Raw genomic sequence first — 112170 nt, 5'->3', positions numbered from 1 at the left:
TGACAGGCGTCTATCACAATCTCATTCGCATATGGGCGGAAGCATGAAACGGTCATATCAGACGCTAGCGATTGCGGCCTCGTCTCTCCTCCTCTCGACCTCTCTCTGTCTGGCCGAAGGGCGCGCGGACATCATCAATCGTCCGCATGATCTTTCTGTGTCGAGCATGTTCCTCAACGCCGACATCGTCGTGAAGATCGTCATGCTGGGCCTCGTCAGCGCCTCCATCGGCACATGGACTGTGCTCATCGCCAAGACGATCGAATTGCGGCGCGCGCGCGCGCGCATTCGCAGCTCGATCGAGCGTCTGCAGGAGGCGCGCGGCCTCGCGGAAGCGCGTCTCGCGCTCGGCGGCGACGATCCTCTGGCGAGCGCTCTGATCGCCGAGGCGCTGCGCGAGTTCCGCCTCTCTTCCGATCTCTCCTCCGCCGGCGGATTGAAGGAGCGCGTCGCTTCGAGCTTCGCCGAGATCGAGCGCGCCGAGAGCCTTTCCATTCGTCGCGGCACGGGGCTGCTCGCCTCGGTCGGCTCCACCGGCCCCTTCATCGGCCTGTTCGGCACGGTGTGGGGCATTATGAACAGCTTCATCGGCATATCCAAAGCGCAGACGACCAATCTCGCCGTCGTCGCGCCGGGCATCGCCGAGGCGCTGCTCGCCACCGCCATCGGCCTCATCGCCGCCATTCCCGCCGTGCTGATCTATAATCATCTCGCGCGCCAGACGAGCGCCTATCTCGAGCTCGTCTCCAATCTCTCCGGCGAGCTGCTGCGCATCGTCTCGCGTGATCTCGATCGCGGCGTCCAGCAGGCGCCCGCCGCTCTGCGCGCCGCGGAGTAACGCTCATGGCCGGCAATATCGGAGGATCATCGCGCGGCGCGCTCGAAGAGACTCACGAGATCAATGTCACGCCCTTCATCGACGTGATGCTCGTGCTCCTCATCATCTTCATGGTGGCGGCGCCGCTCGCCACTGTCGATCTTCCCGTCGATCTGCCGGCCGCGAGCGCGGCGACGCACACAAAGCCCGACAAGCCGATCTATCTCACCATTCAGGCCGATCTGGCGCTCGCTCTGGGCGAGACGCCGGTGAAGCGCAATGATCTCATCGCCTCGCTGGATTCGCTCGCCGGCGGCGACAAGGACAAGCGCGTCTTCCTGCGCGCCGACACGGCGGTGCCCTATGGCGAGATGATGGCCATTCTCGAGCGCCTGCGCTCCGGCGGCTACGCCAAGATCTCGCTCGTCGCGCTCGATGCCGGCGGCGCGGCGACGGGCGGAGCCGCGAAATGAGCGTCGCCGCCGATCTCGACACGGGCCGGAACAATCGTATCTGGACCGGCGCGGCGCTAGCTGCGCTGATCGCGCATCTTCTGGCGCTCGCCGCTATTTTCGTCGTCTTCGAGGTCGAGACCGACGATGATTCGAGCGGCGCCCCGGCGATCGAGATCGGCCTCGCGCCCGCCGCGCCGCATGTCGAGGACGCTCCCGACGCGCCTCCCGGCCCGCAGGCCGACGAAGCCGCCGCCGCCGCGCCGGCCGTCGCCGCCTCCCAGACCAAGGACAATGACGATCCCAAAATCGCGCGCGTCGAGGCCGACGACGCCGATTATGCGACCGCCGAAAAGCACGAGAAGCCGGTCGATGAGCCGACCAAGCGCGAGGCGACGCCGGTGATCTCCGCGGAGTCCGCGGCCTCCGAGGCGGCCGCGCCGCCGAAGTCGGATGTGGAGCGGGAAGCGCCTCGGGCCGTCGCGCCCGCTCAGGGCATGGACAAGGCGGCCCGTACGGCGGCGCTCTCTTGGCAGAAGCGGCTGGTGGCGCATCTGCACCGGCACCTGCGTTACCCGCGCGGCGTTCCTCGGCGCTCCGTGGAAGTCGGCGTCAGCTTCACATTGGATCGGCTCGGACATGTGGTCGCCTCGAGCGTCTATCGCTCCTCCGGCGATTCCGCCTTCGACGAGGCGGCCCTCGCGATGCTGAAGCGCGCAGATCCGGTTATCGCGCCCCCGCCCGTCGTCGCCGACGAGCGTCTCTCATTCGACATTCCGGTGAAGTTCGGCCCCGAAGTGCGCTGAAGAGACTCACTGAGGCGCGGTCATCAGCTCCAGAAGATGGCCGTCGGGCGTCTCGAAATAGACGCCGCGGCCGCCGTTCCAATCATTGAGCTTCTTATCGTCCCGGCTCCAGGGCGCGCTGCCATAGGGCCGCCCGGAAGCGCGCACGCGCTCGAGTATGGCGTCGAACTCGGCGTCGGAGACATGGAAGGCGTAGTGGCTCGCCGGGAAGGTTTCGTCGTCCGAGAAGAGAAAGGTCAGCGCGGCATTGACATGGACCGGGGCAAAATGCCCGTCGGACGAGGGCTCGTATTCGAGGCCGAGGACGCGAGCGAACCAGGCGGCCGCCGCGCCCTTCTCATGGGCGGGAACGATCGTGTGGTTCAATGTGACGGTCATGAGCGTCTCGCTCCGGCGTGGCGCCGTGAATTAACGATCTCGAGAAGCCGCGGTTCCCGCCACGCTGAGATTTCGACCGTCGTTCACGACATGATAGCTTCGGCCGCTTCTTTCGGGGCGGATCGAGGAGGGGGGATTGAGCGTGCGGAACAATGCGCTGCGCGACCTCTTGCGGGTGAAGTCGATCGAATCGCTGCAGTCGGAGTCCGGTCGGCATAGCGAGCTGCGCCGCGTGCTCGGCCTGTGGCAATTGACCGGCATCGGCCTCGGCGGGCTGATCGGCGTCGGCATTTTCGTGCTCACGGGCGTGGTGGCGGCGACGCAGGCGGGGCCGGCGGTCTCGCTGTCCTTCCTCATCGCCGGCGTCGCCAGCGCGGCCGCGGCGCTCTGCTATGCGGAGTTCGCCGGCATGATCCCGGCGGCGGGCAGCGCCTATACTTACGCCTATGCCGTGCTCGGCGAGCTCGCGGCCTGGATCATAGGCTGGGATCTGCTGCTCGAATATGCGCTCGTCGTCGCCGTGGTCTCCATCGGCTGGTCCGGCTATCTGCAGGCGCTGCTCGGCCAGCTCGGCCTCGCCCTGCCGATCTGGGCCTCGGGCGCCGCCGGGACGGGCGAGGGGCGCATTGTCGATCTCGCGGCCATATTGGGTGCGCTTTTCGTGGCGGGCGTGCTGGTGCTGCGCATCGAATGGGGCGCGCGATTCAACGCCGTGATGGTGATCGTGAAGACGGCGGCGGTTTTGCTCGTCGTCGCCGTGGGCCTGCCGCATGTGCATCTCGAGAATTGGACGCCTTTCATGCCTTACGGCTTCGGCGGCGTCGTCGAAGGCGCGGCGGTCGTGTTCTTCGCCGTCTTCGGCTATGACACGCTGACCACCGCGGCCGAGGAGGCGAAAGACCCTCAGCGCCAATTGCCTCGCGCGGTGCTGCTGTCGCTCGCTGTCGCGCTCACGCTCTATGTGGTGATGTCGCTCGTGCTCACCGGAATGGTGCGCTACGACACGCTGAACAATCCCGCGCCTGTCGCCGCGGCCTTTACGGCGGTCGGTCTGCCCTGGGCGACCTTCGTCGTCTCCGTCGCCGCCGTCGCCGGCATCGTCAGCGTCATGTTGGCGTTTTTGCTCGGCTGCGCGCGCATCTGCTTCGCCATGAGCCGCGACGGGCTGCTACCGGCGTGGTTCTCCCATGCGCATCCGCGCTTTCATACGCCGCATCGCCCGACGTTGGTCATCGGCGCGCTCACCGCCATCGTCGCGGGGCTCTATCCGATCCGCGAGGTCGCCGAGCTCGTCAATATCGGAACGCTGTCCGCTTTTGTCGTCATTTGCATTTCGATCATCGTGATGCGGCGCACGCGTCCCGATGCGCCGCGCAGCTTTCGCACGCCGCTCGTGCCATTCGTGCCGCTCGTCGGCGTCGGCTTCTCGCTTTGGCTTCTCTCCAAGCTGCCGCCCGCGGCCTGGGAGCGTTTCGTAATATGGATGACGATCGGGCTGATCTTCTACTTTTCCTACGGCCGCGAGCGCAGCAAGCTGGCGCGCGCAGCGCGAGCGAGCGCGGAATAGGCCCGAGCAGCTTGAAAATCCGGGGGACCCGCTTCAGATAGATGAAAGCAGGTCCGTGCGACCGCGATTGTCGTCTCCGGCGCGCCGCTCGGAGGGGATCGAATTGAATGAGTGACGTCGTGGGCGTATCCTCGGCAGTCGAGGGTAAGAACCGGATCGCCGAGCTCGAGGCGGAGCTCGCGAGCGTGCGAGCCGAGCTATGCGCCGAGAGAGATCGCTATCGCGAGCTGCGCCACCGCGTCCGCAACGATCTGCAGGCGCTGGCGACATTGATCTCCGCCCAATCGCGGCGTCTCGAGAAGCCCGAAGGTTGCAGCAATTGCGCCATGCGTCTTCGCAGCGCCGTGGAGCTCCACAATGCGCTGGACGAGGACGATGATGCGGACATCTGCATGTCCTCCTATCTCTGGGCGCTGTCCGAAGCGCGCCGCAAGGCTTTCGACGATCGCATCGTCGGCGAGACGATCGCGGACGATGACATTTTTCTCCATTATCGGCGCGCGCAATGTGTCGGCCTCGTCTATGTCGAGGCCGTCACCAATGCGATGAAGCACGCCTTTCCCGATGGAGCGCATGGCGAGGTGCAGGCGCGTCTGCGCCGCATCGGCGACAGGCTCGAGCTGACGGTCGCCGACAATGGCTGCGGCTTCGATCCGGCCAAGGTCGCGAAGGGCGACGGGCTTCAGCTGATGCGGGGGCTCGCGCGTCAATTGAAAGGCCAAGTCTTCTTCGAGCGGCTTCCGCAGGGCGCATTGGTGCGGCTCGATTTCCCGGAATATGTCGCGTCATAATCTGGGCCGCGAGCCGGTTCCGATGAAGCAGATCGTCGTCAACCGTAGCGGGTCGCTTCCCCGTTCAGCGCTCTCGCCGTTCCCTTCGGTCGCTTCGCGTCGGCCGATCGTGCGACGAGGCGAATGCGTTTCGTCGCGCCCGGCGCGAGATGCAGCCAATTGTCGCGAGGAAGAAAAAATTCGTCGTCGATCGCCACCGATTGCGCGGCGAGGTTCGTCGACAGAGCGAGAATGAATCCGTCGCCGTCTTCCGCGATCTCCGCGCGTAGCCCGAGCTGCGATTTGATCGCGCTGCGCCCGAGCGGGAAATGAAAGGCGTCGATCTCGGCGTCGCTTTGCGCGACTGTGAAGCGCGCCACTGTCAAATCATGCGACGGCGGGCCGAAATTATAGGCGAGCGCCGTATCGAAGAAGCCGCCCCAGAATTCCGCGTCGCGCAATGTGGTGACGCCATGCGGCTCGACGGCGACTCTGCGGCTCGCTTTCATCACCGGCACATGGCCGTCGCGATAGCAGGCGAGCGAAATCTCGCCTTCTATGCGCTGCGGTCCGTCGTTGCGCAGATGCGCGAAGAGCCCGTTGACGCCTTCGTCCGTGAGCATGAGCGACAGCGGACGAAAGGCGCGCGCCAAAGCGTGATAGGCGGATTTCGGCTCGCCGCGCGCATCGAGAACGCCCCAGCCGGCGCCGGGCCATAGATCCTCGAGGAACCAGACGATGGCGCCATGAGTCGTAGAGCCGCCGCGTCGCCATTCGCCGATCGTCGCCTCCATCGTCTCGGCCACTGCGGCGCGCGCTATGTCGAGATAGAGTTGCGGATCGCTCTCGCGCAACGTCGCCGGATCGCAGCCATAGAGCAGCCGCATGTAATGTTCGGTGACGTCGCCGAAAGTCTGCGTCGCGCCCATGTCGCGCGCGATGCGTCCGGCGAAGAGAGGCGATGCGAGCGGGGCGTCGCCGAAGTCGCGGCGTAACGCGGCGTCATCCGCGATATTGGCGAAGCCGAGACATTCGGAGGCGAAGCGCACATTGGCGCGGCGCGCATCGTCCAGGCCGCGGCGATAGGCGCCCACTCCGTAGTAATGCGATACGCTCGTGTCCGAATGAAAGGGCAGGGGTCCGTCGGAAGGCGAATTCTCGACATAAATCGTATCCGGCCGCTGCGCATGGACGAGCCGCGGAAGCGTTTCGTCGAACAGCGGCGAGCGCCATTTCGCTTCGGCGAGGCCGAGCATGGAGGCTTGCTGATAGACCTCGCTGCCGCCACAGAGCACGGCGAGCGAAGGCGAAGATCGCGTGCGCGCCAAAAACTCCGTCGCTTCTCTTTCGACGCTGGCGCGAAAGGCGGCGTCCTGAAACGGATAATCGAAATTGGCGAAGGCGAAGTCCTGCCAGACCAAAATCCCGAGCTCGTCGCAGAGCGCGTAGAAATCATCGCTCTCATAGAGAGTGACGCCGGGAATGCGGACCATGTTCATGCCGGCGTCGCGCATGGCGCGCAACAGCGGCGCGCAATCCTCGCGCTCGCCAGCGAGTGAAACTGCGTCGGCCGTCGTCCAGCAGGCGCCGCGGCAGAAGAGAGCGATGCCATTCACGCGAAGCGCGAAGCCGGCGCCATCCGCGCCGCGATCGACGTCGATGTCGCGAAAGCCGGTGCGGCCGAGATCGACGCTAAGATCGCCGATCGTCGCCGCGACAGCGTAGAGATGCGGCTCGCCATGCGTATGCGGCGTCCACAGCCGTGCATCCGGCAGAGCGAGCGTCGCCTCGATGCGAGCGTCGGCGACGTGCTCGAAACGCGTTTCCGCCTCGCCGCAGAAGAGCCGAGCAGGAGCGTCTGCAACGCCGGAAATCTCGAGCGCGACGCGCAGGCTGGCGCGACCTTCGTGGACGAGTGGGCGCATATCGATAGCGCGCAGACGCAGCGCGCCATGCTCGATCAGCTCGACTTCACGCCACGGTCCGAGCGGCGGCGTCGGCGGCGCGAAGCCGGGCAGGCGGCCGAGCGCCGTCGTGCGAATGTGGCGTAGCCCCGCCGGAGCGATCATCCGCGGCCGCCAGCGCGCGCGTCCGCTCTTCGTCGCGATCTCGCGCTCGACGGAGCGAAAGCGAATGTGGAGATCATGCGCGCCAGGCGTCTCGATCTCTATTCGATGCGCATGAAACATATTGTCCGAGCGCAGCGCGAGTCGGCCGTCGAGATAGACATCCGCGAGAGTGGCGAGGCCGTGCAGCTGCAATTCCGCCCGCGCCGAATTGACGAAGGCGGTCTTGTACCAGACGTCGATCGAATCGAGCGGCGGCAGATCGTCGAAGCTCGCGCCTTCCGCGATCAGCGCCTGCGCCAGCGTGCCCGGAACGCGCGCGGCGCGCCAGCGCGCGGCGGCGGGGATGTCGGAGGGCTGCGTCCATTCGCCCGCTTCGTCGATCGCAAAAGTCCAACCGGCGTCGAGACGCTGGCGCTTTTCTCCTTCGACGCGCGCACGCATCGGCGACCTCAGCGCAGCTTGGCCGAGAGACCTGCGAACAAGCCGTCATAGACGGCGGCGAGCTCGTCCAGCGTCTCGCGCGGGTCATAGGCGCGCTTGCGCGCGGAGGCGCGCGCCGCCTGGAACTGCATCGCCTTGGCGCCAGCGGAAATCCGCCGGCAGGCCTCCGCTTCGGCGGCGAAATCGCCGTCCGGCCGCAGCCAGTCGAGATGGCTGCCGAGCAGCTCGAAATTGGCGCCGAGCTGGCGAAACGTGTTGAAGGCGAGGCTGTGGAAGAAGCAGGGCGGCCGCGCCTCCAGCACGCTCCACAGCGCCGGGAAGCGCGCGGCGAAGGCGCGGATCGGATTGTCGCTCGGGCGGCGCGCGAAATGCTCGCTCGCCAGCGCTTCAGCCAATGCGCGCAAATCTCTATGCGGGCGCTCGCGGTCGAAGCGCACGAATTCGGCGTAAGGGAACAGGCTCGACGGATCGCGCGCCTCGCCGGCGCGGCCGAAGATGGCGTCGAAATCTTCGCCATCCAGCGTGAAATAGCCGTCATTGTGGAAATAGTCGATCCGTCGCGCGCGCATGTCGATTTCCGTGACGCCGATCGTCGTCTTGGAGTGATCGATGCGGTAGGTGACGCCGCGCGTGTCCGGCAGATGATAGCCGTCCACTTCCACCATCGCCACGCGGCCGCGCGCGGTCTGGCGCACAATATGATCGTCGAGCCGATCATAGAGCGCCAGCTCCTCGACGCGAAGGCCATAGAGGCGCTCGAGATCGGCGAGGCGCGGCTTGAAGAAGGTGAATTGATCTTCTTCGTAATCTTGCGCCAGCGTGCAGCCGAGCATCGCCTCGGGCTCGAAGCCGCGCATGGCCACGAGCTCGATCATGAGGTCGACATAGCAGTTGGTCTGCGGCCAATCGCGTTCTGCATGATGCAGCGCATGACGGAAATGCGGCTTCGCCGGCTTCGACGGCGTAAGCTCCGCGTCAGAGCGAGAGAGCAGCGCGGACTGAGTTCGGCCAGCCATTGGTGTCGATCCCATGATGTTTGAACAAGGCGAGGGCGAGACGCTCCATGCCGAAGCCGACGCAAGCGGTGTGCGCCGTCTCGCCCGAAGCGGTCGTGATGCCCCAGAGCTCGCCGAAATGGTCCTGATGATAGTTGAAGCTCTGGCAGGCGGTCGGATTTTCCGTGCTCTCGATCGGCACCAGCAGCTCGAATTTCAGCGCCTGCTCGCGCTGGCTCGAGGCCATCATGCGCCCGGCGCGGCCGAAAAAAGGATCATTCGCGACATCGATATGATGCGGAAGCTGCAGCGTCTCTGCGAAGTCGCGCGCGCGCTCCAGCCAGGATTCGCGGAAGCTCGCAGCCTGCTCCGGAAGGCCGATGCGCACGAATTCGCGCATACGGAACATTTGCATACGCGCGGGATCTTTCGACGGCTCGTGGCGGAAGCAATAGGATTGGATGTCGAAGAGACCGCCTTCCGGCGCGAGCGGCCCGCGCCGCGCGACGATCGGATAGAGCGGATAGCAGGCGGCGGGAGTCAGCACGATGTCGGTCGCGCCCTGTCCGCCGGTCCAGTCGCCGCCATTGTGAATATTGTCGAGAAGGGCGAGATGATCCCTCTCGCTGCCGGCGAAGCTGTGAACCGTGCCGGCGAGCTGCGGAAAATTCTTCATGTAGCCGCTCTTCTCGAAGAGCGCGCGATTCATGCCGGGCGGAAAGCGGATGACCTCGGCATGATCATTCGCGGCGGTGCGCGTGATCAGCCGATCCATTCCCTCTATGACCGCCTCGAAGGCCTGCCCCCGGCCATAGAGTCCGTCGACGCCGGTCTCATGCAGAACGCCTTTGGCGAAGAGGCGGTCGAGGAAGCTGTCGCAGGCCTGGCACACGGGTCACTCTCCCAGCCGCTGGTCGATGCGCTGCGCGAGCAGCATGTTGGATAGATTGGTGAAGATGCGATCGTTCGAGATCATCACCTGCGCCGAGAGCGCGTCGCGCATGTGGCGACCGACGCTGAAGGGCGTGTCGTTCTTGTAGCCCGCGATGCCGGCGATCAGCAGCGCATGATTGATGATCTCGATCGAGAGTTGCGACGAGCCGATCTTGATGTTGTTCATCGCGACGGCGAAGCTCATCGAATTGAGGTCGTCCTCATTCTGTTGCGCCTTGGCGAAGCGCTTGAGGCCTTCGACGATATTGGAGCGCATGAGCTGCAGCTTTGCTGTCGCTTCCGCGAGGCGCAGCGCGCCGGGAGCCGGGCCATTCGGATGGCGGCGCGCATCCTTGCGCACGAAGGATTGCGCGCGCGAGAGCGCGTCGGAGGCGACGCCGAACCATACGGCGCTCCACAGGAGATGCGCGGTCGCGAGCATGGACTCGGAGGCGATCTCGGCGAAATCATGAGTGAAGATCTGCTCGACCGGCGCCTCGCCGCTGAAGGTGAATCCTTCGCTGCAAGTGCCGCGCATTCCGAGCGCGTCCCAGCCGCCGGTGCGCTCGAGACGATATTGGCTCTTCTCGAGCACTGCCATTTGCTGATCGGAGGGCGGCGCGTCGGCGGCGCGGCGCGCGGTGACGAGGATCGCGTCGGAATAGGCGCCATAGGAAATGAGCGCGCCTTCCTTGGCGATGCGGAATGTCGCGCCATCGCGCTCGAAGGCGCAAATGCTGTTGCGCATATTGCCGCCGACGCCGCCTTCGGTCGTCGCGGAGCCGAGCAGCAGCTGCTCGTCGCAGAGGCGGCGCATGAAGTCCTCGTGCCAGGCGCTGCCGCGGCCATGCGCGACGAGGCTCGACACTTTGATCTGATGCATGGCGAAGATCATCGCCGTCGAGGCGCATCGCTGGCCGAGCGAGGTGCAGATCTCCGCGACGTCGAAGAGCGAAGCTCCGCCGCCGCCGAATTCGACCGGGATCAGCAGCGACAGAAGTCGCGCGTCCTTGAGCGCCCGGACCGCTTCGATGGGAAAGCGGCCATTGCGGTCGACATCGTCGGCGTGGCGGGCGGCTGTCGTGACGACATCGGCTCCGCGATCGAGCGGCGCATTCATCAGGCGGCTTCCTCACCCTTGAGCTCATGCAGGCAGCCGGCGATCGCCGAGATCGAGGAGAAGCTGCGACGATTGAGCATATGATCGGGGAATTCGACGTCGAAGGTCTCTTCGAGCGCCAGCATGAGCTGGACGGCGGCGAAGGATGTGAGGCCCGCCGCGTAGAGATCGGCGTCGTCGCCGATCGCCGTGGCCGCTTTCGACAAACGTCCTTGTTCATCGACGAGTCGTCTAATCGTATCGAGCATCCTCATCTCCATCGACCAAGCTCTAGTTCTATCGTCACCATACGCTGTCGCGCATTATTTTCAGCTAATTTGCAGCCAGTTGGTGAACAGTTTGCGGATTTGACCATCGCCAAACCCAGTTTTGGCCGTTGCCAAATCCATTCCATAAAATTCGACGCGTTCCGGCGAGGGTTTCGCGCCGATCTGAGTGAAAATGGCACGCGGCTATGCTGCGCTGGACACGAGCGAGACACTCGAGGCGTCCCGATTTCTGTCACAACGGAGCCGTCTGGCTATTTCGCGCCGCGGGACCCTAATTTCGACATGAAGAAGATGAATGAGAGAAGAGGGGTTCAAGAAAAGTTAACCATGAAATGGAACATTCGTCTTCAACGTGAATGTGGGGGCTGCGCTCGCTTGTTCGACGTCGAAACGGAACTCGCGTGATGTTGGATTATGAATCCGGGTCGAAAGGCGTGGCGGAGCGTGAACGTCCTGCGGCCGCGGAGCCGAGGCGCGCCCGTTCCTCGCTGACGCCGGGACGGCTGATCGCGCTCGCGCTTCGCAACAAGCTGTTCATCGTGTCGGTGGCGCTCGCCTGTGCGGCCGGGGGCTATGCGCTGACCAAGCTGCTGACGCCGCGCTATGTCGCCGCCGCGCAAATCTATCTCGATCCGCGCGGTCTGCCCGGCCTCGAGGGCGACGCCAATCAGGGGCAGGATTCCACCGGCTTCATCAATTTCGTCGAGACGCAGACGCGCATCTTGACCTCGCAGGTCGTGCTCGAGCGCGTCGTCGAAGCCGAGAAGCTGACCGACGATCCCGAGTTCGGCGCGTCGACGTCGTTGTTCGGCAAGCTGTTCGGCCATTTCGGCCGCACGCCGACCAAGGAGGAGATCGTCGCCGGCGCCGTGCGCGCTCTCGGCACGAAGATCATGGTGCGGCGTCCCGAGCGCACCTTCATCATCGATATCGCCGCCTCGAGCGACAATGCCCAGAAGTCGGCGCGCATCGCCAATGCGGTGGCGCAGGCCTATATCGATGTGCGCTCGGCCATGCATAAGGACGCCGCGAATCAGGCGGCGACATCCTTCACGGGACGTCTCGACGGACTGCGCGAGCGCCTGCTCGCCGCCGAAAAATCGGTCGAGGCCTATAAGGCCGAAAACGGCTTCGTCGGCACGCGGGACTCTTATATCGACGAGCAGCGGCTGAAAGAGCTCAATCAGCAGCTCACTTTCGCCCGTACGCGGCTCGAGGACACGCGCTCGCGTTTCGAGCAGGCGCAGCGCGCGGCGCGGTCCGATACCGAGCTCGCCGCTATCGCCGCCAATATGAATCTCACGACCTTGAACGCTCTGCGCGGGCAGCAGGCGGAGGCGGCGCAAAAGCTCGCCGATCTCTCCGCCGAGCTCGGGCCGCAGCATCCGGTCGTCAAAAACGTCACGGCGCGGCTCGCGGAAACGCGGCGTCTCGTCAGCGCGGAGCTCGCGCGCGTCGCGGCCTCGCTGCGCAAGGATTATGAGCGGGCGCGCGGCACGGAAGAGGCGCTGAACCGCGAGATGCAGAAGCTCGAGAGCAAGGCTGTCCTCTCGGCGCAAGCCTCCGTCAAGCTGCGCGATCTCGAACGTGAGGTCGAGGTCAGCCGCAGCATTTACGAATCCTTCCTGACGCGCTCGCGTCAGACCGGCGAGGCGCGTCAGCTCGACGCCGCCAGCACGCATATCATCACAATGGCGACGCCGCCCATCGCGCGCAGCTTTCCGCCCGGCGCCGGTCTGATGACGAGCGCCGGCTTCGTAGCGGGTCTCACTCTGGGGCTCGGCCTGGTGTTTCTGCGCGAGCGCGGCTTCAGCGGCGCGGACCCGGAAGCTGCGCCCCGTCGCGACGCCGAAGCCGAGCCGCTGCGCATCGCCGTGACCGATGCGACGAAATTCACTGTTCGCGGCCCGGCGGCGGAGCCGGACCGGCTCGAATTGACGCGGCTCGGAATTCCCTTCGTGCGGCCCTTCGCCGATCGCCGCGAGCTCGAGGCGGTGGTGTCGCGCTTCAGCGCGCTGGTCGAGGCGAGCGTGCATCGCCCGCTCGTCGTCGGAATCGTCGGCGACGCGCCGGGCTCGATCCGCACCGTGATGGCGGTCAATATCGCTCTGGCGTTGCGTTTGCAGCATCTCGAGGTCGCGCTCGTCGACGCCGACCGCGATCATGCGGCGCTCACCGTTCTCATCGAGGATGGCCTCGAGGCTTTCGGCGACGCCGAGGATCCTTTCGTGCGCACGGATGACAGCGTGCTGCTGGCGTTGCCCGCCATCGATCGGCGCTCGCGCTCGGCCGGCGCGGTCGAGCGGATCGTGGATGATTTCCGTGACGGCTGTCCGGCCGAGGTCGACATTGTGCTTTGTGACGGCGTCGGCTCGGACGAGAGCATGTTCGAGCGGCTCGACTGTGTTGCGCCGGTGCTCGGCCGCGATCAAGACGAGGAGACCGCGATCGCCGAGCTTCCGCAGGCGCTACGCGCGAAGATCGCCGTGATTTTGCGGGTCGATCACAGCGACCCCTGGCTGCCGCGCCGCGATGCGCGCCGCCGCTCGCAGGCGCGCAGGTCCGCCTGAGGCGGACATTGTCTCGGCGCGGAAATCCTCTTCGACGCGATCGAAGCCATCGATGATGGCCGCCGAAGAAGGGGCGGCGAACCGGCGGCCGGCTTCGCGCAGCTTCGCCGCGACATCCAGCGCGAAGTCTGGCAGCGCGAAGTCTGGCAGCGCGAAGTCTGGATTGCCGCCATCCCTCGGAAAGAGGCGAACCGTTTCGCTCAGCGGCCGGTCTTCACCCTGGTCCATTCGCGGGTGACGACCTTCTGGAGCGGCTGATCCGGGGCCGTGACGGTGAAGAGGCGCTTCATTGTCGCCGCATCGGGATAAATGGCCGGATTTTCGGCGATCTCCTTGTCGACCAACGGCCGCGAGGCGGCGACGCCATTGGCGAAATTGGCGATTTTGGTGTTGCGGGCGGCGACCTCCGGCCGCAGCAGATAATCGATGAAGAGATGCGCCTCGTCGGGATGCGGCGCGTCCTTGGGAATGGCGAGGCTGTCGATCGACATCAGCGTCCCTTCCTGCGGGATCACATAATTGATTTCGACGCCATTGGCCGCCTCGCGCGCGCGATTGCGCGCCTGGAAGCTGTCGCCGGCCCAGCCGATGGCGAGGCAAATATCGCCATTGGCGAGCGCATTTATATATTCGGAGGAGTGGAATTTCTTTATGTGCCGCCGCAGGCCGGAGAGAAGATCGGCGGCGCGGCGAATGTCGCCCGGCTCCTTGGAATTGGGATCGAGCTTCAGATAATTGAGCGCAATCGAGAACATATCTTCGGGACTGTCGAGCACATAGACGCCGCAATCGGCGAATTTGCGCAGATTTTCGGGCTTCAGCACCTGCTCCCAGGAGGCGATCGGCTTGTCGCCGATGCGTTCTTTGATCTTGGCGACATTATAGGCGACGCCGGTGGTGAACCACATATAGGGCGCCGCATGGGCGTTGGAGGGATCATAGCGCGCGAGGCGCTGCGCGATCTCCGGCCAGACATTGTCGATATTCTTGAGCTTGCTCTTGTCGAGCGGCCGATAGACGCCGGCCTTTATCTGCCGTTGCAGAAAGGTGGCGGAGGGGACGACGACATCGTAGCCGGAGGAGCCGGCGAGCAGGCGCGTCTCCAAAATCTCGTTGGAATCATAGGTGTCGTAGACGACCTTGACGCCCGTCTCGCGGGTGAAGTCCTCGAGCGCGCGCGGGTCGATATAGTCGCTCCAATTGAAGATATTGACGACCCGCTCCGCGCCCTGGGCTCCCATGGCGCCGCCGAGCAGCAACAGACATGCGGCGAGAATTCTCATTCGACCTGCTCTCCCTCAGCGTCGGGCGATCGTTCGCCGCGAATTGTTTCGCCGCATATTGCTTCACGGCTTGCGCGCCGCGCCGCCCCATGGGCACAATGGCTGTCCTCTCGCTCTCCCGCCATTCCGAGATTATGCGATGGAGCCCGTCTCTGCGCTCGAAAGTCTGCGCGAGCAAAACGCCCGTCTCGTGACGCGCGGCGCGCGGCGCTATTTGCGCGCGGCGGGTTTTTCCGTGCTCGCGGAGCTGCCGTTGCCGGGCGGGCGGCGAGCCGATCTCGTCGCGCTCGCGGCCGACGGCGCTCTGCGCATCGTCGAGGTGAAGAGCTCGCTCGCGGACTTCCGGGCCGATCGCAAATGGATGGACTATCGCCTCCATTGTGACCGCTTCTACTTCGCCATTCCCTGCGATCTTTCCGAGGAGGCTTTTCCAGCGGACGCCGGCCTCATCGTCGCCGACGCGCATGGCGCCATGCTGGCGCGCGAGGCGCCGGCTCACAAGCTCGCTCCCGCGAGTCGCAAGGCCATGTTGCTGCGTTTTGCCGGCGCCGCGGCGGAGCGGCTTCACCACGCCCTGCATCGCGACGAATTCTGACCGCCGCGTGTCATCGCGGCGCGCTCATCGCGGCGCGCGCTTGGCCAATATGCGTTGCAGCGTGCGGCGATGCATGTTGAGCCGGCGCGCCGTCTCCGACACATTGCGGTCGCAGCTCTCATAGACGCGCTGAATATGCTCCCAGCGCACGCGATCGGCCGACATGGGATTGTCGACCGCGTCGGGCTTGTCGATCTTCGTCGCCATCAGCGCATGATAGATTTCGTCGGCGTCGGCGGGCTTGGCCAGATAGTCGAAGGCGCCGAGCTTCACCGCCGTCACCGCCGTGGCGATATTGCCATAGCCGGTGAGGATGATGCCGCGCGCATCCGGACGCTTCACCTTGAGCGACGAGATGACGTCGATTCCATTGCCGTCGCCGAGCCGCATGTCGATGATGGCGAAGGCCGGCGGGGCCGCCTCGACCGCCGCCAATCCCTCCGCGACGCTCTCGACCGCGGTAACGAGAAAGCCGCGCGCCTCCATGGCGCGGGTGAGCCGGCCGAGGAAGGGCTTGTCGTCCTCTACGATCAGCAGCGTGAGCTCGTGCGGAATCTCCCCGATCGCGGCCTCCACGGCCGCATCGAAATCATTGTGTTCGGCTGCGCCAGCATCGTCGATCATGCGTCGTCGTCCTGCTTTGGGATGATTCAATATAGCATCACACCGCGTCGGACGAAGGCGTTTGTTGGTCCAAGTCTCGCTTCGAGCCCCGTTCCAACTCCCGCTCGCGTCCGCTGTCGCTATTGCCCGACGAGCGCTCGAGCGCGGCGCGCGGCCAGGTGATCGTCACCTTGGCGCCTGTGCTGGGCGCCTGCACATTGGCCGTCGTCACAGTGGCGCCGGAGCGCTCGAGCAGCGTCTTGGCGATGAAGAGGCCGAGGCCGAGGCCGGAGCCCGGCTCGTTCTTGGTGCGCCGGTCGGTGGGGCGCCCGCTGACGTAAGGGTCGCCCAGGCGATTGAGAATCGCCTGCGAAAATCCCGGCCCGTCGTCCTCTATGACGATGACGACGAGCTCCTTCGACCACAGCGCTTCTATGCGCACGCGCGAGCTGGCGAAATCGACGGCGTTCTCGACGAGATTACCGAGGCCGTAGACGATGCCGGGATTGCGCGAGAAGCTCGGCTCCTCGGGCGGACCGCGCCGCGTCAATTCTATGTCCACGCCGAAGGCGCGATGCGGGTCGACCACCTCCTCAAGCAAAGTCTCGAGCGTCTGCATGTCGAGCAGGCTGCCGGTGTCGGCCTGGCCGAGCGAGACGAGCTTGCGCAAAATCTCGCGACAGCGCCGCGCCTCCTGCGCGAGCAGAGCGAGATCGTCGGCGAGCGCCGGCGCCGAGGCCAGCGCGGATTTTTGCAGCTCCTTCGTCACCACGGCGATGGTCGCGAGCGGCGTGCCGAGCTCATGCGCGGCCGCGGCGGCAAGGCCGTCCAATTGCGAGAGATGCTGCTCGCGCTCCAGCACCAGCTCGGTCGCCGCCAGCGCGGTCGACAATTGGCGCGCCTCGTCGGAGACGCGGGCGGCGTAGAGGCCGATGAAGGCCGCGCTCAGCACCAGCGCAGTCCACACGCCCGTGCGATAGAGCAGCGGAAAATGCAGCTCCACGCCCTCGTACCAGGGCAAGGGCTGAAATTCGACGGTCAATATCGTCGCCGCGGCGATCATCAGCACGCCGAGCAGAATGGTGAGCTTGCGCGGCAGCGACACGGCCGAGATCATCACCGGCGCCAGAAACAGCATGGCGAAAGGATTGGCGACGCCGCCGGTGAGATAGAGCAGGGCGGAGAGCTGCAATATGTCATAGGACAAGAGCAGCGCCGCCTCGCCGTCGTCGAGACGGAATGTGCGCGTCGTGGCGAGCCGCAGCGCGGCGTTGAGGCAGGCCGAGGTCGCAATGGCGATGAAGCTCAGACCGATCGGGAAATCGAACTGAAAATAGAAGAAGGTGACGAGCGTCGCGAAGGTCTGGCCGGCGATCGCCAGCCAGCGCAGGATGATGAGCGTGTCGACGCGAAGCTGGCGGGCCTGATGGCCGAAATCGGCGTCGGCGGTATTGGTCATGAGGCGGCGTTGTCTCGAAAATTGCAGCAGCGCGAGACGCGCGGCTCTGTGGTTTGTAGCGCGTTTCGCCTGTGCTCCGCAGCGATTTTCCGTAGGACTATATGCCGCGCCCCTTCGCCGCGCGCCATAGCCGCCATTGTCGTCGCCATTGCGCGGGCTCGGCGATGGAGCGGAAGGGATCGAAGCCTTTGCGCTCCATCTCGCCGAGATAGAGTGGAATCAAAGCGGCGGGCAGCAGCGCGGCGCGCGCCGCGCCATCGCCGCGCACGGATTTGCGCGCTCTCTCGAAAGCGTTGCGGGCCGCTCCGCGCAGTTCCGCCAGAGCGGCGGCGACCGCCGGCGTCGCTTTCGCTTCGGCGAAATCCTCCGCGGCGCGATGGCGCGCGAGAAGATCGGCGGGCGCGAATCGCTGCCCCTGCGCCAGATGGCGGGGCAGGGCGCGCAAAATCGCCGTGAGGCCATAGGCGCGACCGGCGAGGCGCAGCGCCTCCTCCTGCCGCGCGGCGTCCGCAGCGTCGATGATGCGCGCGCGCCAGCGCAGAGGCGCGCCGAACACGCGGTCGCAATAGGTCTCGAGCGCCTCGAGGCTCTCCATCGGATCGTCATAGAGATCGAAACTATGCGCTTCGAGCAGCTCGGAGACCTCTTCGCGCGGGATGGTGCAGCGGTTCAGCGTATCGAAAAGAGCGTCGGCGATCGGATGGGCGCGGGCGCCTTCGTTATCGTCCGCCGCCTCCAGCGCATCGTACCACCAGCGCAGCCGCATCTCGCCGAGAATCGGCTGCGAGACACGGGCGCGCACGCTGGAAATCTCCGCCGCGAAAGCGCCGATCGCATGGAGATGCGGCCGCGCCTGCGCCGGCGCGAACAGGCAGGCGAGCCAAAGGTCGAGGTCCTGCTCGCGCAGCGCCGCCTCGCAATGGCGGTAGTGCTCGGCGAGCTCCGTCTCGCGCTCGGTCGTCGCGGCCTCATCCATGGGCGAAACCTCGGCTCACACCACGATCAGCACGGCGGCGACGCGGCGGTCTTCGTCGAGCAGCATATTATAGGTGCGAACGGCGGCTCCGGTGGCCATGGCTTCGACCATGATTCCCGCCTGCTTCAGCCGCGCGCGCGAGGCGACCGAGGGCGGCCGCAAATTTTCGCCGGAGCCGAAGATCAGCAGTTCGATCGTCCCTTCGCCCTCGGCGAAGAGAGGAGCGAGCGCGGCCTCGTCGATTTCCGCCGCGGCGACCGCCTCCAGCGCATGAATTCCCGAGGGCAGCGCGAGCAGCGAGCCGCGATGCGACATTTCCGCGAAGCGAAAGCCGCCGCCACCATAGGACTCTATCTTATGGCGGCCCGGAACGAAGCCTCGACCCTGCTCGGCCATCAGGCCGCTTTGGGCTTGGCGCGCGTCGTCGCTTTGGCGGCCTTGCTCGGCGCCGTCTCCGGCGCCTTGTCGGTGTCCTCGTTGCGCAGGCCGAGATAGATCAGCATGGGTGAGCAGATGAAGACGGAGGAATAGGTGGCGACGAAAATGCCCCAGATCATGGCGAGCGAGAAGGAGCGGATCACATGGCCCCCGAAGATCGCCAGCGACAGCAGCGCCAGAAACACCGTCGTCGCCGTCATGATCGTGCGCGGCAGCACGGCGTTGATGGAGAGGTCGATCATCTGATCGGTCGGCATTTTCTTATATTTGCGCATCATCTCGCGAATACGGTCGAGCACGACGACGGTCTCGTTCAGCGAATAGCCGACGATGGTCAGGATCGCCGCGATCGACGTCGTGTTGAATTCGAGATGGGTGAGCGAGAAGAAGCCGACGGTGAGCAGAAGATCGTGCATTGTGGCGATGACCGCGCCGACGGCGAATTGCCATTCGAAGCGGAACCACAAATAGGTGAGCACGGCGACGATGGAGAGCACGACGCCGAGCGTGCCGGACTGCACCAGCTCCCCGGAGACGCGCGGGCCGACCACCTCGACGCGGCGCAGCTCATAGTCGGAGCCGACCGAGCCGCGGACCTTTTCGACCGCCGCCTGCTGGGCGACGTCGCCGCCCTTCTGCGGTCCGAAGCGGATCGTCGCATCCGATTGATTGCCGAAGGCCTGCACCTCGACGTCGCCGAGCTCGAGCTTCTCCATGGTCGAGCGCAGCGTCGCGATCTCGGCGTCGCCGGTCTTGGCGCGCAATTCGATGACCGTGCCGCCGGCGAAGTCGATGCCGAAATTCATGCCGCTGAGAAAGAACAGCAGCAGTGAGCAAATGGAGAGAAAGGCCGAGAACGGATAGCTCACGCGGCGGAACCGCATGAAGGGGAACTTGGTGTTCTCCGGGGCGAGACGCAGCAGCTTCATGTCGGTTTCACCCTCAGATCGGCAGGCGCGTCGGGCGCGCGTAATGATACCAGATCGCGATCATCATCCGCGTCATGGTGACGGCGGTGACGATGGTCGTCAGAATGCCGAGCGCGAGCGACACGGCGAAGCCGCGCACCGGGCCGGAGCCCAGAAAGTAGAGGATCGCCGCGGCGACGAACATCGTCACATTGGAGTCGACGATGGTCGCAAAGGCGCGGTTGAAGCCGGCGTCGAGCGAGGCGAGGATCGAGCGCCCGCCATGCTGCTCCTCGCGGATGCGCTCATAGATCAGCACATTGGAGTCGACCGCCATGCCGATCGTCAGCACGATTCCGGCGATGCCCGGCAAGGTCAGCGTCGAGCCGAGCAGCACCAGGCCGGCGAAGATGAAGGCGATATGGACGAACAGCGCCAGATTGGCGAAGATTCCGAACACGCCATAGGTGATGAGCATATAGACGACGACGAGGCCGGCGCCGACGTAAGCCGCGCGCTTGCCGGCGTCGATCGAATCCTGGCCGAGGCCGGGACCGACGGTGCGCTCCTCGATGATGTTCAGCTTGGCGGGCAGGGCGCCGGCGCGCAGTAGGATCGAGAGGTTGTTGGCCTGCTCGACCGTGAAATGGCCCGAGATCTGGCCGGAGCCGCCGGTGATCGGCTGCAGAATGCGCGGCGCGGAAATCACCTTGTTGTCGAGCACGATGGCGAAGAGCCGGCCGACGTTTTTGGAGGTCACCTCGCCGAATTTCTGCGCGCCGCGAATGTTGAAGCGGAAATTCACCACCGGCTCGCCGCCGCGCTGCTGGTCGAAGCCGGGCTGAGCGTCGGTCAGATCCTCGCCCTGCACCATGACCTGCTTCTCGATGGCGATCTTGCCGGATTGATCGGATTGCTCGAGCTCTTCCAGCTCGGACGGGCTTTGGCCCGGCTCGGCGACGAGGCGGAATTCGAGCTTGGCGGTCTCGCCGAGAACGATCTTCAGCTGCTTGGGGTCCTGGAGGCCCGGCACCTGGACGTTGATACGGTCGTCGCCCTCGCGCTGAATGCTGGCCTCGCGCGTGCCGAGCGCATCGACGCGCTTGCGGATCACTTCGATCGATTGGTCGACGGCGTGGCGGACTTTGTCCGTCACGCCGGCGTCGGTGACCGTGATCTGGACCAGTCCGTCGCCCGAATCGCGCACTTCGAGCGGCGGCGCGCCGCCGATTTTCGCGCCGGCGAAGCTGTTTGCCAGATTGCGGAATTTCGGCAGCACTTTGGCGCGGTCGGCGGCGTCGGGAATGCGAAGTTGCACGCCGCGGGCCTGCGTTCCGATGCCGCCGGTGATGGCGACCTTCTCCTCGCGCAGGATGCGGCGGACGTCGTCGCGTAGATTGGTCACCTGCGTGTGCAGGACCGAGGCCTTGTCCACCTCCAGCATCACATAGGAGCCGCCTTGCAGATCGAGGCCGAGCACGATGGTGCGCGGCTGCGCCCAGGACGGCAGGGCGCGTTCGAGCGCCTTGAAGCTCGCCGGCGCGAGCGTGCTCGGGACGATGACGAGAACGGCGGCGAGCGTCAGCGCCAGTATGGCGATGATCTTCCAGGTGGCGAAGCGCAGCATGGATCGTCGGTCCTTGAGAGGCGGTCCTGAGGGATTTGTCCCGGCGCCGGAGGGGCGGCCGGGACGGGGCGGCGCATTCTTCGAGAGGGCTAGCGCGAGGCCGCTTGATCCTTCACCGGCTCGCCCTTGGCGCGCACCTCGGCGATGGCGGAGCGCAGCGCGCGCACGCGAATATTCTGGGCGAGCTCGACCTCCACTTCAGCGTCGTCGACGACCTTCGTCACTTTGCCGATGAGCCCGCCGCTGGTGACGACGGTGTCGCCGCGCCGCACGTTCTTGAGCGATTCCTTCTGTTCCTTCGTGCGGCGCGCCTGCGGGCGCAGCACGATGAAATAGACGATCAGCGTGACGAACAGCAGCGGGACGATCTGTGAGATCATGTCGGGCGCCGGAGGCGCGGGCGGAGCGGCGGCGTCCGGCGTGGTCTGCACCGTCGCGCTCGGCGGAACCGGCGGCGCCGCGGGAGGCGCCGGAACGGGCGGCGCCGTGGGGGCGGGCGGAGCGGGGGGCGTCGCCGCAGGGGCGTCGGTCTGAGCTTGGGCGGTCTGGATCAATTTCATGTTCGATCTCTTGGAAGCGGCGCGCGCGCCTTCGTGCCGGCAGGATGCCGCCTTGCAACGGGCGCGGACTATAGCCGGCCTTATCTCGAAATCAATGGCGGCCGGCGCCGCGGCGCAACGCCGCTCCCGGTTATGATTTCGGCGAGCTCTGTGCGACAACTCACAGTCGGCGGCCTCGGCGGGGGATATGTCGCTTCATGGAAGCATCGGGGCGGAGAGGCTCCGCGCGCTTCGCAGCGAAGGTTGAGGAGATACCGATGTCGAAGAAATTGTCGCTCGTTCTCGCGCTGGGCGCCGCTCTGGCGCTGCCGGCCGAGGCGCTCGCTCAGCATTACGGCGGCGGCCACGGGGGCGGCCATGGCGGCGGCCACTGGGGCGGAGGTCACGGAGGCGGCCATGGCGGCGGCGGCCACTGGGGCGGCGTCCATGGCGGAGGCCATGGCGGTGGAGGTTGGCACGGGGGCGGTCACGGCGGCGGTCACTGGGGCGGAGGCCATGGCGGTGGAGGTTGGCACGGGGGCGGTCACGGCGGCGGCCACTGGGGCGGCGGCCATGGTGGCGGCTGGCATGGCGGCGGCGGTTGGCATGGCGGCGGCCATGGCTACGGCCGCGGCCGTTATTGGCACGGGCGCTGGTATAATTACGGGGTCGGGCCGTGCTGGCGTTGGGCCGGCTATTGGGTCTGGGCCTGCTACTGAGCCGAACATCGCGCGACGCTCGGCGCCTCTAGCCTAGGCGCCGAGCTCGCGGGCGAGGCCGCGCATGAAATCGACGCAGGCCGAAAGTTCGCTCACTTCTATATATTCGTCCGGCTGATGCGCCTCGTCTATGCGGCCGGGGCCGCATATGACGCTCGGAATGCCGGTCTGCTGGAAGTGCCCCGCCTCGGAGGCGTAAGGCACGGCGATGGTGCGGTTGGCGTGGGCGAGCCGCAGCGCCAGGGTTTCCGCCGGCGAGCCCGGCTGCGGCGCGAGGCCTGGAACCTCCACCTCCATTCGGGTCTCGATCCCGGTTCCGGGAAAGGGCGCGAAGAAACGCTGCGTCAGCTCCGCCGAATAGGCGGAAATGCGCTCCTCGACGATTCGGGCTGCGTCGGTTCCCGGCACGCCGCGCACTTCCCAATGGAAGACGCAGTCCTTGGCGACGATATTGCGCGCCGTCCCGCCTTCTATCGCGCCGATATGCAGGGTGGAATAGGGCGGATCGAAACGCCCGGTCGGATCGCCCGCGGCGACCAGCTCCTCGCCGATTCGCAGCAGCTCCGCCCCGAGCAGCAGAGCGACATGCACCGCGCTGACGCCGCGATGCAGATTGGCGGAATGAATCTCATAGCCGCGGACCCTGGTGACGAAGGTCGTCACGCTCTTATGCGCATCGGCCACCTGCATGGAGGTCGGCTCGCCGATGACGGCCGCCGCCGGCCGCGGCAGCTCATAGCCGAGCCGGCCCAGCAGGTCGAGCGGCCCGAGGCAGGTGGTCTCCTCGTCATAGCTGAGAAACAGGTGGATGGGGCGCTTCAGCCCCGCCGCCTTGAATTCCGGGACCATGGCGAGGCAAACCGCGCCGAAGCCCTTCATATCGACGGCTCCGCGGCCGAGCAGCCGGTCGCTCTCGCGGCGCAGAGTGAAAGGATCGGCGGTCCAATTCTGCCCCGTGACCGGCACCACATCGGTATGGCCGGAGAGCACCACGCCCCCCTCGATTTGCGGGCCGATCGTCGCGAAGATCGCCGCCTTGTCGCCCTCGGCGTTGGGCGCGCGGATGAACGGCACGTCTTGCGCGCGCAAATAGCCTTCGACGAAATCGATGAGCGCCAGATTGGATTTGGAGCTCTCCGTGTCGAAGGCGACGAGCCGGCCGGTCAGCTCGATCGCGCGCTCGAGGGTCGACATGTTCTGCGACATGGGCCGGCTCAGTTGAGAGTCGGCTTGGAGAGCGGGCTGTCCAGCGAGAAGGCCGGCACTTCTATGTCGAAGGTCTCGCCGTAGGGAGTGATCATCGTATAGCTTCCCTTCATCAGTCCGGAGGGCGTCGAGAGCGGACAGCCCGAGGCGTAGCGGAACGTCTCGCCGGGCTCGAGAATTGGCTGCTCGCCGACCACTCCGGGTCCTTTCACTTCTTCCCGACGCCCATAGGCGTCGATGATGATCCAATGGCGTGACAGCAATTGGACGCGCTCCTTGCCGAGATTGGCGATCTCGATCGTATAGGACCAGACGAAACGATCGTTGGCGGGGTCCGACTGCTCCGGCAGGAAGTCGGGCAGCGCGGTGACCTGAATGTCGCGAGTGACGGATATATACATGAGGCCTACTCTAGGACGCGGCGCGCCGAAGGGGAATGTGGAATGTGTCGGCGCCCCGCCGCAAAAGCCGGCGCCGACCCGCATCTGCGTAGCAAAATCTGTGACATAATTGACACGGGTCAAGGAAAAGACGCTCCGTCGACGATGAGCTCGATTGCTCGCGCCGTCTTCGGCGCGTAGCTTCGGCGTGGGAAAATCTCCCGAGCGGCGAATGGTGGCGATGCGTCGAATTTCTCTCCGCGGCATGTTGGCGGTCGTCGCTCTGGCGCTTCAGGCGCTGAGCGCCGCCTATGCGCTCGGCGCTCCCATCGCCGGCGCGCATGGCCGCGGCGACTTCGCCTATTGCGAGGCGGCCGGCGTAGAGAGCGACCGGCGCGCGCCGGCCGGCGGCCATAGGGACGCTGGCGCCTGCCTCACCTGCCAGCTTTGTCTCGGCGGCTTCTCGCCCCTGCTGCCCTATTCCCTCGCAGGCCGTGCGCTCGACCGGCGCCGCGTCGCCGATGCGGATTGGAGCCGGGATGCTGTGGCCGGCGTCGGCTCTGGCCGCGCCCATGCCCATGGGGCCCGCGCCCCGCCCGCATTTTCCTGACACGACGGCGCCGCCGCCCGAGCGCTGCGGCCGACGAGGCGATGTCACGCGGACGCCGGAGCGTCGGCGAGCGCGCGCCGCTCCGATCCATCCCATCGAGACCAACCTCCCCATCGAGACGATGCGCGCCGGCTTTGGCGAGCCGCGGCGCGTCGAAAAGCGCCCGACCGAAGGCGCAGGAGACCAGAATGAGCGATCATTTCCATTTGCTGCGCGGCGCCTCCGCCTGCGCGCTGACCTTGTCACTCGCCGCCGGAGCGGCGCGCGCGCAAGAGGCCTTGCCGTCGATCGACATCGCCGGCGAACAGAAACCCGCCCAGGGACAGGGCTCCGGGCGTGGGCCGGAGGCGCCGGTCCGCCGCGCCATTCCGGACAATATTCCCGCCGTGGTGGAGAGCGTCACCCGCGCCGACATCGACCGCACGGTCAATGTCATGACCACCGCCGAGACGATGAAATATATGCCGAGCGTGCTCGTGCGCGAGCGCTTCATCGGCGACCGCAACGGCATATTGCAGACGCGCGTCAACACGCCGATCGCCGGCGCGCAGAACCTCGTCTACGCCGACAATATGCTGATCTCAAATCTGTTCGGCAACACATTCAGCACCGCGCCGCGCTGGGGCATGGTGTCGCCCGGCGAGATCGACCGCGTCGATCTCATCTACGGACCCTTCTCCGCCCTCTACCCCGGCAATTCGATGGGCGGCGTGATGACGATCACGACGCGTATGCCGGAGAATTTCGAGGTTCACTTCGCGGGCAACGCCGGCGTGCAGACTTTTTCGCTCTATGGCTCGAAAGAGACTGCGCTCGCCGGCGACATGAACCTCCTCGTCGGCCATAAGATCAATGATCTCTCCTTCTGGGTCAGCTATGACCGGCTCGACGCGCAAGGCCAGTCGCAGACTTTCCCCGGCGGCAATGTCAAGACGGGCAAGGTGAGCGGAACGCCGATTCTCGGCGGCTTCGCCGACGTCGATCAGGCGGGCAATCCGCGTTTCGTCGGCGGCGCCAATCAGGCCGACCATTCCCAGCAGCATATGGCGAAAATAAAGCTCGACTACGAGCTGGCGCCCAAAATCCACGCCACTTATCAGCTCGGCTTCTGGTCGCTGATCGACGACACTTTTCCGACGACCTACATACGCGACGCCAATGGCGTGCCGATCTATAATACGCAGAACGGCAATGTGCAGGTCGGCAACGCCGTCTTTCCCTTCACCGTCAATCCGAGCCATGGCAACGCCTCGCATCTGATGCAGGCGCTGTCCTTGAAGTCGGACACCAAGGGCGTCTTCGACTTCGATATCTCGGGAAGCTCTTACAATTATCTGCGCGACTACAATAATACGGCGCGCGCCTATGGCTGGCTGCCCAACGCCGCCGGAACCTCCTATTCGATCAATCCGCGGGGCTCGAACGTCAATCTGACCGGCAGCTTCTGGCATACGCTCGACATTCGCGGCGTCTGGCGTCCCGAATGGACCGAGCTCGGCCGGCACGAAGTCTCGGTCGGCGCGCATTGGGACATTTATTCGCTGGCGCAGACGCAGACCAACACCAATGTCTTCACCGACAATTATTATAATTCCATCCAGGCGATAAACCTCGGCAAGACCGAGACCAAGGCGCTCTATCTGCAAGAGGTCTGGTGGTTCGCGCCGAAATGGAAGCTGACCGTGGGCGGGCGCCAGGAGTTCTGGAGCGCCTTCGGCGGCGTCAACAACACGCTCGGCCAGAACTATGCGCCGGGCTTCGCCGGCTGGCCGCCCATGCTGGTCACGCCGCCCACTCTGCCCGCGGTCTCCAAGCCGACCTTCTCGCCCAAGGCGGCGATCGAATATCAGGTCTTCCCCGATTTCACGCTGCGCGGCTCGGTCGGACGCTATTATCGCTTCCCCACCGTGCTCGAATTGTTCCAGAACATCTCGGGGCCCAACTCCGTCTCTATCAGCAATCCGACGCTACAGCCGGAGAGCGGCACGTCCTATGACCTGACCGGCGAATATGTGACGGAGAATGTGTTCGGCGGCCTCATCGGCGAGGCGCGGCCGCGCATCTCGCTGTTCATGGACCATCGCTGGAACTCGATCGTCTCGCAGACCGACTTCACCACCGGTATCCCGGTGTCGCAGAACTCCAACATCGGCAAGGCGATCTTCCGCGGCGTCGAAGGCTCCGTCGTGCTGAAGGACATCGTCTGGAAAGGTCTCGACTTCAACGGCAGCGTGACCTTCACCGACGCCAAGATCGTGTCCGACTATCAGCAGCCCTGGATTCAGGGGATGCAATATCCGCGCATTCCGCGCATCCGCATCCGCGCTGTCGCCTCCTATGCGCCGACCGACGAGTTTTCGATTGCGGCGGGCGTGCGCTATGGTTCGGCGGCCTTCGTCAGCCTCAATAATTCGGACTTCAATCACAATATTTACGGTAGCGTCGACAATGAATATCTCGTCTTCGACGCCAAGGCGGCCTATAAGCTCACGAAGGAATGGACGCTCAACGCCGGCGTCGACAATATCGGCCGTTGGAAATATTACGTCAATCCGAACCCATATCCGCAACGGACCTATTTCCTCGGTCTGAAATATGACTTCGGCGGTCCGGCGTCGGGGATGTTCTCCGATATGAAGCTCGGCGCGAAATAGAGCGTTTCCAGCCGAATGCGACGCGACGGCGGGGAGGTGATGCTGCGGCGCATCACATTCCCCGCCGCCTCGTCTCTTGCTCCGCGGGGTGAATTGCGACAGACTTTCGTCCCGTCGCAGGCAGGAGCGTTCATGCGTCGGAATTTGGCCAGCATATTGCTGTTTTCGTTGGCTTTGGCCATTCAGGCCATTGCGCCGGCGACGGCTGGGCTCGCCCGATCCGCGCTCGCTCCGGGGCAGATTTGCGCGGCCTTCGCCGATAGCAAAGCAGCGCCTTCGGGCGTCCCCGCGGGCCATGCCGAGGCGGGACCTGAGCTCTGTGATCTCTGCATCCTTTGCTGCGGCATTGCGGCTCCTCTGGCGGCGTCTCCCGAAATCGCGCAGATTGCTTCGCCGGGCTGGACCGGGGCCGAATGGGCGGCGACGGTCCGACGCGCGGCTATTTTCGAGCCCGATCATGCGCGGCGGGCGCGGGCGCCGCCTCTCTCCATCTGACTTCCGACCGAATTCGACCGCCCGCCGTCTCGCGGGCGTCGGCACGTGGTTTCGAAAAAAGATGATGCGTCGCGAAAGGCGGCGCGGGGAGGGGAGATTGTTTGGATTTTCGATGAACGATCGCGCCGGCGTCGGCGCGTTTTTCCGCGATTTTCTGCGGACGCTCGCCGGCGAGCGCCGCACCTTCGGCCTGTTCGAGACGCGCGGCGCGATCGGCGTTCCGCTCCCGCAGCCGGAGGAAAAGCCGCGGCCGGCGCCCGTTGTCGCTGCGCGGCGCAGCGGCCGCCTCATCGACCTCGAGCGCCGCGCGAAATTCGGCCAGTTCTGACCGTTCAGCCGCGCGCGGCGGAAAGGCCGCGCGCAAGATCGTCGAGGAGATCATCCGTATCCTCGAGCCCGACCGAGAGACGCAGCAGCCCATCGCCGACGCCGATGAGCGCCCGCGCCTGTGGCGTCAGCCGCTGATGCGTCGTCGTCGCCGGATGGGTGACGAGACTCTTGGCGTCGCCGAGATTATTGGAAATCTTGACGATTTTCAGCGCGTTGGCGAGGCGGAAGGCCGCCGCCTTGCCGCCGGCGACGTCGAAAGTCACCAGCGTGCCGCCGCCCGTCATCTGCCGCCGCGCCAGCTCCGCCTGCGGATGATCGGCGCGGAAAGGATAGAGAACGCGGGCGATCTCCTTCTGCTCGGCGAGGAAATCGGCGATCCGCGCCGCGCTCGCCGTCTGCTGCGCGACGCGCAGCGGCAGAGTTTCCAGCGCCTTCAGCATGGTCCAGGCGTTGAAGGGCGACAGAGCCGGCCCCGTCTGGCGCAGGAAATTATGGATATTCTCCTCGATCAGCGCCTGCGACGCCAAAATGACGCCGCCCAGGCAGCGGCCCTGGCCGTCAATGTGCTTGGTCGCCGAATAGACGACGACATCGGCGCCCAATTCGAAGGGCTTTTGCAGCAGAGGCGTGGCGAAGACATTGTCGACCACGAGCCGCGCGCCGGCCTCATGGGCGATCTCGGCGATGGCGCGAATGTCATAGACCTCGAGGCCGGGATTGGTCGGGCTCTCGAGGAAGAAGAGCTTGGTCTCCTCGCGGACGGCGGCCTTCCATTGCGAAAGATCGGCCCCATCGACCAAGGTCGAGGCGACGCCGAATCGCGGCAGCAGATCCTCCACCACATAGAGACAGGAGCCGAACAGCGCCCGCGCCGCGACAATATGGTCGCCGGCGCGAAGCTGCGCCAGCAGCGCGGCGGTGACGGCGGCCATTCCGCTCGCCGTGGCGCGCGCCGCCTCGGCGCCCTCGAGCAGGCACATGCGCTGCTCGAACATGGCCACGGTCGGATTGGAAAAGCGCGAATAGATGAAGCCCGGGTCCTCGCCCTTGAAGCGCGCCTCGGCGGCCTCCATCGTGGGATAGGCGAAGCTCTGCGTGAGGAACATCGCCTCGGACAGCTCGCCGAATTGCGAGCGCAGCCCCCCGCCATGCACGAGCCGTGTCGCGGGGCGCAGTTTCTTCTCGTCGTCGCTCAACTTAGGTCTCCCCTGCGGCGCGCGGGGCGCGCCACGGCGACAAAAAGCGGATTTCACGAGGAAACCCGGCCTTTTAGCGCCTTGTTTTACGTGGCGGCAAGCCGGCCGGCTCAAAGAACCACGCGTTCGTTTAACAGAATGAACCGAAGGACGCGGCCAAGTCAACACTCTGCCGCATCCTTGCAGCGCACCGATTTTATCGCCACTAGAAGACGATGGCGTCGGGCGTGTAAGGTCCCACAACGACTGAACCGTTGTGATAGGAGTTTCGATGGCGTCCGCCGTCCATGGCGTGCTCTCCTGCGAGCAGATCCGAGAATTGGCGGCTTCCGGCGCGATTGTCGCGACGCTGCCGATCGAGGAGGGCCAGCATCAGCCGGCGAGCCTCGATCTGCGCCTCGGCCCGACGGCCTATCGCGTCCGCGCCAGCTTTCTCCCCGGCAAGCGCCGCAGCGTCGAGGCGCTGCTCGCCGAGCTGACCTATGACGAGATCGACCTGCGCGGCGCCGGCGCGGTGCTCGAGCGCGGCTGCGTCTATGTGATTCCGCTGCTCGAGAGCCTGCATCTGCCGGAGGATATCTCCGGCGTCGCCAATCCCAAGAGCTCGACCGGGCGGCTCGATATTTTCACCCGCCTCATCACCGACGACACCGAGATTTTCGATCATGTCGCGGCCGGCTATCGCGGGCGGCTCTATGCCGAGGTCTCGCCGCGTAGCTTCAGCGTGCGCGCGCGGCAGGGCTCGCGGCTCGATCAGCTGCGCTTGCGCCGCCGCGCAGCCGCCGGCGAGACGACGCTCTCCGACGCCGCGCTGGCCGCCGAGCACGCCCGCGCGCCGCTCGCAGATGGCGAGCTGACGCTGCGCGACGGCTTGATCCTGCGCGTGGCGCTGGACGGACTCGGCGACGTTGTCGGCTATCGCGCGCAAAAGCACACGGATGTCATCGATGTCGATCGCGTCGACCATTACGCCATTGAGGATTATTGGGAGCGCCTCGCGCCGCGTCGCAGCAAGCTCATTCTCGATCCGAACGAGTTCTACATTCTCGCCTCGCGTGAGCGCATCCGCATTCCCTCGCATCTCTCGGCCGAGATGATGGCGATCGATCCCGCAATGGGCGAGTTCCGCGTGCATTACGCCGGCTTTTTCGATCCGGGCTTCGGCTATGGCGCGCAGGGCCTGCCCGGCAGCCGCGCCGTGCTCGAGGTGCGCAGCCATGACGTGCCCTTTATTTTAGAGGACGGGCAGGTGATCGGACGGCTCGTCTATGAGCCCATGGCCGCCGAGCCGAAGATTCTCTATGGTCAAGGCGGCGTCTCGAATTATCAGGGGCAGGAGCTGAAGCTCTCCAAGCATTTCAAGGTGCCGTGAGCGCATCCGAAAGCGGCTGATCGGAGACGGAGATGTTTTCCGAGAGCGTTCATCACATTTTTGTGATCCCGGGATGTCTGCTGCTGGTCCTGGCGGCATTCAATCTCCTCCGCTACAGAAGTTGGGGGCGTGTGACGGGAACGATTGTGGAACGTCGGGCGCTTCCCATCGAGGGCGAGCACGATAAGATCAAGGTCGCGTACGTCATATCCGATCGCCGATATGTTTCCGACGTCCAGCAAACCTTCGGTCAAGTACGTATTGGTGCCGAAGCGAACGACGAAGTCGAAATAAGCTATGATCCGCTGAACCCGAGCCGATGCATGGCTTATGCGCCGACGGAAAATATCTGCACAGTCGCCATTGCGATCGTCATGATTCTCGTCTGACGTGGCGCGACAGCGCGTCGCCTCGATTTTTGTCGAGAAACTGCAATAATTCGATGAGATCAACGAGGGCCGCCGGTTCGACGGAGTGTCGTCGCGCGCCGAGACGCAGCGCTCGTCGACGCCGCGCCGATTTCGAACCCTAGATTCGAGACAATGGACAAAGGCATGCCCGAGGCCCGTTCCATCGTCGACGCCGCCGGCCTCGAGGCTCTGCTCGAGGCTCTGCGCGGGCAGGGCTATGCGCTCATTGGCCCGACCGTGCGCGACGGGGCGATCGTCTATGACGAGATCGCCACGCTGGACGATCTGCCGCGCGGCGTCGGCGATGAGCAGGACGGCGGTCATTATCGGCTGACGCGCCGCAATGACGAAGCTTTGTTCGGCTATGTCGTCGGCCCGCAATCCTGGAAAAAGCTGCTGCACCCGCCCGTGCTGCGCCTGTGGCGCGCGCGGCGCGAGGGCGATGAGCTGCGCGTCGAGGCCGAGCCCGAGCGCGCCGAAAAATTCGCCTTCATCGGCGCGCGCTCCTGCGAGCTGCACGCCATCGCCATTCAAGACCGCGTGTTCCTCGGCGGCGCTTACGCCGATCCGCATTATCGTGCGCGCCGCGAGGACGTCTTCATCGTCGCGGTGAATTGCGGCGTCGCCGGCGGCGCCTGCTTCTGCGTCTCGATGGATACGGGGCCGAAGACGACGATGGGCTTCGACATTGCGCTCACCGAAATCGTCGCCGGAAGCTCCTTTCTCGTCGAGATCGGCACAGAGGCGGGGAGGGCGCTTCTCGACTCTCTGCCGCATCGCGCGGCGAGCGCGAGCGAGACAGAGGAAGCGGAGGCTATTCTCGCGCATACGGCCGAGAATATGGGCCGCAGTCTCGAGGCCGGCGATGTGCGGGAGTTGCTCGCGCGCAATTTGGAGCATCCGCGCTGGGACGATGTCGCGGCGCGCTGCCTCGCCTGCACCAATTGCACAATGGTCTGTCCCACCTGCTTTTGCACCAGCGTCGAGGATGCGAGCGATCTCACAGGCCTCGAGAGCGAGCGCTCGCGGCGCTGGGATTCCTGCTTCACGCTGGATTTTTCCTATATTCACGGCGGCAGCGTGCGGCAGAGCGTCAAATCGCGCTATCGCCAATGGATGACGCATAAGCTCTCCACTTGGTACGACCAATTCGGAAGCTCCGGCTGCGTCGGCTGCGGACGCTGCATCGTCTGGTGTCCCGTCGGCATAGACTTGACCGAGGAGGCGCGCGCCATTCGCGAGAGCGACGCGCAGAAAGGCTCGACATGATCGAGAGCATCGAGCATATCGTCAAAGAGCATCGCTTTTTCGCCGGCATGGATGCAGGTTTCGTCGCGCTCGTCTCCGGCTGCGCCAAGAATATGCGCTTCGATCCGGGCCAATATCTTTTTCATGAAGGCGACAGCGCCGATTGGTTCTTTCTGCTGCGCAATGGAAGCGTCGCCATAGAGCTGCGCGATCCGGCGCGCGGCGCCGTCACCGTGCAGACGCTGCATGAGGGCGATCTCTGCGGCCTCTCCTGGCTCGTGCCGCCCTATCGCTGGACCTATGACGCGCGCGCGATCGATCTCGTCCGCGCCATCGCCGTCGACGCCGCTTGCCTGCGCCGCAAGAGCGAGGCCGATCCACGGCTCGGCTATGACATGATGAAGCGTTTCATGCCGCCGCTGGTCGAGCGATTGCAGGCCGCGCGAATGCAGATGATCGACATTTATGGCGCCCATGACTGATGCATTTTCCGCGGCGAGCATCGCCGATCCCATGATTCCGCGTGTCGCCCGCGTCGTGAAGCGAAAGCGCGAGATCGCGGATGTCGTGACTCTCGAAATCGAGGGCGGCGCCTTCGATTTCGCGCCGGGGCAATTCAACATGCTCACCGCTTTCGGCGTCGGCGAGGCGGCGATCAGCGTCAGCGGCGATTCGGCCAATAGCGCGCGGCTCGTTCACACGATCCGCGCCGTCGGCGCCGTCTCGCGCGCGCTCACAGAGCTGCATGTAGGGGAGCCGATCGGCCTGCGCGGACCCTTTGGACGCGGTTGGCCGATGGTGGAGGCGGAGGGGCGCGATGTGATCGTCGTCGCTGGCGGACTTGGCCTCGCGCCGCTGCGGCCGGCGCTCTATCGCCTCTTCGCCGAGCGCGAGAAATACGGCCGTATTCTTCTTTTGTTCGGCGCGCGCAGCCCGGCGGATATTCTCTTTCGCGACGAGCTCGAAGCCTGGCGCGGGCGGCTCGACGTCGAGGTGGAGGCGACGGTCGATCATGCGCGCGGCGATTGGCGCGGCAATGTCGGCGTGGTGACGACGCTGCTGTCGCGTGCGCAATTCGACGCCGCCAATGCGCTCGCCATGCTCTGCGGACCGGAGATCATGATGCGCTTCGTCGCCAATGCGCTGCTCGAGCGGGGCGTCGCGCAAGAGCGCGTCTATCTTTCCATGGAACGCAATATGAAATGCGCGATCGGCTGGTGCGGCCATTGCCAATTCGGGCCGGTCTTCATCTGCCGCGACGGGCCGGTGTTTCCCTATTCGCAATTGCGCGGCCTCATCGCGAAGAAGGAAATCTGAGCATGAGCGGGCAAGGACATCGGACGCCGTCTGCGCCGCGGCTCGCGGTATGGAAATTCGCCTCTTGCGACGGCTGTCAGCTCAGCCTGCTCGATTGCGAGGACGAACTGCTCGCCGTCGCGCAGGCGCTCGATATCGCCTATTTTCCAGAGGCGACGCGCGCGCCGATCCGCGGCAATTATGATCTCTCGCTCGTCGAGGGCTCGATCACCACGCCGCATGATGCCGAGCGCATACAGGATGTACGGCGCCGCTCGCGCGCGCTCGTCACCATCGGCGCCTGCGCGACATCGGGCGGCATACAGGCGCTGCGCAATTTCGCTGATGTGCGCGAATATGCGTCGATCGTCTATGCGCGGCCGGATTATATCCATACGCTCGCGACGTCGACGCCGATCAGCGATCATGTGAAGGTCGATTTCGAGCTGCGCGGCTGTCCGATCGACAAGGGCCAGCTGATCGAGGTGATCTCGAGCTTTCTCGCCGGCCGCAAGCCGGCGACTCCGTCGCATAGCGTCTGCCTGCAATGCAAGCTGAAGGGAAATGTCTGCGTGATGGTCGCGCATGGGACGCCCTGTCTCGGCCCCGTCACTCATGCCGGCTGCGGCGCGCTGTGTCCTTCCTATGATCGCGGCTGCTACGGCTGCTTCGGTCCCGCCGAGACGCCCAATGCGCCATCGCTGAGCGCGCAGCTCGCGGCGCTCGGCATGGATGAGCGAGCGCTAAAGCGCGTCTATCGCACATTCAACGCGCAAGCCGAGGCCTTCCGCGAGGAGAGCGAGCGCCATGACGAGTAGAACCATTTCTGTCGGCGCGCTGGCGCGGGTGGAAGGCGAGGGCGGGCTCGAAATCACCGTGCGAGACGGCGTGGTGACGAGCGCGGCGCTGACGATTTTCGAGCCGCCGCGCTTTTTCGAGGCGCTGATGCGCGGGCGCGCCTTCGCCGAGGCGCCCGATATCGCCGCGCGCATTTGCGGCATATGTCCTGTCGCCTATCAGATGAGCGCCGTCCATGCGATCGAGGATGCGCTCGGCGTCGCCGTGACCGGTCCGCTACGCGATCTGCGGCGCCTGCTCTATTGCGGCGAATGGATCGAGAGCCACATGCTGCATGTGCATATGCTGCATATGCCGGATTTTCTGGGTTACGCCGGCGGCGTCGATATGGCGCGCGACCATGGCGATATCGTGCGGCGCGGGCTCGCGATCAAGAAGGTCGGCAATGAGATCATGACGCTCATCGGCGGGCGCGAGATTCATCCGATCAATGTACGCGTCGGCGGTTTTTATCGCGCGCCGCGCAAGCGCGAGCTGCGCGCGCTCGGCGAGCGCCTCGAGCGCGCGTTGGAGCAGGCGCTGGAGGTCGTACGTTTCGTCGCCGGATTCGATTTTCCCGATTGCGCGCGCGATTACGTCTTCGTGTCGCTTCGTCATCCGGGCGAATATCCGTTCAACGAGGGCCGCATCGTCTCGAGCCGCGGCCTCGACATCCCCGCGCGAGAATTCGAGGCGAACTTCGAGGAGTTCCACGTCCAGCGCTCGACGGCGCTCCATGCGCGGATGCGCCATGGCGACGATCCCTATCTGGTCGGTCCGCTCGCCCGCTATGCGCTCAATTTCGAGCGGCTGTCGCCGCTCGCGCAGGAGGCGGCGCGCGAGGCGGGTATCGGATCGATTTGCGCCAATCCCTATCGCAGCATCATCGTGCGCGCGGTTGAGACCGTCTATGCATTGGATGAAGCGCTGCGCATCATCGCACGCTATGAGGAGCCGGAAGCGCCTCACATCGCGATCGAGCCGCGCGCCGGCGTCGGCTTCGCCGCGACGGAGGCGCCGCGCGGGATGCTCTATCATCGCTATCGGCTCGAGGCGGACGGATCGATCGCCGAGGCCGTCATCACGCCGCCCACCTCGCAAAATCAGGGGTTGATCGAGGAGGATTTGAAGAGCCTCGTCGGCGCCTTTCTGCATCTGCGGGAAGACGATCTGCGTCATCGCTGCGAGCAGACGGTGCGTAATCATGATCCCTGCATCTCCTGCTCGACGCATTTTTTGCGCCTCGATATCGATCGGGGCTGAGATGGAGCGCTGCGTCATTCTGTGCGTCGGCAATTCGGATCGCGGCGACGACGCCGTCGGCCGCACGGTGGCGGCGCTGCTGCGGGACGCGGGCGCGCCGGAAGTCGTCGAATGCCCGGGCGAGTCGGGCGCCGTTCTCGACGCGCTCGAAAAGGCCGGCGCGGCGATCATCGTCGACGCGGCCTTGTCCGGCGCTTCGCCCGGAACCGTGCGGCGCTTCGAGATCGGCGGCGACGGCCCGCCGCTCCGCCTGAATTTCGGCTGGTCGAGCCACGGCCTCGGCCTCGCCGAGGCGCTCGGTGTCGCGCGCGCGCTCGGCGAACTGCCCGCTGTTTGCGTTCTGTTCGTGATCGAGGGAGAGAGCTTTGCGCCCGGCGCGCCGCTATCGGAGGCGGCGAGAGCCGGGGCCGCCGAGGCCGCGCGGCTGATTTTGCGGGAGCTCCCGTCGATTCGGCGATCCGCCGCGCCATTGTTTTCCACCGGCGGTGACATGGTCGGACGCGGGGACTTGGTCGGACCTTGCCCGCAGGGCGGAAAAATCCTATAGGAATAGGCGTCTTCCGGCGGTTCGCGGGCGTAGTTCAGTGGTAGAACGACAGCTTCCCAAGCTGTATGTCGTGGGTTCGATTCCCATCGCCCGCTCCATTTCGCGTCCTTCGTTTCACCAGCGTCCGCTTTTCGGCCGCCTCGCTCGAACGCGTCTCGTGCTTTCGTGGCGGAGACGGTCGGGACGTTTCATCCGGATCGTGTGAACATGGCGGATTGTCTCCCGACCTTGCTGCTGATGCATTCCTGTGTGTTCGCGGTTCTCGGCGCCTTTCTCTATCTCGTGTGGCGGGAGGATCCGGAGGCGGACGAATATCGCTGGTGGTGCGCCGCTCAATTCGCGATCAGCATAGGCCTCGCCCTGCTGTCGTTTCGCGCATCCTATCCGCTTCTCGCGATCGGACTCGGCAATGCGCTCACTCTCTGGGGCGTCGGCCTCGCGTGGGGCGGAGCCCGCGTTTTCAGCGGCCGGCCGGTGGATATGCGGCTGGCGGCGGCAGGCGGGGTCATCTGGCTTCTGTTCTTCTCCTCGAGCGTCGATTCGGTTCGCGTCGTCGACCGCTGCGCGATCTCGGCGGTCTACGCCTTTCTGCTCGCCGACGAGTTCGGCTCGATTCGTCGGCAGCGAACGATAACGCAGCAGGCGACGATCGCGCTGGCCGCCGCTCATGCCTGTTTCGGAGCCGTTGTCGCGGTGATCGTCGTTGCGCTGATGGCGCGGGGAGAGGCGATCGACCTGAAGCCTTTCATCGTCGCCATCACCTTCGAGTCGCTGAGCTATGGTCTCCTCATCGGTTTCGCGCTGCTGGCGGTGACCAAGGAGCGAGCCGTGGAGCGCCAGAAATTCATGGCCGCGACCGACCCTCTGACCGGTCTCTCCAATCGGCGCAGCTTCGATCACAACGCCGATGTCGTGATCCGCAATTCGCGCGGCCAGGGCGATTCGGCGTTGCTGATCTTCGATCTGGATCGGTTGAAGACGATCAACGACAGCTTCGGCCATTCGATGGGCGACCGCGCTTTGACGACGTTCGGCGAGGTGGCGGCCAAGAGCATTCGCGACGAGGATTTTCTGGCGCGCATCGGCGGCGACGAATTCGCGCTGCTGCTGACCCGTGTCGATGGCGCGCGGGCGGTGGCCGTGGCCGAGCGCATTCGTTGCGCCTATGTCTCCGCCACAGCGGCGCTCGGCGACGGGCTTTCCTCGGTCAGCGTCGGCATCGCGCTCTCCGGGCATGAGACGAGCGATCTCTCCGCGCTGAAGGAGGCCGCCGACAAGGCGCTCTACGCCGCGAAATCCAGCGGCCGCAATCAGGTGTTCGTCGCGCAGTCGTGAAATGGCGTCACCGAGCCTCGGCGGGTCTTTCAGATTGGCGAAGACGAAGGGACGTTCGCCGCGCATTCGGCGGGCGTCGCGATCCATTACCTCGAGCGAGGCGGATCGGAGCGCATGATGCCGGGCCCGCCCTTGCGCGGAATTTTGTCGCCGGCCGAGACGTCGATGACATAGAGCGTCAAGTCGGCGAGCTCGGGGCTGAAGGTCGCGGCGAGATTGTCGCCGCCGTTCTCGATGAGAATGAGATCGAGATCCGGGAATTTGCGGTTCATCTCGGCGACGGCGGCGAGATTGGCCGAGGCGTCCTCGCGGATCGCCGTATGCGGGCAGCCCCGGGCCGTTGGGAGAATGGGGCGCGGTCATGAGCGGAACAGCCTCGTATATTGCGTTTCATGGCGCATGGACGCGATGTCTATGCGCAGGGCGGAGGTGCTGAGCTGGCTCGCACGCGGCAAGTCGAATCACGACATAGCCGAGATTCTCTGCATCTCGCCGCGCACGGTGCATGAGCATTTGGAGCGCATTTTCGTGAAGCTCGGCGTCGACAGCCGCTCGTCCGCCACCTCCGTGGCGCTGAAGGCGGTGGCGACGGATCGAGGGGACGGCGAGGGCGGCGGCGGAGCGGAAGCTCTTGTCTTTCCGCGCGATCGAAGCTTGGATGCGCGCGCCGGCCGATGGGATGTGCGGCGCAATGGGGCCCTCATGAGCGAAGAGCTGTCGGAATTGTCCTCTCGTCTCGTCGCCCTGGAGACGGCGCTCGCGCATCAGGACAGGACCGTCGCCGAGCTGAACGACGTCATCGCGTCGCAATGGCGAAGGATCGACGCGCTGGAACGGCAGCTCGCCCGATTGCGCGAGGAGTTCCAGACGCTCGGCCACCGCGACGCGCCAGAGCCCCCGCCGCCGCATTACTAATGCGGACGCGCGCTATCCATTTGAATTTATGATGTTATTGGTGCCCCTGGCCGGAGTCGATTTCATCCATAACTAATTGAAAATATTAACTAGTGGCGGACGGATACCAACATTATACCAACGGTCCAAAGCCTCCTGACGTAGATTGTCGACGGGGCGCTCGAACCCGGGAATGGCAGGAGTGGAGGGGACTGGCCATTCTGTTGAGTTTCAACGAGTTGGGCAGAAACTCCGCTCCTTTCTGTCTACGGATATCAAGGATGCGTCAATGATGATGTCTCACTCTCCGACGGTTCACCAACGGATGGCGAGGCCCAATAGAAGATTGTCCACCTTACGCTATCGGCACGCTGCTTTCGATTTGTCGACATGTCGATTTTCGCGTCCGCGTATTGGCGCAATGCGACGCGAATTCATTGCGCCTGTATCGATTTCTCGGCGAGAAGATGCAGTAGATGCAAGAATTCCCGTTGTCTTACCCCTTTATCACCTCGGCGCTCCGCAGCCTTCCGCAATTGCTCGAATACGCCGAAAATCTGATCACGCGTTATTAGATTGGTGCTTCCCGCTCGTGCAGATTGAGTTTTCTTCGCTTCGCTTTTGGCTGTTTGAATATAAAAATCTGCTAAATTCTCGGCATCCTCACTCGACATTAACGGCTCAAGCGAGATCAGGTTTTGAAATCTACTGCGAAAGGCGGGGAGCGCGGCCGAGTACCGGCGCATCGCGTCTGGCGTAAGCGCAATCATCATAAAAAGGTGACGAGGAAGAGCGTCGATGATCGCACGCATTGCCGAAAGATACCGTACAACTGCGGTGGGTCCGAGCACGCCGTCCTGTTTCTCAAGCTCATCTAGCAGGAGAAAAATACCCTGCAGTACGTTCGTGGCGCTGCTCACCAATACAAGGTCCCGTAGAGCAGCAGTTTTCGATTCAACAGTATCAAGTCTAAAGAGGACACCGAGCGCTTCGCGGTGCGCCTTTAGCAACCGAAAACCTAAGAGCCACTCCATCATAAGATCGATTCGATCTTGATCAGCTTTGCTATTGACTAAATATTGTAGGGCAGATCGCATATCCTGCCCACGCACTGTCTTCAGCGGTTTTGAATCTTTCATCAGGCTTTCGGTCAGCTTCTTTAGATGCGCAGGGCCAAGTTCCTGAAACAAACGCCGAATAATGCCGTCAAAAGAGGCCTCCGGATCAGCTAGATATCTTACGACGTAGTAGCCGTCCGTATCGGCCAAGCTGTCTTGGATCTCCGACTCGTAAAAGTTAAGAAAGTTCGTTTTGCCGACGCCTTGCGTGCCCTCGATTACCACCACTTGAGTAGTGCCATCACGCAGGAAGGTGATAATTCGTTCTTCCGCATCATCGTCTGCCGGCAGACGCTGATGTGGGTTGTGCGCGGTGTGAGTCGACGAGGGAAACGGATTTGACAGTACGCCGAAGCGAGAGAAAAGCTCTGAGGCCCTCCCGGCTGCGCTTTGCGCCCGTAGTTTATCGCGTAGGCTCATTAGCTCACACTTTCTATCAGGAGGCTCGTGCTTGACTTTCCGGGAATAAGATAGTCCCCTCTGTAGAGATGAACAGTTTCCACAGTCGGAACGCCAGAGGAGATACGTAGCACGTTGAGCTTATGCTCATCGAACCGGACCTCCGTGGTGGACCCTTCAGTCGAACGTTTTAGCAACCCTTCGTTGCTCGCAATTTCCAATAGCGTGCGTGCGATTTCGGGGTGGATGCCGTCCTCGCGAATGAGCGTCTCAAGCCAGCCGCCCGTCGAAACGAGCCCATCGCCATGGTCAAGTTGGTGAAAGCGTCTGAGAGCGATATCTGCAAACTCCCTCGGACTGGGGTTGGTCGGTGTCGGGAATATGCCCTCGTTAGCGATAGAAGCGCAAAGACAACACACTTCTCCAAGCGTCTTGTATGTTGTAGCCGCGCGTCCAAATCTCTCCGACTTCCACGTTTGTCCGACGGAAAGACTCCCCAAGTCTTTTAAAAAAAGCGCAAACGAGGGAGCTTGTGCAAATATCGAGGAGGCCGCCGCTGTATCTTGGGTAAGGAGGGCATCCTCCAATTTATGCAACCGATCAGTCGCAATCCATACGCCCCCCTCAACGTCGATTAGTTCTGCCGAAATTAGAAACCGCCGGTATTCGTCAACCGTGCGAGGGCTCTGAACAGAGACAATTTGGGCAACCGCATCAACCGAAAGTTGTCCCTGCTTCGCCAATGCGTCAACGACAGAAAAGAGTGTGCCGACACCGAAACGTTGCACAGCAATGGAGGAGGCAGTTTTGTTTGCAGTCACCGAGCTTGTCGTGAGCCCGTCCTGTTTCAAAGTTGCGGACTTCGGACGCTGCTCGATCTGATCGGAGGTTGCCGGCCGCGCCGAAAGGTTGCTGTCGTCGCACCAAAGAAGATCTGCATGCGACTGATAAGGTGCCCATGATAACCCTTCGCCAATGGCAGATATTACAATGGCATCCTTTTTGTCGGTTGTGGTGAGTCTGACGGTGCCGAAAGCGGTAGCGAATTCCCAAACGAGGGAAGTCAGCGCAACTTCGTGTAGGCCGCCGTTGAATGGGTTCAGCGTTGCGCCGGTAAGTCGCTTGCCAAAAAGATCTTCGGGGACGACCGCGCTAAAAAACAATGGCATGATCCCTTCGGCAAGAGCCATCCGCGCAAGCCCCTGGTCGCTTGTAAGCAGTTGCACCTTGTGACCGTGGTTGGATTGAGCCTGATGCTGTCGTGCTGTTTCAAGAATGAGCCTATCTGCATAGGATTGTATAGCAACGGTCAAGTTTAGATCATTGATTTCTGGGTCTTTGTCTTGCTGAAAGGCGCTCCGCAGCGGATCACCTAGCAAGAAAGTGCGCTCGATCTCCGTATCTTCATGGAGTTCCAGCCGAAGCAATACTCGTTGTCCGCCCTGGCTCATGAGGTGGTCGACAAGAAGGTCGGCTGAGCGGATTCGCGCCCCTCTACGGTTGTCCAAGAATCGGTGGCAAAAGTTAATGATCTCCATGTGGACGATCGCGGGAACCTTGACGCGAGCTGCGGGGTGCAGGAAACGAGCTACGAAATCTAGGCCACCTTGAACCGTGCCAGAAGTGTCTGCCACCACGGTGGTCGATCTACGGAACGGCATTGCTGCCAATGCTTGGGGGTCAAACTTAGGCGATTGGAGGCCTACACGCACGGGAGTTGCCGCTACGGAGGTTAGCACCTTACGCAATTTTGGCTCGGCTTTGGACTTGGCATCTGCGTTCTTCCAGGTAATCAGGTCGCACAGATCATTGTAAAATGTTTCCAGCTTAGGCAGTATCCATTCAAATCCGCCCCGCCGAACGGCAGAGGCTAGGTCAGTTTCGGAACAGCCCTCGGCCTTCAGCTCAATTTTACCTAAATTGAGCCAGCCACCTGCAATGAATGCTTTCTCCTCCCGCACATCAAACGAGCAAACGAGATCACGCGTAAACAGCCGCGCAATTAGGGTGGCCGCTTCGTGCGGCGTGGTGAGTCTGTAGTTCGTCATCGGACCAAGACCGAAATTCCAGGTTGATCAGCAAATGAACTCCGTAGCCATTCCAGATGTAGTTTCAGCGCTAAAAGAGGATTCAATCTATGCGGGGCCTCATCATCGTCGCATAGCGTCTGTTGACTAATCGTCCATTCGGCGCTTCCTGCAGCAATTATCCTATCTGCTTCTACAAAGAAATCTTGTAGCGCGCTGAAGCGTCGCTCGGCTGGTGGGCGCGCTGCGTCGAAACGGTCGAAAAGAAGTTCCCGAAGATGCGTGCGATCCCCTTCGCCTGACACGCCACCGAAGGGATCCTCCAACATATGCCACGAGTAAATTTCTTGCAGAAGGTCGCCATCAGAGGAGACGATTTGCTGATCCCTGGTGGGGCCAAACCGTACTAACAGCGTTTTGTCAGGCGCAAAATCACGCCAAACCGAGAATTTCAGCTTCACAGATGAATCGCCTGCCACTTTCTCCACCCTGCAATTTGCGCTCCTCGGTTGATATCAAGCATATATCAACGCTGGATTGCGATCTGCGAACGTCGCGTGACTTTATGCCAGAGAAGGCGCTTAGGCCACTCTGTCCACTGATCACAAATCGGTCATCCCCGGCTTTGCCGGGCGCGGCGCATTCCCTACGACGCTGCCCCTTACGCTCGGTGACTCGTGCGGGAGCAGGAGTGGCGCTCGGGCAAGGTGCGCTTGAGTGGCGAGACGTCGCTCTTCGTCGCTATTACACTCCAGTTCTTCGCGGATCTGCTCGATCGCCGCGAGGCGGCGCGCCGGCCGTTTCGCCTCACCGATTGGAGCGAGACGCGTTCTGATGTCGACGCTGCCGCCGCTGCGAACCGCCGGAAGAAATCAGCGCTAGAATTGGCTTAAGTGACGGCGGAATGCAAAGGCCCCACCGGCGGCGGCCGGCGGGGCTGACTTCGAACGGCGGTCGATGGTGCTATCGGCCGATATGTTTGCTGATATCGGGCCAGAATATTCCGAGCGCGGTCGTTCCGAGCAACGCGACCGCCCACCAGAATATTTTCTCGCCCCCCTTGCGAGCGCCGAGGCGTAGAGATCGCACGAACTCCATATCCTTACGCATCTCGGCTCGCTCTTCCGGCGAGCGGCAATCGATTCCGAGCGTCATTTCGAACTTTTCCGCGAGCGCCTCGCGCACGGCTTCTTTGACGTCATTCTTCGTCAGCTCGACCATTTCTTTCCCCTAATTTGCGCCTTGCGCGCCTCGGCAGACCCGTGCCTCGGCGTCGAGGCGCGAGAGGTCGCGGACGATCGCGACGGCGTCCTTGTCGCGATGCGTCTCGACGAAGGCCGCCGCCCGCTCGAGGTCCGCATCGTCGAGCGGCGTCGGACAGATGCGCGCGAGCTGGCGCTTGATCTCGGCCTTTCGGGCTTCCGGCGTCGCCTGCGCGGTCACGGCCCTAACCGCCGCGATCGGCGGCGGCGCGCCGTCGTCGCAGGCTGCCAGCGAGAGAATCGGGATCATCAGGCTCAGAAGGAAGGCTCGCGCGCGCATCGGCAGTCTCCGCGATCGCTTGTTGCGTTTCATTGGCGGCTTCGGCGGCGCCCGCGCGTTCGTGGGCGCTCGCCGTGTCGGTGCGTTGCCGATCGCCCGTCCAGGCCGATGCGACGGCCTGAAAGAGCGAAGAGAACAACGCGCCGACCAAACTCGAGAGAAAGCTCACGCCGCCGCCGGAAGGCCGAGGGCCGCGGCGTCCGCCTCGGCCGGGATGACGCCGAGCCTGGACAGCTCGGCCACGATCAGCGGCTCAAGCAGATCGCCGGCCCATTTGGCGATTCGCGGCTCGTTCGCGACGAGGCGCGACGCAATCGCCACGATCAGGTCATTGGCGACGCCGATTTCGACCGTCTTGCCCTTGATGAGCCCGACCTCGGTCGCAATGACGTAGTTCGCGGCTTTGGAGATCGCGTCATTGGTCAGATAGGCGCGCAGCGCCGCCGGCGCGCCGCGCAGCGCCCAGCTCACGACGGCGACGACGAGGCCGACCGACGAGACGAGCAGAGAGGACAGCCAATCGCCCCAGGGAATGGAGACGATTTTCGCGGCCGGCGCGGCCGCCTCGGCCGCGAGAGCGGCGGGAGCCGCGCAGAGCGCGAGCGAGCATACGGCGGCGATCGCCGCGCCCGCCGAGAGCACGTTGCGTTTCATGAGTTTGCCTTTCGAGATTTGGGAAAATGGCCGGAAAGAACAGCTCGCGGGCGCTCGGCCGGGACGCCGCGAGTTCGAAGCCCGAGGCGGGCTATTCGAAGGCAGCTATTCGAAGGATTGTCCCGTCGCCGCCAATCGCGCGACGCCGCCGATATAGAGCAACAGCGGAGCGGCGAGCGAGATAACGACGACGGCCGCGACAATGAGCGCGGCGCGTTTCCAATTGATCGGGGATATGGGCGCGCCCCCTTTCACGCTTCGCTTCCGGCCTTGACGGCGCCGACGCGGAACGCGCCGTCATGCGTTCCTTTCGGAAAGGCGACGCCATGCGGCCAGGAATAGGAATGGATCACGCTTCGCGGATAGACCGTGATGCTCACGGCGTCGGATTGATTGCCGCCGAGGCCCCAGACATGCGTCCCGTCGAAGTCGACGACGAAAAAGACATGGCCGCCGCCATCGCGCTTCTTCGTCGCGATGGCGCCGACGATCGGCGACGAGAGCTTGTCGCCATATTTGGCGTAATCGAGCGCCCAGAGAGTCCCGCTCGACGGCAGTCCCGCCTTGCGCAGGCACGCGCCGACGAAGGCGGCGCACCACGGAACGGAATCATGCTCGACCTCGGGATGGCCGGCGAGCGCATATAGCTCGACGACTTTCGGATTGTCTTTCGCGCGGACGCCCTCATGCGTCCCGATATAGGAACGCGCGACTTCGATCCATTTCGGCAAAGCGATAGCGCATTGCGGCGCGAGGGCGCCGCTCGTCTCATTCGTCATGTGTCACCCTTCGGAAAGAGAGCGCGCCCGATGCGAACGCGCTCGCGGCTCGCCGGAATGGCGAACCGGATGGCTTGCGAGCCGCCGCCGCCCGTCCCGGATGGCCGACGCGCGCGCTCTTGCGTCGCCGCCGCGTCATGAGCTGTTGCAGCGGCTCGCGCCGGCGCATTTTCTCAACGGCCTCGCGATCGTCGCGCGAGCGCCGCTCGCCGATCTGTCTGCCGCCTTCGCGGAATTGATCGGCCGCTCGCTCTGGCTCGAGAACCTCAAGCCGTCGCAGACGCAGAATTTCGTCTCGCTCGCCTCCGGCCTCGTCGATTTGCGCTCCGATCTCTGCGAGGCGCTGGACTATAGAGCGCTGTTCGAGGCCTCGTCGCGCGAGGATGCGCTCGACGCGATCCGCGCGATCGACGGCGAGGCCGCCGCCAATGAGGCGGGCAAGCTCCGCAAGCCGAAGATCGTCGAGCGAGCCGCCTTGCTCGCACGCGACCGCCATTGGCTTCCCGAGGCGCTGGCGTCGCTGTCCGCATCGAAGCCGAGAGACGAGCGCTCGACCGCGCAAGCCATGGTCGAGGAAATCGCGCGCGACGAAGCGGCGAAGGCGGCAGGGCAGGGGAGCGACGGCGACGGCGCGCCGACGATCGCCCGGGCCGTCGAGCGCTTCCTCGAGGAGCGCTGCGTCCGCGGCGGCGAAGGCCGCATCAAGGCAAAGGCCTTGCTCGACCGCTTCGGCGAATTCGCCGAGGCCGAGGGCCTACGCAAGATCGGCTATGCGGAATTGAGCGAGGCGCTCGGCTCGCTCGGCTTCGAAAAGAAGCGGTCGAGCGACGGCGTCCATTACCTCGGCCTCGCCTTGCGCGACGACGCTGAGGCGCGGCAGGCGGCGGAGTGACGCCGAAGAGAGGAGCTTCCGCCATGGTCGTCGATTCGAAATGGTATCCGGAATGCTATCTCGACGAGGTCATGCCTCCGGGCCGCGCGGACCCGAGCGCATGGATCGTCGATATCGGCGGCGCGGCGCATCTCGCCGGCCTCGAGCAAGACGGCGACCAATGGGCGCGACCGCTTCGCGACGGCGACACGGTTCGCTTCTTTCGCTGCGACACGCATGACGAGATCGAATTGCGGCTCGCGGCGGACGGCCATGCGCTGGCGTCCGAGCCGCCGGCCGAATTCGAGCAATGCTGCGTCGGCGGCGGATGGCAGGGCGACACGCTCGCCGAGAGCGTCGACGAAATGGTCGCTGGGCTTCGCGAAGCGGACGCGCCGCCCGGCGACTACGACGTCTTTTTCTACACCTATTTCGACACCGGCCCTTGGCGCTTCGTCGCCGAGTCCCGGACGTTCGAGCAGGTTCAGTCGTGACGGTCGGCGGTCACAGGGTCGGTGATGCAAAGGAGGAGTCTGAAATGTCGAATCAGGGAATGGCCGTCGAAGGCGATCGCCCCGCGATTGGCCCCGAAGCGTCGCGCGCCTTCGTGCAGATCACGCCCGCGGTCCTCAACCCTCGAGAGGCGGCGAAATACATCGGCGTCGGCCGTACGAAGTTTTTCGAGCTGCTCAAAGACGGCGCAATCCCGATGAAGAAGTCCGGGAAACATACGCTCGTCAAAGTGTCCGACCTCGATGCGTGGATCGACGGCTTGCCGAGCGCGAGGACGCTTTCGTGAGCGTCAGTGCCGAGCCGCACGCAGATTATCAAAGTTTCAATCCAGAGCGCTTATTTTCTCTGTGAACAATGGCGAGCGCCAATGAAAATGCAGAAATATCCAATCTATTTGCAGCTCGTTAAAGAAGATTGCTCGGGCGTCGAGCATAAGGGCGGGCTCGGCGATCAGAATATCGCCAATATCGCGGATCGCGTTGAAGCGGAATTCGGCAAGAACGCCTATTCCGATTTTCTGCGGAAGCATGGTCACTATCCGGATGTGGCGCAGGCCGCCACGATCGGAAAATTGCTCGGCGGGCGCGTCCGGGCCTCGGACGGGTCGATGCAACCGCCGCTTTCGAAAGCGGATCGGGAGGCGATTAAAGCGATCCGGCGCCGGCGGAAGGACTGGAAACGCATCCAAGACCACTTATACCGCGTCAATACTGCGATTTCGGCCCTTTCCGTCAACGAGGACGAACCAGAGACGGTTGCTCGATATTTCCGGGAGCATTCATCGGTGCCGGATTCCATGCAACTCGAAGCTGCGATATCTTGGCTGAATCGATTCGCCGAGGAGTTGCGCCGCAATGAAAGTCAGTGCTCCGAAAACGCGGACCTTTGTAAACGAGATCATTCGGTCGAGCGATGGCCTGAGCATCGCCGAAATAGCAATGAAAATGAGAAAGAAGCATCCTGAAATTATAGCGGAGGAACAATTAGACCTCGAGAGCGTAGGTTTAAAAAAGATAATTGGCGACGTGCTTCGCTGGAAATCCGGTTCTGTTGCAGGCGCGCAACTCGATTTTTTTCGAGAATTCGGATTACCGAAGCGGATTTCAGTCGGAGTTTCTATAAGAGGCGCGAAAAAGCGTATCTATAGGAGCCGATATACCTTGACGTTGGCGGAAGCCGAAGCTTGCGTCGCGCAGCGCGAAAGGCCCCCTTCCAGATCCACGGTCACGGACGAACTCAAACGTGCGATCGCCTTCGCCAAGTCGAGAGGCGCCTCGTCCGAAGACAAGCTATTCGAGATTTGGCGTGAGGCGCATGGCGCAGGCGGTGGCCTCTGATTCGTCGTTCGAAGGGCGACTTTCACGCATCGCATCGACCTTGTCTGCCCACCATTGCATGAGCCGGCGGCGCTCTTCGAAGTAATCGGCGCAATGATAGGCGCGCCGCACTTCCGATCCGTCTTGATGCGCCAGCGCGCGCTCGACCGCGTCGAAGGCGAAGAGGCCCGACTCGTTCGCCATGGTCGAGAACGTCGACCGGAAGCCATGGGCCGAAATATCTTCCTTTCCGAAGCCCATGGCGCGCAGCGCGACATTGAAGGCGTTTTCCGAGAGGGGACGCCCAGGCCGCGGACTGGGGAATAGGAAGGGCGAGGCTGGACGGGCGAGCCCGTCTTGCTTCTTCAGTCGGCGAAGTATCTCGACCGCCTGCCGAGCGAGTGGCGCTCTATGCGGCTCGCGCATTTTCATGCGGCTCGCGGGAACCGTCCACACGCCCGCGTCGAGATCGAACTCGCCTTCCCATTGCGCGAGGCGCAGCTCGCCGGGCCGCGCGGCGGTCAGGGCGAGCAATTGCAGCGCCTCGCGGACTTGGCTTCCGCGGCCCTCATAGGCTTCGATCGCCCGCAGCAGAGCGCCGAACGCCTTCGGATCGAGGATAGCGGCGCGATGAACCGGCTTCGGCGCGGCGAGGGCGCCGCGCAGCAGCGCCGCGGGATCATGCTCGACGGCGCCGAGCGCGGCGCCGTAGCGAAAGATGCGCGAGAGGGTTGAGCGAAGCCTTGTCGCGGTCTCGAGCTGGCCCGCCTCCTCGATCGGCTTCAACAGATCCATGATCTCCGGAGCTTTGATCTCTGCGATCGGCCGGCTATCCAGCGACGCAATGAGGCCGACGAGCCATTTCGCTTTTTCGAGAGTCGCGTCGGCTTTTCCCTCGCGTTCGAGCTTGGCGAGCCAGCCGGATTTCACGCTTCCGAAAGTCACGATCTGCGCTGCTGCGACGGCCTTTGCGGCCGCCCGCGGGCTCGGGTCTTCTCCGCCGGCGACGCGTCGGCGAATATCGTGAGCGCGCTCCCGCGCTTCTTTGAGCGAAAGGGAAGGGTAGTCGCCGAGCGTCACACTGCGTTGCCGACCTTCGAAACGATAGGCGACATGCCAGCTCCGCACGCCATTCGGATGTGCCCAGAGTTGCAAGCCATAGCCGTCCGAGAATTTCGTCAGTTTCCCGTCTTTGGGCTTGGCGGCGCGGGCGAGCGCATCGGAAAGCGGCATGACGACATCGGCTGTTGGTATGGCGGGGCGGTCTCGACCGCATACCAACCCGATAACAACAATCTGCTGCGGATGCTACCGTATCTTGGCGGATCAAGGCGAGCTAAAAGCCGGCCTGACTACCCATCAATTCGCTGATTTTGCAGAGCAATAACGTCTCAGACCGGACGTGGGCGAACCGATGCGAATGTGTGAGAAAAAGCCAATGGTGCCCCTGGCCGGAGTCGAACCAGCACTCCTTGCGGAACTCGATTTTGAGTCGAGCGCGTCTACCAATTCCGCCACAGGGGCGCGGGCCGGCGGGGCCGGCGTCGCGGCGCGGATATTAGCCGGGCCGAAGCCTCCGTCAAGGCGACCTCGCACATCTTCGAGCCTCGAGCCTCGCTTCCGGACCGCCGAAATGATAAACGAGAGGCGCTCCGCCTTCCGAACCGGTTGGAAAATGATCAAAAAGCTCTACGACTGGACCATGTCGCTCGCCGCCAGCCGGCACGCGCCGCTCGCGCTCGGCGCCATAGCTTTCGCGGAAAGCTCTTTCTTTCCGGTTCCGCCGGATGTGATTCTCCTGCCCATGTCGCTGGCGCAGCCGAAGCGCTCCTGGCTCTATGCCGCGATCTGCACTGTCGGCTCGGTTGCGGGCGGCGCGCTCGGCTACGCCATAGGCGCGCTGTTCTACGACACGATCGGCCTCTGGCTCATCGATCTCTACGGCTACGCCGCCAAAATGGAGGCGCTGCGCGCCTTCTACGCCCAATGGGGCGCCATCTTCATTCTGGTGAAAGGGCTCACCCCCATTCCCTATAAGCTCGTCACCATCGTCTCCGGGCTGATGGATTATAATTTCGGCCTGTTCCTCGCGCTCTCGCTCGTCACGCGCGGCGCGCGCTTCTTCATCCTCGCCGCCGCCATCAATCATTTCGGCGATTTTCTGCGCGACAAGCTGGAGGCGAATTTCGGCGTGTTCGTCGGCGGCATGGCGGCGATCGTCGTCGTCGGATTCGTCGTGGCGGCGAAATTCCTGTGATCGCGGCGCTGCTCTCCACGCGGCGGCGCGCGGCGCTGGTCGTTCTCGGCGTCGCCGTCGCCACCATAGGCGGCGCCTGGATCTTCGAGGCGATGGGCTTCGCCCCCTGCGAGCTGTGCCTGAAGCAGCGCATACCCTATTACGCCGGCATTCCGCTCGCCGCCTTCGCGGCCATAGCGCTGCAGCGGGGCGGGGAGGGCGCCGCGCGCATCGCGCTGGCGCTGCTCGGGCTCTTGTTCGCGGCGGGGACGGCGCTGGCGCTCTATCATTCCGGCGTCGAGCTGAAGCTTTTTCCCGGCCCCTCCGAATGCACGGGGGCGCTGAGCAAGGCCGGCTCCTTCGACGATTTCCGCTCCTCGCTCGACAAGATGAAAGTGGTGAGCTGCGATCGTCCGGCGCTGCGCATTTTCGCGCTCACGCTCAGCAATTGGAATGTGCTGATCTCCGCCGCTCTCGCCGCCATCGCCTTTCGCGCCGCGCGCGGCCGCTGAAATTCTCCGAACGGCCTTGTCGCAGCGGCCGCTCGCGCCATCCTCTGCCCGATAGAGAATTGACCATTCTCGATCGGCGGCGGCGCGGCCCGCTCGCGAGCAATCGGAGAATTTCCATGCGAGTCTTCCAGCAATACGACATGCAGACGCAGGGCGTTCAGACCAGCCCGGACGGCTCGCCCAACACGCGGGCGCTCGGCCGGCATCTCATCCTATTGGAGAATCGTTTCAACGAATTGGCGAATGACGTCAATCTGATGCAGGACAAGCTGACGAAGATTCTCATCACGCTCGACAAGCTCGCCAATAAGGGCGCGCCGACAAATGGCTCCGTCACCAGCGCGGAGGCGCTGCGGCGGCTGCTGGGCTGACAGGCGCCGCGAACATCGGGCCGCAGCTAGCTTTCGGGGCGCGCGCGCCGAACGACTCCGCAGGCGGCGAAGAAAGCGTTCAGACGCTCCGCTTCGCCTTCGAAATCGCCATGGGCGATGGCGACGACTTTGCCGGATCGGCGGTCCACGTCGACCGTTTGTCGGCATTTGTGCGTGTGCCAGCGCTCGCCTTTGCGTATGCGATCCGTATAGATCACGGCGACGGACGTGTCGGAGACGTCGGCTCGATCGATCTCCGATTCGTAGACGACTTCATCGAATGTCGCATGCGCCCAAGCCGAGGCGGCGCGATAGGAGTCGATGATCGCGATGCGTCCCGTCACGACGTCGCCGCCCGTGTCGTAGGCGCAATCCTCGCTCAGAAAACGACTCGCCGTATCGAAATCATCGCGGTCGAGTGCCTTCGCCAGTCCTTCGACGATCGGGACGATGTCTCGCATGGATATCTTTCCGGCGATGTCGTTCTTCGGGAGCGAGCGCGCTCTATTCCACCGCGAGCCGCGCCCTTGCGCGCAGCTTCTCGGTCTCGCTCTTCAGCTGACCGCAGGCCGCGAGAATGTCGCGGCCGCGCGGCGTGCGCACCGGGCTCGCATAGCCGGCGTTGAACACGATGTCGGAGAAGCGCTCGATCGTCTCCCAATCGGAGCATTCATAGGGCGCGCCCGGCCAGGGGTTGAAGGGGATCAGATTGATCTTGGCCGGAATGCCCTTCAGCAGCCGCACCAATTCGCGCGCTTCCGCCGGGCTGTCGTTGACGCCCTTCAGCATCACATATTCGAAGGTGATGCGCCGCGCATTGGAGGCGCCGGGATAGTCGCGGCAGGCGTCGAGCAATTCGCGGATCGGATATTTCTTGTTGAGCGGCACCAGCTCATTGCGCAGCGGATCGCGCACGGCGTGCAGCGAGATGGCGAGCATGGGCCCGCATTCGGCGCCGAGCTTCTCGATTTGCGGCACGACGCCCGATGTCGAGACGGTGATGCGTCGCTTCGACAGCGACAGCCCGTCGCCGTCGGACATGATCTCGATCGCATTCTCGACCTGCTCGAGATTATAGAGCGGCTCACCCATGCCCATGAAGACGATGTTGGAGACGGCGCGCACATCCGGCCCCGAGGGCACGAGCCCATCGGTCGGCGGCTCGAGGCCGGGAAAATCGCCGAGCCGCGAGCGCGCGACGAGAAGCTGCGCGACGATCTCGCGCGTCGAGAGATTGCGCACCAGCTTTTGCGTGCCCGTATGGCAAAAGCTGCAATTGAGCGTGCAGCCCACCTGGCTGGAAACGCATAAGGTGCCGCGGTCGCTCTCGGGAATATAGACGCATTCGATCTCCGCGCCCTTGTCATTGGCGTCGACGGGGTCGAGCCGCAGCAGCCATTTGCGCGTGCCGTCGGTGGAGACCTGCTCGGCCGCGATCTCCGGCAGAGCCAAGGTGAAGCGCTCGGCGAGCTTCGCGCGCACGGCTTTCGAGATGTTGAGCATCTCGGAAAACTCTCGCGCGCCGCGGAAATAAATCCAATGCCAGAGCTGCGAGACCCGCATTCTGATCTCGCGCTCCGGTATCTCTATGGCGCCCAGCGCATCGGCCAGCTCGGCGCGTGTGGCGCCGGCGAGCGACGGGCGAGGATCGGAAGCGGAAGCGGCGGTCATCAAGTCCTCTTTTCTGCGAGGAAATCAGTATAACATGCGCGCCGGCCGACTCCATGGGGCGGCGAAGGGACGAAGACGGACATGGGAGACGGGCGGAAAATCGTCATAGCGACCTTCGGCTCGCTCGGCGACCTCAATCCTTACGTGGCGCTCGCTCACGCGCTGAAACGCCTCGGCTTTCGCCCGGTGATCGCCACCAGCGTCTTCTATCGCGACTGGATCGAGAGCGAGGGGCTCGGCTTCGCCGCCGTGCGGCCGGACGTCGAGGAATTGACCGAGCGGCTCGGTCTGGACTTGGGCGGCGTCGCCGATCGCGTCGCGCGCGACGACGGCTTCATGTTCCGCGAGCTGATCTTTCCCTATCTCCGCCAGAGCTTCGAGGATGTCGCGGCGGCGGGCGAGGGTGCGGCGGCGGTGGTCGCGCACAGCATCTGCTTCTCGGCGAAGCTCGCCGCGGAACGGCTCGCCGTGCCGCTCTTCGACGGCGTCGTGTCGCCGCTCTTCCTGTTTTCGGCCTATGATCCGCCGCTCGGTCCGCGCTCGCGCTTCGTGGCCGACCCGCGTTCCGGCCTCGCGCTCGCCTATAACAAAGCGTTGGCTTTCGCGGTGACGCATTTTCTCGCTTGGCAGGGGCGGCCGATCGCGCGGCTGCGGCGCGAGCTCGGCCTGCCGCATCGACGCGGGCGCGATCTTTTGACCGGCGGCTCCTATGCGCAGGCGACTCTCGGGCTCATGAGCCCGCTGCTGGCGCCGCCGCAGCCCGATCATCCGGCCAATGTCTTTCTCGCCGGCCATACCTTCCATGACCGTTTCACCGATGCGGCCGAGGGCTTGCCGGAGCCGCTCGTAGATTTCCTCGAAGCCGGCGCGCCGCCGATCGTCGTGACGCTCGGCAGCTTCGTCGTGCGCGGGCGCTCGGACTTCTACCGCGCCGCCGGCCATGCGGCGCTCCGCCTGGGGCGGCGCGCCGTGCTGCTGGTCGCGGAGGAGGAGCGAGAGGCTTTGGCCGAGGGGCTGCCGCCGCAGCTCTTCGTCGCCGGCCATATCCGCCATTCGCTGATATTTCCGCGCGCCGCCGTCGTGGCGCATCACGGCGGCTCGGGAACCTGCGGGCAGGCGCTGCGCGCCGGGCATCCGCAGCTCATCGTCCCCGTCTTCGGCGATCAGGGCGACAACGCCGCGCGCGTGGAGCGTCTCGGCGTCGGCCGGCGCCTCCCTTATGAGCAATGCTCGAGGGAGCGCCTCGTCGAGGAGCTGGGCGCTCTCTTTTCCGATGACCGCTACGCCGAAAGCGCCCGCGAGGCGGCCGGGCGCATCGGCCGCGAGGATGGCGCAGCCGCGGCCGCGGCGAAGATATCGGAGCTTGTCGGATGCGCGGCAGTTGCTGTCGAGGCTTAAGGATGACGAAGCTGGTTCTTATCGCGATCGCGATGATTTTGCTCGAATTATCGTCGGTTCGAGCCGGGGAGGCGCATCTGACGCTCGCAAAGGGCGAGACGCGGAGGCTCGAATTGATCGAGAATCCCTCCACCGGCTATGTCTGGCGCTTCGACCGAGCGGCGAGCACAAATCCGGCCATTGTGCGGGTCGTGGATGGCGGTTTCGTCCCTTCGGGCGACGAGTCGGAGCCGCCGCGAGCCGGCGCCCCCAGCCTGCGTTTTTTCCGCATCGAGGCCGTCGTCGCCGGCAGAGCGCGTCTCGTCTTCGTCGAGGAGCGGCCTTGGGAGAAGCAGGCGGTGCGCCGCCGGGAGGTCGAGGTTCGCGTGCGCTAGCGATCTGCGAGCCGGAAGGCGCGCTTCGCGAGACACTGGACCGCTACGACGATCCTTCCTTCGGCTTCAGCGCATCGGCGAGCCGCATTTGCGCCGAGCCGGGCTCGAGCGGCTTCTGCTGGCTCTCGTGCGGCGCCCAGCCGGAGAGCCAGACCAGCTCCATCGTCGCGCGCACGCGGCCGTCGGCGTCGGAGAAGCGCGTCGCGTAGATTTCCGCGGCCCGCAGCAGAACGGCGCGCCGCAGCGGCTTGCGGGAGCGCTGCGTCAGCACATTGGCGGCGCCCATGGCGCGCAGCTCGGCGCAGAGCGCGAACATGGAATCATAGCGCAGCGTGAAGGAGTCGACGTCGGTCACCGGCAGGGCGAAGCCGGCCCGCTGCAATAGCCCGCCGAGATCGCGCAGATCGACGAAAGGCGAGACGCGCGGGCTCGCCCCGCCGCAAATCTCGTCCTCCGCCTGGGCGAGCGCGGCGCGCAGCTCGATGAGGCTCGCGCCGCCCGGAAAACAGGCAAGAAAAAGCCCGTCCGGCGCCAGCATCCGCCGCGCCTGGGCGAGCGCGCCGGGGAGGTCGTCCACCCATTGCAGCGCAAAGCCGGAGACGATGAGGTCGAAGGCCTCCGCCGCGAAGGGCAGCGTCTCCTCCTCGGCGACGAGATCGACGCTCGGCTCCTGAAAACGCCCGGCCCGCAGCGGCGCGGGCCGCCCGCTCGCCGCGACGATCTGTGCGAAATGCGCCGCGGGCGTGCAGAGATCGAGCGAGCGGGGGAAGGGACGCTTTATGCCCCTCAGCCGATCGGCGAGATCGTCGGCGGCGCGGGCCAATAGAAAATCGGGCGCGCCGCGGGACGCCGCCCGCGCCAGCCGGCGGCGCAGCAGGGCGCGGTCGAAAATCGCCGGCGCGAACTGTCCATGTTCCATGCCCCGTCATGCCCCGAACACGCGCGCCGCGCAACCGGCGCCGCGCAAGGCCGAATTAAGGCGGAGATTTCCCCAGCTTCTGTCGCGCTTTAGCGAGACAGGTAAGGAAATCTTAGTGTTAAACCGTAACCGCAACTATGAGATGGCTGGCGCGAATTATGGCCGAAGCTAGAATGCGCGACATGTTCGAATGCGACGCCGGCCATTCGGAGAAGGTGTGAGCCATGAGCATTTCGTTTCGTCAGCGTATTTCGCGTTACACGGCCGCGGCGGCGCTCGCTTGCGGCCTCGCCTCGCTGCCGGGAGCGGCGAGCGCGGCGCATAATGTCGTCTCCTACAGCGCCCCGGTGCAGCCGGGCACGGTGGTGATCAGCGCCCGCCAGCGCAGCCTGTTCCTGGTCAATGGGGACGGCACCGCCATTCGCTATCCGGTCGCGGTGCCCAAGGCCGGCAAGGAATGGTCCGGTTACGCCCGCATCGACGGGAAATATGTGAATCCCGATTGGGTTCCGCCGGCGGTGGTCAAGCAGGACCATCCCGAGCTGCCCAATTTCATCCACGGCGGCTCGCCGCATAATCCGATGGGCGTCCGCGCTCTGACGCTCGATCGCAATCAGGTGGCGATCCATGGCACGACCAATAAAATGCGCGCCTCGGTCGGCACTGCGGCCTCCTATGGCTGCATTCGTATGCTGAACGAGGATGTCGTCGACCTCTATGAGCGCGTCAGCGTCGGCACGCCGGTGGTGATGACTCCTTAAAAAAGACGAGAGCGGAGCCGGTCCGCCGCGTCGCGCAGCTTCGCGCAAGCCGCGCGACGCAGACTTGTCCCACGGTTTTTCGTTTCGCGAATGCTTCAGCTTGTGGACGTCGTCTCGCCGCCTGTAGACCGGCGGAAACGAATCCACCACTGTGCGACAAATCAACGAACGCACATGAGGTTCGCGTCCACACATCGTCGAGTCGGCGGCATTTCAATTGTTTCGAGTAGAGTGAACGAGCAGGACGATTCGTTTCGTCGGGCGGTTTCCACAAGGGGAGCGCGAAGGCTCGCAGTCAGCGTCTGCGTCTCTGAAGAGAGAAGCGTCCGTCGCCCTTGTCTGGCCGACCCTCACATTAGGTTTCGCTCATGCTGATCGCACCTGACAAAGACTTCGACCGTCCCCGACATCCCGTCGATATCGTCGAGCAGCTGGCCTCCACCAATGACTGGAGCTTCGATCGCGACGACGAAGACGAGATTTCGATCTCTGTCGCCGGCGGTTGGACCGACTATCATGTGGCCTTCACTTGGCTGGCGGAGCTCGAGACTCTCCATGTGAGCTGCGCCTTCGATCTGCGCGTGCCGGAACGCCGCCGCACCGAGGCGCAGGCGCTGATCCGCACGATCAACGAACAGCTCTGGGTCGGCCATTTCGATTTGTGGCCGAGCGAGGGGGTCGTCATGCACCGCCAGGGCCTGCTGCTGACCGGCGGCGCCCAGCCCTCCGGTCCGCAATGCGCCGCTCTGCTGGACCATGCGCTGGAGACCTGCGAGCGCTATTATCAGGCGTTCCAATTCGTGCTCTGGGCCGGCAAGGGCGCTAAGGAAGCGCTCGAGACCGCGACCTTCGAGACCAAGGGAGAAGCGTGATCCAAATGGCCGACGCGGCCGAGCTGCCCCGCTCCATCACTCTGGTCGGGGCCGGAAAAATGGGTTTCGCCCTGCTGCAGGGCTGGGCGGCTCGCGGGCTTTCTGGCGCGGGCGTGACCATTGTCGAGCCGCAGCCTTCGCCGGCGCTCGTCTCGCTCGCGCAGGAGCGCGGCTTTCGCCTCAATCCGGAAAATCGCGAGGCCCCGCGCGCGCTTCTGCTCGCCGTGAAGCCGCAGGCGCTGGATCAGGTCGCGCCGACGATCGCGGGAGAAGCCGGCTCCGATACGCTCATCGTCTCCATTCTCGCCGGCAAGCGCGTCGCCGATCTTTCCGCTCGGCTGCCGCAGGCGCGGCTTTTTGTGCGCGCGATGCCCAACACGCCGGCCGCCATCGGCCGCGGAATCACCGGCGCCTTCGCCGCGCCCGCCGTCGATACGGAGAATCGCGCGCTGGCCGAGACTCTGCTCGCCGCCGTCGGCGAGGTGGTCTGGGTCGAGGCCGAGCCGCTGGTCGACGCCGTGACTTCCGTGTCCGGCTCCGGTCCGGCCTATGTCTTCTATTTCGTCGAATGCCTGACCAGAGCGGGCGTCGAGGCCGGCCTGCCGGAGGAGACGGCGGCGCAGCTGGCCCGCGCAACCGTTTCCGGCGCCGGCGAATTATTGCGTCAGAGCGCCGGTACGACGCCGGCGTCGCTTCGTCAGAACGTCACCTCGCCCGGCGGCACGACCGCAGCGGCGCTCGAGGTTCTGATGGCGAGCGACGGCCTCGCGCCGCTGCTGGAGCGCGCGGTCGCCGCGGCGAAGCGGCGAGCGGGGGAATTGTCTGGCTGAACGGCGCAAAGCGCTTCCGATCCGGCAAAAACGCCCTAAATTAACTTGCCTAAATTGACTTCTTGGAAGCGGCTGGCTTCGAGCGATGTGAGGAGGCGGCGATGGCGACGAGCGGCAAGACCAACGAAACAGGCAATGGAAGCGGCTCGGTCCGCGACCGGATCGTCGAATCCTTGATGCGGCTGGCGGCCCGCCGCGCCTTCGAGGATATCGCGATTTCCGACATCGCCCAGGACGCGGATGTCTCGCTCGCGGATTTCCGCGACAATTTCCCCTCCAAAGGCGCGGTGCTGGCGGCTTTCTCGCGCAAGATCGACCGGCAAGTGCTGGAGGATTTCTCCGGCCGCTACGCCTCCGAGCCCGCCAAGGAGCGGCTCTATGAGGTGCTGCTGCGCCGTCTCGAAGCGCTCGAGCCCTATCGTAATGCGCTGGAGTCGGTCTCGCAATGGGCCTCGACCGATCCGCTGGCGGCGGCCGCGCTCAACCGCGAGACGGTCAATTCCATGCGTTTCATGCTGGAGGCCGCCGACATAGACAGCGAAGGCGCGCTCGGCGCGTTGAAGCTGCAGGGCCTCTCCATCGCCTGGTGGCGCGTGCTCGGGACCTGGTTCGACGATCGCGACGTCGATCTGTGCCGCACCAAGGCCGCGCTCGACCGTGAGCTCTCACGCAGCGAGGCGGTGATCGAGCGCATCGAGGATGTGAGCCGCCTGACCTCGCCGCTGCGCGGTCTGGCGCGCGCCGTGTTCCGCGGAATGACCGGCCGCCGTCGCCACCGCCATCATGCGCGTGATCGCGACGATGAGTTCGAGGAAGATTATGAGGAGGCGCGTCGGCGTCATCACCACGCCGAAGACCATCCTCACGCCGAGGGCCATCACCACGGCGAAGGCCATCGCCGGCATCAGGACGACGCCACCGCCTGACGGCGGCGTCGTCCCGCTTTCATCAAAAGCCGATGCGCACGGCCGTCGTCACCGAATGGGCGACGGCCCCGTTGCGAGTCGCGACATCGGCGTCATAGCCGATGCGCCAGCCGATATTCGTCGCGAGATCGCCTTGCGCGCCGACGCCGACCGTGACGGAGTTACGATCATAGGTCGGAATGAGGATCGTCTGCGTCGCCATTTGGCTGAGCACGCCGGCGAGGCTGACGTTCACGCGTCTGGGATCGCGGTCGAGCATCTCATTATAGGCGACCCGCACCCAAGGATTGACGCCGAGGAAAGAGGCCGAGACCTCGCCGCCAAAGCGCAGCGTCGTCGCATAGGTCGAGTGCTCCGGATAGACGACATTGCCGCCGGCCGCCCCGCTCTCCGTATAGCCGCGAATGGTCGCATGGGTCTGCGTCACGCCGAAGAAGGGCGTGAATTGGAAGGCGTCGAGCTTCAGCTTGGCGCCGATCTCGCCGCCGAACGCGTAAGAATCGACGCTGGTGCGGCCGACGCCGGTGAGCCCATAGGCGCCGAGGCGGCGAATGTCGGAGAAGCCGACGTCCGGCGAGAAGGTCGCCGTTCCGTGCAGATAGAAGAGATCGCCGAAATAGCCGGCGTAGAGGCTCGGCGAGACGGTCGGCGAAATGTCGAAATAGCCCAGCGCGCCGCCGCCATATTGGCCTGCGCGCACCGTCGCCGCGACGCCCACGCGAATCTCCTTCCAGCCATAATCGACGCCGAAGGAGCCGCCATAGAGCGTGCGGTCGCCGTCGAGCCCGGGCCGCGACGAAGTGGGGCCGAAATCGACATTGCCGCCGAGCCAGGTCGAGAGGCCCTGCGCCGCGAAGACGCCGCTCTGCGCGCGTCGAATCGATTGCAGCTGCGCGATGACCGGCGCGGCGGCGCTGGAGGCGAGGCCGAGAGCGCCGGCGTCGATGCGGCCGAGCACCTGAGGCGCCGTGTCGCGCATGGATTTGAGGAACAGCGGATCGACGGCGGTCGGCAGGGTGAGCTGATAGACCAGGACCATATTGTCGTTGTTCTGGCCGGAGTTGTAGGTCTGGCCCTGCATCACGCCATTGGTCGTGGTGAAATCATTGTCGTTGGAGACGAAGAGATAGAAGTCGTTCGGCCGGCCCTCGACGAGCGTCGGGACGAGCGCCATGCCCTCCCATTTCTCCGACAGGGTGAGCTGCGACTGCGCCGACTGGCCGGGCGCTCCATTGTTGAGGTTGAGGCCGAAGCGGGCGAGCTGTGTCGTGTTCAGCATGTTCACGAGCTCGACCGACTGCGCCGGCGTGATCGCCGGATTCAGCACGCCATTGGGCGCGACCTGGCCGCCCGCCGTCGTATCGGCGGCCGTGCCGGCGACATTGGTCGCCTGTCCGATGTCGACGAGATAGATGGATTTGACCATGATCGGATTGCCGGCCGCCGAACCCTGGCCGGTTCCGTCGCGCGCCAGCACGAGGAACTGCTTGTCGTTGAGCGCCACCATCTCGCTCTGCGCCGCGGTGCGATTGGCGCTGCCGCCATCGCCGTTCTGCCTGTAGGTCGGCAGCTGCAGCACATAGGTCTCGATCGGCGCCGCCGGCGTCGGATTGAGCGAAATATCATAGACCAGGATGCGCGTGTTGTTGCGCGTTTGCTGTCCAGAGGCCTGGTCCTGCATCGTCGCGCTCTGCAGGATCGCGAACAGCCGGTTGCCGTCCGGGCTCACCGAGACCGCCTCGAGGCCTTGATTGTTGCGGCGTCCCGTCGTCGGCGCGACGGTCGAGTTGAAGTCGATCGCGCCATTGGTTCGCGGCAGCAGCGAAGAGGGAACGCCGACCGAGCCGACGAGATTGCCATTGGCGTCGAAATAGAAGATCGACGGGCCATATTCGTCGCTGACGTAGAAGCTGCGGTCGGTCTTGAAGGCGAGGCCCTCCGCGTCGAGCGATATCTTGCCGGCGCCTATGCCGGCGGCAGGGCTCGGCGCGAGGCGGCCGAAGAGATTGACGGCGCCCGACCCAGAATCGGCGCCGGTGAATGTCTTGCCCTGATTGTCGCGCAGCAGAACGCCGCCGTCGGGCGTCATCTGCACCTGATTCTGCGAGCTGGTGGAGGCGGGGAGATTCGCGCCCGAATAGGGCGAGAAGGCGATGTTGAAGCGCAGCAGCCGTCCCGCATAATCGGAGAAGACGCCATTGGCGGGATCGTTGAGGCCGCGGTCGGGCAGGGCGAGCATGGTCGCGACGAAAGTCGAGCCGCTGCGCCGCCAGGAATAAGGATCGATGGCGAGGCTCGAGAAGGAGCCGAGCGTGTCGCCGAGGAAATCGACCGTCCCAGCCGGAAGACGTCCGGTTCCGACGAGACCTTGATTGGTGAAGGTCACGCCTCCCATGCTGATAGAGGCGGCCCCGTCATTGGCGACGACATTGGGCGTGCGATAGGTCTGCGCCATTGCGGCGCCATGCAGCGCGAGCGTCGAGATGGACGCGAGCAACCAGTTACGAAAAGGCATTTTATCCCCCGGCTTTAGCTTGGCCGGAGGTCGGTCTATGGCCGCCCGTTAACGATTCCGTGACAGTCTGGCCACGGTCGCTAACAGGACGGAAACATTCTCAGGCTGTGGCCCTTCCGCCACAATTCGCGAGCGTCACAAGGAGACGTAGACGAATTTGAGGCCCTTGAGCGTCGGGTAGTTCTCGCGCAGCGCCTTGGCGATCTTGCCGACGAGGTCCTTGTCGCCGGCCGCCGAGGGGCCGACGAAATCCGTTCCCTGCATCCATGTCTCGAGGAAGCAGTGGAGCGTGTTGTCGTAGGCGTCGTCGGTGGGATGCGCCGTCTTGTCGGCGAGCGAGGCGATTCCGTCGGCGCTGACCTCGAGGCGCCAGTCGCGGTCGTCGACGACCGAGCCGATCAGCTTCGCAATGTCGGCGTCGGTCCAATCGCCCTTCAAATCAACGGCCATTTTTTTCGCTCCTTGCTGCGCGCGGCTTCGGCGGCGCGGGACAAAATGGACGAAGGGCCGGGATCGCCTGTCGGATAGCCGACAGGCGCACATCGCGGCCCTTCCCGCAGGCTCACTTCTTGGTGAGCTTCGCCACCGCCATGTCGATCGCGGTCGTCGCTTCGCCGACGGTGAGCCACGCCTCGGCGCGGTCCTCGTTCTTGAAGGATTTGCCGAGATTGTACGGCTCCTCGCCCGGAACGTGCAGGAAGCAGGCCCATTTTCCGTCGGCCTGCTCCTCGACCGTCACTTTGTAGTCCGCCACGCGGTCCTCCTGTTGCTTTGCTGCGTCTGTTCTCACGGTGCGCCGGTCCGTCCCCGGCGCGACTGTGGCGAAGCAGATTGGGCGCCATATGGCGAGACATGCGGCGGCACGCTTATTGAACCTCGCCTCGCGGCCGGCGGAGCGCCGGGGCAAGGAGGACGATCCCCATGACCGACATTGTCGAAGGGCCGGCGCTGGCCGCTCTCTCCTGCGGCAAGCCCGCCTTTCTCGTCGTGATGCTGCATGGCGAGGGCGCCGACGGCCAGACCATGGTCGATCATGCGCTGAACTGGGCTCCGACCATGCCCAAGGCCGAATTTCTCGCCGCCGAAGCGCCCGCGAGCGTCGATGGCGTGAAGCGCTGGTTCGACGGTGGTGATCCGGAGGGGCTCGCCAAAGGGCTAGCGGCGCTCGAGCGCTTTCTAGAGGCGGCGCTGGCGAAGCGCCGTCTTCCGGCCTCGCATCTGGCGCTGGTCGGTTTCTCGCAGGGGGCGACGCTCGCGCTGCTCGCCGGAGTCGCGCGGCCGGGGCCGGCGGCGGCGGTGGTGGTGTTTTCCGGCGGTCCCTATGGCGCTCCGTCCGTCGGCGCCGATGGCGCGCCGCCCATTCTGCTGATCCATGGCGACGCCGACGTGGTTTCGCCGCTCGCCGCCGCACGCGAGACAAAGGCTGCGCTGACGGGGCAGGGCGCCAAGGTCTGGTCGATGACGCGCAAGGGGCTCGATCATGCGATGGACGATGACGGGGTGATCGCCGCCGGCGATTTCCTCACCGAGCATGTCGTGCACAAGAAGGGCGCGGCGCAAGACGATCACGACCACGATCACGACGACCACGATCACGCGCATTGAGGCTCGGCACGGCTCTTGCGGGACGAGGTCAGGCTCTATGCGAAAGGAGATATGGCCATGGCCCTGACCGCCGAGGACATAAAAGAAGGCAAATGCTATGCGACCCGCGGACCCGAGCGATACAAGGTGATCGCCATCAATCCGCGCGGAATCGTCACCTTCCTGACCTGGGAAGGCAATCAGAAGCCGAGCCCCCTGCGCGCCAATTGCGGCATGAAGGCCTTTCTCGAAGGCGTGACGAAGGAAATCCCCTGTCCGGCGGAATAGCGGGGCGAGGCCGCGCGAAGATCGGACGTCGATGACGCATGGCGCTCCCGCAGCGGCGTCCGCCGCTGCGGTCACTCGACGTTCAGCTGCCAGGAAATCCCGAATTTGTCCTTCAGCCAGCCGAACTTCCTGCTGAAGCCGTAATCGGCCGGCGGCATGAGGTATTCGCCGCCGGCGCTCAGCTGGCCAGCGATTCCGTCGAGCTCTCCTTCATCGGCGCAGGTGATGAAGAATGAGATGCTCGGCGTGAAGGAGAAGGGATGGGGAATGGGGCTGTCGAAGAAAATGAGCTCCTGGCCGCAGATCGAGACCAGGGCCCGTTTCACGCTGCCCGCCGGCTCGGGGCCCGAGCCGTCATAACGATCCATCGTCACGATGCTGCTGTCGGGGATGGAGGCGAGATAGAAGTCGATCGCCTCCTGCGCGCTTCCCTCGAACATCAGAAACGGCGTCATATTTTTCGGCATGAGAAAAGCTCCCCCTCCTTGTCGGCGCATCCGCCGGCGATCACACTGGCAAAGTGACGGTCGCGCGCAAGCCGCCGAGCGGCGAGCCCTCGAGCGTCACCTCGCCGCCATGCGAGCGCATGATGTCGCGCGCTATGGCGAGGCCGAGCCCGGAATGGCTCTCGTCCTGATTGCGCGACTCGTCGAGCCGGTAGAAGGGCCGGAAGGCGTCGTCACGCCGCTCGACCGGAATGCCCGGGCCGTCGTCGTCTATATGGATGGTCAGCATATGGCCGTCGTTGACGCCGGTGAGCGTTATGTTTTTCGCGTAGCGCTGGGCGTTGCCGACGAGATTGGCCAGGCAGCGTCGGAAGGCCGCGGGACGCACGGCCACCAGCCTGCGGCCGGAAAAGTCCGTCTGCGCTCCGAGGCCGCGCCGCTCCGTATCGGTTTTCAGCTCGTCGAGCATCGCCGCGACGTCGGTCTCCGCCGTCGCCTCGCCGCCGTCGCCGCGCGCGAAGGCGAGATAGGCCTCGACCATGCGCTCCATTTCGTCGACGTCCTTCTTCATCTCGGCCGTCTCCGCCGTCTCGCCGATGAGGGCGAGCGACAGCTTGAAGCGCGTGATGATGGTGCGCAGATCATGCGATACGCCATTGAGCATTGTGGTGCGCTGCTCCATGGCGCGCTCGACGCGGCGTTTCATCTCCAAAAAGGCGGCGCCGGCCTGCCGCACCTCGCGCGCGCCGCGCGGGCTGAAGGCGACCTCGCGGCCCTTGCCGAACTCCTCCGCCGCGCGGGCGAGGCGCAGGATCGGACGAATCTGATTGCGCAGGAAGGACGTCGCAATGGCGATGATGACCATCGAGGCGATCACGGTCCAGATGAAGAAGATTTCCGAGTTGGACGCATAGGCCTGGGTGCGATGCGCGAGCAGGCGCATCACCGAATCGTCGAGCGCGACTCTTATTTCCACAATGTTGGAGCGCCCCACCGTGTCGATCCAGAAGGGGCGCTGCAGGCGCAGCGACAATTCCCGCGACAAAGTATGGTCGAGCAGCGAGAAGAATGGCTTGGCGGCCGGCGGCGGCAGCGGCTCCTTGGGCAGGAAATGAACGTCTATGCTCAAATCCTCGCCGGCGATGCGCTGGATGATGTCGCGATGCTCGCCTTTGGGAAAGGCGTCGTAGAAATCGATCAGAGCGGCGACGTCGCGCGCTACGGCGGCGGAGAGGCGCGACGTCACCGCCTGCCAATGCCGCTCCATGAAAAAATAGGCGACCGCCGATTGCAGCAGCACGATCGGTAGAATCACGATCAGCAGCGAGCGGGCGTAGAGCCCCTTGGGCATTCGCTCATGCAGCCAGCCGGCGAAGCGCCGCCAGAGCTGGCGCGGGGCGTCGAGCGCGGCGGGGAGGGCTAGGGTCATTGCGCTTTTCCGTATTCCTCGTCCGGTCCGATGATGGCGTCCGCCCACAGCCTGTAGCCGCGGCCGCGGATCGTCTGCAAATGGCGCGGGCCTTGCGCGTCGCTCTCGAGCTTGCGGCGCAGCCGCGCCACCTCGACATCGACGCTGCGCTCGCCCGCGCTCTCGACTTTGCCATTGACGAGGCGCTGCGCCAACCTCTGCCGTGACACGATCTCGCCCGCATTCATCGCCAGCACGCGCAAAATCTCCTCTTCGCGAGTCGTCAGATGGACGATTCGATCATGTTCGCGCAATCGGCCCTTTTCGAGATCGAAGCCGAAGGCGCCGAAACGCACGCTCGCCGCCGCCGGGGCGGGGCGGGGCGCGCGGCCGGCGCGGCGCAGAATGCTGGCGATGCGCAGCGACAATTCGCGCGGCTCGAAGGGCTTGGCGAGATAATCGTCGACGCCGGCCTCCAGCCCGGCCACGCGATCGGCCGTCTCGCCGCGCGCGGTCAGCATGAGAATGGGGGAGGAGCGCAGCGGCTCCGCCTCGCTGCGCAATTTGCGCGCGAATTCCGGTCCGCTCTCGCCGGGCATCATCACATCGAGGACGATGAGGTCGAAGGTCATGTCCGCGAGCCGCGCGCGCGCCTGGGCGGCGTCGGCGGCGGCGCTGACCAGATAGCCCTGCGCGGCGAGATAGCGCGACAGCAGCGAGCGTATGCGCCTGTCGTCGTCGACCACGAGAATATGCGGGCCGGGCTCGGCCGCGGTCTGCGGCGCCGGCGCGCTCATGCGGCGTCGTCTTCGGTGAGCTGCCGCCGGCGCCGGCGCGGCGGCAGATGCGCGCGCACTTTCTCGCGGTCCGGGGCGTTGACCATGGCCAGCAGAAAATCGACGGTCGTCTCGCGCGCCTCGGGCGGCAGCTCGCCGAAGACGCGGCGGAAGCGCTCCGATTGCAGCGCCGCCAGCTCCTGGGCGAGACGCGCGCCCTTGGCTGTCGGGAAGAGGAGGCGCTGGCGACGGTCGGTCGCGCCCTCGCGCGCCTCGACGAAGCCGGCGTCGAGCAATTGCTTGAGCACGCGGTTGAGGCTCTGCTTGGTGATTTTCAGAATATCGAGCAAAGCGGCGATGGCGAGGCCGGGGCGGCGATAGACGAAATGCAGCACGCGGTGATGGGCGCGGCCGAACTGGTAATTCTCGAGCAGCCGGTCGGCGTCGCCGACGAAATCGCGATAGGCGAAGAAGAACAGCTCGATGAGATCGAACATGGGCTCGCTCTCGGGCGCGGGCTCGCGTCCGACGTGCGCCTGCGTCGAGGCCGGGCGCAAAGGCTTGCGTTCGATGGATGCTTTCACGTCGGGAACCGCTATATGTCGGTGGAAGCGAAAACCCTCGGACAGGGCGAACGAGCGAAAGACGGAAGCGCTGGTATGAGAGGCGTTTCCACCTCCCCCTCGAGGGGGGAGGTCGAGCGCAGAAGGCGCTCGGGAGGGGGTGACGTCCCGAGTCTCGGGGGCGCACCCCACCCCGTCCTGCTACGCAGGCCGACCCTCCCCCTGAAGGGGAGGGTGAAACGCCCTCCGGCGTTCATTCGATCGTCCTGAACTTATACGTCAGCTATATTGACATATTTCTGACCGATGGCTAGTGGTTTGGAGAAGGCCGGCTCGAGACCGGCCGCCGCATGGGACGGCCCCCCTTTTTCGCCTTTGACCTCATCGGAGTGTCGGATGTCGGTTTTGCCCTTCGACCAGCGCGACGGCTACATCTGGTTCAATGGCGCGCTCATCCCCTGGCGCGACGCCAAGCTCCATGTTCTCTCGCACGGGCTGCACTACGGCTCCAGCGTGTTCGAGGGCGAGCGCGCCTATGGCGGCGTGATCTTCAAATCGACCGAGCATTCCGAGCGCTTCAAGCGTTCGGCGCAAATCCTCGATTTCGAGATTCCCTATAGCGTCGCCGAGCTCGACGCGGCCAAGGCCGCGGTGGTGAAGGCCAATGGCTTCGACAGCTGCTATGTGCGGCCGGTGGCCTGGCGCGGCAGCGAGATGATGGCCGTCGCCGCGCAGAACTCGACGATCAATGTCGCGATCGCCGTGTGGGACTGGCCGAGCATGTTCGACGTCGCCACCAAGATGAAGGGCATTCGCCTCGACATCGCCGATTATCGCCGGCCCGATCCGCAGACCGCGCCCTCGCTGGCCAAGGCGGCGGGCCTCTATATGATCTGCACCATCTCCAAGCATCGCGCCGAGCGCCGCGGCTACGCCGACGCTCTGATGCTCGACTGGCTCGGCCGCGTCGCCGAATGCACCGGGGCCAATATTTTCTTCGTGAAGGACGGCGTGCTGCATACGCCTCTCGCCGATTGCTTTCTGGACGGCATCACCCGCCGCACGGTCATCGATCTCGCCCGCCGCCGCGGGATGGAGGTGATCGAGCGCCGCATCATGCCGGACGAACTGCCGAGCTTCAGCGAATGCTTCATCTGCGGCACGGGCGCGGAGGTCACGCCGGTCGCCGAGGCCGGCCCCTATCGCTTCACGCCGGGCGCCATTTCGCGCACGCTGATCGAAGACTATACGCGCGAAGTGAATCCGAAGGCGGCCGCCGCCTAAAGACGAATTGCTTCGTGTCCTTCGCGTCTTCGTGGTAAAAAAATCCCTCGAAGGCGCGACTGACGCGACGGGCCGAGGGGTTGGCGAGGCATGGGAAAGGTCACGGGGTTTCTGGAAGTCGACCGGCAGGACCGCAAATACAAGCCGGCCGCCGACCGCATCCGCCATTATGACGAGTTCGTCATACCCCTCTCGGAGGAGGCGACGCGCAATCAGGCGGCGCGCTGCATGGATTGCGGCATTCCGTTCTGCCACAATGGCTGCCCGGTCAATAATCAGATCCCGGACTGGAACGATCTCGTCTACAACGGCGACTGGCGCCGCGCCCTGGCCAATCTCCACTCCACCAATAATTTCCCGGAATTCACCGGCCGCGTCTGCCCCGCGCCCTGCGAGGCCTCTTGCACGTTGAATCTCGTCGATCAGCCGGTCACGATCAAGACGATCGAATGCGCGATCGTCGACCGCGGCTTCGAGGCGGGCTGGGTTCTGCCCGAGCCGCCGAAGAAAAAGACCGGCAAGCGCATCGCCGTCGTCGGCGCCGGCCCGGCCGGTCTCGCGGCCGCGCAGCAGCTGGCGCGCGTCGGCCATGACGTGCATGTCTATGAGAAATTCGCCAAGGCCGGCGGCCTGCTGCGCTATGGCATTCCCGACTTCAAAATGGAGAAGCATCTCATCGACCGCCGCGTGGCGCAGCTCGAGGCGGAAGGGGTGGCTTTCCATTACAATGTGCATGTCGGCGTCGATCTCGAGGCGGAGAAGCTCGTCGGAGAGCATGACGCCGTGATCCTCTCCGGCGGCGCCGAGCAGCCGCGCGATCTTCCCATTCCGGGGCGCGAATTGCGCGGCGTGCATTTCGCAATGGATTTCCTGCCGCAGCAGAACCGCCGCGTCTCCGGCGAGCCGCTCGTCACCAATGAGCCGATCCTCGCCTCCGGCAAGCATGTCGTCGTCATCGGCGGCGGCGACACGGGCTCGGACTGCATCGGCACATCGGTGCGGCAGGGCGCGCTTTCGGTGACGCAGCTCGAGATCATGCCGCGGCCGCCGGAGAAGGAGGCCAAGCTCGTCACCTGGCCGGACTGGCCGCTGAAGCTGCGCACCTCCTCCTCCCATGACGAGGGCTCGACGCGCGAGTTCGCGGTGATGACGCGGGAGTTTCTGGGCGCAGACGGCGCCGTCACGGGCCTGCGCTGCGAGCGCGTCGACGGTAAGCTGGCCGCCGTTCCGGGCAGCGAGTTCACGCTGAAGGCCGATCTCGTGCTGCTGGCCATGGGTTTCGTCTCGCCGGTCCGCGAGGGCCTGCTGGAGAAGCTCGCGGTCACGCTGGACCCGCGCGGCAATGTAGCCGCCGACGTCAAATCCTACCGATCGTCACGCGAGAAAGTCTTCGCGTGCGGAGACATGCGGCGCGGGCAATCGCTCGTCGTATGGGCGATCCGCGAGGGCCGGCAATGCGCCGCCTCGGTGGACGCGTTTCTGATGGGCGAAACAAATCTACCGAGGTGAGGACAATGCCCACGGCCCTGTGGTACTGTGAGAATATCGGAAATTCCGCGCTGCCCTATCTGCTGCTCGCCATGCCGATGGGCGGAGCCTATCTCTACGGGCAGAAGAAAACGCGCATCGCCTGGATATTGATCGGCGTCTGGGCCGTCGCGCAGATCGTCATGTCGGGCCTGACCAACGCCAATTGCGTCGGCTGACCTTCGATCCGAATAGAGAGCCGAGAGCGTGATCCGATGGGATCGGATCACGCTTCGGATCGAACGAGCGCGGGGTTTTCGTCAGAGCGGGGATCGCGTCAGAGAACGTGGACCTGCGTGCCGACCTTCACGCGGCTATAGAGGTCGGTGACGTCGCCGTTCAGCATACGTATGCAGCCGGAAGAGACGCCATGGCCGATCGTCCAGGGCTCGTTGGAGCCATGGATGCGGAACATCGTGTCGCGGCCGCCCGAATAGAGATACATGGCGCGCGCGCCGAGCGGGTTGTTGGCTCCGCCGCTCATATGGCGCGGCAGATCGGGGCGGCGGTGCAGCATGGCGGAGGGCGGCGTCCAGGCCGGCCAGGCCTCCTTGCGGCCGATATGGGTGTGGCCGCGCCAGGTGAAGCCCGGTCGGCCGACGCCGACGCCATAGCGGATCGCCTGACCATCGTTCATCGACAGATAGAGATAGCGGTTTTGGGTATCGACGGTGATCGTTCCCGGCCGCTGGCGGGTCGGATCGGCGACGACCGAGCGGGTCGACGAAGCTTCGCCGGCGAGCTGGCCGTCGGAATAGGACGGAGCGCTCGCGGCGGAACGTCCGCTGAACAGGAAGGCGAACGGGTTTTCGAAAGCCTGCGCGGCCGGCGCGGCGCAGCCGAACGCCAGAGCGAGCGCGACGGAAAGAGACGGACGACGAAAATTCATGATGGCTACTCCCTTCGAGGCCCTCGGGCCCTTCGAGCGGGAGGAAAATGCCGCGTGAGGCGCGCCGGTTCCGACGCTGGCGCGCTGTCGTCGCGCTTCATTCGAGACGAATTGAACGCGCAATTGACGGCTTTTGCGCGTTTTGAGCGATTTCGCGCCTCAGCGCGTCTCGGCGGCGGACGGCGGGGCCGCGACCGGGGCCGGCGTCGACGCCTGCGTGGCGGTCGGCGCGAGATTTGGCGCACCCTTCGGCCGAGACGCGCCCTTGGGCCAAGAGAAGTCATCGGCGCGGCCGGGCTGGCTCGGCTGTTCGCCGCCCTCTACGTAAATATGGTCGACCAGCGCCCGCGCCGCCGTCGCGCGGGCCTCTTCTCCATTGGCGGCGGGCGATTTTCCGCGCCGGGCCAGCTCGCCGTCGGCGGCGATGGCGCTGGCCGTCAGCGATTGCAGCGGGCCGATCGCCGGACGATCGGGCAAAATGGGCGCGGCCGCCGGAACAGGGCCGCTCGGCGCGATGATCTGGATCGGCGGGGCGACGGCCGCCGCGGCCTCCGCGGGCGCGGTTTCCTCCGCGGATGGCTGCATGGACGGCTGGACGGGAGGCGCAGCGGCGGCGTCGGCCGGCGCCGCGTCGGGCGCCGGATGGCGCGCGTCGAACAGCCGCTTGATCTCGCCCTCGACGAAATGAGCGAGCTTTCGCGCGCCGACATCCGTGAAATGGACGCCGTCCGCCGATCTCAGCTTGACGATGCGTCCATTTATGTCCGGGCCGAAGGCCTGATATTGGTTGCGCTCATCGGCGAAGGCCTCCCAAATATCGATGAAAGGCGCGCTCTCCTGCGCCGCCGCGCGACGATAAATATCGTTGAGCTTGGCCATATCGGCGGCGAAATGCTCATTCTTGGTGACCGGCAGGCCGACCCAGACGAGCGGAATCTTCTTCTCCCGAAAAGCGGCCCTGACGCTCTCCACGCGCTGGGCGTAGCGCTCGCGCCAGCGCGGCGACAGCGCCTCCATCGTCTCCGAGCCCTCGTGAATGGCCTGGCGATCGTTCGAGCCGATCATGATGACGGCCATGTCGATCTTGTCGCCGCCGGCCAGCAGCTCGCGCGCGGCTTTCGGCCAATCGAAAAAATCCTCGCGCACGAGGCCGGTGCTGTCCTTGGCCCTGTGCAAAATGCGAATGTCGGCGCGGTCCGAATAGGCCTCCTCCAAGCCGTCGGCCAGCATCTGCCCCAGGCTGTCGCCGATCACCGCCACATGGAAGGGCGGCGGAGCGTCGGGGTCCTCGGGCTTTTGGGTCTTCTCCTTTTTGGCGGCCTTGCTCTGGCCGCGCCAATAGGCCGGCGCGCTATATTCGCGATGCGGCACCAGGCGGCGCATTCGTCCGGTCTCATGTGCGGGCGGGCGCGCCTGCGGAGCGTGCGGCCTCCCGCCGAACAGCCCTTGAAAAAAATCCGCGACAGGATCCTGCGCGCGGGCGCTCTCGACGCCGCCGAGGAGCAGCGCGACGAGAAGGACCGCGAGGAGGCCGAGAGAATGGGACAGGCTGCGCATATCGCCAATATAGCGCGGCCCCGGCGGCAAAGCGATCCGGCGTCCCCGCTGCGCGCGCATTGGCGGCCGCGCTCGCGCTCACCGCAGATGCGCGGGCGCCTGCGGATTATGCGCCGGATCGGTGTCGTGTTTGGAAAGCTTCTCGACCAGGCCGCCGCCGACCAGCGGCGTGAGATCGGCCTCGAGCGCGTCCGCGGCGGCTTTCGGATAGACCTCCTCGCCTTCGACATAAAGGGAGAAGGATTTGACATGCTTGGCCTTCTTGACCGGATCCGCGATCGTCGCCTTGGTCCATTTATAGAGCGGAAAATGTTCGACGCCCTGTTTCTCCGCCTCGGCGACATAATGGGCGAAAGCGTCGAATTGATTGCTCAGCGCCGCATGATGCTTGGCCAAGATCGCCGCGATCGGCGCGAGCGCGGCGTTCTGCGGATCGGTGCGGGCGAGCTCGGCGTAGTCGTCGCTGATGTTCAGCCGGATCTGATAGCGCAGCTCTTCGCTCATCTTCATGCTCCTCTGGTCGGCGAGACGGGACGCCGCGCCCCGGTCTGCGTCCTGGCGCGTCGCGGGGACGATCGGCGCGCTCCGCGCGGGCTCGGCGAGCCCGAGCAGCGCAAAGCCGGCAAGGAGCGTGCGAATAGCGCTCGGCATATGAGCTTCCCTATGACGTCGCCCTGTCGCGTCGATGCAATATCCTAGTGAATAAGTAGATTGCGTCAACGCCCTCCGTTTCGCCGCGCGGCGGCTTGACGCGGCGCCTCGCGCTCCGGCATCAATCCGCTTCTGGGATTTTGCGGAGCGGCGCATGTTCAAGCAATCGATCTTCGTCGGCGCGGTCCTGGCGCTGCTGTCGCTTTTCGCGCCGATCGGCGTCATGGCGGAGCCGGAGCGTGAGCGGAGCGCGGCGATCGATCCGGCGGAGGCGCGCGGCGCCGGCTCCTTCGACTTCTATGTGCTGACGCTCTCCTGGTCTCCGGCTTTTTGCGCGAGCGGCGGCGGCCGCGAATATCGTTCGCAATGCGAGCCCGGCCTCGGCAAGGGCTTTGTCACGCATGGCTTGTGGCCGCAATATGAGCACGGATTCCCCAGCGATTGCGACGGCGCCGCGACGCCCTCGCGCATGGCGCTCGACCATGCCGCAGGGGTCTATCCCGACGAGGGGCTGGCGCGGCACGAGTGGCGCAAGCATGGCCGCTGCTCGGGCAAGAGCCCGAGCGATTATTTCCTCGATGTGCGCCGCGCGACGCAGAGCGTGACGATCCCGGCGCCATTCGAGCGGCCGCGGGAGGCGCAGAGCTTCGCGCCGCTCGATATTCAGCGCGCTTTCATCGCCGCTAATCCGCGGCTGCGGCCGGGGATGCTCGCCGTCACCTGCCGCAAGGGCGCGCTGCAGGATGTGCGCATCTGCCTCTCGCGCGATCTGCGCGAGTTCCGCCCTTGTCCCGAGATCGTGCGAAGCGCGTGCCGCGCGGGCGAAATCTCCGTGCCGGCGCCGCTGTAGACGATGAATTATCGCCATGGCTTCCACGCCGGCAATTTCGCCGATGTGTTCAAACATGCGCTGCTGACGCGGCTTCTCCTCTATCTCACGCGCAAGGAGACGCCGTTTCGCGTCATTGACACACATGCGGGGGAAGGCGCCTATGACCTTTGCGCCGACGCCGCCGAGCGCACCGGCGAATGGCGCGGCGGCATTGCGCGGCTCGCCGATCTCTCCGGCGCCGATGCGCGGTCGCGCGAATTGCTCGCGCCCTATCTCGATATAGTCGGCCCGCTCGGGGCCGATGGACGGCCGGCGCTCTATCCCGGCTCGCCGCTGATCGCGACGCATTTCCTGCGTGCGCAGGATCGCGCCGTCTTCTGCGAATTGCGGCCCGAAGCATATGACGCGTTGCAGACGCGCTTCGCGCGCGACAAGCGCGTCAAGACCATTCATCTCGACGGCTATGTCGGCCTCTCGGCTTTCGTGCCGCCGAAGGAGCGGCGCGGGCTCGTGCTCGTCGATCCGCCTTTCGAGCAGCGCGACGAGACCGAGCGTATGCTGAAGGCGTTGCTCGAGGCGCATCGCAAATGGCCGACGGGCATTTATGCGCTGTGGCGGCCGATCAAGGACGCGGCGGAGTCTCGCTCGCTGATCGGCGCCTTGCGCGAGAGCGGCGTGAAGAAGATCTTGCGTCTCGATCTTTCGGTGGGCGGCGCCGATCTGGATACGAAATTGCGGAGCACAGGGCTCATCGTCGTCAATCCGCCCTTCACCTTCGAGGAGGAGGCGAGGGCGATTTGCGCCTTTCTCGAAAAGCGGCTGGCGCAGGGGGCGGGCGCGAAATGCGAGATCGAATGGGTGAGCGGCGAGTGAGATTCGAATCTCGCGCGCCGTCCCTGTCGTGAGGAAATCCGTGATCGCGCTGTGCATGTCCGAAATGCGGCCGAGCCCTACTGTCCAGCTCGTGCTAAAATCATGCGTCGATGTGATCGAGCTGCTCGGCCCGTCGATTTTCGACCAGACGCCCGGGAGGCGCGCATGAGGTTTTTCGTCGCATTTTTGTGTAACATCGCCGCCATGACGTTCGCGGGATCGTGTTTCGCTTTTTCGCCGACCTATTTCACATGGCCGGATCACAGCGGATACAATCTCGATCAGATCTTGCGGATCGAAAGAGCGCCGACGCCGGAATTCGGCGGGTTCTTCTGGTCCCACCAATTCTACGTCGGCGACAAGAGCGATCATGACACGATGTATATGGGCCTGCAGCAACAGCAGGACGGCAGACGAAACGTGATCATGTCGATATTCTACAAGCCGACGACGGTCGTCGACGCGAAAAGCGTCAAATGCCCTCTGCCGGCGGATCGCTACATTTCGTGTCAGGCGTCGCAGAAGGCCGGCGACCAGGCTCCCGGCGCGCAGATCGTCGCGACCTATCCCTGGGTCGAGGGTCGTGATTATAGGCTGCGCGTCTGGAATGTCGACGGAAGCTGGTGGAACTTCTACGTCATGGACATGACGACGAAGGAGGAGACCCTTTTCGGCTCGATCGACAGCCAGGACTTCCCGAAAGGACGCCTCAATCCGACGAATTCGAGCGTCCAGTGGGAGGAAGTGTTCGGCGGCCAGCAGAGCCGCGGCGATTGCGCCTATTCGCCGCAAAAAGTCGTGTGGACGAGCCCCACGATGGACAATCTCGGCGTGGCTCCGAAGACATATGGCTATGACGGGACGCAAGCGCCTTTCAAGATCTTTCCCGAAGCCGGGAACAGGCATTACGAGACGCTCACCTGCCCGCTCGGCGGCGTTCCGATGGGCAATTACGGGGCGAGCGCCTGCTATTATCTCGGCGACGCCGGAAAATCCTGCTCTGAGGTCTGCACCTCGGCGCGAACCCTGCCGACGACGACATGCAGCGCGGCGGTCCCCTACACGCTCGGTGGAATCGCCTCCGATCGCGTGACATCGCCCTATCTCGGCACGCCCGGGCAGGGAGGGGATGTCGGAAGATGCGACAGCGTGCTGGCGGCGCTCCAGCTGCCGAAAGCGGAGGCCGGCACGCGCATAAATCCCCAGGAGGGGCTCGGCTGCCACCGCTATCCGCCCAAGAGCTGGTGGCTCCTGACGCCCGACACGACGGCCGCCTCGTCGGCGCCCGGCGCGCAGCGCGTTTGCGGCTGCGGTCCCTGAGCCGGACGAGAGGGGAGAGCAAGGCGCGGCTCCGCGCGACGACGCGAGAGGCGGATCAAATCTCCGGCGCAGCGCCTCGCGCGGCGCCGGTCGTCATCGCGCCTATGCCTTCAACATGGGCTTCACGCGGCTGCCGCCCCTGACCGCCGCGACGAGCGCCAATGTCAGCGCCATGCCGTCCTCCCTCGTGTCTCAGCCTTCTGGAACCTCGCGCACGGCGCCGCGCGCCGCGCTGGTGGTCATGGCTGCATAGGCGCGCAGCGCCTTCGAGACTTTGCGCGCGCGTTTCGCCGGCTTCCAGGCGTCCTTGCCGCGCGCTTCTTCCGCCGCGCGGCGCTTCGCCAGCTCGTCATCGGAAACGGCGAGGCGGATGGAGCGCGCCGGAATGTCGATCTCTATCGAATCGCCCTCGCGTACCAGGCCGATGAGCCCGCCCTCGGCCGCCTCCGGCGAGACGTGGCCGATGGAGAGGCCCGATGTGCCGCCCGAAAAACGCCCGTCGGTGATGAGCGCGCAGGCTTTGCCGAGGCCTTTCGATTTCAGATAGCTCGTCGGATAGAGCATCTCCTGCATTCCGGGGCCGCCGCGTGGGCCTTCATAGCGGATCACCACCACATCGCCAGCGACGATCTTGCCGTTCAAGATCGCATCGACCGCGGCGTCCTGGCTCTCGAAGACGCGCGCCGGGCCGGCGAATTTCAGAATGGAATCGTCGACGCCAGCAGTCTTCACGATGCAGCCGTCCTGCGCCAGATTGCCGGTGAGAACCGCGAGGCCGCCATCCTTGGAGAAGGCGTGGTCCGCATCGCGCACGGCGCCCTTCTCGCGGTCGAGATCGAGCGCGTCGAAGCGGCGGCTCTGGCTGAAGGCCACTTGCGTCGGCACGCCGCCCGGCGCGGCGCGGAAGAAGGTTGCGACGCTCTCGCTATTGGAGACGCGCACGTCCCAGCGCGACAGCGCCTCGCCGAGCGTCGTCGCATGGACAGTCGGCAGGTCGGTGTGCAGCAGGCCGGCGCGCGCGAGCTCGCCGAGAATGGCGTAGATGCCGCCTGCGCGATGCACATCCTCGAGGTGAATGTCCGGCACGCTGGGCGCGACCTTGCACAGAACCGGCACGCGCCGCGACAGGCGATCGATATCGGCCATCGTAAAGGGAACTTCCGCCTCATAGGCGGCGGCGAGAATATGCAGCACCGTATTGGTGGAGCCGCCCATGGCGATGTCGAGCGTCATCGCGTTCTCGAAAGCCTCGAATTTCGCGATGGAGCGCGGCAGCACGCTGGCGTCATCCTGTTCGTACCAGCGGCGGGCGAGATCGACGATGAGATGGCCGGCCTCGACGAAGAGGCGCTCGCGATCGGCGTGCGTCGCCAGCACAGTGCCATTGCCGGGCAGGGCGAGGCCGAGCGCCTCGGCGAGGCAGTTCATCGAATTGGCGGTGAACATGCCGGAGCAGGAGCCGCAGGTGGGGCAAGCGGAACGCTCGATGACCGCGACGTCGGCGTCGCTGACCTTGTCGTCGCCGGCGGCGACCATGGCGTCGACGAGATCGAGGGCGTGAGCCTCGCCATGCAGCGTGACCTTGCCGGCCTCCATCGGCCCGCCGGAAACGAAGATGGTGGGAATGTTCAGCCGCAGCGCGGCCATCAACATGCCTGGGGTGATCTTGTCGCAATTGGAGATGCAGACGAGAGCGTCGGCGCAATGGGCGTTGCACATATATTCGACGCTATCGGCGATGATCTCGCGCGAGGGCAGGGAATAGAGCATTCCGTCATGGCCCATGGCGATGCCGTCATCGACGGCGATCGTGTCGAACTCCTTGGCGACGCCGCCGGCCTTCTCGATCTCGCGCGCGACGAGCTGGCCCAGATCTTTCAGATGCACATGGCCGGGCACGAATTGGGTGAAGGAATTGGCGACGGCGATGATCGGCTTGCCGAAATCATCGTCCTTCATGCCCGTGGCGCGCCACAGGCCGCGCGCGCCCGCCATATTGCGTCCATGGGTGGTGGTGCGGGAGCGGAACGGCGGCATTGGGCGGCTCTCTTCTTCTTGCAAAACGCGTGTTCCCGGATGCACTATCCCAACGAGCAAGGCCCCGCAACCAGTCGACGCCCCTCGAGCTCCGGCGTCGGGAGGCGGGCGGCTCGGCCCGCGCCCGTCATGCGGGGCGCGGCGCGAAGCGCGCCGCCCAGCAGTTTTATTTCGAACGATTTAGGCGAATACGCTCAGGTCTCCTGAAAAATCGGCTCCCGCTCGAGGATTGCGTTAACGGAAAATTAAGGTATATTACTTGCGTGTATTTTCGGGGTCGATGCGTATGTGGTTGGATTACAGCGACTCGCGGGAGATCGCGTGGTCCCATAGGCCAACGCTGAAGTCGAAGCGTATTTCTCTGTATAATTTCGCCGCTGGATTTGCGGCCTTCGATATGATCGCTCTCCTCTTCGCCGGTTTCCTATGCGCCGATCTTTTCAGCTCGCCGCGATTTTCGGGCCAGCCGCCGCATGACGGGCAAATCTGGGCGATTTTCTTCGCCGCGGCTCTGCAATTCGGTCTCGCGCATATTTTCGAGCTGTATCGGACGCCCACCATATTGGACCGCCGCCATGTGCTGAGGCGCGCGGCTCTTTCCTTTCTGTCCACCTTCGCCATGATGATCTGCATCGCCGCGGCGACCAAGTCGGCGGAGAGCTATTCTCGCCTCTGGTTCTTTTCCTGGGCCATGACCAGCGCATCGCTCGCCATCGTCGCGCGCGCTCTGGTCCTGAAGCGCATTCGGCGGGCGCTCTCGGAGAGCGCCTTCGTCCATCGCGCCTTGTCGGTCGGCGTGTTCTGCGCGCCGCTGCATCCGCGAGAGATCGAGGGCGAGACCCGCAACGAGGAGGTCGTCGTCGGCTACGCCAAATATAACGATCTCGCCGAGCTCGCGGATTTGTCGGATCGCATCGTCCAGGACGAGATCGATCACGTCTATCTCGCGGCGCCATGGGACAAGATCCCGCTCGTTCTCCGCAATCTCGATCTGCTGCGACATTTGTCGACCCGCGTGTTCGTTCTGCCGGCCGATCGGCGCGTTCTCGCGGATATGTGCGGCGTCGCGAAATTCGGCGACCGCATCTCCTTTTGCGGCATGGAGGAGCCGATCCACGGCTGGAGCTTGTGGTTCAAGCGGCTCGAAGACATTGCTATCGCCAGTTGCGCCCTCGTCGCGCTCGCGCCCTTGATGGCCGCGACAGCCCTCGCGATCAAGCTCGACTCTCCGGGCCCTGTCTTTTTTCGTCAAAAGCGCGTCGGATTCAATGGCCGCATTTTCCAACTGTGGAAGTTCCGTTCCATGTTCGTGGAGCAGACAGACCCGCACGCCGCCGTTCAGACGAGCCGCGACGATCCGCGGGTCACGCGCGTCGGTCGTCTGATTCGCCGCTCGAGCATCGACGAATTGCCGCAGCTATTGAATGTGATCGTGGGGGATATGTCGATCGTCGGCCCGCGGCCTCATGCGTTGTCGACCAAGACAGACGGGCGCAATCTCGAGGAGCTCGTCGACTATTATGCGGTGCGCCACAGGGTGAAGCCGGGCATGACCGGCTGGGCGCAAGTCGAGGGATTTCGTGGCGAGCTGGACACGCTCGACAAGCTTCGCAACCGGGTGGATTGCGACCTCTATTATATCGACAATTGGACGCTGATGCTGGACATCGGCATCATATTTCGAACGCTGAAGATGGTGCTCCACGATTCTCGCGCCTATTGACGCGGCAATCATCGTTCGAGAGGCGGGGGAGGGCGCGTTTCGGCGAGGAGCCGCGATTCGCCCGCTTCGTCGCCGTCAATACTCCCGGATCGCATCCTTGATGATCACGACGCCGACGGCCTTGTCGGCGTCCATGCCGCTCGACAATCGATGCGGGCCGAGATGGTCCTTGCTGTCGGGATATCGATTGAGCATCACCAGTTCGATCAGCGGCGAGCCGCAATCATAGAGACTGTCGTCCTCGCCATGGACCATGACGCGCGCCGCTGGCGGCAGCTTCTGCAAGGCTTCGATCAACTCGCCGACCGTCTTCGGGCGTTCTCTGGTGAATGTCGGTTCGTCGGGCAATGTGATCTCCTCTGGAGCGTTTTCCGCCGGCGCCTCTGGCGTCGGACGGCTCATGCAAGAAACGGAGCGACGCTCTCCGACGCGCTCCGGGCGGCGAAAAAAGCCGCCCCTCGCGGGGCGGCGCAGAAGAGTCGGGAGGAGGGTGGAATTGACCGCCCGCCGAGAATGGCGCGAGCCCTTCGGGGAAGATGTGCGCGAACGCACAGGGCCGAAAGCCTCTTTCGCCGGCGCAGCTGCCGCTATTTTCGGCGGCGTCCGTCTGCGCACGGTCGAGGCGGCGCCGAGCCTCATTGCGGCGTCGCTTATTGAAGCCCCGGCGCGCGGCGATATTTGACAGCTCGGCCATTCACCGAGGCACAGCCGAGCGTCACGAATGACGGCATTGTTTTCGCTCGATCGACTCTTGACGAGACATATCGCTGCGGGGTCGCTGACGCTCGTCGGGCCGGACGCCGGCGTGCGCCGTTTCGGGCGCGGCGCGCCGGAGGTGACGATCGAGATAAAGGATCGCAATCTCGCGCAAAAGCTGATGCTGGCGCCCGATATCGCGCTGGGCGAAGCCTATATGGACGGCTCTTTCACCGTCGCCAGCGGCGACGTCTATGATTTTTTCGATCGGTGCTTCGCCAATTTCGGCCGCGGCTACGGCCATTGGCTGTGGCGCGCCGGCGCCATGGCGCGGCGCCTGCAAAAGCGCCTCGGGCGCAGCAATTCGCTGAGCGCCGCGCCGGATGAAATCCGCTCGCATTACGATCTCTCGGACGAGCTCTATTCGCTGTTTCTCGATTCCGAGCGTCAATATTCCTGCGCCTATTATCTCACGCAGGAGGATACGCTCGAGCGGGCGCAGGAGCAAAAGCTCGCGCATCTCGCCGCCAAGCTGATGCTGCGGCGCGGACAGCGCGTGCTCGACATCGGATGCGGCTGGGGCGGCCTCGCGCTCTATCTCGCGCGCGTCGCCGATGTCGAGGTGACGGGCCTCACCTTGTCGCAGGCGCAATGCGACCATGCGCGGCGGCGCGCGCGGGAGGCGGGGCTCGACAATCGCGTTCGCTTCGTCCTGCGCGATTATCGCGAGGAGACGGCCTGCTATGATCGCATCATATCGGTCGGCATGTTCGAGCATGTGGGATACGGCCGCTATTGCGAATTTTTCGGCAAGTTGCGCGATCTTCTGGTCGACGACGGCGTCGCCTTGATGGACACGACCGGCAGCGCCGCGGGGCCCGGCGCCGGCAGCCCATGGATCGAAAAATATATCTTCCCCGGCGGCCATGTGCCCGCTCTCTCGGAGATCGCGTCGGCGATCGAGCGCGCCGGGCTCTTTGCGACCGACATTGAAATTCTCCGCCTCCACTATGCCGAGACGTTGAGAATGTGGCGGCGGCGATTCAAGAACAATTGGTCGCGCGTCGCCGAAATATACGACGATCGCTTCTGCCGAATGTGGGATTTCTATCTCGCGAGCTGCGAAGCGGGATTTCGACATTCCGGCCTCGTCGACTTCCACATTCAGCTGGCCAAGCGCATCGACGCGGCGCCGCTCACGCGCGACTATATGTATCGCTCGATCTGACATTCGAAGGAGACGATCGCATGGCGTCCGGCGACGAGACCAATGGAGTTCGCGAAGCTGTCGGCGTGTTCGACGCGGCCGATGCGCTGCAAGAGGCGGTCGACGAATTGCAGACCTCCGGCTTCGATCGCGCCGACATCAGCCTGATGGCCGGCGAGTTGACGGTGCAGCAAAAGCTCGGTCACGCATATGAGAAAGCCGAGGATGTCGCAGACGACCCCGATGTTCCGCGCGGCGCCTATATCTCGCCCGAGTCGATCGGCGAGGCGCAAGGCGCGCTGGTCGGCGGCCTCGGCTATATAGGCGCGATCGGCGCGGCGGGGCTGATCTTCGCGAGCGGCGGAACCATGGCGGCCGCGCTCGCGGCGGCGGCCATCGCCGGCGGCGGCGGCGGTCTGGTCGGCGCGCTCTTCGCCAGGCTGATCGGCGAGCATCACGCGCAATATCTGCAAGAGCAGCTGGATCGCGGCGGCATATTGCTATGGGTGCGCACGCGCGACGCCGCGCATGAGAAGAGCGCCGTCGAGATTCTCAATAAGCACTCCGGCCGCGACGTCCATGTGCATGGCGTGCCGGATGCGCCTTTGTGAGCGGCTTGGGGCATTCAAATTCTCGGCGGCGAATGTGAAGATTCGCCGCCGATTCGTATGACGTCAGGGTAGAAAGCGCTAGGCTCAGCTGCACCCAGTCGTACTTCCGCAGGTCTCGCATTTCAGGCACGTCCCATTGCGGACGAGCGTGAAATTCGCGCATTCGGGGCAGGCCTCGCCCACATAGCCCTTCATCCGCGCTTCGGCGCGCTTGTCGGCGACGCTCTCCACCGGGCGCGTCGGCGCGGTCCAGCCGAGCTCGGACAAGGGCTGCTCCACTTCCTCCGCGGGGCTCTCGCGCAGCGCCGTCGCGCCGCCGCGCACCAGCATCAGCCGATCCGTCTTGGAGCGCAGCAGGCCTTTCGAGACGACCGACGATGCGCTCTCTGGCGCCTTGCCCTCATGCTCGCCCTTGCCGAGCACGTCATGGCCGATATCCTCCGGCGACACATGGGCGAGATCATTGCGGCCGAGATAGGAGATCGCCAGCTCGCGGAACACATAGTCGAGAATGGACGTCGCATTCTTGATCGCGTCATTGCCCTGCACGAAGCCCGCGGGCTCGAAGCGCGTGAAGGTGAAGGCGTCGACATATTCCTCGAGCGGCACGCCATATTGCAGGCCGAGCGAGATGGCGATGGCGAAATTATTCATCAAGCTGCGGAAGGCGGCGCCTTCCTTGTGCATGTCGATGAAGATCTCGCCGAGCCGCCCGTCCACATATTCGCCCGTGCGCAGATAGACCTTATGGCCGCCGACGGCCGCCTTCTGCGTATAGCCTTTGCGCCGATCCGGCAGCTTCTCGCGCTCGCGCACCACTTGATGCACCACGCGCTCGACGATGCGCTCGGCGATCGCCGCCGCGCGCGCCGGCGCATTGGCCGAGATGATCTCCTCGGCGACTTCCTCCGCCTCGTCGTCGGCGTCGGAGACGAGCTGCGAGGAGAGCGGCTGCGACAGCTTGGAGCCGTCGCGATAGAGGGCGTTGGCCTTCAGCGCCAGCTTCCATGAGAGGAGATAGGCCGCCTCGCAATCCTCGATCGTGGCGTCATTGGGCATGTTGATCGTCTTGGAGATCGCGCCCGAGATGAAGGGCTGCGCCGCCGCCATCATGCGAATATGGCTCTCGACCGACAGATAGCGTTTGCCCGTGCGGCCGCAGGGATTGGCGCAATCGAAGACGGGATAATGCTCCGCCTTCAAATGCGGCGCGCCTTCCAGAGTCATCGCGCCGCAGATGTGGACATTGGCGGCCTCTATCTCCTGGCGCGAGAAGCCGAGATGGGTGAGCAGATCGAAGCTCGCATCTTCCAGCGCCGCCGCCGGAACCTTCAGCGCGCCGGTGAGGAAATCCGCGCCGAGCGTCCATTTGTTGAAGACGAATTTGATGTCGAAGGCGGAGGCGAGCGCCTTTTCCACCGTCTCGATCTTCTCGTCGGTGAAGCCGCGCGCGCGCAGCGAGGTCGTGTTGATCGCCGGGGCGTTGGAGAGCGAGGCGTGGCCGACGGCGTAGGCCTCGATCTCGGCGATCTCGGATTCTCTATAGCCGAGCGCGCGCAAGGCTTCCGGCGCGGCGCGATTGACGATCTTCAAATAGCCGCCGCCGGCGAGCTTCTTGAATTTCACCAGAGCGAAATCCGGCTCTATGCCGGTGGTGTCGCAATCCATGACGAGGCCGATCGTGCCGGTCGGTGCGACGACGGAGACTTGCGCATTGCGATAGCCATGCTCCTCGCCGAGCGCGAGCGCCTCATCCCAGGCGCGGGTCGCGCGGGCGATGAGCGCCGCATCGGGGCAAGCGGCGTGGTCGAGCGGCACGGGCGCGGTCGCGAGCCCTTCATAGCCGGCGCGCTGGCCATGGGCGGCGCGGCGATGATTGCGAATGACGCGCAGCATGGCTTCGCGATTGGCCTCGAAGCCCGAGAAGGGGCCGCGCTCCTTGGCCATTTCCGCCGAGGCGCGATAGGCGACGCCGGTCATGATCGCCGAGAGCGCGCCGCAGATCGCGCGGCCGGCGTCGCTGTCATAGGCGATGCCGGAGGACATCAGCAGGCCGCCGACATTGGCGTAGCCGAGCCCGAGCGTGCGATATTCATAAGACAGCTGCGCGATCTCCCGCGAGGGGAATTGCGCCATCAGCACGGAGATTTCCAGCACGACGGTCCACAGCCGGACGGCGTGCTCGTAGGAATCGACGTCGATGCGCTTCGTCTGCGCGTCGCGGAACTGCAGCAGGTTCAGCGAGGCGAGATTGCAGGCCGTGTCGTCGAGGAACATATATTCCGAGCACGGATTGGAGGCGCGAATGGCGCCGCCGGCCGGGCAGGTGTGCCAGTCGTTGATCGTCGTGTGGAACTGAATGCCGGGATCGGCGGAAGCCCAGGCGGCGTAGCCGATCTTCTCCCACAATTCCCGGGCTTTCAGCGTCTTCGACGGCTTGCCGTCGAGACGGCGCGTCAGCGTCCAAGCACCGTCGGTCTCCACCGACTTCAGGAATTCGTCGGTGACGCGCACGGTGTTGTTGGAGTTCTGGCCGGAGACGGTGAGATAGGCCTCGCTGTCCCAATCGGTGTCATAGGTGTCGAAGGAAATGTCCTTATAGCCCTGACGCGCGAATTGAATGACGCGCTTGATGTAATTGTCCGGCACCTCGGCGCGGCGCGCGGCTCTGATCTCGCGCTTCAGCGCAGGGTTCTTCTCCGGGTCGAAGCAGTCGAAGCCCGGCCCCTCGCAATTGACGCAGGCGCGCAGCACGGCTTTCAGATGCTTCTTGACGATCTTGGAGCCGGCGACGAGCGAGGCGACCTTCTCCTCCTCCTTCACCTTCCAATCGATGAAGGCCTCGATATCGGGATGGTCGACGTCGACCACCACCATTTTGGCGGCGCGGCGCGTCGTGCCGCCGGATTTGATCGCGCCCGCCGCGCGGTCGCCGATCTTCAGGAAGGACATGAGGCCGGAGGAGGAGCCGCCGCCCGAGAGCTTTTCCTTCTCGCCGCGCAGCTTGGAGAAGTTGGAGCCGGTGCCGGAGCCATATTTGAACAGGCGCGCCTCGCGCACCCAAAGATCCATTATGCCGCCGTCATTGACGAGATCGTCCTCCACCGACTGGATGAAGCAGGCGTGCGGCTGCGGATGCTCATAGGCGGTCTTGGACTTGGTCAGCTTGCCGGTTTGATAATCGACATAGAAGTGGCCCTGGCTGGGGCCGTCGACGCCATAGGCCCAATGCAGGCCGGTGTTGAACCATTGCGGCGAATTGGGCGCCGCCATCTGGCGGGCCAGCATGTAGCGCAATTCGTCCTGAAAGGCGGAGGCGTCCTCCTCCGTGTCGAAATAGCCGCCCTTCCAGCCCCAATAGGCCCAGGCTCCGGCGAGACGGTCGAACACCTCGCGCGCCGAGGTCTCGGAGGAATAGCGTTCCGCCTTGGGCAGAAGGGCGAGCGCCTCCGAATCGGGAATGGAGCGCCACAGGAAGCTCGGAACCTCGTGCTCCTCGACGCGCTTCAGCCGCGCCGGCACGCCGGCCTTGCGGAAATATTTCTGCGCCAGCACGTCGACGGCGACCTGGCTCCAATCGGCCGGCGCATCGATATTCTCGAGCGAGAACACCACCGAGCCGTCAGGATTGCGGATCTCGCTACGCGCCGCGCGAAACTCGATATCCGCATAAGGGGACTGTCCGGCTCTGGTGTGGCGTCGGTCGATCTTCATCTCGTCCTATTCCTCGAAAAATATGCGCGCGAAACCGCGCGCGGCCGCTGGCGTCGGCCGTGTGGAAGCGTCGATTTTGTGGGACTCTACGTGGGGAAACGCAGATACCGACGCCTCGCCGCGATGAAAGGGCCGCCGCCGCGACGAGGCGCGCAGCGGGGGCGAGCATCGAGGCGAGCGCCGCCCGTTCGGGGCGCGCTTGCGGGCCTCTTCGATCTTCCGTCGCTGCGTCATAGGTGACACTCCGACAGTGCGTCAGTCCGGGGACGGCGTCAAGATATGGTGTGACTAATTAATTTGGTGACAACATGTTGCAGAAAGTCGTGGATTATGGGGAGAAGCCGACTCGGGCGTGGCTGTGAGAGTCGACGCGCGCGCCATTTTCGGCAAGGCGGACTGATCGGGATGATTCTCCCATTCGATTTTCCTCGTCTTGACGTGGCGGGGCGCGGAGGAGTTAGTTGCGCGCTGGCGGCGCCGGGGCAATAGGCGCCAGAAAGGCCTTCAGGAGGTTAGTCATGTCATTCGTCGTCGCGCGCCGGGGGTTCCTGGCCGCCTTGTCGCTAGCGGCTCTGGCCTCGTCGGCCGCGCTCGCTCACGGCCCCTCGCGCCAGAAGGTGACGGAGACGATCGAGATCGCCGCTCCGGCCGAGAAGGTCTGGGCCATCGTCGGCAATTTCCAGGATCTGAGCTGGCTCCCGCCCGTCGCCAAGACAGAAGGGCAGGGCGGCAACACGCCCGACAAGGCGACGCGCCATCTCACGCTGAAGAATGGCGGCGAGATCGACGAGCTGCTCACCAAATATGACGAAAAGGACTTCTCGCTCGCCTATCGCATCGAGAAGGTCGATGTGAAGATCCTGCCGGTGAACAATTACTCCTCGACGATCACGGTGAAGCCGCAGGGCGACAAGAGCGTCGTCGAATGGCGCGGCGCCTTCTACCGCGGCTTCCCCAACAACGACCCGCCGCCGGAACTCTCGGACGAGGCGGCTCTGAAGGCCGTGACCGATCTCTACAAGGCTGGCCTCGCCTCGCTGAAGGCCAAGGTCGAAGGCAAGTGATCGTCAAATCCTGGGGCAGGGCGGCGCGCGCCGCCCTTCTCGGGCTCGCTCTCGCTTCGCCCGCGGGAGCGGACGAGGCTTTCGTCACCAATCAGGGCAGCGGCGATCTCACCATCGTCGATCTTTCGACCATGGCGCCCGTCGCGACCCTGCCGATCGGCGGCAAGCCGGCCGGCGTCGCCGTCTCGGCGGATGGCGCGCGCGCCTATGTGACCAGCCCGGAAGGCAAATATCTCTCCGTCGTCGACACGCGCGAGCGGCGCGTCCTGCGCAAGATCCCGCTCGAGGGCGGTCCGCTCGGCCTCGCCGTCGCGCCGGACGGCAAGCGCGTCTATGTCGCCGATATGTACGAGCAGCGGCTCTTTTCGGTCGATCCGGAGTCGGGCGTCGTCGCCACGGCGCAAGTCGGCGTCACGCCCTCGGGCGTCGCGGTGACGCCGGACGGCAGGACGATCCTCGTCGCGATTCGCGACGCCAATAAAATCGCCTTCGTCGATGCGGCGTCCTTTCAAAAGCTCGGCGAGCTCGAGGTTGGCCGCCATCCTTTCGGCGTCACCATCGACGCGGACGGAAAGCGCGCCTATTCCGCCAATGTCGAATCGGACGATATCAGCGTCATCGATCTTTCGAGCCGGCGCGTCATCGCCAGGGTGAAGGTCGGCAAGCGGCCCTATTGCGTGGCGCTGGCGCAGGGCAGGGGCTTCGTCACCGACCAATATGCGGAATCGGTCAGCGTCTTCGATCTTTCGACCTTCGCGCCGGTGGCGCAGGTGAAGGTCGGCGAATATCCAGAGGGCATCGGCGCGAGCCGGGACGGCAAGACCATCTATGTCGCCAACTGGTTCACCAATGAGTTCTGGTCGATCGCCGCCGACAGTTTGAAGGTGATCGCCAAGGCCAAGACCGGCGACGGCCCGCGCGCCTTCGGGGCTTTCATCCGCGCGATGAATTGACATGCTCCGGCCGCACGCCGAGGCCGACCAGCCGCGCCGGAATTTGCCGTAGGACCGGGAAGACGTCCAGAAGCCGCAGCGCCAATGGCGGGTCGAAAGGCTTGTCCGCGGCGAGCACATTGCTGATCACGCGATTTTGAATGAAGAGCTGCAGCCGCTGCGTCATCCGCGCCGGAAATTCCCGGCGCTTCTGCACGGCGCCGACATCTGCGTCGGTCAGCGTTCCATCGCGCAGCTTTTCGGCGAGCAGATTGGCGGTCGCCACGGCGTCCTGAATCGCCAGATTGACGCCCACGCCGCCGACGGGCGACATCGCATGGGCGGCGTCGCCGATGCAGAGCAGGCCCGGCCGGCTCCAATTCTTCAAGCGATCGACCTGCACGGTCAGCAGATTCACATCCTCCCAATCGCGCAAATCCTCGACGCGATCGGCGAGAAAGGGAACGCAATCGGCGATGGCGTGACGAAATTCGTCGATCCGGCGGCCGCGCAGCGCCTGCGCTCGGCCCTTGGGGATCACATAGCCGATCTGCCAATAGGCGCCGCGCTCGATCATCGCCACCATGCGCCCGGGCGCGATGCGGCCGAATGTCTCCTCCGGGTCGTCCGCCTCGCGCCGCAGCTTGAACCACAGCACATCCATCGGCGCGCCGAAATCCTCGACCTCGAGGCCTGCCGATTCGCGCATTCGCGACGTCCGCCCATCCGCGGCGATGGTGAGATCGGCTCGGATCTCGAGCGGCCCCGCCGGCCCCGTGGCGCGCACGCCGACGATGCGGCCGTCCTCCTCGACGAGGCCCTCGGCGGCAGTCTGCATCAGCAAGCGGAAATTTTGCAGCTTCTTCGCCTCGCCGGCGATGAAGTCCAGAAAATCCCACTGCGGCATGAAGGCGACGAATTTGCACAAGGTCGGCAGGCCGCGGAAATCGGCGATGACAAATTTGCGGTCCCCCAGAAAGGCCGAGAGCTGAAACGCCTTGCGATGCGGCAGCTTCAGAAACTCTTGCAGCAGGCCGAGCTCGAAGACGAGCTGAAGCGTCGAGGGGTGGATCGTGTCGCCGCGAAAATCACGCAGGAAATCCGCGTGCTTTTCGAGGACGATCGTCTCGACGCCGGCGCGGGCGAGCAGAAAACCCGCCATCAGCCCCGCCGGGCCGCCGCCGACGACGCAGCATTTCGCGGAAATCGTCGCCGCCATCGGCCGCTCCCCGAATCGAAGGCCGCCAGCGGGCCCCTTCGCCTTTATGGTCAGTTCAGCAGCGGTTTTCCATTCGCATCCTTCACATTGGCCGCCCAGCTCTTGCGGATGAGAGTCACCACGGAGGGCGGCATGGGCTCGAAATCGAGCTCTTCGGCCGCCTTTGCGCCTTTGGCGAAGGCCCAGTCGAAGAATTTCAGAGCCTCCAGCGCCGCCGCCGAATCCTGCGGCTGCTTGGGCAGCAGAATGAAGGTCGCCGCCGCGATCGGCCAGGAGGCGGCGCCCGGCTGCCCGGTGAGCAGGCGGAAAAAGCCCGGCGCGCTCGCCCAATCGGCGTTGGCGGCGGCGGCCTCGAAGCTCTCCTTGCCCGGCGCGACGATCTTGCCGTCGCTGTTCACCAGGCTGACGGTGGTGAGCCGGTTCTGCCTGGCGTAGGCGAATTCCACATAGCCGATGGCGCCCTTCGTCGTGGCGACATTATTGGCGACGCCTTCATTTCCCTTGGCGCCGAGGCCGAGCGGCCATTCCACGGCGACGTTCTCGCCGACCTTCTCCTTCCAATCGGCGGAGACGCGGGAGAGATAATCGGTGAAGCAGAAGGTGGTGCCGGAGCCGTCGGAGCGATGCACGACGACGATCGGCTTCGCCGGCAGAGTGAGCTTCGGATTGCGGGCGCGGATCGCCGGGTCGTTCCAAAGCTTGATCTCGCCGAGGTAGATGCGGGCGAGGAGCGGCCCGTCGAGGACGAGTTCATTGGCTCCGATCCCATCCAAATTGACGACGGGGGTGACGCCGCCTACCACTTGCGGCCATTGGATGAGCCCGGCGGCGTCGAGCTCCTTGGCCGTCAGCGGCTGGTCGGAGGCGCCGAAAGTGACGGTGCGCGCCTTGATCTGCCTTATGCCGCCGCCCGAGCCGATCGACTGATAATTGACGCGATTGCCGGTTTCCTTCGAATAGCTCTGCGCCCATTTGGCGTAGACGGGTAGGGGAAAAGTCGCGCCGGCGCCGGAAATATCGAGGGCGCGCGCGCTCCCCACGGAAAGGATCGCCGCCAGAGCGGCGTGAACAATGAGCCTCGAAGCCTTGGAAATCATGCAGCCATCCCTGGAATTCGACGCGAGCTTTTTTTTTCGCGCGAGCCGAAAACCAATAGTCTCAGCTTGTGCGGCGCGCCTTCGAGGGCGCGGCGGCTGTCGTCTTTCTGTCACACTCCTCCTTTTCCACGACTCGCGGTCAAAAGCAAAGCTCGCGTATCGGCGCATCGGGAAGTGGCGCGCCCGACTGGACATTGCGCCGTCTTGACGCAATAAGGAGCCACGCAAACTTTCTTGGACGCTTCCGACATGTCCTACATCATTCGCTTCTTCACCTGGTGGAACCGGGCGACGCTCAGCACGGGCCTGTGGACGCTGCTCTATGGCGAGCGCGTCGGGACGGATGAGTTCGGCAACGTCTATTACCGCCGCCGCGGCGGCAAGAAGGACAAGGCGCTCGGCTTCGAGCGCCGCTGGGTCATCTATAAGGGCTATGCCGAGGGCTCGGCGACGCCGCCCGGCTGGTATGGCTGGCTGCACCACACGGTTGACACGCCGCCCACCCAGGAGAAATACGCGCCGAAGGAATGGGAGCTTCCCTATCGCCCCAATCTGACCGGCACTTCCGCCGCTTATCATCCGCCGGGTTCGATCCTGGCGGAGGGCCGCCGCGCTCCCGCCGGCGGCGACTATCAGGCCTGGACCCCCGAGGCTTGATGCGAGGCGGTCGCGGCCTCGCCCGCGACCATCGATCCGCCATGCTCTTCCTGTTCAACGACGGCGCATGAGGCGCGGGCGGCCGGCCCGAGCCAGAGATCGGAAACGAGAGCCGATATGATCTCCCGCTGCTTCCGCCTGCGTTTCGCTCTGTCCGGGGCCGTCTTGCTCATTGGCCTCGGCGCGGCCGCCGATCCGATCCGCAATCCGACCGCTATATTCGCCGGGCTCGACAAGACGACCGGCCGAATCATCAATTTCGACGTCGCTATAGACGAGACCGTGCAATTCGGCTCGCTGCAGGTGACGCCCCGCGTCTGCAACACGCGTCCCCAGACCGAAGCCCCGCAGACTACCGGCTTCGTCGAGGTCGACGAGCAGGATACGGGGAAGAACGAGGCCAAGCGGATTTTCTCCGGCTGGATGTTCGCCGCGAGCCCCGGCCTGCATGGCGTCGAGCATCCCGTCTATGACGTCTGGCTGGTCGATTGCCGCGGCGGCAAGGAGACGGTTCAGGCTCCCGCGAGCGAGCCCGCCGCTGCGGCGGCCCCGGCCGCTCCGCAGGAGAAGAAGCGCTCCCGCTCGCGCAAGGTGGAGCCAATCGCCCCCGTTCCGGTCGAGGCGGCGCCGATCGGGCCGCGCGATTCGGTTCCGCCGGAGGGCGCAAAGGCCCCGGAGAGCGCCGAGCCCGCGGCCGCGCCGGCCGAAAAGCCCAAGAAGAAGAAAAAGAAGCCGTCGGCTCAGCAGGCTCCGGCGCCCGCTACGGCTCCATCGCCTTTTCCGTTCTGATCTCCGGCTCCCGCCGCAATATGGCGACGATCTCGCGTCCGGGCACGGGCGAATCGTCCGGCCAGGCGGCGAAGCGGGCCGGAGCCGACAAAGCCTCTTCCAAAAGCCCATGATAGGCGTCGCGGCCGATCTCGATCGCCCCGAGCGAGGCCAGATGCGTGGTCATGAATTGCGTGTCGAGCAGGCGGAAGCCGCCTTTGACCAGCCGCGCGACGAGATGCGCCAGCGCCACCTTGGAGGCGTCGGTCTCGACGTGGAACATGCTCTCGCCGAAAAAAGCGGCGCGCATGGAGACGCCATAGAGGCCGCCGACCAGCCGTCCTTCCCGCCAGCACTCGACCGTATGGGCGAAGCCCATGTCGAACAGCTTGCGATAGAGCCGCTTGATCTCGGAATTGATCCAAGTGTTCTCGCGCTTGGGCGCGGAGGCGGCGCAAGCCTCGATGACGGCGTCGAAATCCGTATCGACCCGGACCTCGAAATGGTCCGAGCGAATGGTTTTGGCGAGCGAATGCGAGACCTTGAACGCATCCAGCGGGAAAATGGCGCGCTCCTGGGGGTCGACCCAGAAAAGCTGCTCTTCGTCGGCGCTTTCCGCCATAGGGAAAAGGCCGATCGAATAGGCGCGCAGCAGGATCTGCGGCGTGATGGCGTAATCTGCGTGTGAAGGGCGCGACATTTCGCAGATTGTAGCGCAATGCGCGCCGGAATCGAGAGCGTTCCACTCCGGGGTGAACGGAGATCGAGCGCGAATGCGCTCGGCCCCCTCGTCTTCGTCGTTGCCCCCCGTCCAGCTATCGCTGGCCGACCCTCCCCCAGAAGGGGAGGGTGGATAGGCCCCGCCGCTCCTTCGGCGTCGTCAGCCCTCGCCGATCACCTCGAGGAAGCTGTGCGCATCCTCCTTGCGCTCGAAGACATGGGGAGCGATGCCGCGCTTGCTCAGCGCTTCCTTGAGCTTCAAGCGCAGGAAGGCGCTGGTCGTATAGCGCGTCGTCGTCAGATAATAGTTCTCCAGCATATATTGGATCATCTCTGCATAGTAATCATAGAGATGCTCGCTGATGCGGAAATTGTCGAGATTGACGACCTGATTGACGCGCTTGTCGATCTTCTGGCAGGCGTCGATCAGCATTTTGCGCAGATCGTCGATATCGCGCTTGGAGCGCGCGCTCCAGCCCTCGAGATTGAGGAACTGAATATTGCGATCGGCGTCATAGCTCACGCGATCCTGCAGATCGAGATTGAGCAGATCGGAGATCAGCCCCATCGGCTCGTCGATGAAGATACGCCTGTCCATAGGGATCGGATGCTTGACGATGGGCTTGAAGTCCATATGCGGGAGAATGTCCCGCTCTATGTCTATGCCCGGCGCCACCTCGATCAGCTCTAGGCCTTCCTTCTTCAGCTGGAAGACGCAGCGCTCGGTGACATAGATCACCGGCTGCTCGCGCTTTTGCGCATATTTGCCGCTGAACGTCACCTGCTCGACGAATTTCAGGAACTTTCTCGCACGGCCTTCCTTGAGGATTTTCACCTCGCCGTCTTGAATCGCGATCTCGAGCCCGCCGGCCGTGAAAGTGCCGGCGAAGACGACGCTGCGCGCGTTCTGGCTGATGTTGATGAAGCCGCCGCAGCCGTTGAGGCGGCCGCCGAAACGGCTGGTGTTCACATTGCCCTGCTCGTCGCATTCGGCCATGCCGAGGCAGGTCATGTCGAGACCGCCGCCGTCATAGAAGTCGAATTGCGTGTTCTGATCGATGATCGAATCGGCGTTGGTGGCCGAGCCGAAGGAGGAGCCCGAGGCGAGCACGCCGCCAATGGCGCCGGCTTCCGTCGTCAGAGTGATGAAGGGCGTGAGCTTCTCTTCATTGGCGACTGCGGCTATGCCCTCCGGCGCCCCGACGCCGAGATTGACGACGCCATTGGGCGGCAGCTCGAAGGCGGCGCGGCGCGCGATGATCTTGCGCGCGTCGAGCGGCATTTTCGCCATGCTCTCGACCGGGACGCGGATCTCGCCGGCCAGCGCCGGATTGTACATGACGCCGTAATTCATGCGGTGCAGTTCGGGCTGATCGGCGACGACCACGCAATCCACCAGAATGCCCGGAACCTTCACATCCTTCGGGCGGATGGAGCCGGCCTCGACGATGCGCTCGACCTGGGCGATGACGATGCCGCCATTATTATGCGCGGCCATGGCCTGGGCGAGCACGTCCAGCGTCAGCGCCTCCTTCTCCATGCTGATATTGCCGGAAGGGTCGGCGCTGGTGCCGCGGATGAAGGCCACGTCGATCTTGGTCGCCGTGTAGAACAGCCATTCTTCTTCGTCGATGACGACATGCTTGACGATCTCTTCCGTCGTCACTTCGTTGACGCGGCCGCCGCCGAAGCGCGGATCGACATAAGTATAGAGGCCGACCTTGGAGAAGAGGCCGGGCTGGCCGGCGGCGCAGGCGCGATAGAGCTGGGAAATGACGCCCTGCGGCAGGTTGTAGCCGAGAATCTTGTTCTCGGCGGCGGCCTGGGCGACCTTGGGCATACGGCCGAAATTGCCGGCGATGACCCGGCGCAGCAGGCCCTCGTGGTGCAGGCGGCCAGTGCCGAGCCCTTTGCTGTCGCCGGCGCCGGCGGTCATGATGAGCGTGAGGCCGCGCGGCCCGCCGGTCTCGACGAAGCGCTTCTCCAGCGCGGCGTGCAGCGCCTCCGGAATGCAGCTCTGAACAAAGCCGGTGGTGGTCAGAACGTCATTTTCGCTGATGAGCGCAATTGCTTCGTCGGCGGTAATGACCTTGTTGTTCTTGTTGTTCATTTCCCTCTGGTTTCCTCCTCGCGGCCCGGCAGGGCGAAGGCCGCGGGCGCTCGTCTTTTCCCGCATCCGCCATTCATGGGCGCCCGGTGTCGAACCGGCGCCGACACTAGAGTTTGCGACAGGGTTTCGCAATAGCGCCAGGAAACGGCCGCAGTCGCGAAAGCGCGCCAAATCCGTCCGGCGACTGGGTCTCGGCGTCGCAGCGAGGCGAGCGCATTGCGGCGCCGGAAAGCGCGTCTTCCGCGGATAAAATAACATTTATCTTATAGATTTTAGTGATTATGCTCCAGCCTTGGGCGGCGAGGCGCGGCCGCGCTATGCGATTTCCTACGGCGTCGACAGAGCAGACTATGAGCAAGCTCAGATTTCTCCTGGCGGGCGCTGCAGCGGCGACGCTCATCGCCCAGTCTTCCCGCATCGGCGCCGAGCCGGAAAAGAGTTTCGTCTATACGCCCGCCGACGAGGTCCCGTTCAAGAGCCCGCTCGGCCTCGGACCCGCCCAGGCGGTGCTTGCCGGCGATCCGTCCAAGCCCGGCCTCTATGTGGTGCGCGTGCGTTTTCCGCCCGGCCATCATTCCAACCCGCACTTCCATTCGCGCGATCGTTACGCCGTGGTGGTGAAGGGCACATGGTGGAACGGCGTCGGCGAGGAACTGGATTTCAAAAAGGCGCGGCCGGTGACGGCGGGCTCCTATGTGCTGCATCCGGCCGGCGGCGTGCATTGGGATGGCGCGGGCGAGGAGGAGGTCGTCATTCAGATCTCCGGCGAAGGGCCGGTGGAGACGACGCAAGTGGGGGCGCCGGGCGCTCCGCAGGGCTATTGGCCGAAGCCGAAGTGAGAGCGGCTGGTGTCCAGCGAGGCGATGGAGCGTCGCTCCATCGCATTCATAGCGTGCGCCGCGGCGTCGGAAAGCGCCGAGACGCCCAATAGCAGAATGGCGGCGAGCGCGGCCGATACGAGAATGCGGAGCGCCGCGGGCAGAGGTTCGTCTGCCGCCCGCTGCGGCGCCACGACGACGAGGCGTGGCGCGATGCGCGGGGGCAGAGGCCGGCCGTCCGCGCCCTTCGAGCGCAGCACGCGCAGCGAGGCGCGGAGCTCTTTTCTGAGCGCTTCGTCTTTTGCTCGAGCGTCTGCTTCCATCGGCCCTCATGCAGAATTAGCGATCGAACGCCGCGGGCGTCGCAACCGCTTCCGCCTCCTCTTTTCGCTCGGGTCGGCGCTGCAGCCGGCCGAAGATCGCGGGAGGCGCGAATTCTTCCGGGACGCCGCAGAGTCCCATGCGGGCGAACCAAGCTCCGAGATTAGGCGAAGCGCTGGCCAGCGCAAAGGGAATTGCGACGATATATCCGAAGGTCGAGGGCGCCGACCAGAGCGCCAGCGCCGGCGCCGAAACGGCGGCGAGCGTGAGGACCAGCGCGCCGAACAGGAAAGCAGGGCGCAGCGCGCGCGCCGTCTCTCCTGCGTCCAGACCATGCGCGTCGCGTGTTTGCGCGTCCCAGTCGGCCGAGCCGCCGCGCAGAATCATGCGCGCCAGCAGCAGAGCGACGCTGAAGCTCGTGACCGTGCCGATGACGAAGGAGGCGGCGATCTCCAGCCCTGCGCCGAGCGTCAGGAGGGCCGCGCCGCCGTAGCGTCGCGCGCCGCCCGGCGTCAGCGCTATATCGGCGTAGCCGGCGAGCTTGGGCGCGAGATAGAGCAGGAGAAAGAGAAGATAGAGCGTCGCCGCCGACTGCGAAGGAAAATTCGAGACGTCCTGAACGAGCGGCAGCAGCGCGCCGAGCAGAATGATCGCCGTCCAGGCCGGCGCGCCGATGAACATGGCGATCGCCCAGACGAGCTGAAAGCGGCTCATCGGCAGGAGCCCGGGCAGAGCGAGCAGCTCGATATATTGCATATTGCCCCGGCACCAGCGCAGATCGCGGCGCAGGAATTCGAGCAGCGTCGGCGGATTTTCCTCATAGCTGCCGCTCTCCGCCGGCAGCACGCGCACCTCATAGCCGGCGCGCCGCATCAGCGCCGCCTCGATCTGGTCGTGCGAGAGAATATGGCCTCCGCCGGAGAGGCGCGGCAGGGCGCAATAGGCTGTGAAAGGCGCGATGCGCACCAGCGCATTATGGCCCCAGAATGGGCCGCAATCGGCGCCCCACCAGGCCGCGCCCATCGTATAGGTCCGCATTCCGGCGCGCATCCCGAATTGAAAGATGCGCGCGAAGGCCGAGCGCGACGGCGCGCCGACGACGAGGCTCTGAATGATTCCGATGCGCGGATAGGCCTCGCCGATCCGCATGAGCCGCAAAATCGTCGCGCCGTCCATGAGGCTGTCGGCGTCGAGCGGGATCATGAATTCGTAAGCGCCGCCGAAGCGCTCGCAAAAGTCGCGGATATTGCCGGCCTTGTAGCCGATATTGTCGGCGCGCCGGCGATAATGCAGCTTCGGCGCGTCGGCGTCTTCCCTGTCGCGCCAGCGGGCGAATTCGGTCTCCTCCTGCGCGGCGATGCGCGCATCGGTGGTGTCGCTCAGCACGAACCAATCGAAGCGCGCGCCTTCGCCGGTCGCGTCGAGATCGGCCTTCATGGCGGCGAGGCGCGTCAGGGCGCGCGCTGCGTCCTCATTGCGGATCGTCAGCGTGATCGCGGCGCGCGTGCGGAGCCGGCGCCGCGTCTCCCCGGCGCGGGCGAAAGGCGCGACGCTGTCGAGCGGATGCAGACGAAAATGCAGCAGCCAGAAGCCGAGCGCCGCGTTGCAGACGCCGAGCACGCTCCACGGCGCGGCGATGGCGAAGGCGAGGAAGAGCGCCGCCTCGATGAGGCTCCAGCCGCCTTGTCCGAGAATATCGGCGAGCCAGATCAGCAGAGCGACATAGACGGCGGCGTTGATCGCGGCGACGATCAGGCGGCGTCGGAAGAGTTGGGCGCGGCTCTGAAGGCCGGCGGGGGCGGCGGCGGACATTCTCGTCGTCGTTTCCTATGCGAGCGCAGGAAAATCGGATGGAAAATCGGCTGGCGCGTCGGGCCGCCGTGCTCTAGCAATAGCGGCGCAGCATGAGGTTTGTAAATTGGGCGATTCACAAAAATCCTATCTAAATGGTGGGAATAATGCCCGCGCTCTGTGGATCGAGGCGCCGCGCGAGGCGCGCCTTCGCGCCGTTCCGCTGGCGCCGCCGGGGCAGGACGAGGCGCTGGTCGAAACGCTGTGGAGCGCCGTCAGCCGCGGCACCGAGCGGCTCGTCTTCGAAGGGCGAACGCCGCGTTCGGAATGGGAGCGGATGCGCGCGCCGTTTCAGGAGGGCGCTTTCTCCTTCCCGGTGAAATATGGCTATTGCGCCGTCGGTCGCGTGGCGGCGGGGCCGGCCGAGCTTTTGGGCCGCATCGTCTTCTGCCTCTATCCCCATCAGGACCGTTTCATCGCGCCCATCGCCATGTTGCGGCCGGTTCCCGAGGCGACGCCGGCGCGGCGCGCCACGCTGGCCGCCAATATGGAGACGGCGTTGAACGCTCTGTGGGATTCGGGCGCGGGGCCCGGCGACCGCATCGTCGTCATCGGCGCCGGGGTCGTGGGGATGCTCGTCGCCGCTCTGGCTGCGCGCCTGCCGGGCGCCGAGGTTCTGGCGTATGATCGCGAGACGTCCCGCGCGCAGATTTTGGAGAGTCTGGGCGCGCGATTCGTCGGCGCCGAGGCGCTGGAGGGGCAGGGGGCCGATGTCGTGTTCCACGCCAGCGCCTCGCCGGAGGGGCTGGCGCTGTCGCTCGCCGCGGCCGGACTGGAAGCGACGATCATCGAATTGAGCTGGTACGGCGAGGGTCAGGTGGCGGCGCCGCTCGGCGGCGCTTTTCACGCCAACCGGCTGCGGCTCATTTCCTCGCAAGTGGGGCAGGTCGCGCCGTCGCGGCGGCCGCGCTGGACCTATGCCCGCCGACTCGACAAAGCGCTGGAGCTGCTCGCCGATCCGCGCCTCGACGCGCTCATCGCCGAGGAAATCGCCTTCGCCGACGCGCCGCGCGAGATCGCGCGTGTCCTCGCGCCCGGGGCGAGCGGCCTCGCGACCTTGTTTCGCTATTGAACGGAGAAGAAAATGTACGCAGTCGAAGTCCGCGACCACATTATGATCGCCCATAGTTTCAAGGGCGAGCTGTTCGGCCCGGCGCAGCGTCTGCACGGCGCGACTTTCGTCGTCGACGTCGCCTTTTTCCGCGAGACGCTGACCGCCGACGAAGTAGTCGTCGACATAGGCCGCGCCCATGACGCGCTGAAGGCGACGCTGGCGCCGCTGAACTATCAGAATCTCGACGAGATCGAGCAGTTCGAGGGCCGGCAGACGACGACCGAATTTCTCTCGCGGCATATTTTCGACGCCATGGCCGCCGCCGCTCGCTCGGGCGCGCTGGGGCCGGGCGGCGAGGGGATTTCGCGCATTCGCGTGACCTTGCACGAATCCCATGTCGCCCGCGCCTGGTTCGAGGGGCCCGTGTGAGGCGAATCGTCTTCGCCATTCCCGGAGATTTGCGAGCCAGAACCGGCGGCTATGGCTATGACCGCCGCCTGCTGGCGGAGTTTGCGCGCCGAGGCGTCGCGGCCGTCCATCTCGCGCTGCCGGGCGGTTTTCCGCATCCGACAGCGGCGGAGGAGGCCGCCGTCGCCGAGATTTTCGAGCGAGAGCTCACCGTCGACGACGTCGCGCTCATCGACGGACTCGCCTATGGCGCGCCGGTCGGGACAAAGATGTGAACGCTTATACGATTGAAATCATGCTATAAAAAGTAGGCCGAGCCCGCTCGATCCAGGCCCCGAGTATCCGGTGCCTATCGCGCCGCCTCCAGAGGCGCGGCGGGCTCGGCGCATGGAAGCCGGCGGCGGAGAGGCGGCCGAGCGCTGCAAGGAAAGCATAGGATGAAACGACGCGAGCGCGTTGCGCCCCGCCGAGCGGTTCCGTCAAATTCCCATGGACGTCTCGCCCCGATCCGCGCCGGAAATCGTCGAAGCCGTCAAACGAATCGCACATCGCTCGCGGTCAGCGACGCCTTTGAAAGGCCGCTGAGGATGATGCTGTCGCCGAACACATCTGTGATCACCGCGGAGCCGGCGGCGTTGTCCGCCGTATGCGCCAACAATGCCTGCCAATCGGCGTTTTGATCGGCTGCGGTCAGGCCGGCGCCGAAAGCCGAGGCTTCGAACTGCAGCGTGTCGTGTCCTGTCCCGCCGCCGGCCACAAAGCCGTAGAGAATGTCCTGGCCCGCTCCGGGCGTAAAGACGAATGTCTCGTCGGTCAAACCGAAGGCCGTGATCGATTCGGACCCATGCCCGCCGAATGTAAATGCGTTTCCGGCCGCCGTAGTCACGGTCGATTGTGTCGGAGAAAGCGTTATGGTCAGGTCATCGCCTTGCAGGAACAGGCCGCCGCTCCCGTCCGCATTATCGCGCGCGCCGCCCAATTCCGCGCTGGATCGGTAATTGCCGCTCTTGTCGACGTTCCATATCAGGAACTGTTTTTCCGTCGACTGCAGGGCGACTTCGTAGCCGTTCGCCGTCGCCTCCGCGCCGACCAGCGACCACCCGGGGAACTGGCCCGGCGTCACGCCCGCGCCCTGATACCGCAGGACCGGCCCCGTCGTCGGAGTCCCGGCGCCGTCCCTGCCGTAGAGCCAGTAATAACCGCCGACCGTCACGAGGGCGACATTGCCGGTGTTTTCGACCACGCCGCTCGGGGAAACCGGAGCGCCGATCTTGCCGTCGCCGTCGAGGTCGAAACCGAGCTGCGTCTCATACGACCACAGACCCGGGTCGTTCGCCTCGACGCCCACATTGGAAACATAATTGCCGCCGGCGTCGACGCTCCAGATCGAAAACGACGTGAGATCCGCATTCCGGAACGCTGCCAAATAACCGCTCGCCGTTTGTTCCGCGGCCGCCAGCGACCACCCGGAGAACTGGCCCGGCGTCACGCCCGCGCCCTGATACCGCAGGACAGGTCCCGTCGTCGGATTCCCAGCGCCATCCCTGCCGTAGAACCAGTAATAGCCGCTCACCGTCACGAGAGCGACATTGCCGGCGTTTTCGATCACGCCGCTCGGCGAAATCGGCGCGCCGATCTTGCTGTCGCCGTCGAGGTCGAAACTGAGCTGCGTCTCATATGACCACAGACCCGGGTCGTTCCCTGCGACGCCCACATGGGAAACATAATTGTCGTCGGCGGCGACGCTCCAGATCGAAAACAATGTGAGATCCACGCTCTGGAACGCCGTCACATAGCCGCTCGCGGTTTGCTCCGCGGCGACCAGCGACCATCCGGGGAACTGGCCCGGCGTCACGCCGGGGCCCTGATATCGCAGGACCGGCCCCGTCGTCGGATTCCCGGCGCCGTCCCTGCCATAGAGCCAATAATAGCCGCTGAGCGTCACGAGGGCGACATTGCCGGTGTTTTCGATCACGCCGCTCGGCGAAACCGGCGCGCCGACCTTGCCGTCGCCGTCGAGGTCGAAATCGAACTGCGTCTCATACGACCACAGACCGGGATCGCTTTCATCGACGCCCACATGCGAAAGATGATTGCCGTCGGCGTCGACGTTCCAGATCGAAAACGACGTGCTGTCCGCACTTCGGAACGCCGCCACATAACCGCTCGCCGTTTTTTCCGCGGCTGCCGGAGACCACCCGGAGAACTGGCCCTCAGTCACGTCGGCGCCCTGATATCGCAAGAGCGGCCCCCGCGTCGGATTCCCCGCGCCGTCCATGCCGTAGAGCCCGTAATAACCGCCCACCGCCACGAGAGCGACATTGCCGGCGTTCTCGATCACGCCGCTCGGCGAAAGCGGCGCGCCGATCTTGCCGTCGCCGCCGAGATCGAAATTGAACTGCGTCTCATACGACCACAGACGAGGGTCGTTCTTCTCGATGCCCACACTGGTGACGTAATTGCCGCCGGCGTCGACGCTCCAGATCGAATACGACGCGGCGTCCGCACTCCGGAGCGCCGCCACATAACCGCTCGCCGTTTGCGCCGCGGCTACCGGCGACCACCCCGAGAACTGGCCCGCAGTCACGGCGCCGCCCTGATATCGCAGAAGCGGCCCCGTCGTCGGATTCCCCGAGCCGTCCTTGCCGTAGAGCCCGTAATTATTGCCTGCCGCCACGAGAGCGATGTTGCCGGCGTTCTCGATCACGCCGCTCGGCGCATCGGCGAGCGTGGCGAGGGCGGCGATCGCGGATGCTCCAATTTGCGACCCGTCGGAGAAGGTGAGTTTCGTAAGCTGCGCATATGCACCGGCGAACCAGTCGCGGACAGCGACTCGACTCTCGGCGCCGATCACGGTGATGACGAGATCATTGCCGGATCGCATGAACCGGAGGTCGAATAGAGAAACGCCACCGCCCATAGCGAGCTCGCCGCTCGGCCCGGCATTCGTGGCGACGCCGTTGACGATGACGTCCTGGCCGCCCTTCGCGTCGAATTCATAAGTGTCGTAGCCGCCGCCGCCAGTCAGGATGTCATTGCCTTGGCCGCCGTCCAGTGTGTCATTGCCCACGCCGCCGAAGAACTGATCGTTCCCCCGGCCTCCATCGAGCTCGTCTCCAAACGCATTGGCGATCAGAACGTCATTGCCGTCCCCGCCGAATCCCTTCGCGAGATCGCCGTTGACGGCGACGTTCCATCCATTGATCGTCGAATCTGTCGAGCCGCCGCGCAGGTCGATGATGTTATTGCCGGTCGCCGCCGAAGCATTGAAACTATCGCTCGATGTTTGCGGGGTGATCCATGAGCCGCTGGAAAGCTCGTCGGTGAATATCCACTGACGCGGCGCGGCGTCGCTCGCGCCAAATGCTCTTATTCTCCAATTCGTGGAGGGCGCTACTTCCTGACCATTGCTGAACACCCGCAACACCCATTGTTCGTCGCCGTTCCAATCCTCGCCGCGATATTTCGCCGAACCGAATGCGAAATTGAGATGCCTGTGCCCGTCCGCGCCAGTGGAGAAGCTAGATTGGCCGGAAACCAATTGTTCGCCGTCCAGCAATATCGATCGCCGGCTATCGTCATAGGTATAATTCGTCGCGGAATAAGGGGTTCCATTATAGTCGAAGCTCGCGCCGCTCGCGACGAGCGGCTCATAGATCACTTCGAGGCTCTCGATTGGATAGACGTCGACATCGAGATCGACATAGATCATGACGTGCTCGGTCGTCACGTCGGAGGCCGGCGTCACATAAGACGCCGTGAACGAGCTGCTATATTCGACATGGGCTCCGATGGGCAACAAGACGTATGAGCCCCAAAGGTAGAAAAGCCCGTAATCTTCGACGAGATGCGCTCCATTTCCGAAAGTTCCGGTCTGGCTGACGGCGTCGCGGCCGAGAATATTGTTCGCGGTCTTCTGGCCCTGCCAGGTCTCGGCGAGACGCACCGCGGCGCGCGCATCGACCTCGCCGAACCCATAGTCGCGGCTGTAATGCAGACCGCCGCCGTTCCAATTCGTCGCGAGGTTGATCTGCCAGCTCGTCGCCGGATCACTCACCTTGCGCGCGGAATAGGCGAGTATGTCCTGCACGTCGCGATAGCCGAGGTTCGGATTGGCCTCGAGCATCAGCGCCGCGACGCCGGAAACGATCGGCGTCGCGAAGGAGGTTCCTTCGGCCGTCGCATAGTCGCTGCCAAAGACCGTGCCCGTCGAGCTCGTCAGAATTTCGCTGGTGGAGGCGATGTTGGAGCCGGGCGCCGAAACCAGGATGGTCTCGCCCTGTGTGCTGAACGGTTGCGGCGCGACGGTCAATGTCGAAAGGTCGGTCTTCGCATTGATGCCGGCGACCGTTATGCCGTAGAGAGAGTTCGTCTCATTGAGGTCGTTGGTATTGCGGGCGCCCCGGTCATTGCCGGCAGCGAAGACCAGAACAGTTCCTTTGCCGCCTCTTCCGTATCTGACCGCGGAATCATAGGCGTTTTCGTAATAGGGATTGGTCAGGAAATTATCGACGAAGGCCGGGTTCATCGTCCAACTATTGTTGACGACGTCGTAATTCCGCCAGCGCGTCAGATCTATATAGTCTGGATCGACGAAGTCTGTCGGGATCGCCACGGAGCTGATGGTCGCGTCATAGGCCACGCCGACCACGCCCTCACCATTGCGTTCCGCGCCGATGACGCCGGCGACGAGGGTCGCATGCATGCCGTATTGGTCGACTCCGGGAGAGCCGTCGATCTTGAACGAATTGCCGGCGTTCGTCGCGAGATCCGGATGTGTCAGATCGACATTGCCCGAAGCGTCGAAGACCGCAATGCTGACGCCAGCGCCCGTATAGTCCTCCCATATCGGCAGCACATTGATTTCCGGCAGATACCATTGCGCGTCGAACATTTCGTCGGTCGGATGGTCGGGCGTGTCGAGAAAAACCGTTCCCGCCATTTCGGCCATATTGGACGTGCCGGCTTGCTGCGCATAGAGGCCCGTCTGCCCCGTGCTGTCCTGCACCAGATATTTGAACTTCATCACGCCGGTGAAGCCGGTCTCGGGCGTGAAGGTGATCGTCGCCCCGTCCGTGCTGAGCGCCACCGTCCCGCCGATCGCCGCGCCGATCGCGCCGCGCACGATCGGATTGGTTCACGTCGAGCAATTGCCGGATCGACAGTGAGCGCCCGGCCATATTCTTGTCATTGGCGAGCACAACGCCCGCGGAAATCACATATGGCCCGATGCTCGAAACATCGATTCGATCATTGGCGGGCAGCGTCAGCCCGTAGGTCGACAGGCTGGGATCGAGCGCCACATTGGTGATGTCGGCGAAATTCAGCGTCGAAATGTCTTTCAGCGTGTCGGTTCCGTCGCGATCCGCATGGCGGTCGGCGACGGTGAAGGTCCAGTCCTCATTCTGCGTGACGGTGTAATCGGCGAACGAGCCCCGATAGCTCGCGACCGAATAGCCGCCGGTTCCGATCAGAAAATCGTCGCCTTCATCGCCCTCGAGCATATTGGCGCCGTCCGGTCCAGACACTGCGCCGCCCACCAGAATGTCGTCGCCGCCCTCGCCATAGACAATGTCGTCGCCCTCATTGCCGAAGATGAGATCGCTGCCGTCGCCGCCGCGCAGCACGTCGTTTCCGGCGCCGCCGTCGATGTAATCATCGCCCGTATTGCCGGTGATGGCGTCGTCGGCGATGCCGCCGATCAGAATGTCATTGCCCCCGGCGCCGTCGAGGAAGGCGTTGGAGGACATCCCCGAGGCGTTGAACACGTCGTCGCCATCGTCGCCGATCGCCTCCTCCACATGCGCGGCGGCGAGGTCGAGCGTCACGCCGAGCGTGTCATTGACCTTGACGATATCGAAGCCGCCGCCGCCGTCTATATTGGCCTGCGCGGTCGCGGCGTTGATGAACAGAAGATCGTCGCCGGCCCCGCCGAACAGCGTCAGCGATCCGGTTCCGCCACCGAGCCAATAGGAGCGCGTATCGTCCGGATCGGCGAAGAAGACGTCATCGCCCGTCGTCGAATAGAAGCCGTCGGGATGCGTTCCGTCGGCCAGCGTGAAATTCGACACGTCGATCGAATGGCCGGCGTTGTCGGTCACGACATAGCTCGTGACCGTCTCGGCTCCATAGGCGCGAACGACCGTCGCGCCGGGAAGCTGCGTCAGCGTCGCTCCGGCGCTATTGACCTCGAAGTCGACGCTCGCCACCTCGCCGGTCGCCCCGTTGGCCCGCGTGAAGCTCGTCCGGTTCACAATGTCATTGTCGGCGATCGTCTCGCCCTGATTGCCGGTTCCTTGCAGGGAGATCGACGTTATTCCGAGCTCGTCGAGCGTCTTCAATTCACCGGGGTCGGTGACGCCGTCCTCATTGGCGTCGACCCAGACGCGCAGATCGTCGAAATAGGAATTGCCGGTCCGCCAATTGATGTCCGATGTCGCGCGCGAGAAGACGCCGGCGCCGGGCTGCACGAGCGAGGCGAGCGCGTCGAGGCTGTCATTATAGGAACCCCCCCAGTCGAACTGCGCGGAAATCGTCTCGGTTATATTGTCGATGACGCCATTGCCATTGAGATCGAGCGCGAGAATGCCGTCGCCGCCGACGGCCCATCCGATCTGATGCAGCCTGCCGTCGCCGAGGATGTCGAAGAGGACGGTGTTCGAGACCCAGTCGGAGAGCGTGATCCCGTCGCCGTTGAGATCGAGCACGAGAGGGTCGATGTTGCTGAGCTTTGTCCCTTGCGCTTTCGTCATAGCACATATAGCGCCCCCCGGCCCGACGAAGCAGTCCTTCAGAACGTCGAGGCGTTTGGTCACGTCATTCGCCTTCGCCTGCTTCGTCTGGCGGGCGGGATTGACATTGCCGGGAATGATATAGCTTTGCGCCACCGAAATGAGGCCGTCGGTATTGATGACCGGAGAATAGGCGGTGAAAGCGCCGGAGCCGGCGACAATCCCAAGGCCGCCGGGCGCGTAGAGTTCCGGCGCGGTGAATACGGGAGACTTCTGCTGCGGCGCGCCGTTCGACCAATTGATCCCTTGGACATTTAAAAGGGAGTTGTCGGGGACGCCGGGATCGTAATTCTGAAGTTGATACTCCATTGGCGGCAAACCCGCCTGTTGCCTGTCTTGGTTCATCTGCTCATTGGTGAGAAGGGTTTGATCGAAGCCGGGAGCGCTCATCGCGATAATTGTGTTACCGGCAAGAGGAATACCCATGACTTTCAATATGGTGCTCGCCACGGAATTACTGTTTTGCGCTCCCCACCAACCCACCAGCCAGTACGGCAGCCCCAGAGCGTTTATTTGGTCGGCCGCGCTTCTCGCCGCCGCAACCTCAGCCTCGATCTGCTCCCTCGAACCATATTGAAGCACAGTTTCGGCCAAGCTGGGTCCATAAAATTTAGTTGTGTCGTTGTATACTCGTGCGCCTAAATCTCTGGCGCCCGGCAAATAGGCGCCGCTATCGTTATCGGCACTCGCCAAATCATCCTTCGTGGCGTTCCAAGGCCCCCCATCGATTTCGTATCTGATGGCTCCGTTGGCGTCCCGGACCAGAATGATCAGATGCGTGGCGCCTCCAAGAATCGGAAGCTGCGCGACGCTGACCGTCCAATTCTCTGACATGGCGAACTCCATCAATCGAGGGGGAAACTACGGCGGACTTCGTCGAAGGAGACTTCGATTTGCGACTGGCGAACAGGCAACTCGCTATTTCGAGGAAACCGAACCGTAATTTGATAGAAATCATGAACTTCCTGGATAGGTGTTTGGAACAAAAAGGCGGGTCTATCTATGATAACGAAGTCACGCCGACAAAATACGCGAGGCTTCTTTGTATCGTTTTTGCACTCGAACCTGTTATTGCGTAGAAACGATTCCAGCTCATAATGTTCAGAAAGCTGCAGGATCTTGTCCCGAAGGGCCTCCGAGCACGTTTGCAGGCGATGTTTTGGATTCTGTCGTCGGACAGAACACCAAGCGGCTATACGAAATATGACCAAGTCGAACTCAGGATGATGATCAGAGGTCGGATTCCTATACACATCCATTTTATAATCGACATCGTCTTCGGCGTGAGAGCCCTCGGTGTAGGAGACGAGGCAGAGGCACAACAACGCCACCCGCGTTTTGGCTATCGACGGACAAAGAACCCGCACCGCGCCTGTGCGAATGCGAACCAGGACAGTGTTGATCCGAGCCTTCGAGGAAGCAATATGATCCATTTAAAAATGCCTGCTGAGCTGCCAATCCAGAGGGTCGGGATAGTATATGTTAAGAAATTACATTACGATCGAGTGCCCGTCAAGCTCGAGTAATCGGCTTCCGCTTCACGCGTAAAGAATCGAGCTATCGTTGCCGCCGAACAGCGTCAGCGATCCGGTTCCGCCACCGAGCCAATAGGAGCGCGTATCGTCCGGATCGGCGAAGAAGACGTCATCGCCCGTCGTCGAATAGAAGCCGTCGGGATGCGTTCCGTCGGCCAGCGTGAAATTCGACACGTCGATCGAATGGCCGGCGTTGTCGGTCACGACATAGCTCGTGACCGTCTCGGCTCCATAGGCGCGAACGACCGTCGCGCCGGGAAGCTGCGTCAGCGTCGCTCCGGCGCTATTGACCTCGAAGTCGACGCTCGCCACCTCGCCGGTCGCCCCGTTGGCCCGCGTGAAGCTCGTCCGGTTCACAATGTCATTGTCGGCGATCGTCTCGCCCTGATTGCCGGTTCCTTGCAGGGAGATCGACGTTATTCCGAGCTCGTCGAGCGTCTTCAATTCACCGGGGTCGGTGACGCCGTCCTCATTGGCGTCGACCCAGACGCGCAGATCGTCGAAATAGGAATTGCCGGTCCGCCAATTGATGTCCGATGTCGCGCGCGAGAAGACGCCGGCGCCGGGCTGCACGAGCGAGGCGAGCGCGTCGAGGCTGTCATTATAGGAACCCCCCCAGTCGAACTGCGCGGAAATCGTCTCGGTTATATTGTCGATGACGCCATTGCCATTGAGATCGAGCGCGAGAATGCCGTCGCCGCCGACGGCCCATCCGATCTGATGCAGCCTGCCGTCGCCGAGGACGTTGAAGAGGACGGTGTTCGAGACCCAATCGGAGAGCGTGATCCCGTCGCCGTTGAGATCGACCACGAGACGATATTATCAAAGTTGGAGATATAACTCAAAGAGAAACGCACACCATTGACCACGCCGGAAGCGCTATGCTTGCCTTGGTCGAGGCGCCGAGCCGCTTCGCCAAATCGAAGACCGTCGGCGCGCCTTTCGGACTGACATCACGCCGCATTCAGAGCGGCGATACGATCGATATCGACGGCCACATCTCCAAATGCGGCGACGGCGAAGTGCGCACGGCGCTCTACGAAGCGGCCAGCGCCATGCTCGTGCGCTCCAAGAAATGGTGCGCCGTGAAGGCGTTGGGTGTCAAGATCGCGGCGAAGCGCGGCCACGAGCGCGCCGTCGTGGCTGTGGCGCGCAAGCTCGCCGTCATCATGCATCGGATGTGGATCGACGGCAGCGCGTTCCGCTTCTCGGCGCAGGAGGAGTCCTCGGGCGCGCCGAAAAGCGGAGCGAAGAGGACGCTGGCGATCGCGTCGTGAGCGCGCCGTCGGAGTCGATCGAAGCGCGCGGGAACGACGACACGAAGACGAATTGACGGCGCGGCGCCGACACGAGTTCCGCCATTCGGCGGGAGAGAAGCTGGTGGATCGAAGCGGATGCGGAAAGCACGATATCTTGTCGACGACGACGCCTCCTCGGAGGCGGGCAGCGCGCATGAATGCTTGTGGCCCCGCGATCCCGACGCAAAAATGTGCGCCCGCCCGGCACGCGGGACCGAGCACGAAGGACTGCATAGAACGATCCCAAGACGGAGACACACGTGGCGAAGAAGACAACACGACGACGCCCGATTAAGACGGCCCGATTAAGACGGCCCGATTAAGACGGCAAGATAAAGCGAACTGACGTTCGCGCCTCGCGTCGCTCGTAACGAGTTGTCTGCACATTGGTTTTTGCAGCACACAAATGCGCAGGCATGGCGCCGCGCGATGTACGGCGGTTTCCGGTAGAATCGAATTCGTTCGTATTTGCAGCGTGATAGACGCCAGCGCTCGCGAGGTGTGACGTGGCAGGCCCCGCCGCTTCTACGCCACAGCCGGTATTTTTGCGCTCCATTGCGATCGGCGCCCGAGAGCCATTGCACAGGCCGATTTTGACGCCGATCGTCTTGGAATGGTGAGCGACGACAGAGACGATTTCCACATTCGACCCGGCCGATCCCGAGCTGGCGGAAGGAGCGTCCGTCCGCGCTCGCTGCCCTTCGTTCGGCAAGTCGAGATCGCTGTCAGAAAGGCTGGCGGCAATCCCAACCGGATCGGCCGAGGCTCTGCGGACGCAGTCGGCCGGAAAGGGGAAGGAAGCGGCCGGTTCAACGCGCGGGGACGAGGCGCGAAGGTGGCGGCGTCGCTGCCGAGAGACGGCGGCGGCTGGCGGCGCGACTCCGCGGGGCTGTTCCGAGCGCGTCGCGTCGTCGTCAAGGCGCGGGTCGTGAAGCTCAACCCGCAACGCGGAACGCGCGGTCCAAAAATGCGCGGCGCCGCGAGCAAGGCCGTCGACGCTCACCTGCGCTATCTCGAACGCGATGGCGTCACCCGCGACGGCGAGAAGGGCCACGCCTATTCGGCGATCGAGAACGAGGCAGACGGCCGCGCCTTTGTCGAGCGCGGACGCGACGACCGTCATCAGTTCCGTTTCATCGTCGCGCCGGAGGATGCCGGCGACATGGCCGACCTGCGGAGCTTCACCCGCGACCTCATGCGGCAGGTGGAGAAGGACCTCGACACGGGCCTCGACTGGATCGCCGTCGACCATCACAACACCGGCCATCCCCACACCCACATCATCGTCCGGGGCGTGCTCGACGACGGCTGCATCCTCAATATCGCCGGCGACTATATCGCTCATGGCGTTCGTCAACGGGCGAGCGAGCTCGTCACGCTGGAACTTGGCCATCAGAGCGACATCGAGCTTCAGACGAAGCTCGCGAACGATGTTGCGGCGGAGCAGCTGACGCGGCTCGACAAGATGCTGCTCGCCGAGCAGCGCGAACAAGGCGTCATTGATCTCAGGCCCGGGGAAGGCGCCTCCTATCTTGTCCGAGAGAACCGGGCGCTGCTGCTCGGCCGCGCGCGGCTTCTGGAACGCTACGGCTTCGCCACGGAACTCGAGACGGGGCGGTGGGCGATTTCCGACCGTGCGGAGCAGATGCTGAAGGAATTCGGCGTTCGCAACGAAGCGATCGTGACCATCCGCCGGGCGCTGGCCGGTCACGGTCTGGCGGATGAGCGCGGCGTCGCGCAATATGTTTGCGACGGGGAGACCGGAAAGGAGCCGATCGTCGGCCGAGTGCTGGCCAAAGGGCTGGCCGGCGACGAGATGAGTGAGCGAGTCTATCTCGTCGTCGACGGCGTCGACGGACGAGTCCATCACACGGAGTTCGCCGATCCGATTCGTATCGAGGAGGTTGGACGAGGCATGATCGTCGAAGCCGCGCCCGCCGTTTCCGGTCCGAGGCCTGCCGATCGCAACATCGCCATCGTCGCAGAGGACGACGGCGTTTACCGGCCGAGCGCTCATCTCGAACGCATCCGCGAGAGCTTCGAGCGGCAGGGCAAGGACCCGGACGCATTCGTCCGCTTCCATGTCCGCCGGCTGGAGGCGCTGCGCCGGGCCGGGCATGTCGAGCGCGTCGACGCGGATCACTGGCGCGTGCCGAAGGATATCGTCGAGCGCGGCCGAGCCTATGACCTCGCTCAGGGCGGCGACGGACTTCGCGTGCGCACGCTCTCGACCTTCGACCTCGAACGGCAGATCGCGAGCGACGGAGCGACATGGCTCGACCGCGAACTCGTCGCCGATAAGCAGACTTCGTTAGTAGAAGCAGGCTTCGGTCGGGACGTGAAGATTGCGCTCCACCGGCGCGGAGAACGGTTGGTGGAAATAGGTCTCGCCACAGACAATGGAAAATCCATCTCCATCTCTCGCGGCGCCATCGCTACGTTGGAGCGGCGGGAGGTGGAGCGGGTCGGCCGGCAGATGGCGGCCGAGCGCGGGCTGACGTATTCGCCGAGCGGGCCAGGCGAATATGTGTCGGGGCGGATGGCAGGCGTCGCGAATCTCGCCAGCGGGCGCTTCGCGATGATCGAGGAGGACAGCCTCGGCTTCCAGCTCGTGCCTTGGCAGCCCGTTCTCGAAAAGCGCATTGGCCAATATCTCAGCGGCGTTCACCGTGCCGGCGGCGGCATCGAGTGGGACCTCGGCCGGAAACGCGGGCTGGGGCTATGATAAAAACTCAAGCCCCGTGGAGGCCCGGCCGGCACCCGAGCAAATGCAAAAGGTCGGGCTCTCTCCGATGGTAATGCGTAGGAAAGCGCGTCGCGTCGCAAAATTAGGCCATTCTTGTTTGAGACCGAGCGCGCGATCCTGCCGGGATGTCACGAGCGCGTGCAAATCCTCTCGATCCTCGTTGCGTCGGCACCGATCGCCGCGTCGCGTCGACGCGGATTCACGCCCGGTCGAACGTCGATCGAGAGGCGCAACGAGACCTCGAAGCGTGGACCGTCACCGACGATTGGCCCGAAGATGTCCCGGTCACGCGCGCCGAGGTCGATGTAATCGAGGCATGGCTCGGCGACCTATTCGACCAACGATTCTGGCCACTTCGATGAAGGGGAAGGAAACGAAACGGTTGTCCTATTGTGCCCGGCCGATGGCATTCCCGCTATTTCTTCAGCCGCACGCCGGCGCCGCCGCCGTTCTCGGGAATGAATTCGACGCCGGCCTGCTCGAGAGCGGCGCGCATACGGTCAATCGTCGACGGCTTGACCTGCTCGCCACGCTCGAAACGAGTCACGGTGTTGGTGGAAACTTCCGCCAAATCGGCGAGTTCGATGACGCCGAGATTCAGAGCGGCTCGGGCCATTCGGCATTGGACGGGCGTCATGCAGGAATCGCTATATTATGGCGAATTTTGTTGATCGGCGAGTCGTTCGGGTTATGATGGACCCATCTCTGACCAGAGAGCGGCCGAGCGGGATGGAGCTAACACCTCGCCCGGCCTGACCACAACCCGGCTTATGAGGAGCTCGGATCATGGCTGACCCCGAGACTATCACGAGTGCGTCTGCTTTCACCCGAAGGACTTTGTTGGTTGCGAGCGTCGGCGCCGTCGCACCGGCGCCATTCAAGGGCATTGCGAGCGTCGACTCGTCTCACACGATGGTCGTCGACCCGGCAACGTCCCTGTGGACGCAATGGAAGACCGCCCAGGAAATCACCGACGCTCTCTGCCAGAAGCAGCAGAGCTTGGAAACCCGATTGATGCAGATGATCCGCGCGTCAGACGGCGTCGACGATGCCGAAGGCGTCGAGGCAGGCTGCGCCATCGAGGAAGAAATCTATCGTACGCGTTGGGCTGCCGCAGATTTGGCCGTCGGCTACTCCGAAGCGAAAAAAGACGAAGAGCGAGCCGCGGATATGGCGAGAGATCTCGCCGATGCGCTGGCGGCCACGCCGGCGTCGACCGTCGAAGGCGTCGCGGCCAAGCTCCACGCTGTGCTCCGCGAGGGCGAATGGTGCGAGAACTGCCCCGAATTTCCCTGGCCGCAGGCCCGTTCGGCGCTGACCGACTTGGTCCGTATCGGTCGCCTCGATTCGTTTCCGAAGTTTTGAAGCGGGCCGTATGACGGCGAGATTGTCGATCTCACAATTTTCGAGCCGCGGTCTCCGCGGCTCGTTTTGCTTCTCATTGCGGGACGATCCGGGGCGATTGTCGCTGGCGCAGCCGAAATTCCGGTGACGCCTGCGAATCTCGGGAATAGACTCGGCCGATTGATCGGACTCGCGCCACGAATTTGATGATGACGGGAGTTTTCCCATGCCCGATGGCGCCCGCGCTGCGCTCTACCTCCGGGTTTCGACGACGCGGCAGGCGGAGGTCGACCTCTCCATCCCCGACCAGCACGCGCAGACGAGCGCCTATTGCGCACGCCATAGTTGGCGCATCGTCGCCGAATATGTCGAGCCCGGCGCTTCCGCCATGGGCGGCTCTGGCGTCTCGAAGAGCCAGGTCAGCCGGCTCTGCCAGGAGA

111 protein-coding genes, 2 tRNA genes, 2 pseudogenes and 1 riboswitch (1 of these 116 running past the window's edge) are annotated in these 112170 nt (G+C 64.4%); of the genes and pseudogenes, 61 read left to right on the top strand and 54 right to left on the bottom strand.

Annotated elements, in window-relative coordinates:
• The 4 genes in view from KP010_RS05355 to KP010_RS05340 are tightly spaced (at most 5 nt apart) and all read left to right on the top strand, a layout consistent with a single transcriptional unit that may run on beyond the window.
• A protein-coding gene (locus KP010_RS05355) for a Fe2+-dependent dioxygenase (RefSeq protein ID WP_142863808.1) crosses the window boundary here: on the top strand, positions 1-47 show its 3' end. Its footprint begins 637 nt before the window's first position; only the last 47 of its 684 coding nucleotides appear in the window; the start codon falls outside the window, past its left edge; it ends in the stop codon at positions 45-47.
• On the top strand, positions 44-838 hold the full coding sequence (gene exbB / locus KP010_RS05350) for a tonB-system energizer ExbB (RefSeq protein ID WP_064032330.1): 795 nt from the start codon (positions 44-46) through the stop codon (positions 836-838). Before KP010_RS05355 ends, exbB begins: the two co-directional genes overlap by 4 nt.
• 5 nt (positions 839-843) lie before the next feature.
• Positions 844-1290: a TonB system transport protein ExbD gene (gene exbD, locus KP010_RS05345; protein WP_142863809.1), complete on the top strand. Its 447-nt coding sequence runs from the start codon at positions 844-846 to the stop codon at positions 1288-1290.
• A complete protein-coding gene (locus KP010_RS05340; RefSeq protein WP_142863810.1) occupies positions 1287-2075 on the top strand; it encodes an energy transducer TonB in 789 nt (262 codons plus the stop codon). Before exbD ends, KP010_RS05340 begins: the two co-directional genes overlap by 4 nt.
• A gap of 6 nt (positions 2076-2081) precedes the next feature.
• Here KP010_RS05340 and KP010_RS05335 read toward each other — a convergent pair whose 3' ends face one another.
• Positions 2082-2453 carry a VOC family protein gene (locus tag KP010_RS05335; protein ID WP_142863811.1) on the bottom strand — a complete coding sequence of 124 codons (372 nt, stop codon included), beginning with the start codon at positions 2451-2453 and terminating at the stop codon, positions 2082-2084.
• 136 nt (positions 2454-2589) lie between these two features.
• Here KP010_RS05335 and KP010_RS05330 point away from each other — a divergent pair, with 136 nt between their 5' ends.
• Entirely contained in the window at positions 2590-4020 is a 1431-nt protein-coding gene (locus KP010_RS05330; protein ID WP_253203545.1) for an amino acid permease, read from the top strand.
• Between the two features lie 107 nt (positions 4021-4127).
• Positions 4128-4811, top strand: coding sequence for a sensor histidine kinase (locus KP010_RS05325; protein ID WP_142863812.1), 684 nt, complete (start codon positions 4128-4130; stop codon positions 4809-4811).
• 38 nt (positions 4812-4849) lie between these two features.
• Here the strand turns inward: KP010_RS05325 and KP010_RS05320 are convergent, their stop codons facing one another.
• From KP010_RS05320 to KP010_RS05300, 5 genes are read right to left on the bottom strand one after another with little or no spacing between them, the layout of a single operon-like run.
• Positions 4850-7300, bottom strand: a complete 2451-nt coding sequence (locus KP010_RS05320) for a glycoside hydrolase family 2 protein (protein ID WP_142863813.1) — start codon at positions 7298-7300, stop codon at positions 4850-4852.
• A gap of 8 nt (positions 7301-7308) precedes the next feature.
• Complete coding sequence (locus KP010_RS05315) at positions 7309-8316, bottom strand: DUF1839 family protein (protein WP_142863814.1); 1008 nt, start codon at positions 8314-8316, stop codon at positions 7309-7311.
• On the bottom strand, positions 8276-9187 hold the full coding sequence (locus KP010_RS05310; RefSeq protein WP_108918381.1) for an amino acid--[acyl-carrier-protein] ligase: 912 nt from the start codon (positions 9185-9187) through the stop codon (positions 8276-8278). The genes KP010_RS05315 and KP010_RS05310 overlap by 41 nt, the downstream gene beginning before the upstream one ends.
• Before the next feature lie 3 nt (positions 9188-9190).
• The gene (locus tag KP010_RS05305; protein ID WP_142863815.1) at positions 9191-10348 is read right to left on the bottom strand and encodes an acyl-CoA dehydrogenase family protein; all 1158 of its coding nucleotides are present in this window, start codon (positions 10346-10348) and stop codon (positions 9191-9193) included.
• Entirely contained in the window at positions 10348-10596 is a 249-nt protein-coding gene (locus tag KP010_RS05300) for an acyl carrier protein (protein ID WP_108918379.1), read from the bottom strand. The genes KP010_RS05305 and KP010_RS05300 overlap by 1 nt, the downstream gene beginning before the upstream one ends.
• A 425-nt stretch (positions 10597-11021) precedes the next feature.
• On the opposite strand from KP010_RS05300, the gene KP010_RS05295 reads away from it, so the two are divergent.
• Positions 11022-13187: a GumC family protein gene (locus KP010_RS05295; protein WP_185966554.1), complete on the top strand. Its 2166-nt coding sequence runs from the start codon at positions 11022-11024 to the stop codon at positions 13185-13187.
• A 200-nt stretch (positions 13188-13387) separates the two neighbouring features.
• Here KP010_RS05295 and KP010_RS05290 read toward each other — a convergent pair whose 3' ends face one another.
• Complete coding sequence (locus tag KP010_RS05290) at positions 13388-14470, bottom strand: polyamine ABC transporter substrate-binding protein (RefSeq protein ID WP_142863817.1); 1083 nt, start codon at positions 14468-14470, stop codon at positions 13388-13390.
• Between the two features lie 139 nt (positions 14471-14609).
• Between KP010_RS05290 and KP010_RS05285 the strand changes: the two genes are divergently transcribed.
• Complete coding sequence (locus KP010_RS05285) at positions 14610-15065, top strand: MmcB family DNA repair protein (protein ID WP_142863818.1); 456 nt, start codon at positions 14610-14612, stop codon at positions 15063-15065.
• Between the two features lie 24 nt (positions 15066-15089).
• On the opposite strand, the gene KP010_RS05280 is transcribed toward KP010_RS05285, so the two are convergent.
• The 7 genes from KP010_RS05280 to yajC form a co-directional block, all read right to left on the bottom strand.
• Entirely contained in the window at positions 15090-15689 is a 600-nt protein-coding gene (locus KP010_RS05280) for an ActR/PrrA/RegA family redox response regulator transcription factor (RefSeq protein WP_246659939.1), read from the bottom strand.
• A gap of 37 nt (positions 15690-15726) precedes the next feature.
• Positions 15727-17127 carry an ActS/PrrB/RegB family redox-sensitive histidine kinase gene (locus KP010_RS05275; RefSeq protein ID WP_142863819.1) on the bottom strand — a complete coding sequence of 467 codons (1401 nt, stop codon included), beginning with the start codon at positions 17125-17127 and terminating at the stop codon, positions 15727-15729.
• 97 nt (positions 17128-17224) lie between these two features.
• Positions 17225-18103 carry a squalene/phytoene synthase family protein gene (locus tag KP010_RS05270; protein WP_216280513.1) on the bottom strand — a complete coding sequence of 293 codons (879 nt, stop codon included), beginning with the start codon at positions 18101-18103 and terminating at the stop codon, positions 17225-17227.
• A 15-nt stretch (positions 18104-18118) separates the two neighbouring features.
• Complete coding sequence (locus tag KP010_RS05265; protein ID WP_142863821.1) at positions 18119-18499, bottom strand: Mth938-like domain-containing protein; 381 nt, start codon at positions 18497-18499, stop codon at positions 18119-18121.
• Positions 18499-19470, bottom strand: a complete 972-nt coding sequence (gene secF / locus KP010_RS05260; RefSeq protein WP_142863822.1) for a protein translocase subunit SecF — start codon at positions 19468-19470, stop codon at positions 18499-18501. The genes KP010_RS05265 and secF overlap by 1 nt, the downstream gene beginning before the upstream one ends.
• 13 nt (positions 19471-19483) lie before the next feature.
• Complete coding sequence (gene secD, locus KP010_RS05255) at positions 19484-21076, bottom strand: protein translocase subunit SecD (protein WP_142863823.1); 1593 nt, start codon at positions 21074-21076, stop codon at positions 19484-19486.
• An 89-nt stretch (positions 21077-21165) separates the two neighbouring features.
• Positions 21166-21456, bottom strand: a complete 291-nt coding sequence (gene yajC / locus KP010_RS22650; RefSeq protein WP_244594762.1) for a preprotein translocase subunit YajC — start codon at positions 21454-21456, stop codon at positions 21166-21168.
• Positions 21457-21893: 437 nt separating this feature from the next.
• Between yajC and KP010_RS05245 the strand changes: the two genes are divergently transcribed.
• Positions 21894-22334: a hypothetical protein gene (locus KP010_RS05245; RefSeq protein WP_207783397.1), complete on the top strand. Its 441-nt coding sequence runs from the start codon at positions 21894-21896 to the stop codon at positions 22332-22334.
• A gap of 33 nt (positions 22335-22367) precedes the next feature.
• Here the strand turns inward: KP010_RS05245 and argE are convergent, their stop codons facing one another.
• Complete coding sequence (gene argE, locus KP010_RS05240) at positions 22368-23528, bottom strand: acetylornithine deacetylase (RefSeq protein WP_166142904.1); 1161 nt, start codon at positions 23526-23528, stop codon at positions 22368-22370.
• Between the two features lie 20 nt (positions 23529-23548).
• Entirely contained in the window at positions 23549-23941 is a 393-nt protein-coding gene (gene apaG, locus KP010_RS05235) for a Co2+/Mg2+ efflux protein ApaG (RefSeq protein ID WP_108916365.1), read from the bottom strand.
• A gap of 220 nt (positions 23942-24161) precedes the next feature.
• Here apaG and KP010_RS05230 point away from each other — a divergent pair, with 220 nt between their 5' ends.
• From KP010_RS05230 to KP010_RS05215, 4 genes are all read left to right on the top strand, one after another.
• On the top strand, positions 24162-24530 hold the full coding sequence (locus KP010_RS05230) for a hypothetical protein (RefSeq protein ID WP_142863826.1): 369 nt from the start codon (positions 24162-24164) through the stop codon (positions 24528-24530).
• A 188-nt stretch (positions 24531-24718) separates the two neighbouring features.
• Complete coding sequence (locus tag KP010_RS05225; protein WP_246659940.1) at positions 24719-27184, top strand: TonB-dependent receptor; 2466 nt, start codon at positions 24719-24721, stop codon at positions 27182-27184.
• A gap of 132 nt (positions 27185-27316) precedes the next feature.
• Positions 27317-27679 (top strand): hypothetical protein, encoded by a 363-nt coding sequence (locus KP010_RS05220; RefSeq protein ID WP_142863828.1) that lies wholly within the window; start codon positions 27317-27319, stop codon positions 27677-27679.
• A gap of 112 nt (positions 27680-27791) precedes the next feature.
• Entirely contained in the window at positions 27792-28007 is a 216-nt protein-coding gene (locus KP010_RS05215; RefSeq protein WP_142863829.1) for a hypothetical protein, read from the top strand.
• Positions 28008-28011: 4 nt separating this feature from the next.
• Here KP010_RS05215 and KP010_RS05210 read toward each other — a convergent pair whose 3' ends face one another.
• On the bottom strand, positions 28012-29205 hold the full coding sequence (locus KP010_RS05210; protein WP_142863830.1) for an O-succinylhomoserine sulfhydrylase: 1194 nt from the start codon (positions 29203-29205) through the stop codon (positions 28012-28014).
• Positions 29206-29258: 53 nt separating this feature from the next.
• A riboswitch (SAM riboswitch) is annotated at positions 29259-29337 on the bottom strand.
• Positions 29338-29476: 139 nt separating this feature from the next.
• Between KP010_RS05210 and KP010_RS05205 the strand changes: the two genes are divergently transcribed.
• The 10 genes from KP010_RS05205 to KP010_RS05160 all read left to right on the top strand — a co-directional run bounded on the left by KP010_RS05205 (position 29477) and on the right by KP010_RS05160 (position 37513).
• Positions 29477-30577 carry a 2'-deoxycytidine 5'-triphosphate deaminase gene (locus KP010_RS05205; protein WP_216280512.1) on the top strand — a complete coding sequence of 367 codons (1101 nt, stop codon included), beginning with the start codon at positions 29477-29479 and terminating at the stop codon, positions 30575-30577.
• A gap of 32 nt (positions 30578-30609) precedes the next feature.
• On the top strand, positions 30610-30966 hold the full coding sequence (locus tag KP010_RS05200; RefSeq protein WP_142864768.1) for a DUF3592 domain-containing protein: 357 nt from the start codon (positions 30610-30612) through the stop codon (positions 30964-30966).
• 165 nt (positions 30967-31131) lie between these two features.
• Positions 31132-32256, top strand: a complete 1125-nt coding sequence (locus KP010_RS05195; RefSeq protein ID WP_246660022.1) for a 4Fe-4S dicluster domain-containing protein — start codon at positions 31132-31134, stop codon at positions 32254-32256.
• Positions 32253-32717 carry a cyclic nucleotide-binding domain-containing protein gene (locus KP010_RS05190; protein WP_185966652.1) on the top strand — a complete coding sequence of 155 codons (465 nt, stop codon included), beginning with the start codon at positions 32253-32255 and terminating at the stop codon, positions 32715-32717. The genes KP010_RS05195 and KP010_RS05190 overlap by 4 nt, the downstream gene beginning before the upstream one ends.
• Positions 32701-33552, top strand: a complete 852-nt coding sequence (locus tag KP010_RS05185) for an FAD/NAD(P)-binding protein (RefSeq protein ID WP_142864766.1) — start codon at positions 32701-32703, stop codon at positions 33550-33552. Before KP010_RS05190 ends, KP010_RS05185 begins: the two co-directional genes overlap by 17 nt.
• 2 nt (positions 33553-33554) lie before the next feature.
• A complete protein-coding gene (locus KP010_RS05180; protein WP_142864765.1) occupies positions 33555-34349 on the top strand; it encodes an oxidoreductase in 795 nt (264 codons plus the stop codon).
• Positions 34339-35631, top strand: coding sequence for a Ni/Fe hydrogenase subunit alpha (locus KP010_RS05175; RefSeq protein WP_142864764.1), 1293 nt, complete (start codon positions 34339-34341; stop codon positions 35629-35631). The genes KP010_RS05180 and KP010_RS05175 overlap by 11 nt, the downstream gene beginning before the upstream one ends.
• Before the next feature lies 1 nt (position 35632).
• On the top strand, positions 35633-36178 hold the full coding sequence (locus KP010_RS05170) for a hydrogenase maturation protease (protein ID WP_216280511.1): 546 nt from the start codon (positions 35633-35635) through the stop codon (positions 36176-36178).
• A 23-nt stretch (positions 36179-36201) separates the two neighbouring features.
• Positions 36202-36276 (top strand) — tRNA-Gly (locus KP010_RS05165).
• 109 nt (positions 36277-36385) lie between these two features.
• Positions 36386-37513 (top strand): diguanylate cyclase, encoded by a 1128-nt coding sequence (locus tag KP010_RS05160; protein WP_142864762.1) that lies wholly within the window; start codon positions 36386-36388, stop codon positions 37511-37513.
• Here KP010_RS05160 and KP010_RS05155 read toward each other — a convergent pair.
• Positions 37511-37845, bottom strand: a pseudogene (locus tag KP010_RS05155) (GTP-binding protein); the annotation flags it as partial. The gene KP010_RS05160 and the pseudogene KP010_RS05155 overlap by 3 nt on opposite strands.
• A gap of 76 nt (positions 37846-37921) precedes the next feature.
• Here KP010_RS05155 and KP010_RS23220 point away from each other — a divergent pair.
• Positions 37922-38428, top strand: coding sequence for a SlyX family protein (locus KP010_RS23220; RefSeq protein WP_371824191.1), 507 nt, complete (start codon positions 37922-37924; stop codon positions 38426-38428).
• A 413-nt stretch (positions 38429-38841) separates the two neighbouring features.
• Here the strand turns inward: KP010_RS23220 and KP010_RS05140 are convergent, their stop codons facing one another.
• The 8 genes from KP010_RS05140 to KP010_RS05105 all read right to left on the bottom strand — a co-directional run bounded on the left by KP010_RS05140 (position 38842) and on the right by KP010_RS05105 (position 44926).
• Entirely contained in the window at positions 38842-39945 is a 1104-nt protein-coding gene (locus KP010_RS05140) for a hypothetical protein (protein WP_142861379.1), read from the bottom strand.
• The gene (locus tag KP010_RS05135) at positions 39945-41972 is read right to left on the bottom strand and encodes a PIN domain-containing protein (protein WP_142861378.1); all 2028 of its coding nucleotides are present in this window, start codon (positions 41970-41972) and stop codon (positions 39945-39947) included. The genes KP010_RS05140 and KP010_RS05135 overlap by 1 nt, the downstream gene beginning before the upstream one ends.
• Positions 41969-42412: a hypothetical protein gene (locus KP010_RS05130; protein ID WP_142861377.1), complete on the bottom strand. Its 444-nt coding sequence runs from the start codon at positions 42410-42412 to the stop codon at positions 41969-41971. The genes KP010_RS05135 and KP010_RS05130 overlap by 4 nt, the downstream gene beginning before the upstream one ends.
• 502 nt (positions 42413-42914) lie before the next feature.
• Positions 42915-43172, bottom strand: coding sequence for a hypothetical protein (locus KP010_RS05125; RefSeq protein WP_142861376.1), 258 nt, complete (start codon positions 43170-43172; stop codon positions 42915-42917).
• A 9-nt stretch (positions 43173-43181) separates the two neighbouring features.
• Complete coding sequence (locus KP010_RS05120) at positions 43182-43493, bottom strand: hypothetical protein (RefSeq protein WP_185966367.1); 312 nt, start codon at positions 43491-43493, stop codon at positions 43182-43184.
• Between the two features lie 165 nt (positions 43494-43658).
• Positions 43659-44147, bottom strand: a complete 489-nt coding sequence (locus KP010_RS05115; protein WP_142861375.1) for a hypothetical protein — start codon at positions 44145-44147, stop codon at positions 43659-43661.
• A gap of 105 nt (positions 44148-44252) precedes the next feature.
• A complete protein-coding gene (locus KP010_RS05110) occupies positions 44253-44402 on the bottom strand; it encodes a hypothetical protein (RefSeq protein ID WP_185966366.1) in 150 nt (49 codons plus the stop codon).
• Entirely contained in the window at positions 44399-44926 is a 528-nt protein-coding gene (locus KP010_RS05105) for a TIGR02594 family protein (protein ID WP_142861374.1), read from the bottom strand. The genes KP010_RS05110 and KP010_RS05105 overlap by 4 nt, the downstream gene beginning before the upstream one ends.
• Positions 44927-45026: 100 nt before the next feature.
• Here KP010_RS05105 and KP010_RS05100 point away from each other — a divergent pair, with 100 nt between their 5' ends.
• The 5 genes from KP010_RS05100 (at position 45027) to KP010_RS05080 (ending at position 47647) form a co-directional block, all read left to right on the top strand.
• Positions 45027-45818: a hypothetical protein gene (locus tag KP010_RS05100; protein ID WP_216280510.1), complete on the top strand. Its 792-nt coding sequence runs from the start codon at positions 45027-45029 to the stop codon at positions 45816-45818.
• Positions 45819-45841: 23 nt separating this feature from the next.
• Complete coding sequence (locus tag KP010_RS05095) at positions 45842-46291, top strand: hypothetical protein (RefSeq protein ID WP_185966364.1); 450 nt, start codon at positions 45842-45844, stop codon at positions 46289-46291.
• A complete protein-coding gene (locus KP010_RS05090; protein WP_185966363.1) occupies positions 46288-46596 on the top strand; it encodes an excisionase family DNA-binding protein in 309 nt (102 codons plus the stop codon). The genes KP010_RS05095 and KP010_RS05090 overlap by 4 nt, the downstream gene beginning before the upstream one ends.
• Before the next feature lie 81 nt (positions 46597-46677).
• Positions 46678-47274, top strand: a complete 597-nt coding sequence (locus KP010_RS05085; RefSeq protein ID WP_142861359.1) for a hypothetical protein — start codon at positions 46678-46680, stop codon at positions 47272-47274.
• The gene (locus tag KP010_RS05080) at positions 47249-47647 is read left to right on the top strand and encodes a hypothetical protein (protein WP_216280509.1); all 399 of its coding nucleotides are present in this window, start codon (positions 47249-47251) and stop codon (positions 47645-47647) included. Before KP010_RS05085 ends, KP010_RS05080 begins: the two co-directional genes overlap by 26 nt.
• Here KP010_RS05080 and KP010_RS05075 read toward each other — a convergent pair.
• Together KP010_RS05075 and KP010_RS05070 are read right to left on the bottom strand one after the other, a co-directional pair.
• The gene (locus KP010_RS05075) at positions 47600-48859 is read right to left on the bottom strand and encodes an integrase arm-type DNA-binding domain-containing protein (protein WP_142861357.1); all 1260 of its coding nucleotides are present in this window, start codon (positions 48857-48859) and stop codon (positions 47600-47602) included. The two genes, KP010_RS05080 and KP010_RS05075, sit on opposite strands and share 48 nt — an antisense overlap.
• 206 nt (positions 48860-49065) lie before the next feature.
• Positions 49066-49150 (bottom strand) — tRNA-Leu (locus KP010_RS05070).
• 151 nt (positions 49151-49301) lie between these two features.
• On the opposite strand from KP010_RS05070, the gene KP010_RS05065 reads away from it, so the two are divergent.
• The 3 genes from KP010_RS05065 to KP010_RS05055 all read left to right on the top strand — a co-directional run bounded on the left by KP010_RS05065 (position 49302) and on the right by KP010_RS05055 (position 50745).
• Entirely contained in the window at positions 49302-49883 is a 582-nt protein-coding gene (locus tag KP010_RS05065; RefSeq protein ID WP_174800264.1) for a YqaA family protein, read from the top strand.
• Positions 49880-50374 carry a disulfide bond formation protein B gene (locus KP010_RS05060; RefSeq protein WP_108916468.1) on the top strand — a complete coding sequence of 165 codons (495 nt, stop codon included), beginning with the start codon at positions 49880-49882 and terminating at the stop codon, positions 50372-50374. Before KP010_RS05065 ends, KP010_RS05060 begins: the two co-directional genes overlap by 4 nt.
• A 116-nt stretch (positions 50375-50490) precedes the next feature.
• On the top strand, positions 50491-50745 hold the full coding sequence (locus tag KP010_RS05055; RefSeq protein ID WP_216280508.1) for a hypothetical protein: 255 nt from the start codon (positions 50491-50493) through the stop codon (positions 50743-50745).
• A gap of 26 nt (positions 50746-50771) precedes the next feature.
• On the opposite strand, the gene KP010_RS05050 is transcribed toward KP010_RS05055, so the two are convergent.
• Together KP010_RS05050 and rlmN are read right to left on the bottom strand one after the other, a co-directional pair.
• Positions 50772-51206, bottom strand: a complete 435-nt coding sequence (locus tag KP010_RS05050) for a hypothetical protein (RefSeq protein WP_142861355.1) — start codon at positions 51204-51206, stop codon at positions 50772-50774.
• A 43-nt stretch (positions 51207-51249) separates the two neighbouring features.
• Entirely contained in the window at positions 51250-52416 is a 1167-nt protein-coding gene (rlmN, locus tag KP010_RS05045) for a 23S rRNA (adenine(2503)-C(2))-methyltransferase RlmN (protein WP_142861354.1), read from the bottom strand.
• Between the two features lie 81 nt (positions 52417-52497).
• Between rlmN and KP010_RS05040 the strand changes: the two genes are divergently transcribed.
• Positions 52498-53814 (top strand): glycosyltransferase, encoded by a 1317-nt coding sequence (locus KP010_RS05040; protein WP_142861353.1) that lies wholly within the window; start codon positions 52498-52500, stop codon positions 53812-53814.
• A 2-nt stretch (positions 53815-53816) separates the two neighbouring features.
• Positions 53817-54188, top strand: a complete 372-nt coding sequence (locus KP010_RS05035; RefSeq protein ID WP_185966362.1) for a protease inhibitor I42 family protein — start codon at positions 53817-53819, stop codon at positions 54186-54188.
• Positions 54189-54231: 43 nt separating this feature from the next.
• Here the strand turns inward: KP010_RS05035 and KP010_RS05030 are convergent, their stop codons facing one another.
• Positions 54232-55107 carry a methyltransferase domain-containing protein gene (locus tag KP010_RS05030; protein WP_142861351.1) on the bottom strand — a complete coding sequence of 292 codons (876 nt, stop codon included), beginning with the start codon at positions 55105-55107 and terminating at the stop codon, positions 54232-54234.
• Between the two features lie 224 nt (positions 55108-55331).
• Here KP010_RS05030 and KP010_RS05025 point away from each other — a divergent pair, with 224 nt between their 5' ends.
• The 4 genes from KP010_RS05025 (at position 55332) to KP010_RS05010 (ending at position 58496) form a co-directional block, all read left to right on the top strand.
• A complete protein-coding gene (locus KP010_RS05025) occupies positions 55332-55868 on the top strand; it encodes a L,D-transpeptidase (RefSeq protein ID WP_108916475.1) in 537 nt (178 codons plus the stop codon).
• Between the two features lie 368 nt (positions 55869-56236).
• The gene (locus tag KP010_RS05020; protein ID WP_108916476.1) at positions 56237-56740 is read left to right on the top strand and encodes a YbjN domain-containing protein; all 504 of its coding nucleotides are present in this window, start codon (positions 56237-56239) and stop codon (positions 56738-56740) included.
• Positions 56741-56745: 5 nt separating this feature from the next.
• A complete protein-coding gene (gene proC, locus KP010_RS05015) occupies positions 56746-57570 on the top strand; it encodes a pyrroline-5-carboxylate reductase (RefSeq protein WP_142861350.1) in 825 nt (274 codons plus the stop codon).
• A 101-nt stretch (positions 57571-57671) separates the two neighbouring features.
• On the top strand, positions 57672-58496 hold the full coding sequence (locus KP010_RS05010; RefSeq protein ID WP_142861349.1) for a TetR/AcrR family transcriptional regulator: 825 nt from the start codon (positions 57672-57674) through the stop codon (positions 58494-58496).
• A gap of 22 nt (positions 58497-58518) precedes the next feature.
• On the opposite strand, the gene KP010_RS05005 is transcribed toward KP010_RS05010, so the two are convergent.
• The 3 genes from KP010_RS05005 to KP010_RS04995 all read right to left on the bottom strand — a co-directional run bounded on the left by KP010_RS05005 (position 58519) and on the right by KP010_RS04995 (position 61765).
• Positions 58519-61011, bottom strand: coding sequence for an esterase-like activity of phytase family protein (locus KP010_RS05005; protein WP_185966361.1), 2493 nt, complete (start codon positions 61009-61011; stop codon positions 58519-58521).
• A gap of 135 nt (positions 61012-61146) precedes the next feature.
• The gene (locus KP010_RS05000) at positions 61147-61461 is read right to left on the bottom strand and encodes a hypothetical protein (protein ID WP_108916478.1); all 315 of its coding nucleotides are present in this window, start codon (positions 61459-61461) and stop codon (positions 61147-61149) included.
• Positions 61462-61573: 112 nt separating this feature from the next.
• Positions 61574-61765, bottom strand: coding sequence for a hypothetical protein (locus KP010_RS04995; RefSeq protein WP_026191360.1), 192 nt, complete (start codon positions 61763-61765; stop codon positions 61574-61576).
• 167 nt (positions 61766-61932) lie between these two features.
• On the opposite strand from KP010_RS04995, the gene KP010_RS04990 reads away from it, so the two are divergent.
• Together KP010_RS04990 and KP010_RS04985 are read left to right on the top strand one after the other, a co-directional pair.
• Entirely contained in the window at positions 61933-62616 is a 684-nt protein-coding gene (locus tag KP010_RS04990) for an alpha/beta hydrolase (protein WP_142861348.1), read from the top strand.
• Positions 62617-62673: 57 nt separating this feature from the next.
• Complete coding sequence (locus tag KP010_RS04985) at positions 62674-62883, top strand: hypothetical protein (protein ID WP_108916556.1); 210 nt, start codon at positions 62674-62676, stop codon at positions 62881-62883.
• Between the two features lie 71 nt (positions 62884-62954).
• Here the strand turns inward: KP010_RS04985 and KP010_RS04980 are convergent, their stop codons facing one another.
• The 4 genes from KP010_RS04980 to KP010_RS04965 are packed head-to-tail and all read right to left on the bottom strand — an operon-like array spanning position 62955 to position 66097.
• A complete protein-coding gene (locus tag KP010_RS04980; RefSeq protein WP_108916480.1) occupies positions 62955-63350 on the bottom strand; it encodes a VOC family protein in 396 nt (131 codons plus the stop codon).
• Between the two features lie 40 nt (positions 63351-63390).
• Positions 63391-64758 carry an ATP-binding protein gene (locus KP010_RS04975; protein WP_142861347.1) on the bottom strand — a complete coding sequence of 456 codons (1368 nt, stop codon included), beginning with the start codon at positions 64756-64758 and terminating at the stop codon, positions 63391-63393.
• Positions 64755-65534: a response regulator gene (locus KP010_RS04970; protein WP_142861346.1), complete on the bottom strand. Its 780-nt coding sequence runs from the start codon at positions 65532-65534 to the stop codon at positions 64755-64757. The genes KP010_RS04975 and KP010_RS04970 overlap by 4 nt, the downstream gene beginning before the upstream one ends.
• The gene (locus tag KP010_RS04965; RefSeq protein WP_142861345.1) at positions 65531-66097 is read right to left on the bottom strand and encodes a MarR family winged helix-turn-helix transcriptional regulator; all 567 of its coding nucleotides are present in this window, start codon (positions 66095-66097) and stop codon (positions 65531-65533) included. The genes KP010_RS04970 and KP010_RS04965 overlap by 4 nt, the downstream gene beginning before the upstream one ends.
• A gap of 375 nt (positions 66098-66472) precedes the next feature.
• Here KP010_RS04965 and KP010_RS04960 point away from each other — a divergent pair, with 375 nt between their 5' ends.
• From KP010_RS04960 to KP010_RS04950, 3 genes are all read left to right on the top strand, one after another.
• Positions 66473-67360 (top strand): branched-chain amino acid aminotransferase, encoded by an 888-nt coding sequence (locus tag KP010_RS04960; RefSeq protein ID WP_142861344.1) that lies wholly within the window; start codon positions 66473-66475, stop codon positions 67358-67360.
• Between the two features lie 90 nt (positions 67361-67450).
• Complete coding sequence (locus KP010_RS04955; RefSeq protein ID WP_142861343.1) at positions 67451-68869, top strand: glutamate synthase subunit beta; 1419 nt, start codon at positions 67451-67453, stop codon at positions 68867-68869.
• Positions 68870-68874: 5 nt separating this feature from the next.
• On the top strand, positions 68875-69066 hold the full coding sequence (locus KP010_RS04950) for a hypothetical protein (RefSeq protein WP_108916486.1): 192 nt from the start codon (positions 68875-68877) through the stop codon (positions 69064-69066).
• Between the two features lie 98 nt (positions 69067-69164).
• Here the strand turns inward: KP010_RS04950 and KP010_RS04945 are convergent, their stop codons facing one another.
• The 3 genes from KP010_RS04945 to KP010_RS04935 form a co-directional block, all read right to left on the bottom strand.
• Positions 69165-69776: a L,D-transpeptidase gene (locus KP010_RS04945; RefSeq protein ID WP_108916557.1), complete on the bottom strand. Its 612-nt coding sequence runs from the start codon at positions 69774-69776 to the stop codon at positions 69165-69167.
• 159 nt (positions 69777-69935) lie between these two features.
• Positions 69936-71393: an SGNH family hydrolase gene (locus KP010_RS04940; protein WP_246659654.1), complete on the bottom strand. Its 1458-nt coding sequence runs from the start codon at positions 71391-71393 to the stop codon at positions 69936-69938.
• Positions 71394-71411: 18 nt separating this feature from the next.
• Positions 71412-71984 carry a hypothetical protein gene (locus KP010_RS04935; protein WP_343219777.1) on the bottom strand — a complete coding sequence of 191 codons (573 nt, stop codon included), beginning with the start codon at positions 71982-71984 and terminating at the stop codon, positions 71412-71414.
• Between the two features lie 154 nt (positions 71985-72138).
• Between KP010_RS04935 and KP010_RS04930 the strand changes: the two genes are divergently transcribed.
• The 3 genes from KP010_RS04930 to KP010_RS04920 all read left to right on the top strand — a co-directional run bounded on the left by KP010_RS04930 (position 72139) and on the right by KP010_RS04920 (position 75009).
• Positions 72139-72834 (top strand): ribonuclease T2, encoded by a 696-nt coding sequence (locus KP010_RS04930; protein WP_142861342.1) that lies wholly within the window; start codon positions 72139-72141, stop codon positions 72832-72834.
• A gap of 3 nt (positions 72835-72837) precedes the next feature.
• The gene (locus KP010_RS04925) at positions 72838-73689 is read left to right on the top strand and encodes a 23S rRNA (adenine(2030)-N(6))-methyltransferase RlmJ (protein WP_142861341.1); all 852 of its coding nucleotides are present in this window, start codon (positions 72838-72840) and stop codon (positions 73687-73689) included.
• Positions 73690-73854: 165 nt separating this feature from the next.
• On the top strand, positions 73855-75009 hold the full coding sequence (locus tag KP010_RS04920; protein WP_142861340.1) for a DUF3472 domain-containing protein: 1155 nt from the start codon (positions 73855-73857) through the stop codon (positions 75007-75009).
• Between the two features lie 192 nt (positions 75010-75201).
• Here KP010_RS04920 and ilvD read toward each other — a convergent pair whose 3' ends face one another.
• Positions 75202-77046: a dihydroxy-acid dehydratase gene (gene ilvD / locus KP010_RS04915; RefSeq protein ID WP_142861339.1), complete on the bottom strand. Its 1845-nt coding sequence runs from the start codon at positions 77044-77046 to the stop codon at positions 75202-75204.
• Between the two features lie 397 nt (positions 77047-77443).
• Between ilvD and KP010_RS04910 the strand changes: the two genes are divergently transcribed.
• The gene (locus KP010_RS04910) at positions 77444-78769 is read left to right on the top strand and encodes an exopolysaccharide biosynthesis polyprenyl glycosylphosphotransferase (RefSeq protein ID WP_246659653.1); all 1326 of its coding nucleotides are present in this window, start codon (positions 77444-77446) and stop codon (positions 78767-78769) included.
• A gap of 75 nt (positions 78770-78844) precedes the next feature.
• Here KP010_RS04910 and KP010_RS04905 read toward each other — a convergent pair whose 3' ends face one another.
• Complete coding sequence (locus KP010_RS04905; protein WP_108916560.1) at positions 78845-79117, bottom strand: hypothetical protein; 273 nt, start codon at positions 79115-79117, stop codon at positions 78845-78847.
• Positions 79118-79490: 373 nt separating this feature from the next.
• Here KP010_RS04905 and KP010_RS04900 point away from each other — a divergent pair, with 373 nt between their 5' ends.
• Positions 79491-80693 (top strand): cyclopropane-fatty-acyl-phospholipid synthase family protein, encoded by a 1203-nt coding sequence (locus KP010_RS04900; RefSeq protein WP_216280507.1) that lies wholly within the window; start codon positions 79491-79493, stop codon positions 80691-80693.
• A 20-nt stretch (positions 80694-80713) separates the two neighbouring features.
• Positions 80714-81283, top strand: a complete 570-nt coding sequence (locus tag KP010_RS04895) for a hypothetical protein (protein ID WP_142861336.1) — start codon at positions 80714-80716, stop codon at positions 81281-81283.
• Positions 81284-81367: 84 nt separating this feature from the next.
• On the opposite strand, the gene KP010_RS04890 is transcribed toward KP010_RS04895, so the two are convergent.
• A complete protein-coding gene (locus tag KP010_RS04890) occupies positions 81368-84997 on the bottom strand; it encodes a vitamin B12-dependent ribonucleotide reductase (RefSeq protein WP_216280506.1) in 3630 nt (1209 codons plus the stop codon).
• Positions 84998-85515: 518 nt separating this feature from the next.
• On the opposite strand from KP010_RS04890, the gene KP010_RS04885 reads away from it, so the two are divergent.
• The gene (locus KP010_RS04885) at positions 85516-86061 is read left to right on the top strand and encodes an SRPBCC family protein (protein WP_108916498.1); all 546 of its coding nucleotides are present in this window, start codon (positions 85516-85518) and stop codon (positions 86059-86061) included.
• Positions 86058-87014 carry a YncE family protein gene (locus KP010_RS04880; protein ID WP_142863471.1) on the top strand — a complete coding sequence of 319 codons (957 nt, stop codon included), beginning with the start codon at positions 86058-86060 and terminating at the stop codon, positions 87012-87014. Before KP010_RS04885 ends, KP010_RS04880 begins: the two co-directional genes overlap by 4 nt.
• Here KP010_RS04880 and KP010_RS04875 read toward each other — a convergent pair.
• Both KP010_RS04875 and pstS read right to left on the bottom strand, forming a co-directional pair.
• The gene (locus tag KP010_RS04875) at positions 86995-88212 is read right to left on the bottom strand and encodes an FAD-dependent oxidoreductase (RefSeq protein WP_142863470.1); all 1218 of its coding nucleotides are present in this window, start codon (positions 88210-88212) and stop codon (positions 86995-86997) included. The genes KP010_RS04880 and KP010_RS04875 overlap by 20 nt on opposite strands.
• 50 nt (positions 88213-88262) lie before the next feature.
• The gene (gene pstS / locus KP010_RS04870; RefSeq protein ID WP_142863469.1) at positions 88263-89309 is read right to left on the bottom strand and encodes a phosphate ABC transporter substrate-binding protein PstS; all 1047 of its coding nucleotides are present in this window, start codon (positions 89307-89309) and stop codon (positions 88263-88265) included.
• A gap of 249 nt (positions 89310-89558) precedes the next feature.
• On the opposite strand from pstS, the gene KP010_RS04865 reads away from it, so the two are divergent.
• The gene (locus KP010_RS04865; RefSeq protein ID WP_108916561.1) at positions 89559-89966 is read left to right on the top strand and encodes an NADH:ubiquinone oxidoreductase subunit NDUFA12; all 408 of its coding nucleotides are present in this window, start codon (positions 89559-89561) and stop codon (positions 89964-89966) included.
• Between the two features lie 117 nt (positions 89967-90083).
• A complete protein-coding gene (locus tag KP010_RS04860) occupies positions 90084-90755 on the top strand; it encodes a DUF2155 domain-containing protein (protein WP_142863468.1) in 672 nt (223 codons plus the stop codon).
• Here KP010_RS04860 and aat read toward each other — a convergent pair.
• Both aat and KP010_RS04850 read right to left on the bottom strand, forming a co-directional pair.
• On the bottom strand, positions 90727-91434 hold the full coding sequence (aat, locus tag KP010_RS04855; protein WP_142863467.1) for a leucyl/phenylalanyl-tRNA--protein transferase: 708 nt from the start codon (positions 91432-91434) through the stop codon (positions 90727-90729). The two genes, KP010_RS04860 and aat, sit on opposite strands and share 29 nt — an antisense overlap.
• Before the next feature lie 180 nt (positions 91435-91614).
• The gene (locus KP010_RS04850) at positions 91615-93564 is read right to left on the bottom strand and encodes an acyl CoA:acetate/3-ketoacid CoA transferase (RefSeq protein ID WP_108916504.1); all 1950 of its coding nucleotides are present in this window, start codon (positions 93562-93564) and stop codon (positions 91615-91617) included.
• A 350-nt stretch (positions 93565-93914) separates the two neighbouring features.
• Here KP010_RS04850 and KP010_RS04845 point away from each other — a divergent pair, with 350 nt between their 5' ends.
• The gene (locus tag KP010_RS04845) at positions 93915-94403 is read left to right on the top strand and encodes a cupin domain-containing protein (protein WP_142863466.1); all 489 of its coding nucleotides are present in this window, start codon (positions 93915-93917) and stop codon (positions 94401-94403) included.
• Here the strand turns inward: KP010_RS04845 and KP010_RS04840 are convergent.
• A complete protein-coding gene (locus KP010_RS04840; RefSeq protein ID WP_142863465.1) occupies positions 94382-94705 on the bottom strand; it encodes a hypothetical protein in 324 nt (107 codons plus the stop codon). The genes KP010_RS04845 and KP010_RS04840 overlap by 22 nt on opposite strands.
• 16 nt (positions 94706-94721) lie before the next feature.
• Positions 94722-96515, bottom strand: a complete 1794-nt coding sequence (gene mdoH, locus KP010_RS04835; RefSeq protein ID WP_216280505.1) for a glucans biosynthesis glucosyltransferase MdoH — start codon at positions 96513-96515, stop codon at positions 94722-94724.
• Positions 96516-96621: 106 nt separating this feature from the next.
• Here mdoH and KP010_RS04830 point away from each other — a divergent pair, with 106 nt between their 5' ends.
• The 3 genes from KP010_RS04830 to KP010_RS04820 are packed head-to-tail and all read left to right on the top strand — an operon-like array spanning position 96622 to position 98291.
• Complete coding sequence (locus KP010_RS04830) at positions 96622-97626, top strand: zinc-binding alcohol dehydrogenase (protein WP_185966527.1); 1005 nt, start codon at positions 96622-96624, stop codon at positions 97624-97626.
• Between the two features lie 12 nt (positions 97627-97638).
• Positions 97639-98037, top strand: coding sequence for a 6-carboxytetrahydropterin synthase (locus KP010_RS04825; RefSeq protein WP_142863463.1), 399 nt, complete (start codon positions 97639-97641; stop codon positions 98035-98037).
• Complete coding sequence (locus tag KP010_RS04820) at positions 98034-98291, top strand: hypothetical protein (protein ID WP_142863462.1); 258 nt, start codon at positions 98034-98036, stop codon at positions 98289-98291. The genes KP010_RS04825 and KP010_RS04820 overlap by 4 nt, the downstream gene beginning before the upstream one ends.
• A 257-nt stretch (positions 98292-98548) precedes the next feature.
• On the opposite strand, the gene KP010_RS23215 is transcribed toward KP010_RS04820, so the two are convergent.
• From KP010_RS23215 to KP010_RS04790, 3 genes and pseudogenes are all read right to left on the bottom strand, one after another.
• Entirely contained in the window at positions 98549-103141 is a 4593-nt protein-coding gene (locus tag KP010_RS23215; RefSeq protein ID WP_371824190.1) for a S8 family serine peptidase, read from the bottom strand.
• Positions 103142-103556: 415 nt separating this feature from the next.
• Positions 103557-103766, bottom strand: a pseudogene (locus tag KP010_RS22635) (calcium-binding protein); the annotation flags it as partial.
• A gap of 2579 nt (positions 103767-106345) precedes the next feature.
• Positions 106346-107152, bottom strand: coding sequence for a hypothetical protein (locus KP010_RS04790; RefSeq protein ID WP_216280503.1), 807 nt, complete (start codon positions 107150-107152; stop codon positions 106346-106348).
• A 71-nt stretch (positions 107153-107223) separates the two neighbouring features.
• Here KP010_RS04790 and KP010_RS04785 point away from each other — a divergent pair, with 71 nt between their 5' ends.
• Both KP010_RS04785 and KP010_RS04780 read left to right on the top strand, forming a co-directional pair.
• Positions 107224-107619 (top strand): transposase, encoded by a 396-nt coding sequence (locus KP010_RS04785; RefSeq protein ID WP_256448883.1) that lies wholly within the window; start codon positions 107224-107226, stop codon positions 107617-107619.
• An 856-nt stretch (positions 107620-108475) separates the two neighbouring features.
• Entirely contained in the window at positions 108476-110365 is a 1890-nt protein-coding gene (locus KP010_RS04780; RefSeq protein ID WP_371824189.1) for a DUF3363 domain-containing protein, read from the top strand.
• Positions 110366-110801: 436 nt separating this feature from the next.
• On the opposite strand, the gene KP010_RS04775 is transcribed toward KP010_RS04780, so the two are convergent.
• Positions 110802-111023: a helix-turn-helix domain-containing protein gene (locus tag KP010_RS04775; protein WP_161914156.1), complete on the bottom strand. Its 222-nt coding sequence runs from the start codon at positions 111021-111023 to the stop codon at positions 110802-110804.
• A 275-nt stretch (positions 111024-111298) separates the two neighbouring features.
• Between KP010_RS04775 and KP010_RS04770 the strand changes: the two genes are divergently transcribed.
• The gene (locus KP010_RS04770) at positions 111299-111751 is read left to right on the top strand and encodes a hypothetical protein (protein ID WP_216280501.1); all 453 of its coding nucleotides are present in this window, start codon (positions 111299-111301) and stop codon (positions 111749-111751) included.
• A gap of 205 nt (positions 111752-111956) precedes the next feature.
• The coding region (locus KP010_RS04765; protein WP_216280500.1) for a recombinase family protein at positions 111957-112170 on the top strand (214 nt) is incomplete at its 3' end.

Origin of the sequence: Methylosinus sp. KRF6 (assembly GCF_018887255.1) — a bacterium.
Lineage (GTDB): Bacteria > Pseudomonadota > Alphaproteobacteria > Rhizobiales > Beijerinckiaceae > Methylosinus > Methylosinus sporium.
Note: the sequence above shows the minus strand (reverse complement) of the source record. Positions and strands in the feature narration are given on the sequence as shown.

Coding starts and splice junctions, on each gene's coding strand:
- exbB (WP_064032330.1), top strand. CDS start 44: ATGAAACGGTCATATCAGACGCTAGCGATTGCGGCCTCGTCTCTCCTC.
- exbD (WP_142863809.1), top strand. CDS start 844: ATGGCCGGCAATATCGGAGGATCATCGCGCGGCGCGCTCGAAGAGACT.
- KP010_RS05340 (WP_142863810.1), top strand. CDS start 1,287: ATGAGCGTCGCCGCCGATCTCGACACGGGCCGGAACAATCGTATCTGG.
- KP010_RS05335 (WP_142863811.1), bottom strand. CDS start 2,453: ATGACCGTCACATTGAACCACACGATCGTTCCCGCCCATGAGAAGGGC.
- KP010_RS05325 (WP_142863812.1), top strand. CDS start 4,128: ATGAGTGACGTCGTGGGCGTATCCTCGGCAGTCGAGGGTAAGAACCGG.
- KP010_RS05320 (WP_142863813.1), bottom strand. CDS start 7,300: ATGCGTGCGCGCGTCGAAGGAGAAAAGCGCCAGCGTCTCGACGCCGGT.
- KP010_RS05315 (WP_142863814.1), bottom strand. CDS start 8,316: ATGGCTGGCCGAACTCAGTCCGCGCTGCTCTCTCGCTCTGACGCGGAG.
- KP010_RS05305 (WP_142863815.1), bottom strand. CDS start 10,348: ATGAATGCGCCGCTCGATCGCGGAGCCGATGTCGTCACGACAGCCGCC.
- KP010_RS05300 (WP_108918379.1), bottom strand. CDS start 10,596: ATGCTCGATACGATTAGACGACTCGTCGATGAACAAGGACGTTTGTCG.
- KP010_RS05295 (WP_185966554.1), top strand. CDS start 11,022: ATGTTGGATTATGAATCCGGGTCGAAAGGCGTGGCGGAGCGTGAACGT.
- KP010_RS05290 (WP_142863817.1), bottom strand. CDS start 14,470: ATGAGAATTCTCGCCGCATGTCTGTTGCTGCTCGGCGGCGCCATGGGA.
- KP010_RS05285 (WP_142863818.1), top strand. CDS start 14,610: ATGGAGCCCGTCTCTGCGCTCGAAAGTCTGCGCGAGCAAAACGCCCGT.
- KP010_RS05280 (WP_246659939.1), bottom strand. CDS start 15,689: ATGATCGACGATGCTGGCGCAGCCGAACACAATGATTTCGATGCGGCC.
- KP010_RS05275 (WP_142863819.1), bottom strand. CDS start 17,127: ATGACCAATACCGCCGACGCCGATTTCGGCCATCAGGCCCGCCAGCTT.
- KP010_RS05270 (WP_216280513.1), bottom strand. CDS start 18,103: ATGGATGAGGCCGCGACGACCGAGCGCGAGACGGAGCTCGCCGAGCAC.
- KP010_RS05265 (WP_142863821.1), bottom strand. CDS start 18,499: ATGGCCGAGCAGGGTCGAGGCTTCGTTCCGGGCCGCCATAAGATAGAG.
- secF (WP_142863822.1), bottom strand. CDS start 19,470: ATGAAGCTGCTGCGTCTCGCCCCGGAGAACACCAAGTTCCCCTTCATG.
- secD (WP_142863823.1), bottom strand. CDS start 21,076: ATGCTGCGCTTCGCCACCTGGAAGATCATCGCCATACTGGCGCTGACG.
- yajC (WP_244594762.1), bottom strand. CDS start 21,456: ATGATCTCACAGATCGTCCCGCTGCTGTTCGTCACGCTGATCGTCTAT.
- KP010_RS05245 (WP_207783397.1), top strand. CDS start 21,894: ATGTCGAAGAAATTGTCGCTCGTTCTCGCGCTGGGCGCCGCTCTGGCG.
- argE (WP_166142904.1), bottom strand. CDS start 23,528: ATGTCGACCCTCGAGCGCGCGATCGAGCTGACCGGCCGGCTCGTCGCC.
- apaG (WP_108916365.1), bottom strand. CDS start 23,941: ATGTATATATCCGTCACTCGCGACATTCAGGTCACCGCGCTGCCCGAC.
- KP010_RS05230 (WP_142863826.1), top strand. CDS start 24,162: ATGCGTCGAATTTCTCTCCGCGGCATGTTGGCGGTCGTCGCTCTGGCG.
- KP010_RS05225 (WP_246659940.1), top strand. CDS start 24,719: ATGAGCGATCATTTCCATTTGCTGCGCGGCGCCTCCGCCTGCGCGCTG.
- KP010_RS05220 (WP_142863828.1), top strand. CDS start 27,317: ATGCGTCGGAATTTGGCCAGCATATTGCTGTTTTCGTTGGCTTTGGCC.
- KP010_RS05215 (WP_142863829.1), top strand. CDS start 27,792: ATGAACGATCGCGCCGGCGTCGGCGCGTTTTTCCGCGATTTTCTGCGG.
- KP010_RS05205 (WP_216280512.1), top strand. CDS start 29,477: ATGGCGTCCGCCGTCCATGGCGTGCTCTCCTGCGAGCAGATCCGAGAA.
- KP010_RS05200 (WP_142864768.1), top strand. CDS start 30,610: ATGTTTTCCGAGAGCGTTCATCACATTTTTGTGATCCCGGGATGTCTG.
- KP010_RS05195 (WP_246660022.1), top strand. CDS start 31,132: ATGCCCGAGGCCCGTTCCATCGTCGACGCCGCCGGCCTCGAGGCTCTG.
- KP010_RS05190 (WP_185966652.1), top strand. CDS start 32,253: ATGATCGAGAGCATCGAGCATATCGTCAAAGAGCATCGCTTTTTCGCC.
- KP010_RS05185 (WP_142864766.1), top strand. CDS start 32,701: ATGGCGCCCATGACTGATGCATTTTCCGCGGCGAGCATCGCCGATCCC.
- KP010_RS05180 (WP_142864765.1), top strand. CDS start 33,555: ATGAGCGGGCAAGGACATCGGACGCCGTCTGCGCCGCGGCTCGCGGTA.
- KP010_RS05175 (WP_142864764.1), top strand. CDS start 34,339: ATGACGAGTAGAACCATTTCTGTCGGCGCGCTGGCGCGGGTGGAAGGC.
- KP010_RS05170 (WP_216280511.1), top strand. CDS start 35,633: ATGGAGCGCTGCGTCATTCTGTGCGTCGGCAATTCGGATCGCGGCGAC.
- KP010_RS05160 (WP_142864762.1), top strand. CDS start 36,386: ATGGCGGATTGTCTCCCGACCTTGCTGCTGATGCATTCCTGTGTGTTC.
- KP010_RS23220 (WP_371824191.1), top strand. CDS start 37,922: ATGTCTATGCGCAGGGCGGAGGTGCTGAGCTGGCTCGCACGCGGCAAG.
- KP010_RS05140 (WP_142861379.1), bottom strand. CDS start 39,945: ATGAGCCTACGCGATAAACTACGGGCGCAAAGCGCAGCCGGGAGGGCC.
- KP010_RS05135 (WP_142861378.1), bottom strand. CDS start 41,972: ATGACGAACTACAGACTCACCACGCCGCACGAAGCGGCCACCCTAATT.
- KP010_RS05125 (WP_142861376.1), bottom strand. CDS start 43,172: ATGGTCGAGCTGACGAAGAATGACGTCAAAGAAGCCGTGCGCGAGGCG.
- KP010_RS05120 (WP_185966367.1), bottom strand. CDS start 43,493: ATGCGCGCGCGAGCCTTCCTTCTGAGCCTGATGATCCCGATTCTCTCG.
- KP010_RS05115 (WP_142861375.1), bottom strand. CDS start 44,147: ATGAAACGCAACGTGCTCTCGGCGGGCGCGGCGATCGCCGCCGTATGC.
- KP010_RS05105 (WP_142861374.1), bottom strand. CDS start 44,926: ATGACGAATGAGACGAGCGGCGCCCTCGCGCCGCAATGCGCTATCGCT.
- KP010_RS05100 (WP_216280510.1), top strand. CDS start 45,027: ATGGCCGACGCGCGCGCTCTTGCGTCGCCGCCGCGTCATGAGCTGTTG.
- KP010_RS05095 (WP_185966364.1), top strand. CDS start 45,842: ATGGTCGTCGATTCGAAATGGTATCCGGAATGCTATCTCGACGAGGTC.
- KP010_RS05085 (WP_142861359.1), top strand. CDS start 46,678: ATGAAAATGCAGAAATATCCAATCTATTTGCAGCTCGTTAAAGAAGAT.
- KP010_RS05080 (WP_216280509.1), top strand. CDS start 47,249: ATGAAAATGAGAAAGAAGCATCCTGAAATTATAGCGGAGGAACAATTA.
- KP010_RS05075 (WP_142861357.1), bottom strand. CDS start 48,859: ATGCCGCTTTCCGATGCGCTCGCCCGCGCCGCCAAGCCCAAAGACGGG.
- KP010_RS05065 (WP_174800264.1), top strand. CDS start 49,302: ATGATCAAAAAGCTCTACGACTGGACCATGTCGCTCGCCGCCAGCCGG.
- KP010_RS05055 (WP_216280508.1), top strand. CDS start 50,491: ATGCGAGTCTTCCAGCAATACGACATGCAGACGCAGGGCGTTCAGACC.
- KP010_RS05050 (WP_142861355.1), bottom strand. CDS start 51,206: ATGCGAGACATCGTCCCGATCGTCGAAGGACTGGCGAAGGCACTCGAC.
- rlmN (WP_142861354.1), bottom strand. CDS start 52,416: ATGACCGCCGCTTCCGCTTCCGATCCTCGCCCGTCGCTCGCCGGCGCC.
- KP010_RS05040 (WP_142861353.1), top strand. CDS start 52,498: ATGGGAGACGGGCGGAAAATCGTCATAGCGACCTTCGGCTCGCTCGGC.
- KP010_RS05035 (WP_185966362.1), top strand. CDS start 53,817: ATGACGAAGCTGGTTCTTATCGCGATCGCGATGATTTTGCTCGAATTA.
- KP010_RS05030 (WP_142861351.1), bottom strand. CDS start 55,107: ATGGAACATGGACAGTTCGCGCCGGCGATTTTCGACCGCGCCCTGCTG.
- KP010_RS05025 (WP_108916475.1), top strand. CDS start 55,332: ATGAGCATTTCGTTTCGTCAGCGTATTTCGCGTTACACGGCCGCGGCG.
- KP010_RS05020 (WP_108916476.1), top strand. CDS start 56,237: ATGCTGATCGCACCTGACAAAGACTTCGACCGTCCCCGACATCCCGTC.
- proC (WP_142861350.1), top strand. CDS start 56,746: ATGGCCGACGCGGCCGAGCTGCCCCGCTCCATCACTCTGGTCGGGGCC.
- KP010_RS05010 (WP_142861349.1), top strand. CDS start 57,672: ATGGCGACGAGCGGCAAGACCAACGAAACAGGCAATGGAAGCGGCTCG.
- KP010_RS05005 (WP_185966361.1), bottom strand. CDS start 61,011: ATGCCTTTTCGTAACTGGTTGCTCGCGTCCATCTCGACGCTCGCGCTG.
- KP010_RS05000 (WP_108916478.1), bottom strand. CDS start 61,461: ATGGCCGTTGATTTGAAGGGCGATTGGACCGACGCCGACATTGCGAAG.
- KP010_RS04990 (WP_142861348.1), top strand. CDS start 61,933: ATGACCGACATTGTCGAAGGGCCGGCGCTGGCCGCTCTCTCCTGCGGC.
- KP010_RS04985 (WP_108916556.1), top strand. CDS start 62,674: ATGGCCCTGACCGCCGAGGACATAAAAGAAGGCAAATGCTATGCGACC.
- KP010_RS04980 (WP_108916480.1), bottom strand. CDS start 63,350: ATGCCGAAAAATATGACGCCGTTTCTGATGTTCGAGGGAAGCGCGCAG.
- KP010_RS04975 (WP_142861347.1), bottom strand. CDS start 64,758: ATGACCCTAGCCCTCCCCGCCGCGCTCGACGCCCCGCGCCAGCTCTGG.
- KP010_RS04970 (WP_142861346.1), bottom strand. CDS start 65,534: ATGAGCGCGCCGGCGCCGCAGACCGCGGCCGAGCCCGGCCCGCATATT.
- KP010_RS04960 (WP_142861344.1), top strand. CDS start 66,473: ATGTCGGTTTTGCCCTTCGACCAGCGCGACGGCTACATCTGGTTCAAT.
- KP010_RS04955 (WP_142861343.1), top strand. CDS start 67,451: ATGGGAAAGGTCACGGGGTTTCTGGAAGTCGACCGGCAGGACCGCAAA.
- KP010_RS04950 (WP_108916486.1), top strand. CDS start 68,875: ATGCCCACGGCCCTGTGGTACTGTGAGAATATCGGAAATTCCGCGCTG.
- KP010_RS04945 (WP_108916557.1), bottom strand. CDS start 69,776: ATGAATTTTCGTCGTCCGTCTCTTTCCGTCGCGCTCGCTCTGGCGTTC.
- KP010_RS04940 (WP_246659654.1), bottom strand. CDS start 71,393: ATGCGCGCGCAGCGGGGACGCCGGATCGCTTTGCCGCCGGGGCCGCGC.
- KP010_RS04935 (WP_343219777.1), bottom strand. CDS start 71,984: ATGCCGAGCGCTATTCGCACGCTCCTTGCCGGCTTTGCGCTGCTCGGG.
- KP010_RS04930 (WP_142861342.1), top strand. CDS start 72,139: ATGTTCAAGCAATCGATCTTCGTCGGCGCGGTCCTGGCGCTGCTGTCG.
- KP010_RS04925 (WP_142861341.1), top strand. CDS start 72,838: ATGAATTATCGCCATGGCTTCCACGCCGGCAATTTCGCCGATGTGTTC.
- KP010_RS04920 (WP_142861340.1), top strand. CDS start 73,855: ATGAGGTTTTTCGTCGCATTTTTGTGTAACATCGCCGCCATGACGTTC.
- ilvD (WP_142861339.1), bottom strand. CDS start 77,046: ATGCCGCCGTTCCGCTCCCGCACCACCACCCATGGACGCAATATGGCG.
- KP010_RS04910 (WP_246659653.1), top strand. CDS start 77,444: ATGATCGCTCTCCTCTTCGCCGGTTTCCTATGCGCCGATCTTTTCAGC.
- KP010_RS04900 (WP_216280507.1), top strand. CDS start 79,491: ATGACGGCATTGTTTTCGCTCGATCGACTCTTGACGAGACATATCGCT.
- KP010_RS04895 (WP_142861336.1), top strand. CDS start 80,714: ATGGCGTCCGGCGACGAGACCAATGGAGTTCGCGAAGCTGTCGGCGTG.
- KP010_RS04890 (WP_216280506.1), bottom strand. CDS start 84,997: ATGAAGATCGACCGACGCCACACCAGAGCCGGACAGTCCCCTTATGCG.
- KP010_RS04885 (WP_108916498.1), top strand. CDS start 85,516: ATGTCATTCGTCGTCGCGCGCCGGGGGTTCCTGGCCGCCTTGTCGCTA.
- KP010_RS04875 (WP_142863470.1), bottom strand. CDS start 88,212: ATGGCGGCGACGATTTCCGCGAAATGCTGCGTCGTCGGCGGCGGCCCG.
- pstS (WP_142863469.1), bottom strand. CDS start 89,309: ATGATTTCCAAGGCTTCGAGGCTCATTGTTCACGCCGCTCTGGCGGCG.
- KP010_RS04865 (WP_108916561.1), top strand. CDS start 89,559: ATGTCCTACATCATTCGCTTCTTCACCTGGTGGAACCGGGCGACGCTC.
- KP010_RS04860 (WP_142863468.1), top strand. CDS start 90,084: ATGATCTCCCGCTGCTTCCGCCTGCGTTTCGCTCTGTCCGGGGCCGTC.
- aat (WP_142863467.1), bottom strand. CDS start 91,434: ATGTCGCGCCCTTCACACGCAGATTACGCCATCACGCCGCAGATCCTG.
- KP010_RS04850 (WP_108916504.1), bottom strand. CDS start 93,564: ATGAACAACAAGAACAACAAGGTCATTACCGCCGACGAAGCAATTGCG.
- KP010_RS04845 (WP_142863466.1), top strand. CDS start 93,915: ATGAGCAAGCTCAGATTTCTCCTGGCGGGCGCTGCAGCGGCGACGCTC.
- KP010_RS04840 (WP_142863465.1), bottom strand. CDS start 94,705: ATGGAAGCAGACGCTCGAGCAAAAGACGAAGCGCTCAGAAAAGAGCTC.
- mdoH (WP_216280505.1), bottom strand. CDS start 96,515: ATGTCCGCCGCCGCCCCCGCCGGCCTTCAGAGCCGCGCCCAACTCTTC.
- KP010_RS04825 (WP_142863463.1), top strand. CDS start 97,639: ATGTACGCAGTCGAAGTCCGCGACCACATTATGATCGCCCATAGTTTC.
- KP010_RS04785 (WP_256448883.1), top strand. CDS start 107,224: ATGCTTGCCTTGGTCGAGGCGCCGAGCCGCTTCGCCAAATCGAAGACC.
- KP010_RS04775 (WP_161914156.1), bottom strand. CDS start 111,023: ATGACGCCCGTCCAATGCCGAATGGCCCGAGCCGCTCTGAATCTCGGC.
- KP010_RS04770 (WP_216280501.1), top strand. CDS start 111,299: ATGGTCGTCGACCCGGCAACGTCCCTGTGGACGCAATGGAAGACCGCC.